Consider the following 115,343-nt stretch of genomic DNA (forward strand, 5'->3'; position numbering starts at 1 on the left):
AAGCTCTTTACGAGAGGACATGTTTTACTCCAGGTCGGATTAAAAAATCAGTCAAGTTTTCTATTTTCTCAGACTCAGCATTAAAACGGCAATCCCTAATACCAAATGAGAGCGAGTTCACAACTTATTAGCACAATTGGTCAGTTTTTCGGAATAACACTATTTTCCCAATTGTCATCGTACACTAGTCTCGTGCAGCAAGATTTCCCTAAACTAAAAATGGCACTCCCCCCTTGTTACTATCACAGGAAGATAGCGTTATGAAAATCCGTACCTCTTTGATTGCATTAAGCATTGCCACTTTGGTAAGCGGCTGTCAAAACCTGAATACCGATACGTTGATGCAGTCTGGCGCGCAAGCATTTCAGGCGGCGACGTTGAGCAATGACGACGTCAAAACCCTGAGTGATAAATCCTGCGCAGAGATGGACAGCAAGGCACAAATCGCGCCAGCCGACAGTACTTACACTAAGCGTTTGAACAAAATTGCAGCGGCACTGGGGGATAATATCAACGGCACGCCAGCTAACTACAAAGTTTACGTCACCAAAGACGTGAATGCCTGGGCAATGGCTAATGGCTGTATCCGCGTTTACAGCGGGCTGATGGACATGATGACCGACAATGAAGTGGAAGGCGTACTGGGCCATGAAATGGGCCACGTGGCGCTGGGCCATACGCGTAAAGCCATGCAGGTGGCTTACGGTACCGTGGCGTTGCGTACCGCAGCGGCCTCAACCGGCGGCATCATTGCGTCACTGTCGCAGTCGCAACTGGCGGATATGGGCGAAAAACTGGTTAACGCTCAGTTCTCCCAGAAACAGGAAAGTGAAGCGGATGACTATTCGTTCGATCTGATGAAGCAGCGCGGTATCGATCCAAACGGGCTGGTCACCAGCTTTGAGAAACTGGCGAAAATGGAAGCCGGACGTCAAAGCAGCATGTTCGACGATCATCCTGCTTCCGAAGCACGTGCGCAGCATATTCGTGACCGCATCGCGGCTGGCAAATAAAATAGCGGGCTCAACACATGCCACAATGCTGATCAGTTAAGCCTGATTGGCATTTTTTTATTCGGTTCCTGCAAGTTCAGTGCAACTAGAATTGCCATAAATATCCTCCATTTCTCTGTAACCATAATGTCTGGCAATTGGAGGGGCCGAAGGCGCGGCCCCTCCACCCGCGCCTTCGCTTAACACCTTCTGTCCGCTGCGCGGATACCCTCGCTGCACCTACGTTGTCGGACGGGTCGGCTACGACAAACGTCCCTGTTTGTCTCGCCTCAACCGGCCTTCCCTGGCCGGTTGCCCCTGACAACGCCACCTTGCTCAGCAGACGGTGATGCGCGCTCAAGGTCAACACCCGCATTGGTAACCGCCGGGCAACATATGCCCTCAGTTTGACGTTGCGTGATGAAAGGCCGTGAAAATGATGAGATGAGCAGGGTGTTGGGCGCCCTTGAAGACGTCGAACGCAGGAACGACGCATAGGCGAAACCGCCATGGACGGCGGTTTCAGGCGAGACAGGCAGGGACGCCTGTCATAGCCGGCCGTGATGCGGCGTGAATAAGTGAGAGCCGTTGGCGCAGCCAACCGTCTGATAGGGCAAAGGCGCGGGTTGCAAGGGGCCGCGCCTACGGCCCCTTGCTCGGTCGGAGCGTAAGAATCTCATGGTAATCTAGTCATTTATCGACCGAAAAAAACGCTTAACTCACCAAAAAACATCTTAAGTGAACAGAGTCTCTACAAGTGCCCGGCGTTTTTAACTTCATCAATATAGAGACTTTTGCGGCGGCCCGGCGAAGGTCAACGGCCCGATACTGTTCATATCCACCTCCACCACCGACGGCCCCGGATAATTGATCGCTTCCGCCAACACACCACTGAACTGCGCCGCGCTGTCCACCTTCCAGGCTTTCAGCCCCATCGCTTCAGCCACCAGCGTAAAAGCAGGGGTGTGCAGTTCGTTATAGTATTGGCGACCGGCAAAGTATTTATCCTGAATACCGCGCATCACGCCGTAGCCACCGTCGTTCATGATCAGCAAAGTGATATTGGCCTGCTCCTGCGCCATGGTCGCCAACTCACCCAAGCCTAACGCCAACCCGCCGTCGCCCACCAACCCGACCACCTTACGCTGCGGGTTAGCGATCGCGGTACCAATCGCCATCGGCAAACCCATGCCAATCGCGCCAGCCAGCGAATGAATGTTACACAGAGGCGAAATCGCACGGAACAAACGGCTGCCCCAAACGCTGCCAGAGACAGTGATATCACGCACCAACAGCCCATCCTGCGGCAACGCGGCGGCAATGGCGTCGTTTAATTTGGCATATTCCCCAGACTGTTGGCGCAACGCGCTTTCCGCCTGCTGCACCGCGCGGGCGATTTCGGCGTCCCACTCAGCATTGACCTTCTCACCTTGGCTAACTCGGGCTGCCAATGCGTTAAGCAAGGCACCACAGTCGCCATTAATTTGTTCGTCGGCCAGATAGTTACGGTTGGCCGCCGCCGGATCAATATCAATCTGCACCAATGGACGTGGCAGCGGCAGCGTCCAGGTACGAGTTTCATTGCTGCGCAGACGTGAACCGGCCACCAGCGTCAGATCGCACTGCGTCAGGATCGCCTCAATGCTCGGTGAATTATGGAACGCACGCAGGCTGCGCGGATGGCTATCAGACAGAATGCCACGCCCGTGGGTGCTGGAGATCACCACGATACCCGCATCCGCCAGCTTGCGCACCGCCTCGCCGCAAGCTAGCGCGCCGCCGCCCAGCCACAACAACGGGCGTTTGGCCTGTTTCAGCCGCTGATAAAGCCGTTCAACCGCATCGTCACTGGCTGGCGGTAGCGGCGCAGGCATCACCAGCTGGCTCAGTACCGCGCTGGAAACCAGGCTGCTTTGAATATCGATCGGGATCTCAACCGCCACCGGGCCGCAAGGCACCGTCTGCGCGTCGAGAATGGCCCGCTGGATCACTGCCACGGCCTGTTCCGCAGAGTTAACCCGATACGCGCGTTTGGAGCAGGCGCGCAGGAAACCCAATTGATCCCGCGTTTCATGAATGAACCCGGCATCGGCATCCAGATAGGCTTTTTCCACCTGACCGGTAATATGCAGCAGCGGCGTATTGGCGTTCATCGCCTCGATCATTGCACCGACCGCATTGCCTGCACCCGCACCGGTACTGGTCAAGGCCACGCCAAGACCAGAGAAACGGCCGTGGGCATCGGCCATAGTCACGGCCCCCGCTTCACCACGTGCCGGCACAAAGCGAATGTTTCCGCGCTGGCCTACTGCGTCAGCTATCGGCAGATTATGAATCGAAATGATGCCGTACATCGCCGACACCTCGTACTGTTCCAGAGTCCGGGCTATCGCCTCGCCAACCGTTATTTTCTCGCTCATCATCAGCCTTCTTATATGTTCGTTGTAGGGGTACGCACCGTCGCTCAAAACTAATCGCTCCAGCGATTCGCCTGATGGCTAAGCGCCAGATACAGGCTTTTTTGCTGCATGTAGGCTTTGATGCCGTGCAGGCCCTTTTCGCGGCCCAGACCGCTCTCTTTAAAACCGCCGAAAGGCGTAGAAATGGAGAATGTTTTGTAGGTATTGATCCACACCGTGCCAGTTTCCAATTCATCCGCCAGCGCCATCGCCCGCGGGAAGTCACGGCTCCAGATGCCTGCTGCCAGCCCGTACACCGAGTCATTGGCCTGTTCAATGAGCTGTTTCTCGTCATCAAACGGCAACGCCACCAGCACCGGGCCAAAAATCTCCTCCTGACAGGCGCGGGCGCTGTTACTCAACCCTTCAATAATCGTCGGCAGGTAATAGCTGCCGCCTGCCAACATCGGATCTGCCGGGGCCTCGCCACCAATCACTATCCGACCGCCCTCCTGCTGCGCCAGCGCCACGTAATCCGCTACGCTTTGACGATGCTTTTCGTTAATCAGCGGGCCAAGGTGCACCCCTGGTGTCAACGGGTTCCCCACTCGCAGCCCAGCAGCCAGTTCGCTCAGGCGCGCCAACAGCGGCTGGTATAGAGAACGATGCACAAACAAACGCGACCCGGCGATACAAGCCTGCCCTGCGGAACTGAAAATGCCGTAGCAGATGCCACGGGCCGCCTGTTCCAGATCGGCGTCCTCCAGCACAATAGTTGGCGATTTTCCGCCCAGTTCCAGCGAGGTGGGGATCAGTTTTTCGGCGGCAATATGTGCCAGATGGCGACCGGTATTGGTGCCACCGGTAAAAGAAATCTTTTTCACTAACGGATGGCGGGCCAGCGCTTCACCAATCACCGAACCTTTCCCCGGCAGCACACTGAGCAGCCCGGCAGGCAGCCCTGCCTGTTCAAACAACTCCGCCAGTTTTAGCGCCATCAGCGGCGTGGCTTCGGCCGGTTTGAGAATCACCGCGTTGCCCGCAGCCAATGCTGGGGCCACCTTTTGCATTTCACTGGCAATCGGCGAGTTCCACGGCGTAATCGCGGCGATCACCCCTAGCGGTTGATACTGGCTCAACGTCATCACCTCTGCGCTGCGCTGGGTTGGCAGTTCGCCCTCCAGCACCTCACAGGCAGCAGCAAAATAGCGGGCCGTCGCCGCCGCACTGGCCACCAAGCCACGGGTTTCCGCCAGCGGTTTACCGTTGTCGCGGGTCTGCAACTGCGCCAACTCTTCCTGCTGCGCCATAATCAGATTACTGACGCGGTACAGAATATTGGCACGCTGGTGCGGTACTAATCCACGCCACTCAGGTGCGCGCCAGGCCTGTTCGGCGGCGGCCACTGCGTCGTTCACATCGTCAATGCTGGCGGCACACAACCGTGCATTGACACTGCCGTCAGCCGGAAACACCGAGGTCATCTCGTCGCCTCGCCCTTCACGCCAGCACCCAGCCACAAAAATCTTTAACTTTTCCATGCTCGCTCCTGCCGTTCAGGCAATAAAACCACCGTCTACCAGACGGCGGCAGGCTTGTACTGCGCTTAACGCAGCCAGGGTTGATGTCTTGGGATTGCTCGCTAACGGGTTGCCGCTCAGCTCAATCTGAAATTCACCGAAATTACCGCACACCTGTAGTCGATGGGTGTTGCGTCGGGTGGCGGGATCAACCAGCAGCCGCACTCGGGTGGCGTCCATCCCCAAGCCGTTGAGCGCGATGGTCGCAGCCACGTTGGCATTGGCCGGGAACAGCCGCGCCGCCTCGCGTGCCGAACCTTCAAAAAATACCTGTGCTTCGCTCACGGCATCGAGATCAATCAATTGCTCTGCCATGCTGCCGCGCCAGCTCGCCGGACTTTTACAGGCCTGATAGGTGACGCTGTCCAGCCCGCCTTCACGCGCTGATGCCAACCCATCCATGCCTGCTATGGCACCGGACAGCACAATGAGCTGCCCCTGATGTTGCCGACAAGCCTGCTGCAACCGCTGTTGCAGCGCCGCATCCGCCAGCGCACCGGTGGAGATCACCGCCAACGGCCAACCACGCGTCACCACAGCCTCACCAAATTCGGCTACCGCCTGCTGACTGGCGCACTCCAGCACCAGATCCGGTTGCTCAGTACACTGATCCGGATGGGTTAGCGCCTGCACCTGCCCCCCGAAGGCACTGTCGATTGCCGCATGATGAGCCGCACGCGCCACGATCCAGCCCACGCTCACCCCGTCCGGCAGGCGGGAAAGCACTTCTCTGGCCATTGCGCCGTAGCCAATCATCATGATCTTCTTCATCTTTTCAGCCCTTGCGATTAAAGATGGCGGTTAAAGCCACCGGAGACGTCAAGCGCCGCACCGGTAGTAAAGGACGCCAGAGGTGAGGCCAAAAACAGCAGCGCCTGCGCGGGCTCCTGCGGTTTGCCAAGACGTTTCATCGGGATGCCGCGTCGTTCTGCAATCGCTGCCGTCCACTGTTCCCAGCTTTGATCCTTATCACTGCGTTCGGCGAAACGGCGACGCCACTGGCCGGACTCCACCATGCCCAACAGGATTGAGTTAACGCGGATCCCCTTATCCACCAGCTCTTTCGACAGCGTTAGCGTCATGTTTAGCAAGGCTGCACGCGCCGCCGAAGTGGCGATCATGTGTTCTTCTGGCTGCAGTGCCAGTAGCGAGTTCACGCAAGTAATCGACGCAATATCCGAATGTTCCAGCGCCGGCAGAAATGCCTGTACCGGGTTGATGACGCCGAACAGCTTTAGCTCCGCCTCATGTAACCAGGCGGCACGTGGCGTTTGGTCAAAGTGCGCGACAAACCCCTGCCCCGCGTTGTTAATCAACACATCCACTGCGCCAAAGTGCGCCATCACTTGAGCAGCAAACTGTGTCACCTGCGACTCGTCCAACACGTCACAGCGCAGCGCCAGGATCTCCGCGTGCGGGAACTCATTACGCAGGCTGGTTTCAGCACCGGCTAACTTGTCCGAATCGCGGCCGCAAAATGCCACCTTTGCCCCTTCCGCCAGCAGCAGACGCAAGGTTTCAAAACCGATGCCCGACGAACCGCCCGTAACGACAGCGACACGTTTATCAAGCTGAAAATTCATGGTTGGATTGCTCCCGTAAAGTCCTGCAGATAGCGGTTAAATTGCACCGGCGCATCGAGATAACTGGCGTGTCCCGCCCCCTCGATCAGACGCAGAGGTGCATCTTGCTGCTGCGCCAATGTTGTCGCCGCCGCCGGTGGCGTGATCCGATCGCAGTCACCGCACCACACCTGCAACGGGCCGCGGTAATGCGCCAGATAATGGCTGATCTCATCGTTAGCCAGCATCCAGGCGGCATTAAGAAAACCGTCAGGATCCAACTGCTGCATGCCGTGGCGGATCCAGGCGATATCCTGCGGCTCCGCGTTATCACACAGCAGCGCAGCTGCCCGTTGTTCGCCATAACCTTGCGGCCCCAAGGTTTCGATCATTTGCTTACGCTGACCGTAAACCTGTTGGCGCTTTTCTTCCGGTGCACTGGCATAGCCCTGAGCCGGATCCGCCAGTACCAGTCCGCACAAGCCATCGGGATAACCGGCAGCATAGGCACTGCCGATTAACGCACCGAGTGAGTGACCAACGATCAACGGTTGATCCAACTGCAACTCAGCCACCAGCGCTGCCAACGCAGCGGCATACGCAGTAGCATCCGGCTGGCTCACCGTCAGCGGTAAACTGCCACCATAGCCCGGGGCATCCCAGGCCAGTAGGCGGTGACCATCGGCTAATTCATGATCGTTGAACTGCTTGATCCATGAGGCCGAACCGGAGCTAATACCGTGCAGTAGCACCACCGGTCGGCCGTGCCCCGCTTCGCGCCAGCTCAGGGTGTAATCCCCACAGCGCGCCTGTTGACGTTGCGCCAGGCCGTTCATCAGTTGCGTTTCACTTTAGATAATGGGTGATCTGCCGGGTAGGTCGGGGTTTCCGGTTTGGCAGTACCAAGCATCACGCACATCAACGCCTCTTCCTCGCCGTGGTTGAACAACCCACGGTAAACACCGGCCGGAACCGAGATCAAATCGCGCTCTTTCAGCTTGGTTTCGTAATACTCCGTGCCGTCCTGAATCATCAGCGTGATGCTGCCTTTCAGCATAAAGAACACTTCTTCCACGTCGTCATGCAGGTGCAATGGACCTTCGCATTTAGACGGCAACACCATGGTAGAAAACGTAAAGTTACCCGCCGGAATGGTATTGGTGTCGTTCACCACGCCAGTGGCACCGGTGCCGATATAGCGCATCTGCGCACGGCGGTATTTCGGGTCGTAGTCAGCCTGAAACTTCAGGGCATTCCAGTCATATTTACGGCCTTCAAAACGGGCGATACGTGATTCCACCCAATTATCTATCGACTGATCTTGCGGCTTAACGCCGGCTGGTTTCTCAACCTGGGACATGTTGTTACTCCTCGTTGATCAATGGGATATCAATATTTCTTCAGCAACGGCAGCAGAATGATGCAGCCGATAAAGGCCATCACCACCAGGAACAGCAAACCGTTATCCATGTTGCCGGTGGCGGCGATCAGCGCCCCCATCAGCACCGGTGCCAACGCACCGGCAAAATTGCCTAATCCGTTAAAAATACCGCCTGCGGTGGCGCTGACCTTGCTACTGGTGGCTTTCGCCAGCAGGGCAAAGATGTTCGGTGCGCCGGCACCCCACATAAAGGTGCTGAAAGCCATGGCGGCGATCACGCTGTAAGTGCCCTGCATATGCAGCACCACGGCCAACCCCAGCCCGGCACCGCACAGCGAGATAAAGCAGGCCAGCGCACGGCGATCCAACTTGTCTGACAGCCAGGCACCGAGCACTTCGCCGAGCAGCATCGCAATGAATGGCAGCGATGACAGGTACCCGGCGTGTTCCAGGTGAATGCCTTTGCCCTTGATCAGGTAGCTGGGCAACCAGCCATTCATGCCCCACAGATAGGTCAGGAAAGCGATGTTAAACAGGCAAATCATCCAAAAATGCGGGCTGCGCAACAGTTCATAGCGATGCTGTTTACGTTCGGCGATTGCCGGTTTTGAAACCGTGGCCGCTGCCGGACGTGATACGTTGAGATGACGCATGCCAAACAGCACCAGCAACATGACCGGCAGTGTCAGGAATGCCATAAAGAAGAAGGTGGTCTGCCAGTCAAAGGTGTTGAGGATATACAGCGTGACCGGGAATCCGAGCGCCGCCCCCAACGGTGTACCAAGCAGCCACAGCATGGTGGCGCGTGCTTGCAGCCGCTGCGGGAAGGCCTGGCGGATAATGGCATAGGCCATCGGCAACAACGGACCTTCGGCAATGCCGAGCAAAATGCGTAATGTCATCATGGTGTGATAAGAACGGGCCATGCCCATCAGCACCATCAATACGCCCCACACCACCATCATGCCGATCAGCACTTTTACTGGGTTCAACCGGTCGCCAATACCGCTGAGCAGCATCGAAGAAATGCCATACGAGAACAAAAATGCGCTCATCAGCAAGCCCAGTCGCGCCGGGTCAAAACTGATGCCCAAGGCCTGCTGGAATTCGCTATCGGAAAACAGCGCCGCGATGCTGATCTTGTCGAAAAACGCCAGCAACACACAGGCAAACAGCGCGATTGGCACCGACCAGCGAACCCGCTGCTGCGGATTTTCGGCAACGGCTTCCCCCACCCGTCCAGCGCGGGCGTCAATATCTTGCGTAGTCATGAAACGCTCCCGAGGTTACGGGCGTTATTTCAACGCCATTAAAGAAAACTCTGCGTCCGCCAACTGCTGCGGTTCCAACACTCGCCCACTGGCCAGCCAGCGCTTACCCAGCTTGATGGTGCGTGCGTCGTTGAACGCCACCATCTGCACCAACTGCCGGTCGGCATTCAGCGTGAAGAACACCTGCGACTGTGGTGTGCGTCGCACCACGTGATGCACGCCGCCGGTCGGTATGCCGAGGATCTGGATATTCGCGTCGTATTGATCCGACCAAAGCCAGGCCACGTCATCGTAAGGTGAGGCAAAGGCATCCAGCATTGCGCAGGCGGTGCTGATCGCCTGATTCTGCGCATAGGCCCAGGATTGAAGGCACAGACCCAGCGTCGGGTGGCGCGCTACGTCACCAGCGGCGAAGATCGCTGGGTGGCTGGTGCGCCCCTGGCCGTCAACCACGATACCGGCATCAACCTTTAACCCGGCACCCTGCGCCAGCTCCAGGTTCAACTCCACGCCGATCCCCACCACCACCAGATCAAACGGCTGAGGATCGCTGCTGTCACTGCCGATCCAGGCGCTGCCGTTACGATCGTTTAGTTGGATCTCACCGCAGCCGCAATGCACCGTTACGCCCTGCTGCTGATGCAGTTCGAGCAACGCCTGGGAGACGTCCGCACCCACGCTGCGCATGCACAACGCAGGCTGGCGCTCAAACACCGTCACCTCAGCCCCGAGGCGTCGTGCCGACGCGGCAATTTCCAGGCCGATCCACCCACCGCCGACAATCGCCAACTTGCGACAATCCTGTAATGCCTGGCGTAGCTTCGCCGCATCATCCCAGGAGCGCAGCGTCATCACTCGTGGATGGTCAGCCCAGCGGGCGTCCGGAACACGCGGTCGCCCACCGGTAGCAATCAGCAGTTGATCAAACTGCAATTGCCGGCCATCACTGAGGTGGACGATTTGCTGTTGTGCATCAATAGATTCAGCACGCAACGGGCGACACCAATCGATGTTCAACCCGGCAACCACCTGTTCGCTGAACAAACGGCTGAGCGGCGCATTACCGTCCAGCAATGCCGCTTTAGAAAGCGGTGGTCTTTCATAAAAGTCATAGGGTTCATCGCTGACCACCGTCAAACGGCCTGCATAGCCGCGGTCACGCAGCGTTTTCGCCGCCCAGCCACCAGCCTGACCACCACCGATGATCACGATGCCTGCCGGTTCTGGCTGGCTCATAACGCCTCCGTTTTTTTCTGCTGGCGGCGCGTGTCATGGTCGATACCACCTTCCACAGCCCACTCGGTGAACGACACCAGTGAGTGTTCCAGCTCACGCGGTTGCCAGTTTTCAGTCAGGTAATCGTCGTTGGTGTAGTACTCAAACGCACCGCCGGTCGGGCTGTTGACGTACCAAAAGTAGGCTGAGGAAATGGGATGGCGCCCAGGACCAATGAAGGTGCTCCACTTCTCTTTGTTCATGGCAATACCGCCACCGATCACTTCGTGGATGTCGCGTACGGTAAAGGCTACGTGATTCAGGCCGCGTGGGCGATTAGGCAATTTCAGCAAGAACAGATTGTGATGGCCGCCGCGTGCCTGAGTGCGCAGGAATACCGCACGATCGATATAACGGTCCGATACCTGGAACCCCAACACCTCGCGATAGAAACGTTCAGTCGCCGCCAGATCATCGACAAAGAACACCACATGACCGATGTTGATAGGTTGCGCCTGGGCATACACCGGACTCGGCTGATCAATACGGCGCACATCGCCCCACTGGTTGATCGGTGACACAGGTAAATCAACATCGCGCTGCTGGCTAACGCTAAAGCGCAACGTCATGCCGTTTGGATCGAGGCACTCCAGCTCTTCACCCACCAGGCGGAAACCTGGCATCTGCGCCAACAATGGCTGCAACGCCGCCAACTCGGCCGGACTGTTAACGCCCCAGGTCATACGACGCAAGGTAGAACCACTCTCGAACGCTGTCGGTAACGCTTCGCTCTGCAACGGATGCAGTACCACGCGCGCCCCGCTCAGGGTAGTGAATTCGCGCTGGGTTTCGCCCCAATGCTGTTGCGCGGCCTGCAGACCGAAGTCCTGCATGAATTTCTCGCACGTTGGCAGATTTTCGACGCCAAACTCCAGTTTTTCGATTCCGATTACGCTCATTAATTGTGCCTCACGTTCTCGCTGAATGCAGTTTTCAGGCATGATCGAACCCCGGCCCATGATTGTCATGAGCCTTATCCCTGCCTGAGTCATTGGTAGGGGACGACTATCTTCGTCCCGAGTAATGCGGGCGTAGCTTGCGGCGCCCCTATGAAAATCAGTTAACCGACGTTAGCCTGCGGCGGTGCGCCCAGGAAGCCGGAGATTTTCACCGCGGCGTCCCGCACCTCCATGCGTAGCCGCTCGCGATCCGCTTTTGGGATCTCATCGGACGGCACCATAATGCTGATCACGGCCTCAACCCGTTGCTCGCGGTTGAAGATCGGATAGACGATCGAGGAGATGCCGTGGCGGAAAAATGACTCGCCGATAACATAGCCACGCGCCTTATCCTGCTGCACCATCTGCCACAAGGTTTCACGATCCGCCGGGGTGCCCGGACCGCTCCCCGGCAGTTGTTCCTGCGGGTAAAGCAGTTCAAATTCCTCACGGGTGGCACTGGTCAACAACATGCGGCCAAGCGAGGTTTGGTGTACCGGCAAGCGAGTTCCGACGCTGACCTGGTTGATTTGCGAACCTGCGGCGCTGACACGAGCAATGTAGATCACGTCACGCTCATCACGGATCGCCAGATGACTGCTGCACTGGCTGCGATCGCGCAGTTGTTCTATTACCGGCTGACCAGCCTGCGCCACATCCAGCGAAGCGATATATTCAAAGCCGAGACGCAGCACCTTGATACCCAAAGAAAAAGTGTTGGTACGTGGGTTACGTTCAAGAAAGCCCAGGTGCTCCAACGTTTGCACTACGCGATAGGCGGTCGCTTTTGGCATATCGACCAAGCGATGCAATTGGGCAAATGTCATTTCCTTATGTTGCTCGCCAAAGGCCAGCAACAGTTGCAATCCGCGATCCAGTCCTGGGATCAGATATTTACACCCTTGGTCGTCCGCCATGTGCTGCTCCTGGCTAAAAGGTAGATTAGTTAAAAACGAAACCGCCGTTAACCGGCAACAGCTGGCCAGTCACAAAGTTCGCCAGCGGTGACAGCAGGTAGAGCACCGTGCCATTGACGTCGTCAGGGTGCTGCGCCCCGGTCAATGCCCGGCCCTGCTCGTACAGCTGATGACGCTCGGCAGGCACGTATTCCGTGGCCTCCACCCGCGTCAGGCCCGGAGCAATGGCATTCACGCAAATCCCCTGCGGGCCCAACTCACGCGCCATCGAGCGGGTCATCGAGATAATCGCCCCTTTGCTGGCCACATAGGCCATTAAGCGCGGTGCGCCCCACAGCGCGGTATCCGAAGCCACGTTAACGATCTTGGCATGCGGGGTTTGTGCCAGCAATGGCACCGCGGCCTGGCTCACCAGCCAGGTGCCGCGCACATTAACCTGCATTACCCGATCCCACAGATCAATGTCGTATTCCATCATGGTTTTGCCACCGACGCCGGTAGCCAACGCCGCGTTGTTCACTAACCCGTCGATCGCGCCACCTTCAGCGATGGCGTTAAACACTGCATGAATCGACGCTGGATCGGCTAGATCGATCACATGAGATTCAACCTGTGCGCCCCGCTCACGCAGACTGGCTGCACTGTCTGTCAGTTCATCGGCCAAAATATCGCACATCACCACGTTGGCACCGGCATCGGCGACCGCAGTAGCGAAACTACGCCCCAAACCGCGAGCCGCGCCGGTCACGACAATGCGTTTACCTGTCAGTAGGCCATTCACTGCGCCGCCTCCTGTTCGTTAAGACGCGACAGTTGTTTCTGTGCTTCTTTTTGCATCATACGGCGCAGACGAGACAGCCCAACGTCATGCTGGTACAGATATTCACGACCACGCGCGTTCGGTGCCATGTTTTCCAGCACGATACGATCCTGTTCCAATACGTCCCAGTGCAAGGATTCCAGGCGGTTGCGGTACATAAAGCGCCACATGTCACGCTGCCAGTCTTTCACCTTACGGATCCGCCAGAAGAACACCCGGCAGTGATCCTTATCTTCCGGGACCACCATGCCGATGATCCAGAAGTGGCCGCCCGGTCCAAAACGTTTTTTGTATGGGATCGACAGGCGCATCCAGTAAGCCCCGCTGCTGCCGAACTCTACCCAGTCAAAGTTCACGCCGATCTGGCCATTCTTCTTAAAGATGAAACCGCTGTCGGTCGGCTCCAGTGCCATATCCGCCTTGCGATCTCCTTCTGCCATTGAGTGTGAAGAGGAGTGCAGGTAGGTGCCGTGCATTGGATCCATCACGTTTTCCAACGCATACTGGTAATTGCAGTCCCAACTGGCTGTACACAAGAAGTTGCTGTAAGACGCTTCGTCTGCCAGTTCCGGCGGGAAGGTCAGTTCGGCCGGTTCTTCATCTGCGGTCACGCCGAAATAGAGGAATACCGCACCGTAGGCTTCTTTGGCCGGATAAGAACGCAGGCATTTTTGCCCCACCAGCGGGCAACGGTCGACCGCCGGCACGTCTTTAACCGTACCATCACCGCCGACTTCAACGCCGTGATACCAACAGGCGATACGATCACCCAGGTTCCAGCCCATGGAAAGCCGCGCTCCGCGATGCGGGCAGCGATCTTCCAAAGCGTGGATCGCACCTTCTCCGTCACGCCACACCACGATCTGTTGTTCCAGACGAGTAATGCCTACCGGGTTATTGCCGATTTCCCAACTGGCCAGCACCGGATACCACATGCCACGCAGCCCCTGATCGAGATAATCCTGTAAGGTCTGTGCGGAGGATGTTGTGTTTGCTGTCATTGTCTTCTCCCGGGTGCTGCTCAGAAACCGTTAACGTGAAGGAATTCGCGGAACGCCGTCTCATTCCAAGGCTGGCCATTGCGATCGAACAGGCGCCGTTGATTGAGCGCACTGACAATCTGTTCCAGTTCTTCCGCGCCCTGCTCGAAAATCTCTTCCAGCGCAGCGACTAATGCTGTCTCAAAACCGTCCGGCACTCGGGCCCGGTTTTGCCAGATCACGTTCTGGAAATGGCCTGGCTGATGGATCTGGCCGTTGCCGCCTTCACGCGCTGGGATCACCTGTTGGGTGTCCGGCAGCCAGGGATTGAAATCGGTGATGTGCTGCATGATTACTCCTCCGCAATAAAGGTGATTTGGATTTGATTGTCGATCACCCGGGTGGCATAGGTTTGCAGATCGCGGCCGCCTGGCTCACGCAGGCACTGGCCGGTACGCACGTCGAACAATGCTTCGTGCAACGGACATTCGACCTTACCGTCATCAACAAACCCCTGGCTGAGCAAGGCATAAGCATGTGGGCAAACGTCTTCCAGTGCGTAGTAATTGCCGTCAATCAGATACACCCCGACTTCTTTCCCTTCCACATTGGCAGAAAAAGGAAAATCTTCTTTCACCTGAGACACTTCACACACTTTCTTCCAGCTCATTGCTTCTGTCCTCTATCTGATTGTTTCATATATGAAACTCAGTTTCTTATTTAATACACTCACTATAAGTCTGGTGAAACTTTCGTCAAGAGAACAAAGCGGCAATTGTTAATGGAAAGTTGTTTAAACATGACAAATGCGGGAAAGATCACGAAAAAATGCACCGATATGAAAATCCTATGAAGGTTGTGCACTACATCACGATTTCATCGGTAAAAACACATTGATCTTGCTGATGCAATGCGAGTAAAAGTTCTTTCTCACTGGCTAAAAAACCTTTTTTTAACAAAAAATTTACATTTAGACAGCCAAAAACCTGCTTTTCAGCACTGTGAAATCAGCGGGTTAGTTTTCTGCTGCCTGAATTTATCAAACGCCCGTCAAAGGAGCACATTGTGCAACAACGTCAACGCTGGTTCGGGGTCGTAGCCCTACTGTTTCTGATCGTCATCGCCTATGCCGATCGGGTCAATATCGCCGTGATGCTGGTTAACCCGGACTTCCTGCAACACTTCCAGCTCGGGGGGAGCCGCGCGCATCAGGGTATGTTGATGACGGTGTTTTTGCTTGGTTACGGGTTTTCCGCCATGTTACTGACGCCGTTCCTGGAAACACTGATGGGTTACCGCCGTGCGTTGACGCTAAGCATTGTCCTGTGGGCGCTGCTCACCGCCGCGTCCCCCCTGGCGGGATCGGTATTGCTGCTATTTGCAGTGCGCGCACTGTTGGGGATCAGTGAGGGACCATTGTTCTCGCTGAAAACCATGTATATCGGCGATCATTTTGCCGCCCATGAACGTGGCAAGCCCAATGCAATCAGCACATTGGGTGTCTCACTGGGGTTAGTGATCGGTTTCCCGTTGGTCAGTTTTCTGATGACGCACTTCGGCTGGGCCATTTCCTTTTACCTGCTGGCGCTGATCAATCTGCTGCTCGGGTTAGCATTGGTACGGCTGTTTATACACCCGGCATCACTGGTGTCACGTGCCGTCGATCCTCGCCCTGTCATGACGCGTGTCTGGGAGACGTTTGCTGTGGCCTGGCATACGCCGATGCTTGGCTGGATCATGCTGATCGAGATTGCCACCCTCAGCTACCTGTGGGGATCCAGTTCCTGGTTACCCGCGTACCTGACCGACGAGAAAGGCTTTTCCATCAAACAAATGGGCTGGATGGCCTCGCTGCCGTTTATCGTCAGTATTGCCTCGAAATATCTCGGCGGCGTGCTGCTCGATCGCATCCGCCCTTATCAGGCACCGTTGATCTTCGCTTTTGGCGGAGCAGCCACTGCGTTGTGCATCTATGGCGTGATGCATAGCGAACAACTCGGCTGGATCGCCTTTTTCCTGCTGGCGGCCAATGCCTGTTGGGGTGCTCAGGGGGCCGCGATCCCAACTCTGTTACAGCATTATGCGCAGCCGCAGGCCGTGGGCAGCGCCTATGGGCTGATTAACGGCATCGGCAATATGTTCTCGGCGTTTGTGCCGATGATCATGGGTATGGTGATGGCCAGTCAGGGCAAGGTCTCGTCGGGGTTTGCGGTGCTGATCGTTTCACAATTGGTGACACTGCTGGCGGGCGGCGTGCTGTTCAGTCGGATGTTGATGACGCGTGAGGTAAAGCGGGCATAAAAAAGGTGGGACGCATAACGCGCCCCACCAGCATTCACACTGTATCCATCGTCCTTTAAGCTAACGGGATAGCTGAGGGCTTAACGCCCTTTCTTTTTACGACCTGGCTGAGCAAAACGCTTACGTGCAGGTGCATTGGCGCTGGATTTTTCAGCACTTTTCGGTGCGCTTCCCATCGGTTTTTTCGCTGCAGGTTTAGCTTTTTTCGCCGGCTTGGCTTCTGAGGAGGAGCCTTCAATGGATTTAAACAGCTCGACCAGTTCGTCGTCTGTCAAATCACGCCATTCACCCGGCGGCAACCCGGCCATGCTCACATTCATGATGCGAGTACGTTCGAGTTTGGTCACCTCATAACCGAAATGCTCACACATACGGCGGATCTGGCGGTTAAGCCCCTGTACCAACACGATGCGGAACACAAACGGCGCTTCTTTCTTCACCTTGCACTTTTTGGTCACCGTACCCAGCATCGGCACGCCGGCCCCCAGGCCACGAATAAAGTCGTCGGTTACCGGTTTGTTGACCGTGACCAGATACTCTTTCTCGTGATCGTTGCCCGCCCGCAGGATCTTGTTCACCAAATCGCCGTGGTTGGTAAGAAAGATCAGACCCAGAGAGTCTTTATCCAACCGTCCGATCGGGAAAATACGGGTGCTGTGATTGACGAAATCGACAATATTGTCTTTCTCGCCATCTTCCGTAGTACTGACAATACCGACTGGCTTGTTCAACGCAATAAAGATCAGATTGTCTTCATTACGCGGTTCAATCAGCTGACCGTTGACCTTGACGACGTCGCCTGGGAACACCTGATCGCCAAGCGTCACGCGCTTGCCATTGATAAAAACATTGCCTTGTTCGATGTAACGATCGGCATCGCGGCGCGAGCAGATACCGCTCTCGCTTATATATTTGTTAAGACGTGTTGAAGGCTTGGTCAGCATGCTATCTCCATGGACTCTGGCCTCTGAAAGGCCAGAGTTTAAGCTGTTACTGTTTAAGATTGCTTCTTGGCAGCCTGCAGATACAGCATTTCCAGGCCCAGGGTCGCCGCAGCCAGCGCGGTGATCTCGGATTGATCGTAGGCCGGAGCCACTTCCACTACGTCCATACCCACGATGTTAAGTGACTGCATGCCGCGTACCAGTTTCAGCGCACGATCGGAGGTCAGGCCGCCGATCACCGGCGTGCCGGTGCCCGGTGCGAATGCCGGATCCAGACAGTCGATATCGAAGGTCAGGTATACCGGCATATCGCCGACGATCTGTTTGATCTGAGCCAGCAGGTCGTCCGCGCTGCGATCGTTAACCTGCGCAGCATCCAATACGGTAAAGCCGTTGTCGTGATCGTATTCGGTACGAATGCCGATCTGCACCGAATGTTTTGGATCGATCAGGCCTTCGTTCGGCGCATGGAAGAACATGGTACCGTGGTCGTATTGGCTGCCGTTAGCGTAGGTGTCGGTATGGGCATCGAAGTGCACCAGCGCCATTTTACCGAAATGTTTGGCGTGTGCGCGCAGCAGCGGCAGTGTGACGAAGTGGTCACCGCCGAATGAGAGCATGCGCTTACCAGCTGCCAGCAGTTTTTCCGCGTGCGCCTGCAAGTTGTCACTCATGTCCTGAGCATCGCCAAAGTTGAACACGATGTCGCCACAATCGACGACGTTCAGACGATCGCGCAGGTCAAAGTTCCACGGCCAACGGTTGCCTTCCCAAGCCAAATTGGTGGAAACCTGGCGGATCGCCGCCGGGCCATGACGGCCACCAGCACGGCCGGAGGTTGCCATGTCAAATGGAATGCCGGTGATGACCCACTCTGCATCGCTGTCGTAAGGCATGAAATTCAGCGGAAAGCGCAGGAAACCAAAGGCGTTGGACACTAAAGAATTATCGGACTTATGGCCTAAGGTGCTCATAGTAAACCCTCATATTTCAACGTTTCACCTGGTGAAAAATCACACAGGCGCTGACAAAAAAAAATCCCTCCCGCGTCGTTAGCCCGACGAGAAAGGGATTGATACAAAATCTGGTTCAGTACTGCTGATACGGCAGATTATCGCCGTATTTCGTTCGCGCTTCAAGAGCGCGCATCATCATCCTGGTGACTCGTCACTGTCCAGTATAGGCACTACTGCTTCACCAGTACGGGTTGCTGGCTATAACGTGTCGGGAATAAATGCTCCAGCTGTTTTATTTTCGGCTGATCGTTAATCATGATGTAGAGGGAATCAGGGTGTTCCGTTAAAAAGTTCTGATGATAAGACTCTGCCGGGTAAAAATGCCCATTGCGCTCAACACGCGTAACCAGCGGTTGATCGTAACTGTGACTGGCCTGCAACTGAGCAATGTAGGCATTTGCAACCTGCTGCTGTGAATCATTCAGCGGGAAAAGCGCGGAGCGATACTGCGTGCCACTATCCGGTCCTTGTCGGTTAAGCTCTGTGGGATTATGCGCCACTGAGAAAAAGATCTGCAGCAAGTCACCGTAGGAAACTTGAGTCGGGTCAAAAGTCACTTTCACTGATTCCGCATGACCGGTATCACCGCCACTGACCTGCTGATAATCGGCAGTTTGCGCGGCGCCTCCGGTATAACCTGAGACAGCGCTGGTTACGCCCTTCACATGCTGAAAGACGCCTTGCACACCCCAGAAACAGCCGCCGGCAAAAATAGCGGTCTCACTGTGCGACGTGCCAGTTGGCTCATCAACCGCAGGTGCAGGTATCACCACCGCGGTTTCCGCCCCGCCGAATGACCATGCGCTTCCTTGCCAGAGGCCTACACCGACCAACGCTACCACGCCAGTAATGGCATAAGATCTTAACCACGTGCCGAGCCTGTTTGAACGTTTCATCATATTCACCACTGGATTAGCCGAAAGTGAAGGCGTAAGCCGCAGCCCCAGCCTGTTCAAATTCAATACTGAAGGTGTGTTCTCCAGCGCCGTCGGTTTGCCGAATCAGTTGATAGAGACGCTGATCGGTGACCACGCCGCGTCCGTCCGGTGTCACATCCGTACCATGCATCTCACCAGGTGCTTTGCCATCCAGCGTCACTTTAAACGCGACCGGTTTCCCCCCGGCACTCGGGCCTAACACCAAATGCAAATCTCGAGCATGGAAGCGGTAGACGATGCGTCCTTGAGGGGCATTCAACGTCACGCTTTCTTCACCCACCGTCCAGTTTCCTACCAGCCCCCAATCATTGAGCGATAAGCTTGCCGGCACGGCATAGCTAGCGCTCTTGTCCTGAGTCACCTCGCCGGAAGCAAAGTTTTGCGCCCGTGCGTAACCCAGGTAAGTTTCTGGTGAGATATCAGTCTGATTGCCCGCCGCCTGTTCAACGCCCTGGCCGGCAACCTGGCTAACAGCCGTGCTGATATTTTTTGCCCCCGCTTGGCGTAGCAGCTCCTGAATCACCCGCTCAGATTGTGCATAGTCACCTTCACCAAAATGTTGGTAACGAATATGCCCGGTGGCATCGATAAAATAGTGTGCAGGCCAATATTGATTGTTGAACGCGCGCCAGATGCTGTAGTTGTTATCGATGGCGATCGGGTAGTCGATCCCCAGTTTTTTCGCCTCTTTGGTGACATTGCCAATATCTCTCTCGAAGGCAAATTCCGGCGCATGTACGCCAATCACCACTAATCCCTGATCACGATATTTCTCCGCCCAAGCCTTCACATAGGGAAGGGAGCGTAGGCAGTTGATGCAGGAGTAAGTCCAAAAATCGACCAGGACTACCTTGCCACGCAGGGACTCCGTCGTCAGCGGCGGAGAATTCAGCCACTGTACAGCCCCTGACAGGGACGGCATCTCGCCCAGGTCATCCAACATGGGTTGTGAGTCGACTGCCGTTTGCACAGAAGATCGCACCGGCGTTGCGGCGGGAGTAAATACCTGTACCAACCGTTGTTCAATACCGCCTGTGGACGCGGCCGAAATGCGTGCCAGCACCGTGGTATCAAGACCGAGCGCAATCGCCACAACCCCCAGTAGCATCGCCGCCCCCAGCCCACGTCGGATCCATTCACCGGCCCCCAGTGAGCGTTTCATGGCGCTGAATACCTTACCGCCGATCAACAATGCTAATGCCAATGAAGTCGCCGCCCCAGCGGCATAGGCCAGTAGTAACAATGTTGAACCGACATTCGCACCCTGCAATGCGGCACCGGTCAGTACCAGGCCGAGTATCGGTCCAGCGCAAGGTGCCCAGAGCAGGCCAGTGGCGACGCCCAATAGCAGCGATGAGCCAACCTGGTGCTGTTTGTCTGCCGCAATCTTGTCAGACAGACGATTGCCTGCCGACACCAACGGGTGCATCACGCGTTCGGCAACCGCCGGAAACAGTAAGGTGATGCCAAATACCGCCATCAGGATCAATGCCAGCCAGCGACCATATTGATTGGCCGCCACGACCCAACCACCACCGACGGCAGCCAGCGTAGCAAACAGCGCAAAGGTCAGCGCCATTCCCACCAGCATCGGCAAACCGGAGCGCAAGAAAGGACGATCGGCGCGCGAGAAAATGAACGGCAGCACCGGCAGAATGCAGGGACTGGCGATAGTCAGCATGCCGCCGAGATAAGCCAGGATCAGGATCAACATATCGCTCTCCCCATTATGCTTTTTGCGGCGCGAACAACAGCGCCAACCCGTTCATGCAGTAACGCAATCCGGTAGGTTGTGGACCGTCGTCAAACACGTGCCCCAGATGCCCGCCACAGCGCCGGCAGTGCACCTCGTCTCGCACCATACCAAATGAACGGTCCTGGCGCTGGGCAACGGCATGATCAAGAGGTTGATAAAAGCTCGGCCAGCCGGTGTGGCTGTCAAACTTGGCATGGGAGGAGAACAGCGGTAAATCGCACCCCGCACAGGAAAACACCCCATCACGGTGTTCGTCATTCAGCGGGCTGCTATAGGGAGTTTCGGTGCCCTCCTCTCGCAAAATATGGTATTGCGCAGCGGACAACCGCTCATGCCACTGTTGATCAGTGTAGTTGACTTCAAATTGCGCGGTGGCCGCAGCCCGCACCGCCCATGTCGGCAATAGACCCAGCGAAAACGCCGCGGACAGGCCACCGCCAACCAGAATAAACTGCCGTCTGTTCATCATCACTGCCACCCCGGAGACTGATCAAACCGATAATGACAACCTACAAAGAAAACCCTGTCCGAATCCTCACGGAGAGTTAACAAATTTGTGATAACTGGTATGGGAGAAGGGATATCGCGGGGGAACTGCGGAGGAAAAACAATAAAAAAGGCCGGGCATCAAAGAGATACCCGGCCTTTCAGCGTTACTTACTCGTCTTCTAAATAAGTATAACCGTACAAACCGGCCTCGAATTCTTCCAGGAACTGCGCTTGCAGTTCGCTGTCGAGATCGGTTTCTTTTACCTGATCGCGGAATTTAGCCAGCAGCGCGGTAGGATCGAGCTGCACGTATTCCAGCATGTCGGCAACGGTATCGCCTTCATCAGACAATTCAGTTTCTACCGTGCCATCAGGGAAGACAAACACGTCAACCGAGGCAGTATCACCGAACAGGTTGTGCATGTTACCCAGGATTTCCTGGTAGGCTCCCACCATAAAGAAGCCCAGCGCCGGCGGGTTTTCCGGATCGTACGGCGGCATTGGCATGGTGGTCGCTACGCCGTCACCGTCGATGTAGTGATCAATAGTACCGTCGGAGTCACAGGTGATGTCCAGCAGCACTGCGCGGCCTTCTGGTGGCTTATCCAGCCCTTCCAGTGGCAACACTGGGAACAGCTGGTCTATACCCCAGGCGTCCGGCATTGATTGGAACAGCGAGAAGTTGACGTAGAACTTGTCTGCCATGCGCTCTTGCAGTTCGTCGATGATTGGACGGTGTGCACGGTTGCTTGGATCCAATTGCTGCTGGATTTTGTTGCAGATGTTCAGGTACAACTGCTCAGCCCAGGCACGCTTGGTCAGATCCAGCATGCCATGAGCATACTGAGTGTGGACATCATGCAGGTCCATCTGGCTGTCGTGCAGCCATTCACGCAGCGAGCGGCGGTTCTCCGGCTCGTTCATTTCCAGCCAGGTTTCCCACATGCTTTCCAGCGCGCGCGGTGCGTCCTCTGCCGGTGGCAAGGGTTCGCTGAATTCGTTGCGCTCAACGCCGATCACGTTGGATACCAGCACTGTATGGTGTGCAGTAACCGCACGGCCGGATTCGGTGATCACGGTCGGATGTGGCAAGCCATGTTCATTACAGGCGTCGCCGATACCCCAGATCACGTTGTTGGCGTATTCGTTCAGGCCATAGTTCACAGAGCAATCAGACTGTGAACGGGTACCTTCATAATCCACGCCCAGACCGCCGCCCACGTCGAAGCACTGGATGTTGACGCCCAATTTGTGCAGTTCGACGTAGAAACGTGCCGATTCGCGTACGCCAGTGGCGATGTCACGAATATTGGCCAGCTGCGATCCCAAATGGAAGTGCAGCAATTGCAGGCTATCAAGGCGGCCCGCTTCACGCAGGGTTTCCACCAGTTTCAACACTTGAACGGCTGCCAGCCCGAACTTGGACTTTTCGCCACCGCTCGACTGCCATTTACCGGAGCCTTGCGACGCCAGACGCGCACGCACGCCCAAGCGTGGTACCACATTCAGACGTTCAGCTTCTTCCAGCACCATGTTGATTTCGGACATTTTCTCGATCACCAGGTACACCTTGTGCCCCAGTTTTTCGCCGATCAATGCCAGACGGATATATTCACGGTCTTTATAGCCATTACAGACGATCACAGAACGGGTCATGCCAGCATGTGCCAGCACGGCCATCAGCTCAGCTTTAGAGCCAGCTTCCAGCCCCAGCGGTTCGCCAGAATTAACCAAAGATTCAATCACGCGACGGTGTTGGTTCACTTTAATCGGGTAAACCAGGAAATAGCCACCTTCATAACCGAACGATTCACGCGCACGTTTGAAAGCGGCATTGATCGAACGCAGGCGGTGCTGCAGGATCTGCGGGAAGCAGAACAGCGCCGGCAGACGCAGACCGTCTTTTTGGCGTTGTTTGACCAAATCGGCCAGATCGACACGCGCCTGTGGGACGTCAGGATCTGGGCACACACTGATGTGACCCAGTTCATTGACGTCATAATAATTGTTGCCCCAGTAGGCGACGTTATAAGTGCGCAGCATCTTGCTGGCATCACGGTCATTCATAGCAACCTCCTGCATGGAGCGCAAAGATATAGATTCGCCCGTAGCTGACGGACGGTGAATCAACAGATCATCAGACATTACTCGCCTCACATCCCGTACTGACGATACAGTCAGCCACTATCGCAGCTACAACCCGCGAGAACAACCCAACAAACCGCACTTGCGGCAGCGAATAAAACTGCCGTTCGCGGTCAGCGATCGGTTTATTACTCATATAATTGTAAGACACCCTGTTCAAACCTCGTGAATCGGGTCAAGAAACATCCCACAGGAAGGCTGCAGGCTACCCTTGTTCAGTTCTTCAGACGACCGTTAACCGGCCCGAGAATCCTGAGTAGCGCCCAAGTGTTTATCACACCTGGAAGGTGGTGTAGAGACTAGACGGGAAATAGCAGAAGAATGTGCGCCAGAACGGCACTGCTGTTGAGAACCAACAACCGGTAGACAACGGATCATTAATCCAACCACCTCCACGCACGTCGTCCACAATGAACGACCGAGCCTCTATTAATAGTGTAAGAACGTGACCGTTCTATGAAGCGGCGACGCCACAAATCGACGTCTGCGACTGACCATCCGGCCACTAACGGGAGCGTCACAGAAATTTACAACTTCTTGCCCCACGCTGTGCATCAAATGAGCCGCGCGCGCAGTTTATACCGATAACACGGGGAAAATGCAAAATGAAAATTTGTCGAAAACTGTTTCAAGCGATGAAAATGGCGTCAGTAGCTTTGCGCAAAAGAGCGAATTGGCAAAAAAATACTGGCAATCCGGTCAAGGCCTGACCTAAAATAGACGTCCAGATGTTAATCCATCTATACTGATTAACGAAGAAACTGCTTAACGGCTTTGCCTGAGGGGCGTTGCAGGATGTATCTCGCGCCATCAGCGGAAGACCCTTCGCTTTGATGCCGGATCTCCAGCGCTGTGCAGTAATTTCTAACCCGTCTTATGCAAGGTAAAGAATACAATGGCTAAACACCTATTCACGTCCGAATCCGTCTCCGAAGGGCATCCTGACAAAATCGCTGACCAGATCTCCGATGCCGTTCTCGACGCCATCCTGGAACAAGATCCTAAAGCACGCGTCGCCTGCGAAACTTACGTGAAAACCGGCATGGTACTGGTTGGCGGTGAAATCACCACCAGCGCTTGGGTCGATATCGAAGAAATCACCCGTAAAACCGTACGCGAAATCGGTTATGTGCACTCGGATATGGGTTTTGACGCCAACTCTTGTGCCGTACTGAGCGCTATCGGCAAGCAATCCCCAGATATCAATCAGGGCGTTGACCGTACCGATCCGCTGGAACAAGGTGCTGGCGACCAGGGTCTGATGTTTGGCTATGCCACCAATGAAACCGACGTGCTGATGCCTGCACCAGTAACCTACGCGCACCGTCTGGTACAGCGTCAGGCCGAAGTGCGTAAAAACGGCACACTGCCATGGTTGCGTCCAGATGCAAAAAGCCAGGTAACCTTCCAGTATGACGACGGCAAAATCGTCGGCATCGACGCAGTAGTACTGTCCACCCAGCATTCCGAAGATATTTCTCTGAAAGATCTGCAAGAAGCGGTAATGGAAGAGATCATCAAGCCAGTTCTGCCTACAGAATGGCTGAGCGCCAGCACCAAATACCACATCAACCCAACCGGCCGTTTCGTTATCGGCGGGCCAATGGGTGACTGCGGTCTGACCGGACGTAAAATCATCGTTGATACCTACGGCGGCATGGCCCGTCACGGTGGCGGCGCGTTCTCTGGTAAGGATCCATCTAAGGTTGATCGTTCAGCAGCATACGCAGCACGTTACGTAGCAAAAAACATCGTTGCTGCCGGCCTGGCTGACCGTTGTGAGATCCAGGTGTCCTACGCGATTGGCGTGGCAGAACCAACCTCAATTATGGTGGAAACCTTCGGTACCGAGAAAGTCCCTACCGAACAGCTGACCCTGCTGGTACGCGAGTTCTTCGATCTGCGTCCATACGGCCTGATCCAGATGATGGATCTGCTGCAACCAATCTACCGCGAAACTGCTGCCTACGGCCACTTCGGTCGTGAGCACTTCCCTTGGGAAGCGACTGACAAAGCAGAACTGCTGCGTGATGCTGCTGGCCTGAAATAAGCCCGCGCATTCTATGTGAAAACGGCGAGCCTAGGCTCGCCGTTTTTGTTTCTGGTGGAGGGACGCTGGACGCAGCGCATGCAGCAGGTAAACAATCCGCACAGAGGTCTAATGTGCTACAAGTTCCCTGAAGCATGCGGGGTTAACCTGGATCACCGCCAACACCTTTGCCATTTCGCTCTGAGAAATATTCAGCTACGCCCTGATCGCCTTCACATCTGCGATGTCATAACGAGTGGCATTGGCCGGAACTTTAGCCCCGTTCTTCAATTTCTTCAGCTCTGATCTTTCCATGTCGGTCAGACTGTCTTTAATACTTTTCGGGTATGTCATCACCAGGGCGTTACAGCGCCAGTTACGACGTTTGTTTACGCAACAGATAAACGAAATACGGCGCACCGATAAAGGTCGCCAGCAGCCCCGCAGGGATTTGGTAAGGGAACATAACCATCCGCCCACACCAATCGGCAAACACCATCAGCAAGCCCCCTAACAACGCGGAAATCACCATTTGCGGTAACGCACGACGGAAGCCCAACATACGCGCCATGTGTGGTGCCATCAGGCCAATAAAACTCAGTGGCCCTACGGTCAACGTCGCCATTGCGGTCAGCGTGGCGGCCAGCAGGAGAATGGTCAACCGCACTGGCGTCAACGCGATCCCCACGGAGCGGGCAGTGGCGCTGCCAAGCGGCAGAATACTGAGCCAACGACGGCACAGGGGGGCCAACACAATCAGCATCGCCGCAATAATCGCCGTTCGCACTGCCTGCTCCGGTGTCACCGAATAGGTAGAACCAGAAATCCAGGTCAGCAGCCCACCGGTGCGGGGATCACCGCTGGCCAACAGCAGGAAAATGGTGGTGGTAAACGCCGTGCTGAGTGCAATACCGGCCAAGAGCATGCGTTCGGTGGAAAAACCACCCCGCCCTGCGGCAATCATGATCACCAGTAAAGTACCGGCAGCTCCCAGGCTCCCAGCAGGCAGCAACCAAACAAAAGCATCCCCCGGTACAACCAACAACATCATCACTACGCCGAACGCAGCACCCGAGCTGATACCCAACACTTCCGGGCTGGCCATCGGGTTACCCGTCAACTTCTGGATTAACGTCCCAGCAACCGCCAGCATCATACCCGCCGCCAGTGCCGATAAGACACGTGGCCAGCGCCACGGCATCAGTGACTCCAGCTCAGCACCCTGGCTCCAGTGCCAACCGGCAGCATTTTGCCCAAACATCAATGCCACAGTCAGACCGGCGAATAACACCGCGCCCGCCAGCGCGACCCATGCCAACAGATGACCACGTTCTGCTGGCACTTTATCACCCAGATTCATTGGTGGTGGCGTAGAAGCGCTGCGCAGCCGCGGTAGCAACCACAACAACAGCGGCGCACCAAACAGCGCGGTCGCGGCCCCGGTAGGAACCTCACGCCATACCTGCGTCAGCCAGATCATCACCTGATCAGTTAACCACAGCAACAACGCCCCCAGCAGAGGGGCCAACATCATGCGATGTGCCAACCGACGTGCCCCTAGCATTTTCGCCATCAAAGGGGCAAACAAACCGATAAAACCGATCACGCCCGCGGCATTAACCAACATGGCGCTGAAGATGATCGCCACAGCCAGCGCGCAAAAACGCGCCATCGACAACCCCAGCCCCAGATTGCGTGCCACACCGTCGTCCAATCCCAACAGCGTTAGTGGTCGCAGTAACAAGACCGCCAACAACCCGGCCACCAGCAAACGCGGCAGGATAAACTGCACAGTGCTCCAGTCTTGCTGGTTCAGTGCACCGGTGCTCCACAAAAAGACGCCCTGCAGTTGATCGTAATTGAACAGCGCCAGCAGGCTGTTAACCGCACCGCAGTACAACCCCAACACCAGCCCAGCGAGGATCAGCGTCACCGGCGACATGCGTTTGCCCCACGCCACGCCAAACACTAATCCGCCGACCACCACAGCTCCCACCATCGCCGCCAACTGGCGTGTCAGTTCACCACCCGGCAACATCCACAGTGTCGCAACCGTCAGCCCAAGCTGCGCCCCAGCGGAAACGCCGAGCGTCGCGGGTTCTGCCAACGGATTGCGTAATACCTGTTGGAACAGTACACCGACCAACCCTAATCCGGCCCCGGCCAGCAAGGACACCGACAGCCGCGGTAACAGGCTATAGTGAAACAACATTTGGTGCACATCGTCGATGTCCGGTGCATTTAGCGCCTGTCCCCACTGTGCCCATGGCAGCTGTTGTAGCAAGTTATAAAGCGTTAAACCGCTGGCGCTTGCCAGCAGCACCAGAACCAATGTCACCGGCAATGCACGGATACGTGCGTTCATGAATAGCTCTCCTGCGCGTGTTCCAGCAAATGACAAAAGCGCATCGCCGATAACGTCGCACCGTAGAACCACACTGCCGGTACCTGACGTAATTGATTCTGTCTAACGAAGGGTAATGCTTGCCACAACGGAGTCGAACTCACTTTATCCATCATCGCCTGATTACCGTGATCGAGGTAAATCGCCCGTGCGCTTTTCACCGTCACCAGACGTTCAATTCCCACCACTGCCGTGCCCCAGAAGTTGGTTTCCCCTTCCCAGGCATTTTTTATCCCAAGCTGATCCATCACTTCCTGGAACAGACTCTTCTGACCAATAACCAGGGCATGGCGAGTGTCCATCAGTGAAAACATCAGTAGTGGCTGCTGAGTATACGAATGCAGGCGCTGACGTGCGTCCTGAATGAAACGATCAAACTGCGCCAAATGTTGCACCGCACGCGTCTCTATCCCCAGCCGCTGTGCTAATGCCTGTAGCGATGCCCTCGCGACCGTCAGCGGCTTGCCGCTGCCGTCGTTGAAGCTAAAGCTCATGGACGGTGCGATTGGCTCCAGCTTTTGTGGCGTTGGCCCATAGCCCTTCGACAGCAGCATCAAGGATGGGTGAAGCTGCTGCAACAATTCGAGGTTAGGTTCGGTACGCTGGCCCACGTCAATAACCGATGCTGGTAGCTTTGGCTCTTCCACCCACAGGTTGTAGTTATGGATATCAGCTACTGCCAGTGGCGTAATCCCGAGTGCCAATAACAGCTCAATAGGCAGCCATTCCAGCGCGACAATGCGCGTCAAATCGGGCGACGTTTCAGTAGCATGTCCCGGCAGGGAAAATAGCAATGGAGACAGCGCCATCGCCGTCAGCAGGCGACGGCGTACGGCATCATGATGAAACTCAGAGGAATCAGACATCAGTAGACAAAACTCACCGGCGCACCGCCGCTTGGATGTGGCAGCGTCCCCATAGGAATACCGTAAATTTGTTCCAGCACGTCACCCTGCATCAGATCTAATGGGGTACCCTGTGCAATCATCTCACCGCCGCGCAACGCCACCAGATGGTCGCAATAGCGTGCAGCCATATTGATATCGTGCAACACCGCAATCACCGTCAGACCGCGCTGGCGGCTTAATCGTTGAATCAGCGCGAGCACCTCAACCTGATGCGCAATATCCAGCGCCGAGGTCGGCTCATCCAGTAACAGACAACGACTGTCTTGCGCCACCATCATCGCCAGCCACGCTCGCTGGCGTTCGCCGCCGGACAGACTATCTACCAGTCGATTGGCAAAGGGTTTCAAGCCCACCAGCGCAATCGCCTCTTCCACCTGTTGGCGATCGTTAACGCCAAAGCGCCCCAGTGCGCCGTGCCACGGATAGCGGCCAATGGCCACCAGTTCACGCACCGTCATGCCTTCTGCGGCAGGCAATTGTTGGGGTAAATAAGCAACCTGACGCGCAAAGGCTTTACTGTCCCATTGGCTCAATGGCTGTTGGTTGAGCAATGCGCTGCCGGTGGATGGGTTCTGGTGGCGACCCAAAATTTTTAACAGCGTAGATTTGCCTGAACCATTGTGACCGATCAACCCACACACTTTCCCCACGGGAAAGGTCAGCGATAATGGCTGCAATAGCACACGACCGGGAACGGCAAAGCTGGCGCTATCTAACGTAAAAGTGGCATCGTGATTGGGGTGTTTATCCTGCATAGGTCCTACTCTGTCCGGGGCGACATAACGCCGCCCCGGTTATCCGGTTAGAAGCGGAAGGTTGCGGTGGCGACCACCTGGCGTTCAGCGCCCCAATAGCAGCCATATGTCGCGAAGCAGCTAGAGACGTATTCTTTATCAAACAGGTTGTTCACGTTGATGCCAATCGAGGAGCCAGGCAGATTGAAACGCGCCAGATCGTATTTTATCGCGGCATCAACCACCGTGTAGTCCTTCACTTTAAAGGTATTGGCCTCATCCCCATAGCTGGAACCGACATAGCGAACACCCGATCCCAGCGTCAAACCGCTAAGTGCGGTTTCATGGAAGGTGTAATCCGCCCACAGTGAGGCCATGTGTTTTGGAATCGCGGCCGGGGTGTTGCCCTGAAGCGTGGTGTCCTTGGAATATTCGGCATCCGTATAGGTATAAGAACCCAGCAGGTTAACATTGGCTGTCAACGCAGCTTTGGCTTCCAGCTCGACACCACGAGAGCGAATCTCACCGCCTTGCACGCTGGCGAATGGATGATCTGGATTAGGGTCAGCCACCTTGTTGTTGGTTTTAGTCAGCTGATAGATCGCCATGCTGGCAGTAATAGGACGATCTTTCGGCGCAAACTTCACACCAGCTTCATACTGTTTGCCCTTGGAGGCGGCGAAGGTGTTACCACTGAAGTCCGTGCCTGAAGTTGGCTCAAAGGATTCACTGTAACTGATATAAGGTGCCACACCGTTTTCAAATACATAATTCAGACCAGCGCGGCCGCTGAATTCGTTGTCCTTCTGCTTTGATACCGAATTCTGGTTCAAACGGTTGGTGCTGTTCGTATCACTCCAATCATAGCGCCCCCCCATGGTCAGCACCCACTGGTTCCATTCAGCCTGATCCTGTACGTAAAGCCCAGTTTGCTCCTGACGATTGACCTGACTTGCACCACCAGTAATGGTGTAACTTTGGTTACCATATTGTGGGGCTATAACATTCAGAGGAGAAGCAGTGCCGTACTGATAGACGACGTCATTGCGCATGCGCATGTAGTCCACGCCCATCAACAAGATGTGATCAACTTGCCCCGTCGCAAACTTGGCCTGCGCCTGCGTATCTACAGTAAAGCTGGACATGTGCTCTTTTGAGTTCATCACGCCACGTGTCAATTCAGCAGGGTTAGTCGCGCTGATACCCTGACCATAGATGGAGCGGTAATCAACGTCCATCTTGGAATAGCGCAGGTTTTGGCGCACCGTCCATACGTCATCAAACCCATGCTCAAAGGCGTACCCGACCATCTGCTGCTTACGCGAGATGTTGTTGTAACCCGGCTCACCGTCGTTGAAACTGGTTGGTAATTTACCATTGATGCCATTTTGCACCGTGCCCTCTTTCGGCAACCAGCCATAGAAGCCCACGCTTGGGTCATCCTGGAAACTGCTGAGGAAAGTCAACGAGGTACGATCATCCGGCCGCCAACTGAAAGAAGGCGCGATAGCATAGCGCTTGCTCTTTTCACCCACTTGCTGCTGATCTTCATCACGCGCCAAGCCGGTCAAGCGGTAAGAGTAAACACCGTCATCATCCACTGCACCGCCAAAGTCGAAGCCGGTCTGGAACAGATTGTCGGTACCCATTTTGAACTGAACTTCACGAAGGGTTTCAGTCGTTGGGCGTTTGCTGACCAGAGCGACGACACCACCCGGACTGCTCTTACCATAAAGTACCGAGGAAGGACCGCGCAGCACTTCAGCGCGCTCCAGGAAGTAAGGGTCAATTTGGTAAATGGAATAGTTATCATCCTGCAGTTTCAGGCCGTCCAGGTACATATTGGTACCCACTGAACTAAAACCACGAATGTTCACAGCGTCGTAGGCGGTAGAGGCACCACGGTTGCCCACCATCACACCTGGCGTATAAGCCAACGCACTTTTCACCGTTTCCGATTGGCGCATATCCATCTCTTCACGCGTGACGACAGAGACCGACTGCGGCGTTTTAATCAGCGGCGTATCCGTTTTAGTACCGGTAGCGCTGCGCTTGGCCACATAGGTGCCGACTGGCCCCCAGGCGCTTTCTTGCTGAGACTGACCGCTGCCTACCACGGTAATCGTGTCTTCCTTGGCGGTCGATTTGGTGTCAGCGGAAAATGCCGGCATCGCCAGCGTGCCAAGTGCAGCAGCGATAGTGATCGCTAACCCACTGGCGTGAATTCGGCCCTGCTTGGCCATGGGAAATGGAAGACGCTTGGACGGCATAAGTGATTTCTCTGGTGAATTATTTGATGACGAATGTAAACGATAATAATTATTATAAGCGACGCATTTTATGCAGAAGCCAAATTAAACTGCAAGTCGAATTCAGCCTGTAAATTGGTGTGTGATTAACCGCTTAGCCACATTAACCTGATGGAAATAAACTGCGCAGAGAAATAAAAAAGCCCGCAACAGAAAGTTACGGGCTTAATAACAAAGAAAAATTTTTCGCCTAAGCGTTTTACATGATTGGGCGCTTACTTACCGAACATGTCCTTGATCCAGCCCGCCACACCGTCAGCATCTTTTTGCTCACCCGCCTGCTGCTGTTGCTGTTGTTGCTGAGCGGCCTGACTTGCCTGGCACAACCCCTGCGGATTATCAGTCCATACGGGAATGGTACGCCCACCGCCGCTACAGACAAAGTTACCGCTGGCATCGATGCCCATCTGGTTAATGCCTTCCGGCGGCTGCAACATCAGCGGCAGCGGCGTCTGGTTTTCCAGATAGCGACGATACAGGGTCAACGCACCATTGGCACCGGTCAGCTTAGCTGGACCGTTGTTATCACGCCCAACCCAGGCGATAGCCACTTCTTTACCGTCGATACCGGCAAACCAGCTGTCACGCAAATCGTTGGTGGTACCGGTTTTCGCCGCCAGATTGTAGTTAGGGAACTTGACCGACAGTGAGCGAGAGGTCCCACGCGCGACACCTTGTTGCATGGCGTACAACGTCAGGTAAGCCGCCTGAGCCGGCACGACACGCTCCGCCTGCGGGAAGCTCTGATACAGCACTGAACCGTCTTCAGCAATCACCGAACGCACCGCAGACAGTGGAGCACGGTTACCGCCACCGGCGATAGTTTGGTATTCCTGCGCCACTTCCATCGGTGTCAAGCCAATCGCCCCAAGCAGCATCGAAGGCACTGGGTTAATTTCTGCCTTTGGAATGCCCAAGCGTTGCAGCGTAGCACTGATTTGATCCAGCCCAACCGCCATACCCAGATTCACCGTGGGTACGTTGAGTGAAAAGGCGAGACCATCCACCAACATCACCTGACCACGGAATTTGCGGTCATAGTTGTTTGGCTGCCAGACAGTGCCGTTCGACAATTTCAACGTCAATGGCTGATCTGCCAACCAGGTGTTGAGACGGTACTTATCTGGTTCAGACAGCGCCGTCAGGTAGGTTGGTGGCTTGGCCAGCGATCCGACCAAACGACGCGCCTGCATGGCACGGTTAAATCCGGCAAACTGTGGATTAGCACCACCGACCATGGCGCGAACTTCACCGCTGAAGCGATCGACAATCACCATCGCCGCTTCCAGATCCTGCACGTGACGCGCAGCCTTCAGCGCCGGAATACCGTCCTCAACGGCTTTTTCCGCTGCATCTTGTGATACCGGGTCCAACGTGGTGAAGATCTTCACACCGGACAGATCATTAACCTTATCGCCCAGCTTGGCTTGCAGTTCCTGGCGTACCATCTGCATAAACGCGGGCTGCGGCGTGATCACCCCGCCTTTTGGCTGCACGCCCAGCGGCCTGGCGCTGAGCATGTTATACAGCTCTGCGTCGATAACACCCTGGTTCTGCAACAGTTTTAATACCAGGTTACGGCGCTCCAGCGCCAGTTTCGGGTTGCGCCAAGGGTTATACAGCGACGCCCCCTTAACCATACCCACCAACAGCGCCTGTTGATCCAAACTCAGTTCGTCCACCGGACGGCCAAAGTAATACAGGCTGGCCAGAGGGAAACCACGAATCTGATCATTGCCACTTTGGCCGAGGTAAACCTCATTCAGATAAAGCTCAAGGATACGGTCCTTGCTGTAACGGTAATCCACCAACAACGCCATGTAGGCTTCGTTGGCTTTACGCCACAGCGAACGCTCGTTGGTTAAGAACAGGTTTTTCACCAACTGCTGCGTCAGCGTACTGCCGCCCTGTACCGCACGTCCGGCCGTCAGGTTAGCCAACACCGCACGGCCAATGGAATAGGGGCTGATACCGTCATGTTCATAGAAATGGCGGTCTTCCGTGGCAATCAATGTATCGACCAGCAGGTCCGGGAAACCAGCGCGCGGGACAAACAGACGCTGTTCACCGTTCGGCGACTGCAACATGGTGATCAGACGCGGATCGAGGCGGAAGAACCCGAAGCTACGCTGGTTTTCCATGTTCTCGATTTTCGCCAGGCGGTTATTCTGGAAATCCAGGCGAGCGTGGATCTGGCCCTCTTTACCGTCTGGGAAGTCAAATGGGCGGCGCAGCATTTCAATGCTGTTGGCCTGCACGGTAAATTCACCTGGACGTGTCATGCGGCTTACCTGGCGGTATTGCATGCCTTCAAGCAAATCGACCATTTCCTTTTTGCTGTACGGCATGCCCGGTTCCAGGTTGACCATGCGGCCATAAACCGCTGCCGGCAACTGCCAGACTTTGCCGTCAATGCGGCTGCGGATCTGTGAATCCAGATAGACACCGTAGATCGCCAGCAGGACAGCGACCACCAGAATCAGTTTGATCAGCAGGCCGAGCCAGCGGCGTTTTTTACGCGGCGGAGTCGCTTTTACCTTACGCGGCATGCGTTCTTCCTCGTCTTCATAATCATCTTCGTCATCCTGGTACTCGTCTTCCTCGTAATCATCGTAATCGTCATCTCGACGACGGCGCGGCGGTTTGCGCGACGCGGTGCGTGTTGGTTGTTTCCCTTTGCGCCCAATGGGCTCGCGGTCATCCCCAGCCATTGCTGTTACTCTCCAGACTTGGCGGCACTGCCGGCCATTATGAGTCGCTTAATCTGTCGCGGCATTAGGCTGCTGAACAGAAGAAACATCTGAATTCTCCCCCTAAATAATTGGCGTTGCATCGAGGCGGCAAGAGAACTTATCCCGATGAGCTTACGCGAGTAAGTGATTCGGATAAGTGAACACAGCCAACACCGATGCGGCGTCAAGTATGACGGGGTTACTGATACTTTTTCGTGCGCCGCGTAGGTGCGGTATTCGCCGGGTCGTCCGGCCACACGTGCTTCGGGTAACGCCCTTTCATCTCTTTTTGCACTTCTTTGTAGGCCCCCTGCCAAAACGCCGCCAGATCGCCGGTGATTTGTAATGGCCTGTGCGCCGGTGAGAGTAACTCAAGCACCACCGGGATGCGACCTTCTGCCAGCATCGGACTGCGCTGTTCACCAAACACTTCTTGCAGACGCACTGCCAACGCAGGTGGTTTGCCAGCGTCATAACGGATCGGTAACCGGCTGCCGGTTGGCACAGTGTAATGAGTGGGTAGCGCATTATCCAGCCGCTGCTTTTGCTGCCAGCTCAACAACCGCACCAACGCCTCAGCAATATTCACCTGTTTTAACCCACGCATGTCACGTACGCCACTCAGCGACGGCAACAACCATTGCTCCAACGATGCCAGCAACGCATCATCGTCGACCGGCGGCCAGGCGGCCTCTGGCAACCAGTTTTGTGCGCACTGCAAACGCAGGCGCAACTGTTCAGCGGCAGTATCCCAGTTCAGCACTGCGACACCTTGGGCACGAACCCAATTGAGCAACGCCTGTTGTAACTCTTCGTCAGCCGGTTTGGCCAATGGTTGTGCGCGCAGCGTCAAACGGCCAATCTGCTGACGCTTCCAGGCACGCAACGTGCCTTTTTCCTCGTCCCACTCCACTGCGGTTTGCTGGGAAACGATCGCCGGCAGTTGCGCCGCCAAAACCTCAATGTCTACCGGTAGTGCCAGCAAAATACGTGCATCGGGGCTGTTATGCCCTTGCAGCAGGCTGGGTACGATCAGCCAAGGGGCTCGTGATAATGCTTCATCCTGATTCATCGCTGCACCCATGCCGTTAGCCAGCAGGTAACGACCATCCTGACCACGCCGTTGAGCAATGCGGTCAGTAAACGCCAACGCCAAGAGGCTCGGCGCCATATCCACATCCACCTGTCCCGCCTTTACCTGCAAATGCCGGGCAAGCTGAGTGGCGCGTCGTTGCCAGTTCGGCTGCGGGCGGCTCAGCCAGTAACCAATGTCCATTTGTCCTCTGCGCGGTGGTTCTTCCAGCAACGCAGCTAATGCAGCGGCCGTTGCCAGTCCATCAGCACTCCGCTCTGCTCCTTGGGTTAGCATCGCCGCCAAACGCGGTTCACAACCCAGAATAGCCATCTGGCGACCGCGTGCAGTCAGTTTATCGCCGTCATCGGTGGCGCCAAGATGCTGCAACAACCTTCTGGCTGCCGCCAGCGCTGGCTCAGGTGGCCGGTCAAGCCAGGTCAATTGCCCTACTTCATGACAACCCCATTGCAGCAACTCCAGCCAGAAAGCGGCGAGATCACTTTGCAAGATTTCCGGCTCAGCATGTTCCGCCGCCCGCTCGGCCTGCTCTTTGGCAAACAGATGCCAGCAAATGCCCGGTTCCAGACGACCGGCACGGCCAGCACGCTGAATCATTGATGCCTGGCTAATGCGTTGTGTCACCAATCGCGTAAGGCCGTTCCGCACGTCATAACGCGCCACACGCTCCAGGCCACTGTCTACCACCAACCGAATACCTTCGATGGTCAGGCTGGTTTCAGCGATGTTGGTTGCCAATACCACCTTTCGCCGCCCTGCCGGTGCCGCCTGAATCGCTTTCTGCTGCTGCGCCAACGGCAAGGCACCGTACAGCGGGCATAATTCGATATCGGCCGCGACGTCGCCGCTCAGACGCTCCAGTACCCGATTAATCTCAGCCACACCAGGCAAGAACAGCAGTAAGGATCCCGTCTGCTCAGACAACAGGCGCTTAACGGCGCTCGCCACACCGTCCTCCAGCCGTTGATGACTGGTTAACGGTTGATATTGACGCTCAACAGGGAAGCTTCGACCAGCGGATACCACTACTGGGGCCTGCGGCAACAACTGCGCCAGACGAGCGTTATCCAGCGTTGCTGACATGATCAGCAGCTTTAAATCGTCGCGCAGACCCTGCTGTACGTCCAAGAGTAGCGCTAATGCCAGATCGGCCTGCAGGCTACGCTCATGGAATTCATCGAGAATCACTAACGAAACGCCCTGCAGCTCAGCGTCCTGCTGCAACATGCGGGTAAGAATGCCTTCGGTCACCACTTCCAGCCGGGTATGCGGCCCACTTTTGCTTTCGGCACGCATGCGGTAACCCACCGTCTGACCAGGCTCCTCCCCCAGTTGCTGCGCCAATCGGTATGCCACGTTTTTCGCCGCCAACCGCCGCGGTTCGAGCATGATAATTCGCCCCGGTAGCCCAGCCTTGGCCAGGATCTGCAGCGGCAGCCAGGTCGATTTACCGGCACCGGTCGGTGCATGCAATAACACCTGAGGGGCGGATTGCAGCGCAGTGAGCAATTCATCAAGAACCGCGCTGACGGGCAGTGAAGACACAGAACTCTCCGTAGTGGTTAACATTGGGCGGCGCACATTGTAGCATTAGACTCTGCGTTTCATTACTTGCCGGGTATCTATGTCCAGTTCGCGCCGCCTTTTTTTTGCCCTGACCTTACCTGATGCGCTACAGCAGCAGGTGATCCGTTGGCGTGCAGAAAGCTTCACACCAGAAGCGGGTCGGCCCGTCGCCGCAGCCAATCTGCACCTGACGCTGGCCTTTCTTGGGGATGTTTCGGCACAAAAAGAAACCGCGCTAAAGAAGCTGGCTAGCCGCATTAGTCAGCCCGGTTTCAGCATGGTATTGGATGACCTGGGCCATTGGCCTCGTCCCGGCGTGGTTTGGCTTGGCACCCGGCGAGCCCCACGCAAATTGCTGCAATTGGCAGAGCTTTTGCGCTCGCAGGCCGCCCGCAGTGGGTGCTATCAAAGCCCGATGCCGTTTCATCCGCACATCACGCTATTGCGCTCCGCAACACAGCCCGTCGCCATACCACCGGCAACACCGGGCTGGATCTTCAGTGCCGACGCATTCGCCTTGTACCAGTCAGTTTTTGAAAACGGCCGCACGCGTTATCAGATGCTTGAACAATGGCCCTTAGCCAACCAGGACAATCCATGATTTTTACGCCACCGTTGCGCCACGCCACGCTGATTAAACGTTACAAACGCTTTTTGGCGGACGTCATCACACCGGAGGGAGAAACCTTTACCCTGCACTGCGCCAATACCGGTGCCATGACCGGTTGCGCCACACCCGGCGATACCGTTTGGTATTCCACATCGGATAATGCCAAGCGTAAATACGCCCACAGTTGGGAGCTGACACATACCCAACAAGGGGACTGGATTTGTGTGAATACCTTACGCGCCAACACCTTGGTGCGCGAGGCTATCGAACAGAATCTAATCAATGAATTATCCGGTTACAGTAAAATCAGCAGTGAAGTGAAATATGGCAGTGAAAACAGTCGTATCGATTTGTTATTACAGGCAGAAAATAGAGCTAGCTGCTATATTGAAGTTAAGTCAGTCACATTATTGCAACAACAACGTGGTTACTTCCCTGATGCAGTAACGCTCAGAGGACAGAAGCACTTACGTGAGTTGCTAAGCGTGGTTGAAAGCGGGCAACGGGCGGTTTTGTTCTTTGCTGTGTTACATAGCGGTATTGAACAGGTCGCACCGGCACATCATATAGATGAGCGTTATGCGGCACTGTTAGCACAGGTTCAGCAGTTGGGCGTAGAAGTAGTTTGTTATGGGGCTAAATTATCACCTGACGGTATATCTCTCTGCGATAAGTTACCGTTTTTTATCGATTAGCGCTGACCGGGCACAAATATTCCGACAACCGGTTATCGCGTCGCCAAATACGCCTTCCTTCACACCATTGTCAAGCAGGCGACAGGAATAATTGCCAACCTACGTCCCATCTGTTATTTATAGCGGCCTGTTTTTCCCCCGCATTGGGGATTCGATAGTGCGTGTGTATGTAGGAGAAGCAACATGCAAGAAGGGCAAACCCGTAAAACCTCGTCCTTGAGCATTCTCGCCATCGCTGGGGTGGAGCCGTACCAAGAGAAGCCGGGCGAAGAGTACATGAACGACGCCCAGTTGTCGCATTTCAAGCGCATTCTTGAAGCATGGCGCAACCAGCTCAGGGATGAAGTGGATCGTACTGTGTCGCATATGCAGGAAGAGGCAGCTAACTTCCCTGATCCGGCCGACCGTGCCACTCAGGAAGAAGAGTTCAGTCTTGAACTGCGTAACCGCGATCGCGAACGCAAACTGATTAAAAAGATCGAGAAAACGCTGAAGAAAGTAGAAGACGAAGATTTCGGCTACTGCGAATCCTGCGGCGTGGAGATTGGTATTCGTCGCCTTGAAGCGCGTCCGACTGCCGATTTGTGCATCGACTGCAAGACGCTGGCCGAAATCCGCGAAAAGCAGATGGCCGGTTAATATACCTAAAATAGTTGGAGTTGCATCAAGGCGGCAAGGGAGCTTATCCCGATGAGCTTACTCAAGTAAGTGATTCTGGTAAGTGAGTGCAGCCAACACAGAGGCAACTTCAGCTATGACGGGTATACAGTTGTTACCGCTGCGGCGTGCGTATCTACGTGCGCCGCACAGAGAAAAGGGAAAGTTTCCCCTCTGATATGCAAGAAAGACATTATGTGGGGCGCTTTGCCCCATCGCCTTCCGGGGATCTGCATTTCGGTTCGCTGATTGCTGCTCTGGGAAGCTACCTTCAGGCTCGTGCTCAACACGGGCAGTGGTTGGTTCGCATTGAAGATATCGATCCCCCGCGCGAAGTTGCCGGTGCGGCTGATCGCATCTTATCCGCTCTGGAACACTATGGTCTCCTCTGGGACGGCCAGGTCATCTATCAATCCCAACGCCATGAAGCCTACCGGGCAACGCTGGATCAACTCCAACAGCAAGGGCTCAGCTATTTCTGTAACTGTACCCGTAGCCGTATCCAGCAGATAGGTGGCCTTTACGACGGTCACTGCCGTCATTTGCATCTTGGCCCTCAGGGTGCTGCCATTCGTTTACGGCAGTCCGCACCTGTTTTCGCCTTTCACGACCGACTGCAGGGTGAGTTACACGCTGATCCCGCGTTGGCGCAGGAAGACTTTATCATCCGCCGACGTGATGGCCTGTTCGCCTATAACCTGGCGGTGGTGGTTGACGATCATTTCCAGGGTGTGACCGAAATCGTACGCGGTGCCGATTTGATAGAACCGACGGTGCGCCAAATTGCGCTATACCATCAGTTGCAGGCACCGGTACCTACTTATGCGCATTTGCCGCTAGCGCTGAGCGCTAATGGCATCAAACTGTCGAAACAAAACCATGCGCCCGCATTGCCCGACGGTGATCCTCGCCCCGTACTGCTTGCCGCACTGAAGTTTCTGCGCCAACCACTACCAGAAAGCTGGCAAGATCTTGACCTGTCGTTATTATTGAGCTGGGCAATCGCACACTGGAAGCTGGATAATGTGCCGCGTCAGGAGGCTATCCCCTGGGCGGAAACACATCGGCATTCTCAAAAGAGCCATGGTGAGCTATGATTAGCCGCTATTTTTTGTTAGCGCCATTTTTATCAGACACTATCGAGGTGTACCATTTTTACCCGAGTAGCCAATTTCTGCCGTAAGGTGCTAATCCGCGATGACAAGCAGCCGCGCGATGATGCGCCGGTCAGCGATAAAAACGTAGTCCGCGAAGAAAGCGTGGTGGCTGAACAGCCAGCTGCGCCGCAGCAACGTTCCGCCGATCGCGGCAGAGAAAGCCCTGCCCGCCGGCCGGCACCGCGTAAACGCCCACCTTTTCCTGCAGCAGAGGGAAACGGCTCAATGACCGTAATCCCACGCGACCAGCATTCCATCTCACGTAAAGACATCAGTGAGAATGCACTGAAGGTGCTATACCGCCTGAACAAATCCGGCTTTGAAGCCTATCTGGTCGGTGGCGGCGTACGTGATCTGTTGCTTGGCAAAAAGCCAAAAGATTTCGACATCACCACCAATGCAACCCCAGAACAAGTGCGCAAGTTGTTCCGCAACTGCCGTCTGGTTGGTCGCCGCTTCCGCCTGGCGCACGTCATGTTTGGGCCGGAAATCATCGAGGTTGCTACCTTCCGTGGCCACCACGAACAGCAAACGCCGGAATCGGACAAGAATTCTTCCCAGCAGGCCCAAAATGGCATGCTGTTGCGTGACAACATCTTCGGTTCAATCGAAGAAGATGCTCAGCGCCGTGACTTCACCATCAACAGTTTGTATTACGGTGTCGCGGACTTCACCTTGCGTGATTACGTCAACGGCCTGCGCGATCTGAAGCAAGGTGTGATTCGCCTGATCGGCGATCCAGAAACTCGTTACCGCGAAGACCCGGTGCGCATGCTGCGTGCTGTGCGCTTTGCCGCCAAGCTGGACATGACCATCAGTGATGAAACCGCCGAGCCGATCCCACGCCTGGCGTCACTGTTACATGAGATCCCACCGGCGCGTCTGTTTGAGGAATCACTCAAACTGTTGCAGGCAGGCTACGGTTATCCGACCTATCTGAAGCTGTGTGAATACCAGCTGTTCCAGCCATTATTCCCACAGATTGCACGTCACTTCACCCCGAACCATGACACGCCAATGGAGCGAATCCTGGCACAGGTGCTGAAGAATACCGACTATCGTCTGCAGAATGACATGCGCGTCAATCCGGCGTTCCTGTTTGCTGCTATGCTTTGGTATCCGTTGCTGGAACATGCCCAGAAACTGGCGCAGGAAAGCGGGTTGGCATATTACGATGCCTTCGCTCTGGCGATGAATGACGTGTTGGACGAGCAGTGCCGCTCGCTGGCGATCCCGAAACGTATCACTACTCTGGTTCGTGATATTTGGCAGTTGCAGCTTCGGCTGTCACGCCGCCAAGGCAAGCGCGCACACAAACTAATGGAACACCCGAAATTCCGCGCCGCTTATGATTTGCTGGCGCTGCGTGCGGAAGTAGAAGAAAACCCGGAAATGCTGCGTCTGACCGAATGGTGGGGCGAGTTCCAGGACGCTACTCCAGCACGCCAAAAAACCATGTTGAACACTTTGGGTGACGATCCGGCACCACGACGCACGCGTCAACGCCGTCCTCGTCGACGGACGCCGCGTAAAGAAGGGGAATAATGATCCGCGTTTATATCGCGCTGGGCAGTAACCTGGCGCACCCGCTACAACAGGTGAAAGCCGCACTGGAAGCGCTGGAGCATCTCCCGCGCACCCGGTTGATCGTTTGTTCTTCGTTTTACCGTACTAAACCGCTGGGGCCACAGAACCAGCCGGACTTTCTCAATGCCGTGGTTGCATTGGATACATTATTGCCTGCCGAACAGCTGCTTGATCACACCCAAGCGATAGAACGCAATCAGGGCCGCGTGCGCAAAGATGAACGCTGGGGCCCTCGTACACTCGATCTGGACATCATGCTATATGGCGATGACGTCATTCATACCGATCGCCTGACTGTGCCACATTACGGCCTGAAAGAACGTGAGTTCATGCTTTATCCGCTGGCGGAAATCGCCCCTGAGTTGATATTCCCTGATGGCGAATCCCTGGCAAGCTGCCTGAAGCGCGTGCCGAAAAATGGCATGGAACTCTGGCATCACCCCAAGCAGAAATCCTGAATCGGGCGTGGTATACAGCGCCCTATAGCATCACCTGAGCAACAAATCCCCCTTCCGGTCGGTTGGCAAAGCTAACACGCAGTCCATGTAAACTCGCTATACGCTCAACAATAGATAACCCCAGTCCGCTTCCCGTTTGCTCCTGGCCCGGCGGACGATAAAAACGTTCTCCAAGCCGTGCCAGATGCTCCGTCGTCACACCAGGCCCATCATCCTCGACCGTCAGCAAGCGCTCTGTCAGTCTCACCGTGACGGTGCCCCCTTTCGGGGTATAGCGCACGGCATTATCCACCAGATTGCGTACCAGCAATGACAGCAGCAGTGGCTGCCCCTGTAACGGTGGCGGAGTGCCTTGTTGTTCATAGCGCAGCGTGACATTGGCGGCATGTGCATGGCGTTCCTGTTCAGCCAAGGTCATCGGGACCCATTGACTCCAGTCGACCGTTTCCAGTTCGGCCAGATCGGACAGGGAGTCCAGCCGCGACAGTGTCAGCAGTTGATCCACCAACCGCGTAGCGCGATCGATGCTTACTGTCAGATTGTCCAACGCATGCGCGCGCATCGGTTCGTCGTCGCCAGCCAGTTGCACTACTTCCGTCTGCACCCGCAGTGCCGCAAGCGGACTACGCAATTCATGGGCGGCGTCGGAGGTGAATCGTCGTTCCCGCACCAGCAGCGCATTGATGCGAGTAAATAGCGCATTAAGCGCATCCACTAACGGGCGCACTTCAGTCGGCACCTGACTCGCGTCCAGTGGCGTGGCATCGTCTGGGGCGCGTTTACGCAGCCCTGCGGCGACAGTACGCAACGGGCGCAGCTCACGCCCGACCATCAGTGCAATCAACAACATCAGGATCGGTAACGTCACCAGCCACGGCACCAATTGCCCGGTCACCATGCCTAGCGCCATGTCCCGGCGATAATCCCACTCCTGCCCCACCACGATACGATATCGCCCGTCGGGGCTGGTGAGCCACAGTAGCCGCCAACTGTCATCATCGCCTTTGCGCTCACCATCGGTAAAACCTTCACGCTCACTGTCAAAGCGGAAATCCGCACCATTTTCACCATCGTTAAGCAGCATCTTGCCGTTACGGTCAAAAATCGCGAACGCCAGCGCATCATCGTCCTGTTCACCACGCTTGCCGTGGTGCACCAGCTTCTTGGTTTTCGGTAGACTCCGTACGCTTTCATCTGCCAGCAGATCGCCCAGGTTGGCTGTCGCCAGCCGTTTGGCAAACAACATCTGCTGGGTATCGAAGACTTCATTGATGTTGTTGCGCGTCATCATCCATGCCACCAGGCTGGCAGAACACCAGGTCAGTAGCGCCAGCACGCTGAAAATCAGGATCAACCTCAGTCGTAAACTAAGATGTCTCACGGTACATCCCCCAGCGTATAACCCACACCGTGAATGGTACGGATAAACCCGTTGCCCAACTTCCGTCGCAGATGATGAATATGTACCTCCACCGCGTTGCTACTGACCTCATCGTCCCAGTTGTACAATTTTTCCTGGATCAAAGGGCGCGCCAGCACCCGTCCCTTGTTGTGCAGGAACAATTCCAGCACGGCCAGCTCTCGTGGTGTTAATGTGACGGGCTCGCCGTTACAGCTAACGCTACGGGTGGCGGTATCAAACACTACATTGCCATGCACCAATTGTGGCATCAGTTGACCATGACGACGGCGGATCAATGCCTGCAGGCGTGCAGCAACCTCTGCCAAGGCAAAAGGCTTGCACAGGTAATCATCGGCGCCGCTTTGCAGGCCGCTGACGCGCTGTTCCAGCGCATCACGTGCGGTCAGGATCAATACAGGTACGTCATGACCGGCCTGCCGCCACTGGCGCAACAAATCCAACCCGTCGAGACCCGGCAGGCTGAGATCGAGGATCACTGCGTCATAAGGCGCACTTTCCAGCGCGTTTTTACCGACCAGCCCATCGGTAAACCAATCCAGATTAAAGCCAAGCTTGGTCAACCCGGCTTTGATGCCGTCGCCAATTAACTTGTCATCTTCTATCAGCAGAATTCGCATGTGCGTCCTTTTTTAGCCATTGCCGCCCATTACACCACAAGGTTCTTAAGAACCGCTTAAGCATTATGATCTGCGCTACCCACCCCGTTAGGGTTACAGTAGAATGACAGCACTTTTTTGCAGTCAGGGCCCTGCGTACGCCGCACGGCTCTATTCAGGAGACGTAGTGATGAAACCCACCACCGTGACCCATTTGCGCCAGTGGAAGCAGGAACAGCGCAAGTTTGCTTCCCTCACCGCTTACGATGCCAGCTTTGCCAAACTGTTTGAAGAGCAAGGCGTTAAAGTGCTGCTGGTGGGCGATTCACTGGGCATGACGCTGCAGGGCCACGACTCCACACTCCCGGTCACCGTCGCCGACGTTGCCTATCATACTCGTGCCGTGCGCCGGGGTGCTCCGGCCTGCCTATTGCTGGCCGACCTGCCCTTTATGAGTTACGCCACCCCACAACTGGCCTGCACCAATGCCGCAGAGCTGATGCAAGCCGGTGCCAATATGGTGAAGTTGGAAGGCGGCAGTTGGCTGTGTGAAACAGTGAAAATGCTCACCGAGCGTGCCGTGCCGGTATGCGGCCACCTGGGCCTGACACCGCAGTCGGTAAACGTGTTCGGCGGTTATAAGGTACAGGGCCGTGATGAACTCGCTGCCAAACAACTGCTGGAAGATGCACAAAATCTGGAGCTGGCCGGTATTCAACTGCTGGTACTGGAGTGCGTACCTACTGAGTTGGCTCGCAAAGTCACTGAAGCGCTGACAATTCCGGTGATTGGCATTGGTGCCGGTAATGTCACCGATGGTCAGATTCTGGTTATGCATGATGCGTTCGGTATCACCGGTGGCCACACACCGAAATTTGCTAAAAACTTCCTGGCACAGAGCGGCGATATCCGCTCGGCGGTGCAACAATATATCCAGGACGTAGAACAAGGCATTTACCCCGCTGAAGAGCACTCTTTCAACTAAAGTGTCCGCGTTAGGAGTTATGGAATGGTAATTATCGAGACCCTGCCGCTGTTGCGTCAGCAGATCCGCCGCTGGCGTCAGGATGGGAAACGCATCGCACTGGTGCCGACCATGGGCAACCTGCACGAAGGTCATATGACGCTGATCGATGAAGCCCGCGCACGCGCCGATATCGTGGTAGTCAGTATTTTCGTCAACCCGATGCAGTTCGAACGCCCTGAAGATCTGGCCAGTTACCCACGTACCTTGCAAGAGGACAGCGAAAAGCTGACCCGCCGCGGCGTTGAACTGGTGTTCGCACCCGCACCGGCCGATGTCTATCCGCAGGGGCTGGAACAGCAAACCTACGTCGACGTACCGGGCATTTCCACCATGCTGGAAGGCGCCAGCCGCCCGGGGCATTTCCGCGGCGTCGCCACCATTGTCAGTAAGCTGTTCAATCTGGTGCAGCCGGATCTGGCCTGTTTTGGCGAAAAGGACTATCAGCAACTGGCATTGATCCGCAAGATGGTGGCGGATATGGGCTACGACATCGACATTGTTGGCGTACCGACAGTACGGGCTAAAGATGGCCTGGCGCTCAGTTCTCGCAACAGCTATCTGACTGCCGAAGAGCGTAAAATCGCCCCGCAGCTCAGCAAAATCATGAATGCGCTGGCAGAACAGCTTAGCAACGGTGAACGTCACGTCGACGAGTTGCTGGAGCAAACCGCCGAGCACCTGCGCAACGCCGGTTTCACCCCAGACGAGCTGTTTATTCGCGACGCTGACAGCCTGCAACCCCTGGGCGTTGAAAGCCAACGTGCCGTGGTGTTAATGGCCGCTTGGCTGGGTAAAGCACGATTGATCGACAACCAGCAGGTTGATTTAACGTTGTAGGTTATTTTTTGAACATACGTCACCTGTACAACCAGCCAGATTGTAGACAATGGCAGGCTTATCGGTGACGATATACCTCAGTATGGCTATTTAACCCAATCGCCTCTATTACTCAGTTAGGTAAAGTTATGATACGTACTATGCTGCAAGGCAAACTGCATCGGGTGAAAGTGACTCAGGCCGACTTGCACTATGAAGGCTCCTGCGCCATTGATCAGGACTTTCTGGAAGCCGCAGGCATTCTGGAATATGAAGCTATCGATATTTATAACGTTGATAACGGTCAGCGTTTCTCGACCTATGCTATCGCCGCAGAACGTGGTTCTCGCATTATTTCGGTCAACGGTGCGGCAGCACGCTGCGCCTGCGTGGGCGACAAGTTGATCATCTGTTCTTACGTGCAGATGAGCGATGCTGATGCACGCCAACACCATCCTAAAGTCGCCTACTTCGAAGGTGACAACAACCTGCAACGTAAAGCGAAAGCCGTACCGGTTCAGGTCGCTTAAACGTAAAAACGGGCGCTTTCGGCGCCCGTTCCTTCCTACTATTGCACCACCACCGTTCCTGGCTTATTGGCTATTCTGTCCGCCATCGTTTGAATCGAGTCGGTGCGCAAAATATACAGCCGCTTCAGCGTATAGGGATTATCCCCCGGCTTCACTTTGCCTTGCACTGTGGTCACTGCCATATGGAAACCGGCGTCTTTCGCTGCCTGTATCGCCCGCTGGTTGTAGCCACCAAATGGGTAGGACAGATACAGCACGTGTGGATTAAACTGCGACAACGCACGGCGTGAGTGCTCAAAATCGAACTCGATATTATGCAGAGAACGGCTCAGCAGGATCGGTTGACGGTTACCATCTGTGCGATGCAGGAAATGCGTATGCGACTGCACATCGAATACATCCTGAATCTGCTTCAGTTCGGAAATACTCATAAACTGCAGCGAGTCTGGGTTCCACTTCTGCGGATGGCGTTTGATGCGCGAGGAAATGATAAACGCCGTAGCGCGGAAGCCATAGTCTTTCAGCACAGGATAAGCATACCGATAAACCGACTTTAGCCCGTCATCAAACGTCAGCACCACTGCCTTGCCCGGCAAATTGATCTGATTATTCAGGTAAGCTTCCAACTGATACAAGGAAATAGTGTCGTAGCCAGCCTGCTTCAGGTAGGTCATCTGATTGCTGAACGCCACATCAGACGTGGTTGTCGACGTATGACGGAAGCGCTTGTTCTCTTCGTTTTTCAACAGATGATGATAAGTCAGTACCGGAATGCCCATATCAATTTCGCAGTCCAGTTCGCTGACATAACCCAGCCGGTCACCAATGTTGATCTCATACCAGGTGTTGTTGAGCCGATCCTTCAGCTTACCGATGATCGGGTAGCGCAGGTTCTCTTCCAGAACGCCAAAAATATCACTGCCGTTATCGGCATCGGTATAGACGTTAGTCACTTTTTGAGTGATCAGGTTCTGGTTGGTCAGCGGCTTGTTCAGCTCACCCAGGTCATCCTTCACTTTGCGCGATTTTTTGAGATTTCGCACATCGTCTTTATCGATAAAACCGGTGCCGTGACCGAATTTGAACTCGTAATATTCCGCATCCGCCGGGAACACCTGAATCAGTTGCCCCTGCTTCACTTCACCGACCGGAATAACATGCTCGCCAATCAGCGAATAGACCTCGCTGTCGCGTTGCGCTTCCATATATTCGGATTTAACAGCACTGTCTTCCGACAACAAATTTGCCAGACTTGCCGGGGATGCAAATGCCATCAGAATACCGAGAAGCCCAGCCGCTATCTTATGTTTAGACCGCATGGTTATGTTCTGCTTACGAGTACGTAATAACAAAATGGAGAAAATGTGGAGCGCCAGCATAGCACGATTTGAACAGCGGAGATAAAGGGGTTATTGGAGCAATTTTATTGATTTACATGATGCCTGTTTCAGGTCAAAAAAAGCGTCCCCGGACGCGATGCCTGGGGACGCTAGTTAATCAGGTACGCAGACCGCGACCGCGTTCAATCAGGTACCAGGACAACAGGTAGAACACCGTAATAAACGCCACCAAAACTGCCATAGTCAGCGCCAAAGGTACGTCGCTGATGCCCAGGAAACCGTAACGGAAACCACTAATCATATAGACGATAGGGTTCAGTTTGGACACCGCCTGCCAGAACGGCGGCAACAGCGTCAGCGAGTAAAACACCCCGCCCAGATAGGTCAGCGGCGTCAGTACGAAGGTCGGGATCAGGCTGATATCGTCAAAGGTCGTGGCAAACACCGCGTTGATCAGCCCCGCCAGCGAGAACAAAATGGCCGTCAGCAACAATGTGGCCACAATCACCCACCAGGCGTGGACCTGCAGTGGCACAAAGAACAGTGAAATCACGGTCACCAATACGCCGACGCAAATACCGCGCGCCACGCCACCACCGACGTAACCGGCGATGACGACGTGTGTCGGTACAGGTGCCACCAACAGTTCTTCAATGTTGCGCTGGAATTTGGCGCTGAAGAACGACGAAGCCACGTTGGCATACGAGTTGGTGATCACCGCCATCATGATCAAACCCGGCACGATAAACTGCATGTAATCAAAACCGTGCATTTCACCAATACGCGAACCGATCAGGTTGCCAAAGATGATGAAATACAGCGTCATGGTGATCACCGGTGGCACCAGCGTCTGGATCCAGATACGGGCAAAACGGTTGATCTCTTTGGCCCAGATGCTCTGTAAGGCCACCCAATACAAACGCGTCATGCTTTTTCTCCATTGCCATTAACCAGGGTGACGAACAGCTCTTCCAACCGGTTAGCCTTGTTACGCATGCTCAGTACCTGAATACCCTGCGTGCTGAGTTGGGTAAACAGACCATTCAGGCCTTGCTCACGCATTACTTCAACTTCCAACGTTGAGGTATCCGTCAGGCGGTGGCGGTAACCGTCCAGCTTCGGCAGTGGGCTTTTCGCGGCCAGATCCAGGATGAAGGTCTCGGACTTCAGCTTGGCCAGCAACCCTTTCATTGAGGTATTTTCGACTAACTCACCGTTCTGGATAATGCCGATATTGCGACACAGCATTTCGGCTTCTTCCAAATAGTGAGTGGTAAGAATAATTGTGGTGCCTTGCGCGTTCAGCTCTTTCAGGAAGCCCCACATTGAGCGGCGCAGTTCGATATCCACCCCGGCGGTTGGCTCATCAAGAATCAGCAATTTTGGCTGATGCATCAATGCGCGGGCAATCATCAGCCGGCGCTTCATCCCCCCAGACAGCATGCGGGCACGCTCTTCACGCTTGCCCCACAGATCCAACTGAGTCAGGTATTTTTCTGCTCGCGCCAGTGCTTCACGACGAGCAACACCGTAGTAACCCGCCTGATTGACCACTATCTGCATCACCGTTTCGAACGGATTAAAGTTGAATTCCTGCGGTACCAACCCGAGCTGACGCTTGGCATTGACGATATCTTTGTCGATATCGTAGCCAAACACCCGCACACTGCCGGACGTTTTATTAACCAGCGAGCTGATAATGCCAATGGTCGTGGATTTTCCGGCGCCGTTTGGCCCCAGTAAGGCATAGAAATCCCCCGCTTCGACATTCAGATCGATTCCACGCAATGCCTTGACGCCACCGGCGTAAGTCTTGGTTAACTGCGCTAATTCCAGTGCATAATTCATAAGTTAAAAAGTACCTTGTGACGATGAGTATGCTGCTGCGTATTGTAATGAAGGTGATCTTATCATCAGCAGCGTTTTCACTGAGGCAAATCCGTGCGGAAAATTCAGGTTCCATCCCACCATGCTGTATAGAAAGTGGTTGAATATCGTCTTGCGTCACTGTTCCGATTTCCAAACTGTGACGCTTGTCCTATATTACCCCAACGCAATCTGTTCGTTACAGGTCAATAACCTCCATGAAAGAAATCGAAAAGCTTATCGCTAATAACCATACTTGGTCGGCTAACATCAGCAAGGAAGACCCGGATTTTTTTGAACGTTTAGCACAGGCGCAAAAGCCTCGCTTTTTATGGATAGGTTGTTCAGACAGCCGCGTTCCTGCGGAAAGACTGACCGGGCTGGAACCAGGTGAACTCTTTGTCCACCGTAATGTGGCAAACCTGGTCATTCACACCGATTTAAACTGCTTGTCGGTCGTGCAGTATGCCGTCGACGTGCTGGAAGTTGAGCATATTATTATTTGTGGCCACCTGGGCTGCGGTGGCGTAGAAGCCGCGGTTGAAAACCCGGAATTGGGGCTGATCAACAACTGGCTGCTGCACATCCGTGATCTCTGGTACAAACACAGTTCACTGTTGGGTGAGCTGGAACCGGAACAGCGCCTTGACGTATTGTGCGAAATCAACGTGATTGAGCAGGTCTATAACCTGGGCCATTCCACCATCATGCAATCAGCGTGGAAACGCGGTCAGAAAGTGATGATTCACGGTTGGGTGTATGGGATCCAGGACGGACGTCTACGGGATCTGGAAGTTGCAGCCACCAGCCGAGAAAGCCTGGAAATGGGCTATCGCAAAGCCATGGCTACTCTGCAGCAGGATAAAGGCATTTAATTTCGCCTGCGACACGACATATACCCCAAATAATTGGCGTTGCACCACAACAAAGCCACGGCGTTGTTGAACAGCGCCTGCGCTGGCCTCAACGGGGCGAGGCTTTGCCGAGTAACGCAGCAAATTCGTCAGTTCCCAAGAGCTTACATAAGTAAGTGACTGGAGTGAGCAAATGCAGCCAACACAGGTACAGCTTCAAGTATAAAGGGTATATCGCGCCAACCGCAGTTTATTCGTCCAGCAGCACCACTTTACCGACATATGGCAAATGGCGATAACGCTGAGCGTAGTCAATGCCGTAACCTACCACGAACTCGTCCGGGATCGGGAAACCGACATACTCAACCGGTACTTCAACTTCACGGCGCTCAGGCTTGTCCAACAGCGCACAGATCGCCAGTGATTTCGGCCCGCGCAGTGCCAGAATTTCGCGCACTTTATTCAACGTGTTGCCAGAATCAATGATGTCTTCGACGATCAGCACATCTTTGCCGCGGATGTCTTCGTCCAAATCCTTGAGGATTTTCACGTCACGGGTAGTGGACATGCCACTGCCATAGCTGGACGCTGTCATAAAGTCGACTTCATGGGGTACGTCGATCGCACGACACAAATCGGCCATGAACATGAAGGAGCCACGCAACAACCCAACCAATACCATATCACTGCCGCTATCGCGGTAATGTTCGGTGATCTGGCGGCCAAGTTCAGCGATACGGGTCTTAACTTCCTGCTCGGAAATCATTACTTCTACAGTGTGTTTCATAGTTTTCAGGTCAGTTGCCGGAAGAAGGGCGCAGAGTTTAGCATAGCCTGAAGCCTCTGGCGACGCGAGTGCGCCGCCACTTGTTTCTTTGGTGGCTTTTGCTCCCTGCCCTATGGAGGGCAAGTTGTAGCGAAGCACCGGAGCACATATCTTCAGTCGGTTACCGTAAAGCCCAACATCATGCCGGTATCTTCATGTTCCAACAGGTGACAGTGAGCCATATAAGCATGATCGCTGTTGGCCAGGTGATCAAAGCGCACTAACACTTCACTGCGCCAGCCTTCGACACGCACAGTGTCTTTCCAGCCACTGCGGTGAGCCGCTGGTGGCTTGCCATTTTCCGACAGAATACGGAACTGGGTGCCGTGAATATGGAACGGGTGCAACATCATGTCGCCCTCGCCGGAGATGGTCCATTTTTCGTATTTGCCGCGCTTGGCTTCAAACATCGGTTTAGCCATGTCGAAGGCCTTGCCGTTGATCATATTGCCGTGGCTGAAGTCGAAAGGTTTGGCACTGTGATCCATTCCCTTCATATCACCATGATTCATACCTTTCATATTGCCATGGTCCATGCCTTTCATACTGCCCTGGCCCATACCGGCCATCGCGCCGTCACCTTTACCCATACTGCCGTGATCCATGCTCATTCCTGCCATTGCTTGATGGCCATAACGATCCATCAACGCCTGCATGCCCAGCATATCCAACTGCGGATTCATCATCAGTTGTAGCCAACGCTCTTGAACACCCGCCACCGCAGGCAACGCTGGTAGCTTCACCAGGCTATCCGGCATCGTCTTGATGCCCTGCGCCAATGAAGGTTGAATATGCAACACTGGCAGTGGTTGGTCGAATGGTGCCAACGTCATGCCCATCTGTTTAACCGGCAGCGTAACAATATCAAATGGCTTGCCGTCGGAAGCATCCACCAGCACTTCAAAACGTTCGCCCATCAGCATCGACAACTCGGTCAGCTTGACTGGCTCAGCCAGAAAACCACCGTCACTGGCGATCACATAGAGTGGGCGATTATCGCTGGCCGCAATATTCAGCGAGCGCGCATTACACCCGTTGAGGAAACGCAGGCGTAACCAACCACGCGGGGCAATATGCCGTGGATACTGCGCGCCGTTGGTGAACATGCGGTCACCAAACCAGCCAACCGCCGCGCTCATCACGTCCAGTTGATATTCAATCTGTGCGTCTTTGCCCAACCGTTTGTCCTGCAGGATCACAGGAATGTCATCCTGTCCCCAGGTTTTCGGCAGTGGCAACTTACTGCTCTCATCGTCTTCCAGCAGCACCAACCCTGCTAACCCCATCATTACCTGCTGCCCTGTCTTGCCATGGGTATGCGGATGGAACCAGCAGGTCGCTGCGGGCTGTTCAACCGTAAACTGCACCCTGCGTGTCGTGCCCGGTTGGATCAGCGCCTGTGGACCGCCATCGACATCCCCCGGGATTTCCAAACCGTGCCAGTGAACGGTGCTGGCCTCCGGCAGTGCGTTGCGGATATCTACCGTTACCGGCTTACCGCGTTGCAGTCGCACCGCTGGGCCCAGCAGCGCGCCATTCACGCCCCAGGTATGGGTCGCTTTACCCGGAAGCCAGTTCATTTCGCCGGTTTGCAACGCCAGCGCTATATTTCCCTGCGCATCCGGCATCAGTAACGGCGGAATAGGCAACGCTGGCAGCTCAGCCGCCCACACACCCCGGCTCCACAACGGTAAAGCGCTTGCCGCGCCCAGCGCAGCGGTCAGTTTGATAAAATCACGGCGTAACATCGCTGACTCCCTTTTTCAGTGATCGGCACTCAATGCTCACTAAGCTGTAGCTAACCCAATAAGGCTGCAGCTCGAAAGATTATGGGTCTAAACTTATCGCTATACAGCCTAAACCCTCCCCTTAGCGGAAGGTCAAGCCTTTGCTTTCCGTTATGTTATCCGCCGGTAATAAAATTTGGTGCCTTTACAGGCAAGTGTGATAACGTCTGTTGACAACAAACAGGTCTATTTTCAAGATGAAAAAAACAACATTACTGGTGCTGCTGCTCACCACGCTGGGGTTCTCCAACGCCAGTCTGGCACTGAATGAGTCTGAGGCGGAAGATCTGGCCGATCTGACGGCAGTATTTATCTATTTGAAAAATGACTGTGGCTACAACGACTTGCCTAATGCACAAATCAAGCGTGCCATCGTTTATTTTGCCCAACAAAACCGTTGGGATTTGACCAACTATAATAGCTTCAACATGAAGGCGCTGGGTGAAGACAGCTATCGTGATCTCAGTGGTATTGCTATCCCGACACCCAAGAAGTGTAAATCTCTGGCACGCGACTCGCTAAGCCTGCTGGCCTACGCCAACTAATCCCCTCCGCCTTTCTGCTACCTCTGTTTGAAATTCAGCCGTGCATCACCAGGCAGAGTTAGCTATGATGTTGCGCCCATTTTTCATGGCTGTTATTACGGAGTTCCCGCACATGACCCAGAAAGAAATTTGGTATGAAACGCTGCATGCCAACTTCGGCCAGTACTTCTCAGTAGAGAACGTGCTGTATCGTGAGAAGACCGAGCATCAGGATTTGGTTATTTTTGAAAACCCAGTTCTGGGGCGCGTCATGGCGCTCGACGGCGTGGTGCAAACCACCGAGCGTGATGAGTTCATCTATCACGAGATGATGACCCACATACCGCTGTTGGCTCACGGCCACGTGAAAAAAGTGCTGATCATCGGCGGCGGCGACGGCGCCATGTTGCGTGAAGTGAGCCGTCATCAGGGCGTAGAGCAAATCACGATGGTTGAGATCGACGCCGGTGTGGTGGAATTCTGCCGCCAATACCTTCCAAACCACAATGCTGGTGCCTACGACGACCCACGTTTCAAACTTGTGATTGATGACGGTGTCAATTTTGTTAGTCAGACCGATGAAAAATTCGATGTGATTATCTCAGACTGTACCGACCCCATTGGTCCCGGCGAAAGTCTGTTCACCTCCGCGTTCTATGAAGGCTGCGCACGCTGTCTGAATGAAGGTGGCATTTTTGTCGCACAGAACGGCGTGTGCTTCCTACAGCAAGACGAAGCGGTTAATAGCCACACCAAGCTGAGCCAATACTTCAACGACGTCAGCTTCTATCAGGCCGCAATCCCGACCTATTACGGCGGCATTATGACCTTCGCATGGGCGAGTCAGGATCCGGCACTGCGCCAGCTCGACTTATCTACCCTGCAACATCGCTTTAATCAAAGTGGCTTAAACTGTCGTTATTACAATCCGGCAATTCACGTGGGCAGCTTTGCACTGCCGCAGTATTTGCTCAACGCACTGAACGTTTCACGTTAAGCGAGAAGATAAAGGAGGTGAACCAAATTGCATAAGCTAAAACTGCACGGCTTCAACAACCTGACAAAAAGCCTGAGTTTTTGTATTTACGATATTTGTTACGCCAAAACCGCGGATGACCGCGCTGGCTATATCGCCTACATTGACGAGCAATACAACGCCAACCGCTTGACCGAGATCTTGAGCGAGACCTGCTCGATCATTGGCGCAAATATTCTGAACATCGCACGCCAGGACTATGAGCCTCAGGGCGCCAGCGTCACCATTCTGGTTAGCGAAGAACCGGTTGATCCGAATGATGTCGATACGTCGGAACACCCAGGCCCACTGTCAAAAACCGTGGTCGCACACCTGGACAAGAGCCACATCTGTGTTCACACCTATCCGGAGAGTCATCCGGAAGGCGGTCTGTGCACCTTCCGCGCCGATATCGAAGTCTCGACCTGCGGCGTGATTTCACCGCTTAAAGCGCTGAATTACCTGATCCACCAGTTGGAATCTGACATCGTCACCATGGATTACCGTGTGCGTGGTTTTACCCGCGACGTGAACGGCGTAAAACATTATATCGATCATGAGATCAATTCGATCCAGAACTTTATGTCTGATGATATGAAGGCGCTGTACCACATGATGGACGTGAATGTTTACCAGGAGAACATCTTCCATACCAAGATGCTGCTGAAAGATTTCGATCTGAAGCACTACCTGTTTAACGCCAAACCGGATGCACTGAGTGCCGCCGAGCGTAAAGAGATTACCGATCTGCTATGGAAAGAGATGCAGGAAATCTATTACGGCCGCAATATTCCGCATCTGTGATAAATATAGGGCGCGGCATGCCGCGCCCGACGCTTAGTACTTGAGCATGAAAGATCGATAAGCCTTCAGCACCTGCAAGAAATCCTCGACGCCGCAGAATGAGAGACTTTCTTCGTCATAGTAATTCATCCCCTCTTCCATCTCGTCGCCTTCAAACTCCAGCAGATTGGCACGGATCATCACTTCCTCACCGTCCATCAGCAATGTGTATTCATGGCCTTCCAACTGCCATTGACGCTCGCTGCCCTTTACCTCCGCCGCACCGGCTTCGATCCGGTCCAGCAGGTTAAAGTCGCCTTTGAGTTCTTCGTTGATCCAGTGGCCAATGACCTCATGCCCCATCGAAAATCTGACGATCACCTGGCCGGTCACGTCACGCAGAAATTCGTAATCCATAGCACGCCTCCTGAGCCCTTTCCCTTAGTGTAAACATTAATTCATGACTAACTCAGTGAGCGCTCGCAAAGTTGGCAACTGAGAAAAATAAAACGCCAGTGGCGCTATCGCCGCGCAATATAGCCGCTTGCGTCAGCAATGGGAAGTCACCTGTCGCTCGTTCGATAAGCCGGCGGTTCCCGCGAAGGCGACACCGAGCATCATAACCCTGGCAACAGTGGATAAATCGTCTTTGTAGATTTCTTGTCAGTCCGTTGGCAAGCCCAGTGACATTAAGGATTAAATTAATCAATATGTTATAAAAAATACAAAGGAGAGTCGGCACTATTGCCTGGAAAAAAGCAAACCAGAACGGCTTATTTAGGGATATTGGTAGGGCAAGATCATGGGAAATGTTCAATAATTGTATTTATTCAATCAATGTAAAGAAAGTGAAGATATATCTCAAAATAAGGCAAATAAAATCAGTATATAGTTGAAAATCAAAAACATTACAATTATTACACCAATCTTCCTCTTTTGACTTCCTGCAAATATCGATTAGCTTTTACATTATGGAACTTTAATTAAAGTTCAATACCGGCCAGAGGCGATTTCACCTCCTTCAAATCTATCACCAAGATCAGGATGTGTGCCATGAAATACATTATCCCAATCGTAGCACTGAGCATTATTTTCTCGGCATCTTCTTTTGCTGCCAAGCAAATCACCCTCGAAGATTCCGCCAGCTATACAAAACTCGGCGACCTCTCAATCCAACAAACCGGAGTGCCAACCGTCGGACACAAAGACATCTCCAAAGCTGTCGATCAAAAATGCAATGAACTCAGCGGATTAAGCGGAAAAGATTGCTACTACCGCATCGTCGGTGCATCAGGCCAAGAAAGCGATCATAAAGACATCCATGTTGAAATCTTCAAAAAGTAGATAGTGCGTATTAAGGGTAACCCGGCCTCTTCCCCTTCAACAAACAAGAGGCCGAGCTCAGGTATATTCTCTTTTTCAGAAGATGAAAATGAACACTATCCTGTCAAAACGCGTTGCCTTGATGTCATTCGTCGCACTCATGCTGCTCTCAATGACTAAGGCAACGGCTGACGTCATCATCAACCTGGGGCCAGAGCCTGCCTGCCCATACGGTTATTATGACTACGAACCCTACTACTGCGCCCCTTATGGCTATTACGGCCCTGACTGGTTTATCGGCGGTAGGTTTATTGGCGCGGGTCCCTGGTTCCATGGTCCGCACGAATTTCGTGGGCATGTTGATAACCACTTTGACCCTAAACATGGCTACAGAGGGGAATTTCCAGAACGAGGGGATGTTCCTTTTAACCACTTCCGCGGAAATGAAGTCCGTAATGGTCGTGGATAACCCACTCTGTGAACATGAAAACAAATGGGCATTATCGCCATAAAAAACGGGGGCCTTTATAGGCCCCCGCTTAACATGACTCTGTCACTAAATTAAACCGCGGTTTGGAAGATCACACCGTCAGCTTTTTCAGTGTACTGGCCCAGTTGATCAAAGTTCAGGTAGCGGTAGGTATCCGCCGCTGTCTTATCGACCTGCGCCATATAAGTCTGGTACTCGTCTGGCGTTGGCAGACGACCCAGCAACGAAGCAACCGCTGCCAATTCTGCAGACGCCAAATAGACGTTAGCGCCAGTACCCAGACGGTTCGGGAAGTTACGGGTCGAAGTGGAAACCACCGTCGCACCGTCAGCAACACGCGCCTGGTTACCCATGCACAGTGAACAGCCCGGGATCTCGATACGCGCACCACTCTTGCCAAACACGCTGTAGTAGCCTTCTTCAGTCAGCTGAGCCGCATCCATCTTGGTTGGCGGTGCCACCCACAGACGGGTCGGCAACTGACCTTTATGCTGATCCAGCAGTTTACCTGCAGCACGGAAGTGACCGATATTGGTCATGCAAGAACCGATGAACACTTCATCGATCTTGCTGTTGGCCACGTCGGACAGCAGACGTGCATCGTCAGGATCGTTCGGCGCACAAAGAATTGGCTGAGTGATCTCGGCCAGATCGATGTCGATCACCGCGGCATATTCTGCATCCGCATCGCCTTCCAGCAATTGTGGATCCGCCAGCCATTTTTCCATGCCCTGGATACGACGCTCCAGCGTACGGCGATCGCCGTAGCCTTCAGAGATCATCCACTTCAGCAACACGATGTTAGAGTTCAGGTACTCCTGGATCGGCGCTTTATCCAGTTTGATGGTACAACCGGCAGCAGAACGTTCAGCAGAGGCATCGGTCAATTCAAATGCCTGCTCAACCTTCAGATCCGGCAAGCCTTCAATTTCCAGGATACGGCCGGAGAAGATGTTCTTCTTGCCCTTTTTCTCTACGGTCAACAGCCCCTGCTGGATCGCGTAGTAAGGGATAGCATGTACCAGGTCACGTAAAGTGATGCCCGGCTGCATTTTGCCTTTGAAGCGAACCAGAACAGACTCAGGCATATCCAACGGCATAACACCGGTAGCAGCAGCAAAGGCCACCAAACCAGAACCCGCAGGGAAAGAAATGCCGATCGGGAAACGAGTATGGGAGTCACCACCGGTACCGACGGTATCCGGCAGTAGCATACGGTTCAGCCAAGAGTGGATAACACCGTCGCCCGGACGCAGCGATACACCGCCACGGTTCATAATAAAGTCCGGCAGCGTATGGTGAGTCGTCACATCGACCGGTTTCGGGTAAGCGGCTGTGTGACAGAAGGACTGCATCACCAGATCGGCAGAGAAGCCCAGGCAAGCCAAGTCTTTCAGCTCGTCACGGGTCATCGGGCCTGTAGTGTCCTGTGAACCGACAGAGGTCATCTTCGGTTCACAATATTCACCCGGACGCACGCCAGCGACGCCACAGGCGCGGCCAACCATTTTCTGTGCCAGCGAGAAACCTTTGTTGCTGGCTGCCACTTCTTTGGCGATACGGAACACGTCGCTGTGCGGCAAGCCCAAGGCTTCACGTGCTTTAGTGGTCAAGCCACGGCCGATGATCAACGGGATACGGCCACCTGCGCGTACTTCATCAAGCAGCACATCGGTTTTCAGTTCGAAGTTAGCGATCAGTTCGCCCGTTTCATGGTTGCGCACTTCGCCTTTGTACGGGTAAATGTCGATCACATCGCCCATGTTCAGGTCATTAACGTCCACTTCAATCGGCAGCGCACCGGCATCTTCCATGGTGTTGAAGAAGATTGGCGCAATTTTACCGCCCAGTACTACACCACCGCCGCGCTTGTTAGGCACATACGGGATGTCGTCGCCCATAAACCACAACACTGAGTTAGTGGCAGACTTACGGGAAGAACCGGTACCGACCACGTCACCGACATAGGCCAGAGGGAAACCTTTTTTGTTCAGCAGTTCGATTTGCTTGATCGGGCCAACGCTGCCCGGCTGATCCGGCACAATACCTTCACGTTCGTTTTTCAGCATTGCCAAGGCGTGCAATGGGATATCTGGGCGAGACCAGGCATCCGGCGCCGGTGACAGATCATCGGTATTGGTTTCACCGGTCACTTTGAACACAGTAACAGTGATCTTTTCTGCCAACTTTGGACGTGACAGATACCATTCGGCATCGGCCCAGGATTGCATGATCTGTTTGGCGTGTGGGTTACCCGCTTTAGCTTTCTCTTCTACGTCATAGAAGTTGTCAAACATCAGCAGCGTATGGGACAACGCTTTGGCGGCAATCGGTGCCAGCTTTTCGTTATCCAACGCGTCGATCAGCGGATGAATGTTGTAGCCACCTTGCATGGTGCCTAACAGTTCAATGGCTTTCTCTGGGGTAATCAGGGGAGATGTTGCTTCGCCTTTGGCGATGGCTGCCAGGAAACCTGCTTTGACATAGGCGGCTTCGTCGACGCCTGGTGGTACACGGTTAATCAGCAGGTCTAACAGGAATTCTTCTTCGCCTTTTGGCGGATTCTTTAATGATTCAACCAGCGCTGCCATTTGGGTGGCGTCTAACGGCTTAGGGACGATGCCCTCTGCAGCACGCTCGGCTACGTGCTTACGGTATTCTTCTAGCACGACATTCTCCTCGCTCTCATTGTCATTTATTGTGCCTGGCGTTTTGTACCCGTAGTCTTCAAGCCACAGGGTATATTTTCAAACCGGGTTTAGCGCACGGTGTGATGCCATTGATCCTGACGGGGCACTGCTGTCGATGTCCTGGACTGTAAGTTACAGTGCCCGGTTCCGCCCAGCCAGCATATCAGGATTTGAATTGGTTGTTAATTCGTTCACATAAAAGCAACATTAAATCTTTGCTGAATCGTTGAGCGCAGTGTAATCGGCTACGGCACAGGCTAGCCGGGGGGCGGTGAGCACGACGATTTAGCCTAACGAGCACAACACAATAGCCACATATTTACAATGGTTATTGAATTTGAAGATCAAAAGTTGAGAGTCGGAGACACAAAAAAACCGCCGTAAAGGCGGTTCTTTTGTTCCGTTCGGTGTTAGCAGGCACCTCACGGGTTTCTTACATCGTTAAAGAACGATACAAGCGCTACCGAGCCAAAGCATTGTGCGTAACATCGTTCAAAAAATCAACTAAACAATGTTATCACAGCTATTTTTAGGTACTCTCTCGATGGGTCTGTTCTGCCGGTTTAGCAGCCGGTCATCGGGCTTGAGAACAGTGCTGCAACTACTGCGATACAGGCGCTACCGAGCGCTTGTTCCACCGGGATTTTTCCGGTGAAGTCGCGGTGGTCGTGGTTCCACAGGGATCGCGCAATGAAAGGGAGTTCTATGTTTATCCTGCTCATTGTACTGGGATCGGCGTTTGGCGTGAGTAAAGGGGGTTGGTCGGTTAACGGCAACAACCTGACGCTGAATGTGATATTCCAGAACAAGTAAGCTACTGGCCGCTCACTGAGCGGCCTTTTACTGCATTCCGTCCATAAAAAAACGGCCCCTTTTCAGGAGCCGCTTATCAACCGTTCAAACCAGCAGAATTACTTCTTCTTGGCTTTCGGGTTAGGCAAGTCGGTGATGCTGCCTTCGTAGATCTCAGCCGCCAAGCCTACAGATTCGTGCAGGGTTGGGTGAGCATGGATAGTCAACGCGATGTCTTCTGCGTCACAACCCATCTCGATAGCCAGACCGATCTCACCCAGCAGCTCGCCGCCGTTGGTGCCGACAATCGCGCCACCGATGATACGGTGAGTTTCTTTGTCGAAGATCAGTTTGGTCATGCCGTCTGCACAATCGGAAGCGATAGCACGGCCAGAAGCAGCCCACGGGAAGGTGGACGTTTCGTAGCTGATGCCTTTCTCTTTCGCTTCTTTCTCGGTCAGACCCACCCATGCAACTTCCGGCTCGGTGTAAGCGATTGATGGGATCACTTTCGGGTCGAAGTAGTGCTTCATGCCAGCGATAACTTCAGCAGCAACGTGGCCTTCATGCACGCCTTTGTGCGCCAGCATCGGTTGACCGACGATGTCGCCGATAGCGAAGATGTGTGGCACGTTGGTGCGCAGTTGTTTGTCGACGTTGATGAAGCCACGTTCGTCAACTTCAACACCAGCTTTACCTGCTTCCAGCAGCTTGCCATTCGGTACACGACCGATAGCAACCAACACCGCGTCGTAACGCTGTGGCTCTGCAGGTGCTTTCTTACCTTCCATAGTGACATAGATGCCGTCTTCTTTGGCTTCTACCGCAGTCACTTTGGTTTCCAGCATCAGGTTGAACTGCTTGCTGATACGTTTGGTGAAGACTTTCACCACGTCTTTGTCAGCAGCCGGGATCACCTGGTCAAACATTTCGACTACGTCGATCTGTGAACCCAGCGCATGGTATACGGTGCCCATTTCCAGGCCGATGATACCGCCGCCCATGACCAGCAGACGCTCTGGGACAGTTTTCAGTTCCAGTGCATCGGTAGAGTCCCACACGCGTGGATCTTCATGAGGAATGAATGGCAGTTGGATCGGACGAGAACCTGCGGCAATGATGGCATTGTCGAAGTTGATGGTCGTTGGGCCATTTTCGCCTTCAACAACCAGGGTGTTAGCGCCGGTGAACTTGCCCAGGCCGTTAACCACTTTCACTTTACGGCCTTTAGCCATACCAGCCAGACCGCCAGTCAGCTGATTGATGACTTTTTCTTTCCAGACACGCACTTTGTCGATGTCAGTTTTCGGCTCGCCGAAAACGATGCCGTGTTCAGCCAACGCTTTGGCTTCTTCGATCACTTTGGCAACGTGCAACAGTGCTTTGGAAGGGATACATCCCACGTTCAGGCAAACACCGCCCAGAGTGGAATAACGTTCAACCAGAACGGTTTCAAGACCTAAGTCAGCGCAACGAAAGGCAGCAGAGTAGCCTGCCGGGCCCGCCCCAAGTACCACGACCTGAGTTTTAATTTCAGTACTCATCATGACCTCTTAATTGATTGTCCGGCGGGTCAGACGTCATTTTATCCCCTGCGTATTTCAAGTTACAGCGTTGTTGGCTTCGTTCTCTCACCCCAGTCACTTACCTGAGTAAGTTCCTGAGAACTCGTGAATTTGCCGCCTAGCCGTCACGTGAAATCCATTGGGCATATTATTAATCGATCTCATAACGCCCTTCATCCACCGGGACGCTTACACCGCGAGCAGTTTACAGAATTGTTAATAATCTGCAAAGCGTGTTCGAGTGACCCGTGTCTCAACAATTTTGTCGAGTCGTGCAAAAACCGACAAAACTGCTACTGAAGTAGTAAGGGCGCAGCATGCTGCGCCCTTTTTTTATTACATCACCATACGGCGGATATCAGCCAGCATGTTGTTGATGATGGTAATAAAGCGCGCACCATCGGCACCGTCAATAACACGGTGGTCGAAGGAGAGCGACATTGGCATCATCAGACGCGGTACGAACTCTTTACCGTTCCAGACCGGTTCCATCGCAGACTTGGATACGCCCAAGATAGCGACTTCTGGTGCATTCACGATAGGTGCAAAGTGAGTCGTCCCGATACCGCCCAGGCTAGAGATGGTGAAACACCCACCCTGCATTTCGCCTGCGGTCAGTTTACCGTCACGTGCTTTTTTGGAGATAGCCATCAGTTCGCGGGACAGTTCAGTGATGCTCTTCTTGTTCACATCTTTGAATACCGGCACAACCAGACCGTTTGGCGTATCAACCGCAACACCTACGTTGATGTATTTTTTCAACGTCAGTTTCTGACCATCTTCGGACAGAGAACTGTTGAAGCGCGGCATCTGCTCCAGAGCAGCTGCAACAGCTTTCATGATGAACACCACAGGGGTGAATTTCACATCCAGCTTACGTTTGGCAGCTTCTTCGTTCTGTTGCTTACGGAAAGCTTCCAGATCGGTGATATCAGTTTTGTCGAAGTGCGTTACGTGCGGGATCATCACCCAGTTACGGCTCAGGTTAGCACCAGAGATTTTCTGGATGCGACCCAGTTCAACTTCTTCGATCTCACCGAACTTGCTGAAGTCCACTTTCGGCCATGGCAGCATACCTGGCAGACCGCCACCGGCAGCAGCAGTTGGTGCCGCTTCTGCACGTTTAACGGCGTCTTTCACGTAAGTCTGAACGTCTTCGCGCAGGATACGGCCTTTACGACCGGTGCCTTTCACTTTCGCCAGGTTCACGCCAAATTCACGCGCCAGACGACGGATGACCGGAGTAGCGTGCACATAAGCATCGTTCTCAGCGAACTCGCCTTTCGCAGCCGGTGCAGCCTGTGGAGCTGGTGCAGAACTTGCAGCCGGAGCCGGTGCAGCTTCTGCTTTCTGGGCAGGAGCAGCAGCAGGCGCAGCGCCTTCAACTTCGAATACCATGATCAGGGAACCGGTTTTCACTTTGTCGCCGGCGCTGATCTTGATTTCTTTCACGGTACCTGCGAACGGTGCCGGCACTTCCATAGAAGCCTTGTCACCTTCAACGGTGATCAGTGACTGTTCAGCGGCAACTTTGTCGCCCACTTTCACCATCACTTCGGTCACTTCTACTTCGTCGCCACCGATGTCCGGTACTGCAACGTCTTTAGCCGCAGATGCAGCCGGTGCCGCAGGGGCTGCCGGCGCTTGTGCCGCTGCTGGAGCCGCAGCAGATGCTGCGCCAGCCACTTCGAATACCATGATCAGAGAACCGGTAGTGACTTTGTCGCCAGTGCCGATCTTGATCTCTTTCACGGTACCTGCGAACGGTGCCGGGACTTCCATTGAAGCCTTGTCGCCTTCAACGGTGATCAGGGACTGCTCGGCTTCCACCTTGTCGCCCACTTTCACCAGGATCTCGGTCACTTCAACTTCGTCAGCACCAATGTCCGGTACCGCAACGTCTTTGGCAGCAGCGGCAGCCGGTGCAGCAGGTGCTGCGGCCGGTTTCTCTTCAGCTTTGGCAGCTGGCGCAGCAGCCGCTGCCCCTTCTGCTTCAAAGATCATCAGCAGTTTGCCGGTTTCGGTTTTATCACCGACGGAAACCTTGATCTCTTTAACCACACCCGCCTGCGGGGATGGGACTTCCATGGAAGCTTTATCACCTTCAACAGTGATCAGCGATTGTTCTGCTTCAACTTTATCGCCCACTTTCACCAGAATTTCGGTGATTTCCACTTCGTCTGCACCGATGTCCGGTACTTTAATTTCGATAGACATTCTTCAGTACCTCTTATGCCAGACGCGGGTTAACTTTTTCTGGGTTGATGTCGAATTTCTTAATCGCATCAGCTACCACAGAAGCTTCGATTTCACCGCGTTTAGCCAGTTCACCCAGTGCAGCAACCACAACGTAAGAAGCATCAACTTCAAAGTGGTGGCGCAGGTTTTCGCGGCTGTCTGAACGACCGAAGCCGTCAGTACCCAGTACGCGATAGTCGCTGGCTGGAACGTAAGTACGAACCTGTTCTGCGAACAGCTTCATGTAGTCGGTAGACGCAACCGCCGGCGCATCGTTCATCACCTGAGCAATGTACGGTACACGTGGGGTTTCGGTTGGGTGCAGCATGTTCCAACGCTCACAATCCTGGCCATCACGCGCCAGTTCAGTGAAGGAAGTCACGCTGTAGATGTCAGAGCCAACACCGTAGTCGTCAGCCAGGATCTTCGCCGCATCACGTACGTGACGCAGGATAGAACCTGAACCCAGCAACTGAACCTTACCTTTGCTGCCTGCCAGAGTGTCCAGCTTGTAGATACCTTTACGGATACCTTCTTCTGCACCCTGTGGCATTGCCGGCATGTGGTAGTTTTCGTTCAGTGTGGTGATGTAGTAGTAGACGTTTTCTTGCGCGTCACCGTACATGCGGACCAGACCGTCGTGCATGATCACTGCCACTTCGTATGCGTAAGCTGGATCGTAAGAGATACAGTTAGGGATAGTCAGAGACTGGATATGGCTGTGGCCGTCTTCGTGCTGCAGACCTTCACCGTTCAGGGTGGTACGACCGGAAGTACCGCCGATCAAGAAGCCGCGCGCCTGTTGGTCGCCTGCTGCCCAGCACAGGTCACCGATGCGCTGGAAACCGAACATCGAATAGTAGATGTAGAACGGAATCATTGGCAGATCGTTGGTGCTGTAGGAAGTCGCTGCGGCCAGCCATGAAGATGCTGCGCCCAGTTCGTTGATGCCTTCCTGCAGGATTTGGCCTTTCTCGTCTTCTTTGTAGTAAGCAACCTGCTCACGGTCCTGTGGAGTGTACTGCTGACCGTTCGGGCTGTAGATACCGATCTGACGGAACAGACCTTCCATACCAAAAGTACGCGCTTCGTCGGCGATGATTGGAACCAGGCGATCTTTGATCGACTTGTTCTTCAACATCACGTTCAGGGCACGCACGAAGGCGATGGTGGTAGAGATTTCTTTGTTCTGTTCTTCCAGCAGTGAGCTGAAGTCTTCCAGTGCCGGCATTTCCAGTTTCTGGGTAAACGCTGGCAGACGGGTCGGTACATAACCTTTCAGTGCCTGACGGCGTTCGTGCAGGTATTTGTACTCTTCAGACTCTTTCTCGAAGGTGATGTATGGCAGTTTTTCGATGTCTGCATCGGCAACTGGCACATTGAAACGATCGCGGAAGTGGTGAACCCCTTCCATGTTCATTTTCTTCACCTGGTGAGCAATGTTTTTACCTTCCGCGGTTTCACCCATGCCGTAACCTTTGATGGTATGGGCCAGGATAACGGTTGGTTTGCCTTGGGTGTCCTGCGCTTTTTTCAGTGCAGCAAAGACTTTCTTCGGATCGTGACCACCACGGTTCAGCGCCCAGATCTCGTCGTCGGTCATGTCTTTGACCAGCGCAGCGGTTTCTGGGAAGCGGCCGAAGAAGTGCTCACGTACATAAGCGCCGTCTTTGGATTTGAAGGTCTGGTAGTCGCCGTCCAGGGTTTCGTTCATCAGTTGGATCAGCTTGCCGCTAGTATCTTTACGCAGCAGCTCGTCCCAACGACCACCCCAAATGACTTTCAGTACCTGCCAGCCAGCGCCAGCGAAGATGCCTTCCAGTTCATTGATGATCTTGCCGTTACCGGTGACCGGGCCATCCAGACGCTGCAAGTTACAGTTGATGACGAAGACCAGGTTATCCAGCTTCTCACGGGTAGCGATAGTGATCGCGCCCTTGGATTCTGGCTCGTCCATCTCGCCATCGCCCAGGAAGGCGTAAACGGTTTGAGCAGAGGTATTCTTCAGGCCACGGTGTTCCAGATATTTCAGGAACTTCGCTTGATAGATGGCGCTGATTGGACCCAGACCCATAGATACGGTCGGGAACTGCCAGAATTCAGGCATCAGTTTAGGATGCGGGTAAGAGGACAAGCCTTTACCGTGAACTTCCTGACGGAAGTTATTCATTTGGTCTTCGGTCAAGCGGCCTTCAAGGAAGGCACGTGCGTAAACGCCTGGAGAGATGTGGCCCTGGAAATAAACCAGATCGCCGCCATCTTGCTCGTTGCGTGCACGGAAGAAGTGGTTGAAGCAGACTTCATAGAAGGTCGCAGAAGACTGGAAGGAAGCCATGTGGCCGCCCAGGTCCAGATCTTTTTTGGAAGCACGAAGAACTGTCATTACCGCGTTCCAGCGAATAGCGCTGCGGATACGACGTTCAAGATCCAAGTTACCTGGGTAAGCAGGCTCGTCTTCCACCGCGATGGTGTTGACGTAGTTGTGAGCTGCAGCACCGGCTGCAACACTAACACCGCCTTTACGGGCTTCACCCAGAACCTGATCAATCAGAAACTGAGCTCGCTCAACACCCTCTTCACGGATGACCGATTCGATCGCCTGCAGCCAGTCGCGGGTTTCGATCGGATCCACGTCATTGTTTAAACGTTCTGACATGGTGGTATTCCTTATCTGTCTAATGGTTTGTTTTGGAGCCTGTCTTCCTGTGTTCTGAGGCAAAACACACGAAGACAGGCCCATCAGTTTAGTTGCCGCTTACTTAAATGCTTAATTAAGCACTTCGAACGTAAACCCTGCAGGCTGGTGTGCCCTGAAGAGAACCGCTCTTAATCCTTGCGTTGCTGGAGACGCCGCAGCGATCTCTCGCGTCGGGTATGCTCCCGACTGAGATCCAGCAAGATTTCCTCGATAAACGCCAAATGGCGGTGCGAGGCTTCACGAGCTTTTTCTGGCTCGCGTGCCACAATCGCCTCAAAAATTCCGGCGCGGTGGCTGCTCACTTTTGCCAACATCTCACGGCGCGAGTAGAGCAATTCAAAGTTCTGACGCACGTTCTGTTCCAGCATCGGCCCCATACAGCGCAGCAGGTGCAGTAACACAACGTTGTGGGCAGCTTCGGTCACGGCGATTTGGTATTGCATGACCGCGTCGGCTTCGGCGTCGAGATCGCCGCTGTCCTGGGCCTGCTGAATCACAATGTGGCAATCGCGGATGCGTGCCAGATCTTCGTCAGTACCACGCAGCGCCGCATAATAGGCAGCAATGCCTTCGAGGGCATGACGGGTTTCTAACAGATCGAATTGTGATTCAGGATGGTCGGCCAGCAGTTCAGCCAGCGGATCGCTGAAGCTCTGCCACAGATTAGTTTGTACAAAGGTGCCACCGCCCTGACGGCGCAGGAGCAGCCCTTTAGCTTCCAGGCGCTGGATGGCCTCTCTCAGAGAAGGACGGGAAACATCAAATTGTTTCGCCAGTTCGCGCTCCGGTGGCAGTTTCTCGCCTGGGCGCAGTGTTCCCTCGAGGATCAGGTGTTCGAGCTGTTGCTCGATAACATCTGACAACTTGGGTTGGCGGATTTTGCTGTAGGCCATGGGTGAATTCTTCTCTGCGAATGGCGCGGAGTCAATTGGTAATACCAATTTCAAAAACGTGACGGTAAAGTAACAAAGTATTCACCTCCTGTCCATATGGGCCTTGATCGAAATCAGGTTACCCGCACATTTTAACACCTCAATTCCAGACCTGCTGCAAACCGCTAACGCACGCTTGGTAATACCATTTACGCGGTAGGTTCTTGATTTAACTTTTGCGAAACCTTCCAGCCAGCAGACTGAGGCATTAAAGGCAGGATTTTACTGCATGTTTATTAAGCTTTAACGAATACCTATTTGCATCGCAAAAGGTGCGTTTAACCGGTTAATACTTCGCCACCGATAACCCACCCTCTCTAAATTATTTTTGCGCATTATGTGAGTTATTGCTTATTTCATGCATTGAATCCCCCCTGCCGTCACACAACCCGCATTTTGTTTCCTAAACTGCTGAAATCTTAATCACTCACAACACAAAGCAGGTGCAAACTGAAGCGCATAACATTATTCTTTGCCAAACGGTAGCGGCTCCGTGGAATTAATAGATATAACGCCGTAAATAAAACAAAACACACATCGTAACCACTGCTTTACAGCATGTGAGTAATTCTGCAACGACAGAGGGTTTCATTAATGGATGGTCAACAGCATGGCGACCAGCTGAAACGCGGCCTAAAAAATCGCCACATTCAGCTTATTGCTCTAGGGGGCGCTATTGGTACCGGGCTATTTCTCGGTATCGCGCAAACAATAAAGATGGCCGGCCCGTCGGTTATTCTCGGCTATGCCATTGGCGGCTTTATCGCATTTCTGATCATGCGCCAACTGGGTGAAATGGTGGTGGAAGAACCGGTTGCCGGCTCTTTTAGCCACTTCGCCTATAAATACTGGGGCAACTTCGCCGGCTTCGCTTCCGGCTGGAACTATTGGGTGCTGTACGTATTGGTTGCCATGGCGGAACTGACCGCAGTCGGTATCTATGTGCAGTACTGGTGGCCCGAGATCCCTACCTGGGTATCTGCGGCTGTGTTCTTCCTGGCCATTAACGCCATCAACCTGGCCAATGTGAAGGTATATGGCGAAATGGAGTTCTGGTTCGCCATTATCAAAGTCGTGGCAATTATCGGCATGATCGTATTCGGTGCCTATTTGCTGTTTAGCGGCATGGGGGGCCCAGAAGCCACCGTTACCAATCTGTGGGCACAAGGCGGGTTCTTCCCGAACGGCATCATGGGGCTGGTGATGGCAATGGCAGTGATCATGTTCTCGTTCGGTGGCCTGGAACTGGTAGGCATCACCGCAGCAGAAGCAGACAACCCGCAGAAAAGCATTCCTAAAGCGACCAACCAGGTGATCTACCGTATTCTGCTGTTCTATATCGGTTCACTGGCAATTCTGCTGTCACTGTATCCGTGGGGCAAAGTGGTAGAAGGCGGCAGCCCGTTCGTGCTGATCTTCCATGCATTGAACAGCAATCTGGTGGCAACGGTGCTGAACGTCGTGGTGTTGACTGCTGCGCTATCGGTGTACAACAGCTGTGTTTACTGTAACAGCCGCATGTTGTACGGCTTGGCTAAACAGGGTAATGGGCCGAAAAGTTTGCTGAAAGTTGATGGCCGCGGCGTGCCAGTCATTGCGATTGCCGTCTCCGCAACGGCCACCGCATTCTGCGTGCTGATTAACTACCTGATCCCTGGTCGCGCCTTCGAACTGCTGATGGCACTGGTGGTTTCGGCACTGGTGATTAACTGGGCAATGATCAGCCTGGCGCATCTGAAGTTCCGCGCAGCCAAGAACCGCGAAGGCGTTGAGCCGAAGTTCAAAGCCTTCTGGTATCCGTTCAGCAACTACCTGTGCCTGGTGTTTATGGCCGGCATTCTGGTGATCATGTACCTGACGCCGGGGATTCAAATCTCGGTGTTGCTGATCCCAGTCTGGGTGGCGGTACTGGCTATCGGTTATGCCGTCAAGCAGCGTAGCCAGCGCGCAGTAAGCGCAACCAACCGCGGATAAGCTTCCCCAAAACAAAATGGCCCGCAGATTGATCGTCTGCGGGCCATTTTTTTAGCTTAACTCCGCCTATTTATGACGTAATGCTTTCACCTGCTCGGCAGTCACATCCGCCGGCAACCCGCCCCAAGTCACACGCAGGTAGTTCACCAATTCCGCCACCTGCGCATCATCCAGCCGGTCACCAAAAGCAGGCATACTCTGCATGCTTTCTCCGTTAGGGAATTGCTGTGCCGGTAAACCGTCCAGCACTGAGACGATCAGGTTTTTAGCATCCGGTTGACGCAGCGTGGCGTTATCACGCATAGCCACCGCCACGTGCGGTTTACCCTCGCCTTCACGCGCATGACAGCCCGAACACTGGTCAAGATAGCTGATACGCCCAGCGTCACTACCCTCGCCAATTTTTACCGGCACGGCAGCCGGCGGCTGTTCTCCCATCAGATAGGTCGCCAGCGCTTGATGGTCTTCCGGCGTCAGGTGACGGGTACTAAGATCCACCACCATATGCATCTCGCTGAAGGCGGAACCCTGCGGTGCAAGGCCTGTCGCGAGGAAACGACTCAGGTCGTCCGGTGTCCAGCCGCGCTGTGCCAACCCGTGCGGAGTGATATTCGGTGCCATAAAGCGCCCAAGATCACCGCCCTGCATAGGTTTACTAAGATCCATTTGGCCCAGCATACCGCGTGGCGTGTGGCATTCCCCACAGTGGCCCAGCGTATCCGCCAGATAACGGCCGCGTTGCCACTGGGCTGAAGCCCCCTGCGAGCTGGCCGGCAGCGGATCCTGACTGCGGAACAACAAATTCCAGCCAATCAGCGCCATGCGTTGGTTGAACGGGAATGGCATAGCGTTTTCTGGAATGGCGACATCTACCGCAGGGCGAGTCATCAGGTAGGCATAGATGTCATCGGCATCTTGGCGTGACATCCCTTTATACGAGGTATAAGGCATCGCCGGATACAGATGACGACCGCCCGGTGCCACGCCCTGGGTCACCGCCAGGAAGAAGTCGTCTTTGGTCCAGCGACCAATACCCTGATCGGCCGAAGGCGTCAGGTTACTGCCATAGATCGTGCCGAACGGCGTATCCAGCGGATACCCCCCTGCCATTGGCGCGCCACCACTAGCGGTATGACAGGCAGCACAGTCGGCGGCCTGAGCCAGATAGCGGCCACGGGTGATCTGTTCAGTGCTGGCGGTTACCTTCTGTACCGGGCCGTCGTAATGGCGATTTTCACGCCACCACAGCACGGCGACGACGATAATCACCACCAGCAGGAACAGCAGTGCGAGACGTTTTTTCATTGCGCCGTCTCCTTCACCAGGCCAGGGGTTTTCAGCACCACGTCGCGTACCGCTTCGTAGTAACGCACATAGCCGGTGCAGCGGCAGATATGACTGTCCAGCGCCTGTTCAATGGCGCTTTCCAGTTGATCGCGGGCAATCGGTTCACGTTTAAGCTTTTCCACGAAAATGGTGGCAGCGTTGACAAAGCCCGGCGTGCAGTAGCCACACTGGAAGCTGTAATGCTCCAGGAAAGCCTGCTGGATCGGCGAAAGCTCAACAACCTCGCCTTGTTCATCCACCTTGGCGTGACCTTCGACGGTGCGCACTTTCTTGCCGCTGAAGAAATGCGCGCCGGTGATACAGGTACGCACTTCCTCACTCGTGCCGCTCGGGTGATCGACAATCGCCACGCAAGCGTGGCAGATCCCCTGCCCGCAGCCAAGACGCGAACCGGTCAGATCAAGATATTCATGCAGGAAATCAATCATCATCAGCCCTTCCGGCACGTCGATCGGGCCGTACTGCTTTTCATTGATGGTCAGGGAAATCGGCTGGGTTTTAATGCTCATTGTAATACCTCACGAATATTTTCTGCACGAACGGGCAAATCACGGAAACGGTGGCCGGTAGCGTCGGCGATGGCGTTCACCAGCGCAGCAACCACTGGGATCATCACAACTTCAGCCATCCCTTTTGGCGGATCGGTTTCCGACAGCGCGGGCAGGATGTCATCGGTCTGTTTCCAGACCGCCACATCGCTGGCACGCGGCAGGTGATAACGGTTAAAGTTCCAGGTACCGTTACCTGGCCCGTCCTCGTACAGTGGTAAATATTCGTGCAGCGCATGGCCAATCCCCATCGCCAACCCGCCCTGCAATTGACCGGAAACCAGTTCCGGCACAATCAGGTTGCCGCACTCCATGATGGAATGGTGGTTCAGCAGCTCCACCTGGCCGGTTGCGATATCCACCGCCACCTCCGCCAATGTTCCAACAGCACTGTAATAAGTAACCGCAGCGTTATTGCGCTGGGTCGGTGGGTAATAGGCCTGATTACGTGGCAGCGTCTTAAATTCACCGTTGGCATTGCGTACCGCCAGCCCGTCAATGGGTAGACGTTCACTATTACCACTCAGGGTGAAGTCCGCTTCCGCCCACTGCCAGCGGTTAAACACATGTACCGCTGCACCGGTGATGCCCCCCATCTGGTAGGCTTTTTTCGCCAAACGCTCCAGGCTCAGGACTTCCAAACCGGCGGCGGTCAGACCACCTTCCACCCAACGAGCGTCTTCTCGACGGACCACCAGTGGTGCGGCCTGACCACCACCGATACCGGATTGCCAAATGACCATCGCCGCCGGCCACAGGCCATGGTCGAATATCAACCGCGCCGCTTCGCGTGTGCTGTGAGAGAAGTAAAATGCCGAGTTACTGGCGCTGGACGGCGAGCAATAGCTTGGTGTCCAGGCTGGGTTGGCTTGCAACTTGTCCTGTTCGGCCTGCGACATGATATAAGGATCGCCGCTGGTGACCATTGGCAGCACTGACCAATCGGTCACCGAGAAGTGTGCCTCATCTGCCGGTTTACCCAGCCACTGAGCACACAGCACCGACTGCGAGGTCGACATCCCGGTCCCCATCTCCGCACCGCTGTGATGCAGCATGATGCGCCCATCTTCCGCCAATTCAACACGGGCGAACGAAGTCTCGGCGCCGGTACCGAAGTCTTTTTGCACGCAACCGAAGCCAACGCCATAACGTTTACCTGGGTGCCGGCTTTCAAATTCCGCCTTACGCTGGGCACGTTGCAGCCATATCTCATGTTTCGCGGCCTTCTCCAGCACTTCATCAGCACGAATGGCACCCGCCGGAATCGCACCCTGGGTATTTTTCATGCCGGATTTCAATACATTGCGCAAACGGAACTCAATCGGGTCGATCTTCAGTTCGGCAGCCAGTTCATCCACCATCATCTCGGTGGCAGCCATACTTTGCAGCGTGCCGTAACCACGCGCCGAACCCGCATCTATCGCGCGTGAGGCCAGCCCCACCGCCGACAAATCGCTTTTCGGGAAGTAGTAAATCGACTGTGCGGCGGTTGCCGCCACCATCACCACCGACGGCGTAAAGTTGCTGCGACCACCGCCGTCTGCCGTCATCTCGCCGTGGAATGATTGCAGTACACCGGTCTGCCTGTTCACCGCAATACGGTAATTCATGTCGAAGGCATGGCGCTTTAGCGCGGTCTGGAACTGTTCAAAACGGTCATTGGCCAGGCGTACAGGACGCCCATCACCGTACATTGCCGCCACCGCGCCGTAGTACGGGAAGTTATAGTGATCTTTCGAACCGTAACCGACGGTGTAGCACGGGTGCAAAATCAGTTGTTTCACCGGCGGATTATGCTTAGCCAACATACGTGGCATTTCATCGGCCACTTCCTGCGGTGATTGGGTCGGTATCACCAGATGCAAAGTCTGCGTCGCTGCATCGAACCAACCGTTCGCGTTGTCCGGCTCCAGCGCGGAAGTATCCACTGACTGTGTCGTATAGCGGCGCGACATCACCAGCCAGTCTTCAGGTGGCGTTTGCAGTTCATTGGCGATCATCCCGGCGTAATACATGCCTTCCTGATCCAACTTGCCGCCTTCGCGACCTTCCGGCCAAACCGGCAGGTGTTTCTTCATCGAGACAGGGAAAATCGGCGTGTCTTTCAGGCTGGAGAAGCGATCGTCGTCAAACGGCTTATCTCCCCCTACGCGCACATAGCGGAAGGTCCCCCAAGGATCACGTTGCAGCGGGCCGGTTTCCGCCCCGTATTTAAGGGTTTCCTCACGGAATTTCAGCTTGTCTTTGGCGAAGCGGAAACGCGCAAAATCGTGATAAATCAGGATTGCCACGGCTTGGCCGAGGTAGGCTGGGGTTTTGCCAACTGGCAACAACATGTCATCGCCGTAGAACGCAGGGAACGCCAAGCCGTCACGTGCCAGATCCTCCGCCGTTACCAGTCTGTCGGGTTGCAGATCGTCCCCCAATAATGAGAGATCGATCCCTTCAAACAGCCGGTCGGCCTTGGTGACGCGTAGAACGAAGGCATGTGCCTGTTGCTGTGGCCAGTGCGGCATATCGACCGCACGGATGTCACGAGCAAACACTTTTTGCCCCATCACTTTCGCGCGACCATCAATACGGAAGCGTATACGCTTTTCATGAGCATCCCAGTTCGGGGACTGGAGGATTTTTTGCTCAAACAGCGCGGCATAAGCGCGGCTGTACAATGGCGCGAGGTATACGGATACCCCCGCTATCACGGCGCTTTTGATAAAGCGACGCCGCGACGGGTTGAAATTGCTCATAAAAAAGTCCTTTGCATTTTTATTGTATTTTTGTGTTCAGCGGTGTTGTTGCGCAAACGCTGACGACCTTGCCGTAGACGTCATAAGCATATGCTTATAACCAAAATTATGTGATGATTAACATGTTGTTTTCAACAAAAACACATCTCAAAAACATATATTTTTAGTAAGGTAATAAAAAGTTGCGCAAATTCGAGCGTGGAAGATGACAGCAGGCATACTGATCGCTGCCGCCGGACGTGGGGAACGCTTCTCACAGGCAGGTGGCGAAGGCAATAAATTAAATGCTGCGTTTGTGGATGATGCGGGTCAACAACGCCCGCTATTTGAGCAGACACTGCGTCAGGCCCTGTCTTCTGGCCTGCCGGTATGGGTGGTCACGCGACCGGATAATCTGGAAGTGCAACAGATTTGCGCCACTTATCAAGTTGCGACAACGCTGCTCGCCAGCCCCGGCCTTGGCGATTCCATCGCTGCGGGGGTTAACGCGACGCCGCACTGGCAGGGCTGGTTGATACATTTGGCGGATATGCCTTTCGTCACGCCCGCCGTTTTCCAACAGGTGGCCATCGCTTTGCAGCAACACGCGATTGTTCGCCCTAGTTTCCAGCAACAACCGGGCCACCCGGTCGGTTTTTCCGCTCTATTGCGCAAACAACTGGGCCAATTGCGTGGTGATAATGGAGCGCGAGAGCTACTTAAAGGGCAGCCAGTGTATCTGCTCCCTTTTGAACAGCCCACTGTCGTGCAGGATATTGATCTTCCGTCACAGCTACCGGTCAGCGAGTAAATCAACTATGCAACATCTCGATATCACCGTGGTCAGCCAGGCGATAAACTGGCTGAAACAGCAACCGGTGTGGCTGTGCACCGTACTGAGCACTTATGGCTCTTCGCCACGTTCGCCAGGAGCATTACTGGCGGCGACCCAAGATGGGCATTATTGCGGTTCGCTGTCAGGCGGCTGTGTAGAAGAGGATTTTCTGCGGCGTGTGGCGGCCGGAGAGTATCAGGCTGCCAGCCAGGTGATCCGCTACGGTGAAGGCGGAATGGAACCGAATGTTGCGTTGCCCTGTGGCGGCGTGTTGGAAGTGTTGATTGAGTATTTACCGACCGGTGACGAGAGTATTGGCTATCTGACCACCATCGCTGGCGCCCTCAATGGTCATCACGCGCTGATAAAACGACTGACCTTACCCGATGCTTGCAGCAACCTGACACTGACCGATTTTGCCAGCACCACCCAAGTCGAACGCCGTGGCCCGCAAATCACTCTGCATATCGCCGCAGCGCCGCGTTTGCTGATCGCCGGGCTATCCAGCGTAGCGCTGTACTGTGCTGACTTCGCCAGCTCATTGGGTTTTGAAGTGCTGGTCTGTGAGAACCGCCCAGAAGCGCTGGATAATTTCGCCCCACAACTCAGACCCAACGTTACCTTGTTGCGCCAGTTCCCGGCTAAATTTATTGAAGATGGCGGCTGCCATGCCAATACCGCGATAGTGGCGTTAACGCACGATCCGCGCATGGATGATCTGACACTGATGGAGGCGATTCATACCCCGGCCTTTTATATTGGTGCCATGGGGTCATTGCGCAACAGCGCGCGACGCCGCCAGCGTCTGCAGCAAATTGCCGAATTCAGCCCACAAGAGTTGGAGCGTATTCATGCTCCAATCGGTTTGCCGCTGGGCAGTAAGACCCCGGCGGAAATTGCGCTGGCGGTAATGGCGGATATTGTGCAACAGAAAAACCGTACTCCTGACGTACGCTCACTCAACCAAGAGGTGTCACTGGTACCAGATGCTGGAGCTCAAGATGCAGCTCCTCCCGCTCATTCAGTGAATAGTTGAACATCGTCATGTCTGGCCCTTCGCGACGGGCCAGGCCGAGTTCCGGTAATGCCTGGGTGTAAATCTGCACCACGTGGTCATGCAAAGCGACAGGCTTGCCGGAGTAGCAAAATCGGCAATAATCGCCGTAGATTTCTGGCAGCGGCTCGAGGCCCGCATCGTCACTGACCGGGTAATCCGCTGCAACACCGAGAACATACTCAACCCTGACCTGCTCCCCATCCGGAATAAACTCGGTAAGTGCATAGGTCAACACTGGCCGGCTAGCCACCGATGCATAAAATCTCTCTCTGATTTTACTGCGGATATGCAGATGCGATTTATCAAGATCGGCAATGTCCAGATGGTAAGCGTAGCTTTTGCCTCGGATTGCATACTGGCCTTTGGCGACCTTAATGCAGTCAACTTTGATGTCGCCAGGCTGGCTGACAGACAATGAACGCACCAGATGGCTGAAGTCCTGCTTGCGGGCATGGCGGTAAACACTGGGAGATTCGGCAAAGTGCTTCTTGAAGCAACGAGAAAAAGTCTGTTGGTTATCAAATTGATATTCAATAGAAATATCAAGAATGCTCTTGCGCGTAAAACGTAAGGCGAAGGCAGCAAGATACAAACGACGGGCGCGAATATAGGAAGCCAGCGACAGATTGGTCTGCGTTTTGAACATTCGCTGCAGATACCATTTCGAGTAGCCTGATTTGGCAGAAACGATATCCAGTGACAGTGGGTTAGTCAGGTTGTCTTCAATCCAGACCAGCAACTCCCTGATATGATTTTCCTGCGTTTCCATGTGTTTGCCGAACCTTCTATTCCAAATATGCCTTTATGCGTGTGTTACTGCTTAGCGCGTTAGGGTATACAGGTTAAAAGGTTGCGTCCAGCGGGCTACAGGACTTTACACAGGAACCTCACTCGCAGATTACTTACCGCCCGCCGCCGGGCGATAAGTATTTACAGAGGTTATTTCACGCAGCGTGAACACTGACCGGCCTGGATCTTCTGGAAGAAGTCATTGCCTTTATCATCGACCAGAATAAACGCCGGGAAATCTTCCACTTCGATTTTCCAGATCGCTTCCATCCCCAACTCCGGGTATTCGACACAGGTCAGACTCTTGATGCTCTGCTGCGCCAATACCGCCGCGGGGCCACCGATACTGCCAAGATAGAAGCCACCGTGCTTGTTACAAGCGTCGGTCACCTGTTGGCTGCGGTTACCTTTCGCCAGCATAATCATACTGCCGCCGTGCGATTGCAGCAGATCAACATAAGAGTCCATACGCCCAGCCGTTGTCGGCCCCAGCGAACCCGATGCGTAACCGTCCGGTGTTTTGGCTGGGCCAGCGTAGTAAATCGGGTGGTCCTTCACGTACTGCGGCAAACCTTCACCCATGTCCAGGCGCTCTTTCAATTTGGCGTGTGCGATATCACGGCCCACGATAATAGTGCCGCTCAACGACAGACGGGTGGATACCGGGTATTGCGACAGCTGTTTTAGGATCTCTGCCATTGGGCGGTTAAGATCAATTTTAATCGCCTCACCTTCCCCGGCCTGACGCAGCTCCTGCGGAATAAACTTGCCCGGGTTATGCTCCAGTTTTTCCAGCCAGATGCCATCGCGGTTGATCTTGCCTTTGATATTACGGTCAGCGGAACAGGAAACCCCCATGCCTACCGGGCAGGATGCGCCATGACGCGGCAGACGCACCACGCGGATGTCGTGCGCAAAGTATTTGCCGCCAAACTGTGCACCCAACCCGAGGTTCTGCGCCTCTTTTAGCAATTCCTCTTCCAGCACCACATCGCGGAACGCCTGACCATGTTCGTTACCTTCGGTCGGCAGGCCATCGTAATACTTAGTGGAGGCCAGCTTCACGGTTTTCAGCGTTGCTTCGGCAGACGTCCCACCGATAACAAATGCGACGTGATACGGCGGACAAGCCGCGGTACCCAACGTACGCATTTTCTCGACCAGATAGTCTTTCAGCTTGCCCGGTGACAGCAGCGCTTTAGTCTCTTGGTAAAGATAGGTTTTGTTGGCTGAACCACCGCCCTTGGCGATACACAGGAATTTGTATTCTTCACCGTCTACGCTGTAGAGATCGATCTGTGCTGGCAGGTTGCTGCCAGTGTTGACCTCGTTGTACATATCCAGCGCAGCGTTTTGCGAATAACGCAGGTTGTCTTCGATAAAGGTGTTGTACACCCCACGTGATAATGCCGCTTCGTCACCGCCGCCGGTCCAGACGCGCTGGCCCTTTTTGCCGACGATAATTGCAGTCCCGGTGTCCTGGCAGGTCGGTAAAATACCCTTGGCGGCGATTTCTGAGTTACGCAGAAATTGCAGCGCAACGTACTTGTCGTTTTCGCTGGCGTCCGGATCCTTGAGGATATCGGCCACCTGCTGCTGGTGCGCTGGGCGCAGCATGAATGAGGCGTCATGGAACGCGTGTTGGGCAAGGAGGGTTAATGCTTCGGGGGCTACTTTCAGGACTTCCTGGCCTTCAAACTCGCTCACTGAAACGTGATCGCGGCTCAACAGATAGTATTCGGTATCGTCTTTCTTCAGCGGGAACGGATCTTGATAATGGAACGGTTTATTCGACATTGATCTCTCACTTGCAACATCAGCTGCGTTAAATTCACACTTACTCAGCCAGCTCGGGGCAGGCCGCGTCAAAAAACTCCCTCCACCTTACGTATTTTTAATCAGTCGGTTATTGCGCTAAATCGCATAATAACCCCTGTGTTAGCAAGGCATTGTTCAGGGCGCTTTCCAATCTTATCTGTGAGCACTGCGGGTACAGACTCAGCATGTACGGTTTATTATCCCGCAGTTAACACATTGATTACAATCCATCGGTGTCGATCAGGTTATCAATGCGGTGAGAAATCTGCCGGGAACAGTTTTGAACGCGGATTGCAGCAACGCAATTAGGGAAGAGCTCCTGGGATCCTCTAAATGACGCAGCCAACACAAAAGCAGCGTCAAATATGTTGGGAATACGCTTATTGCCAGCCGACGCGCCATTGCTTAAGCTAGCCACAATGAACAAAGTAAGAATCCCCATTGCGCTACAACAAGCGGTGATGCGCTGTCTGCGAGAAAAATTGCAGCTGGCCCGTCAGCACTTTTCCGTCGAGTTCCCGGAGCCCAAAGTTGTTTACCAACAACGTGGTACCAGCGCGGGTACGGCCTGGCTGCAAGCTTGGGAAATCAGGCTAAACCCGATATTACTGATGGAAAACCAGCAAGCGTTTATCGACGAAGTGGTGCCTCATGAACTGGCGCACCTGTTGGTATTTCGCCAGTTTGGCCGCGTCCCTCCTCACGGCAATGAATGGCGTTGGATGATGGAAAGCGTATTGCAGGTACCTGCCAGCCGTACTCATCAATTTGAGATTGCCTCAGTACAGAGCAAGACCTTCCCCTACCTGTGCGATTGCCAACAGCACCAGCTTACCGTGCGTCGCCATAATCGGGTGCTGCGTGGTGAAAGTGAATACCGTTGCCGTCAGTGCGGCGAAAAGCTGAGATTTAACGCTAACGATCCCCTTTAACGAAACGATTTATACGTTAAAACAAGTAAATATCGTCATTTGCTACTACCGTAAACTTCCGCTACCCTGCCTGCTTTTCCAATTTTGAGCTGTTTTGGAATATGCTTCGCAAAATTTTGTTTACGGTGGTTCTCACCGTGGGTGCCGCTCAGGCCCACGGCATCAATAACTTTTCTCAGGCCAAAGCGGCAGCGGCTAAAATTAACCAGGATGCGCCGGGTTCATTCTACTGCGGCTGCCGGATAGACTGGCAGGGCAAGAAAGGCATCCCCGACCTGAACAGTTGTGGCTATCAGGCGCGTAAAAATGCCCAGCGCGCACAGCGTATCGAATGGGAACATGTGGTACCTGCCTGGCAGTTCGGTCACCAATTACAGTGCTGGCAACAGGGTGGTCGCAAAAACTGCAATAAGGATGCGGGCTACCGACAAATCGAGACCGACTTGCACAACCTGCAGCCGGCGATAGGTGAAGTGAACGGCGATCGTAATAACTTTATGTATAGCCAATGGAAAGGTGGCGAGGGCCAGTACGGCCAGTGCCCAATGAAAGTGGACTTCAAAAACAAACAGGCCGAACCGCCCGCTCGTGCCCGCGGTGCCATCGCTCGTACTTACTTCTATATGCGCGACCGTTATCAACTGCAGCTTTCACGGCAACAGACCCAGCTTTTTGACGTGTGGAACCGTCAATATCCGGTAAACCAGTGGGAATGCCAGCGCGAGGCACGCATCGCTAAGGTACAGGGCAACCATAATCCCTATATTCAGCAAGCTTGCCAGCAACGAAAGGGCTAACCTACTATATACCCGTCGCCTTTCAAGCCGCAGCGTTGTTACCTGCACTCGCCCACCCCAGTTACTTACTAAAGTAAGCGCCTGGGGATGAACGAGCTAGGCGCCTAGCTGCAACTCGAAATTCATAGGGTATAGCCCCTGTTCTATCAGGCAAACTATACCCTCTAGTCAGGATCGAATATTCAATGCGTATACCCCGTATTTATCACCCGCAGCCGTTGATCGACAATGCGGAAATCTTCTTAAGCGAAGACGCCGCCAACCATATCGGGCGTGTACTGCGCATGAACGCTGGCCAGGCGTTGCAGTTATTCGACGGCAGCAATCAGGTGTTTGACGCCGTGATCACCCAGGTCGACAAGAAAAGCGTTCAGGTACAGCTCAGCACCGGACAGTTGGAAGACCGTGAATCACCACTCAATCTGCATCTTGGCCAGGTGATTTCTCGCGGCGAAAAGATGGAGTTCACCATTCAGAAATCCATCGAACTGGGGGTTAATATCATCACCCCGCTGTTTTCCGAGCGCTGCGGCGTGAAGCTGGATGGCGAACGTTTGGCTAAAAAACTTCAGCAATGGCAGAAAATTGCCATCGCCGCCTGCGAACAATGTGGCCGCAATCGTATTCCAGAAATTCGCGAAGCGATGAAACTGGAAGACTGGTGCGCCGAGCAAGATGGTAGCCTGAAACTCAACCTGCATCCACGCGCCAGCCACAGCATCAATACGTTGCCGCTGCCGGTGGAACATGTCCGCCTGCTGATTGGGCCAGAGGGCGGTTTATCCGCCGACGAAATTGCGATGACCACAGGCCACGGATTTACTGATATCCTGCTGGGGCCACGCGTTCTGCGTACAGAAACCACAGCGCTCACCGCAATTACCGCATTGCAGGTACGTTTCGGTGATCTGGGTTAAAGGAGAAAAGATGATTAAGCTCGGCATCGTGATGGACCCTATCGCTTCCATCAATATCAAGAAAGACACCAGCTTCGCCATGCTGCTCGAAGCGCAGCGCCGTGGCTGGGAACTGCATTATATGGAGATGAACGATCTCTATCTGCATGGCGGTGACGGGCGCGCCCGCACTCGCCTGCTGAGCGTGAAGGAAGATAAAGAGAGCTGGTTCAGCTTTGGCAGCGAACAAGATCTGGCGCTGCAGGATCTTGACGTGATCCTGATGCGTAAGGACCCACCTTTCGATACCGAATACATCTACGCAACCTATATTCTGGAGCGTGCGGAGGTCAAAGGCACTCTGGTGGTCAACAAGCCGCAGAGCCTGCGTGACTGCAATGAAAAGCTGTTCACCGCCTGGTTCCCTGAACTGACGCCGGACACCCTGGTGAGCCGCAGTGCAGCGCACATCCGTAAATTCCACCAGCAACATGGTGATATCATCCTCAAACCGCTGGATGGCATGGGCGGCGCGTCCATTTTCCGCGTTAAACAGGACGATCCGAACCTGTCGGTGATTATCGAAACGCTGACCGAACACGGTAGCCGCTTCTGCATGGCGCAAAACTTCCTGCCAGCGATCAAGGAAGGTGATAAGCGTATTCTGGTGGTTGATGGGGAGCCTGTACCATACTGCCTGGCGCGTATTCCCGCACAAGGCGAAACCCGTGGCAACCTGGCCGCTGGCGGCCGTGGTGAAGCTCGTCCGTTGAGCGAAAGCGACTGGAAAATCGCTCGTGCCGTGGCTCCAACCTTGAAAGAAAAAGGGCTGATCTTTGTTGGCCTGGACGTGATTGGTGATCGACTGACTGAAATCAACGTCACCAGCCCAACCTGTGCACGTGAAATCGAAGCAGCCTTCCCTGTGTCGATTACCGGCATGCTGATGGACGCGATCGAAAAACGTCTGGCGGCAAAATAATCACAGTGCGGGCGATGCTGTCGCCCGCCATCCTGGCTTCCCGGGCCGACTCGCTCGGCCCGCGTCAAGCAAGCTGCGGCTTGAAAGGCGATGGGTATAACCGCATACTGGCGGTTGTTTAACTTCTCACCAATCAATTACCTTAAATAACACCATGAATTTACAGCACCATTTTCTTATCGCTATGCCATCACTTCAGGATCCTCGCTTCAAACGCTCGGTGATTTATGTCTGCGAGCACAATGAAGACGGCGCCATGGGCCTGGTGATCAATAAACCGGTGGAACAGTTCACGGTGGAAACGGTGCTGAGCAAACTGAAGATCATGCCACCGATGCGCGATCCGGCCATCAGCCTGGATAAACCCGTCTTTGCAGGCGGGCCGTTGGCGGACGATCGTGGCTTTATCCTGCATACACCTTGTAAAGGCTTCGGTTCAAGCATTCAGATCTCACCAGAGACCATGATCACCACGTCGAAAGACGTGCTGGAGACACTGGGCACCGCAGACCAACCCGATGACGTGTTGGTGGCGCTCGGTTATGCCGGCTGGGAAAAAGGCCAGTTAGAACAGGAAGTGCTGGAAAACGCCTGGCTGACCATTGAAGCCGACACCAACATTCTGTTCCATACGCCAATCGCCAGCCGCTGGCGCGAGGCGGCTAACCGCCTCGGCATCGACATTTGTAGTATTGCCAACCACGCAGGACATGCTTGATGACCAACCGCACCATTATCGCCTTCGACTTCGGCACCAAAAGCATCGGAGCAGCCATCGGGCAGGAACTCACCGGCAGCGCCCGTGCACTGGCGGCCTTCAAAGCACAAGAGGGTAAGCCGGACTGGCAAAAGATCGAGAAACTGCTGAAAGAGTGGCAACCTGATCTGGTCGTCGTCGGCCTGCCGCTGAACATGGACGGCACAGAGCAGTTGGTCACAGAGCAAGCACGCAAGTTCGCCAACCGCTTGCATGGCCGCTTTGGCGTACAAATCGCGCTGCATGATGAGCGCCTCAGTACTGTCGAAGCCCGTGCTAATCTGTTCGACCGCGGTGGGTTCCGCGCTCTGGACAAAGGCAGTGTAGACTCTGCTTCAGCAGTGGTGATCTTGGAAAGCTGGTTTGAGCGGCAACTGGGTTAATCTAATCCTGATGCAAAAGCGTCCTGTTCCCCATTCAGTAACCCAGCACTGATCCGCTGTTGTAAACCCTGTTCAAACGTCTGCATGCCAAACTGCCCACCCGTTTGCAGCACGCTGGCCAGCTGATGGGTTTTGCCTTCGCGGATCATGCTGCTGACTGCCGCTGTCACCGTCAGCACTTCAAAAATAGCCACACGCCCGCCGCCAGGCCTGCTCAACAGCTTTTGGGCGATCACCGCCTGTAAACTGCCAGCCAACTGGGCACGCACATAAGGCTTTTCATCCGCTGGGAATACATCCACCAGCCTTTCTACCGCCTGTGGTGCACTGCGAGTATGCAACGTTGCCAGCACCAGATGACCGGTTTCCGCAGCGGTCAGCGCCAGACGAATGGTGGTGGTATCGCGTAGCTCCCCCAACAAAATCACATCTGGATCCTCACGCAGTGCAGCACGCAATGCGTCGTCAAAACTGTGGCTATCGCGCCCCAATTCCCGCTGTTGGATTAAACACTGCTGGCTGTGGTGGATGAACTCGATAGGATCCTCCACCGTGAGGATATGCCGCCGCTGGTGCTGGTTAATGTTGTCAATCATCGCCGCAAGCGTGGTCGACTTTCCGCTGCCCGTCGCTCCGGTCACCAGAATCAAACCGTCCTCCCGCCGCACCAACGCGGGGATAATATCTGGCGCTGCCAGTGCCGCTAACGTTGGACAGCGGTCGGCAATTAAGCGCAAGGCAATGGAAACACCCTGACTTTGCAAAAAGAAATTAGCTCGCAGCCGAATATTGCCCGACAGCGAGAGTGCCAGATCGAGCTGGCCCTGCTGTCGCAACTGCTGCCATTGCGCTGGTTGCAGCAACATGCCGCACAGCAAATGCATACTCGCCTCGGTGAGCATTTCAGCCCCTTCCAAGGGCCACAGATCACCATCAATGCGTAACATCGGTCGATGACCGGTACAAAGGTGCAGATCCGAAGCATTATGCTTTACACTAAGGGCCACGAATTCATCGATATCCATATCAATCTCCTGGGTCAATAATGAGCACTATCCAACAGAATCTGCAGGATGTCAGAAACCGCATTACCGCGGCCGCTCAAGGCTGCGCTCGCGCTCCAGAAGAAGTGACACTGCTTGCAGTGAGCAAAACCAAACCTGTGGCAGCGATCGCAGAAGCCATAGCGGCAGGTCAGCGTGCCTTCGGCGAGAACTATGTGCAGGAAGGCGTGGATAAGGTTAAACATTTCGCTGCACTGCCAGAAGGTGCAACGCTGGATTGGCACTTTATCGGCCCGCTGCAATCCAATAAGAGTCGGTTGGTAGCAGAACACTTTGCCTGGTGCCACACCGTCGATCGATTGCGTATCGCCCTGCGTTTGAGCGAACAACGCCCGGCAGACATGCCACCGCTTAACGTGCTGATCCAAATAAATATCAGCGATGAACAGAGCAAATCTGGCATTGTATTGGCTGAACTGCCGGCACTGGCAGAGGCAGTTGCCGCCCTGCCGAATCTCAGGTTGCGCGGACTGATGGCTATCCCCGCTCCGCAAGAGGATTACCAGAACCAGTTAGCGGTGTTCAGCCAGATGCGCGACGCCTTTCAGGCACTGCAACAGCAGTATCCCCAAGTGGACACGCTGTCGATGGGCATGACTGATGATATGACGGCGGCGATTGCTGCAGGCAGTACGATGGTGCGTATTGGCACCGCGATTTTTGGCGCCCGTGATTATTCACAGGCCTAACATATCTATAGCTTTCAAGTTATAGCAATACAGCCAGCTTGAAAGACGACGGATATACACACAGATGAGGAATTTTAATGCAGCACCGTAAGATTACCTTTATTGGTGCCGGTAATATGGCACGCGCTATCATCGCCGGCCTGGTTGCCGGGGGTTACCCGGCCACATCCATCAGCGTTTGCGCACCCTCGGCCAAAAACCGTGATGCGTTGGCGGCAGACTACGGCATCATCAGCAGCAGCGATAACCTTGCTTGCGCACGCGCTGCTGATGTCGTGGTGCTGGCGGTAAAACCGCAAATGATGGCAGACGTGTGTCAGCCCCTGCGCGATCAGATCGACTTCAGCGGTAAACTGGTATTGTCCATCGCCGCAGGTATCCAGGTCAGCCGTTTTTACCAGTTGCTGGGGGATAAACTTAACATCGTCCGCATCATGCCGAACACCCCATCCTTGGTAGGCAAAGGGATGAGTGGCCTGTATGCGCCACAGCAAGTTAGCCAGCAGGACCGCGACTACACCAGCGATTTGATGGCATCCGTCGGTAAAGTCTGTTGGGTGAATGACGAAAGCGGCATCAATAGCGTAATCGCGGCGGCAGGCAGTGCACCGGCTTATTTCTTCCTGTTTATGGAAGCCATGCAGCAGGAAGCCGAACGTATGGGCTTTGACAGCCAGACCGCCCGCGATCTGGTCCAGCAAGCCGCTTCTGGCGCCGCCGCGCTGGTCGAAGCAAACCCAGAGACACCATTATCGACCTTGCGTGAGCAGGTCACCTCCAAAGGCGGCACCACCGCCGAGGCACTACGGGTATTCAACGAACAACAACTGCCGGCCACCGTGGCCAAAGCGATGCAAGCGGCAGTATCCCGTGCGCAGGAAATGGAAAAATCATTTTAAATAATCGAGAGTTAAGGAGAAGGGCTACTACATGCTAACGCTGACTTTTTTGGTCAAAACCGTTGTTGATCTTTACGTCATGGTACTGCTGCTGCGCATCTGGATGCAGTGGACACGCGCTGACTTTTACAACCCATTCGCACAGTTTGTCGTGAAAATCACCCAGCCGGTGGTTGGCCCGCTGCGCCGTATCATCCCGTCATTGGGGCCAATCGACAGTGCATCACTGCTGTTAGCATTTTTGCTGATGACCATCAAATACCCGCTGCTGTTGCTCATTCAAGGCGGCGCGATGTCACTCAGTCCATATAACCTGCTGTTTGGCTTGATCTCGCTGGTGAAGTCGGCCGGTTACCTGATCTTCTGGGTGATGATTATTCGCGCGCTGATGAGCTGGATTAGCCAGGGCCGCAGCCCAATTGATCAACTGATGTATCAATTGACCGAGCCTTTAATGTCCCCTATCCGCCGTATTCTGCCGGCTATGGGCGGCATTGATTTTTCAGCGATGGTTGTGATCCTGATCTTGTATCTGATCAACTACCTGGGCATGGATCTGTTTGGTGAGATCTGGTTCCTGCTGTGAGTGCAGTCACCCCCGTGCTGGACGGGCTGGCAATCAGGCTATATATTCAGCCGAAAGCCAGCCGCGACCAGATCGTCGGTTTGCATGGCGACGAACTTAAAGTCGCCATTACCGCCCCGCCGGTAGACGGCCAGGCTAACGCTCATCTGATCAAGTTTCTCGCCAAGCAGTTCAAAGTGGCGAAAAGCAACGTCACCATAGAGAAAGGCGAACTGGGGCGGCATAAACAGTTACGCATCGTTAACCCGCAACAGATCCCCGCCGTGGTCGCGGCGCTAATCGAATAAATTTCAAGGTAGTCATCATGCAAAAAGTCGTTCTTGCCACCGGTAATCCGGGCAAAGTGCGTGAACTCGCCGACCTGCTGGCCGATTTCGGGCTGAATGTGGTCGCACAAACCGAGCTGGGCGTGGATTCCGCTGAGGAAACCGGCCTGACCTTTATCGAAAACGCGATCCTGAAAGCCCGCCATGCCGCGCAAATCACCGGCCTGCCGGCGATTGCCGACGACTCGGGTCTGGCTGTCGACGCGCTGGGCGGTGCACCAGGTATCTATTCTGCACGTTACGCGGGCGTTGACGCTTCAGACCAGCAAAATCTCGACAAATTGCTGATCGCACTGAAAGACGTGCCGCAGGGCAGCCGCGGTGCACAGTTCCACTGTGTACTGGTGTATATGCGCCACGCGGAAGATCCAACCCCGTTGGTGTTCCATGGTAGCTGGGCCGGTGAAATCACCTCTGCGGCCGCAGGTGAAGGCGGCTTCGGTTACGATCCAATCTTCTATGTCCCGGAACTGGGCCGCACAGCGGCAGAGCTGAGCCGTGACGAGAAACGCGCAGTATCTCACCGTGGTAAAGCGCTGAAACTGATGTTGGAAGCGATGCGCAATGCTTAAGTTGCCCCCGCTGAGTTTGTATATTCATATCCCGTGGTGCGTGCAGAAATGCCCGTACTGCGACTTCAACTCACATGCGTTGAAGGGTGAAGTACCGCATCAAGAATATGTCGATCATCTGTTGGCAGACCTGGATGCCGATCTGCCGTTGGTTGCCGGTCGCGAAATCAGTACCATTTTTATCGGCGGCGGTACCCCTAGCCTGCTCAGCGCTGAAGCGATGCAATCGCTGCTGGACGGTGTCCGTGCACGTATACACGTGGTTGAGGGTGCCGAAATCACCATGGAGGCAAATCCCGGTACCGTTGAGGCCGATCGCTTCAGCGGCTACCAGCGCGCCGGTGTGAACCGTATTTCAATCGGGGTCCAGAGCTTCAGCGCCGAGAAGTTAACCCGTCTGGGACGCATACACGGCCCGGAAGAGGCCAAACGCGCGGCACACCTGGCTACCGGTCTTGGTCTGCGCAGCTTTAACCTCGATCTGATGCACGGCCTGCCGGACCAGTCGCTGGAAGAAGCGCTGGACGATTTACGCCAGGCGATTGCCCTGAACCCACCGCACCTGTCGTGGTATCAGTTGACCATCGAACCCAATACCCTGTTCAGCTCGCGCCCGCCGGTACTGCCGGACGACGATGCGCTGTGGGATATTTTCGAACGCGGTCACGAACTACTGAGCGCCGCTGGTTATCAACAATATGAAACTTCGGCCTATGCCAAACCCGGCTATCAGTGCCAACACAACCTCAACTATTGGCGCTTCGGCGACTATCTGGGGATTGGCTGCGGCGCACACGGTAAACTGACCTTCAGCGACGGTCGTATTCTGCGTACGGCGAAAACCAAGCATCCGCGTGGTTTTATGCAGGGCAAGTATATGGACAAACAGCATGAGGTGATGACGGCAGATCGACCATTCGAGTTCTTCATGAACCGCTTCCGTCTGCTGGAAGCCGCACCGCGTGCCGAATTCGTCAACTATACCGGGCTGGATGAAAGCACTATCCGTGCACCACTGGACGAAGCGCTGGCGAAAGGCTATCTGGAAGAAACGCCGGAATATTGGCAAATCACCGAGAAAGGTAAACTCTTCCTTAACTCGCTGCTGGAGTTGTTCCTGGCAGATGAATAGAAAAAAGCGCTGAATTATCAGCGCTTTTTTTGCTTCACTCTGAAGATACCAAGCAGCGGGCGATCAACCGTGATGTCATGTTATTTCAACGAATTAAGCAGATCTTTACGCTGAGTCTCCAGGCCTGTAACACGGTTACACACGTCACGGCCAAAGTTCTGGAAGTCCTGCTCTTGGTTGTTCCATTCATTCTGAATCGCTTTCTGCAGGCCGCCCAGGTTACCCATGATCGCCTGCAACGGGTTGCCGCCACTGTTGGCAGCCTGTTTGACACCCATCTCATTCAGACTGTCCTGTAGCACACCACCCATGCTCTGCTGCACGAGATTACGGCCATCCTGCTCAACCTGGTCAATCGCCTTATGGTGGAAGGTCAGGCCGTCACTGCGGTGCTCGATAATACGGTTCATCTGCTGCTTGAGCTGGCCATTCAAAGTGGTCAGCCGGTTACGCACGTTGCTGTCGCTCCCCAGCTCCTTAACAATCACCTTGTCCAGCGCCACGCGCGCTTTTTCCAGGTGTTGCTGCGCACCTTTATCAATCCAAGGCAATTCTTTACGCAGTGCGCTCTGATAGCTGAAGGCCTTTTGCCGCTGGCTGTCATTTATGCTCAAAGCCTGGCCGTTGCGGGTTACATCACCATCAGGTGAAATCTGCAGATTGCCACTGGCGCCCGTCACCTGCACATTTTGCGGGCTGATAATCACGTCGTCCTGAGGTTTAACACTGCACTGATACTCGGCGTGTGCCTGTGAAGCCGTCAACAACAACAAGGCTAATCCGGTTTTCTTTAACATATTTTCTCCTGACGCCCTTCCGTGATGGGCTAAAAAATCGAACGGCTAATCCGTTGAGACAACAGTTCCAGTGCCGCAGTTCCCGCCAGCGAGTTACCGGAGGCATCCAGCTCCGGTGACCAGACAGCGATCGACAGCTCATCAGGAACAATGGCGACGATACCGCCGCCGACGCCAGATTTCCCCGGCATACCCACACGGTAAGCAAACTCCCCTGCACCATCGTACATGCCGCTGGTCATCATCAGCGCATTAATCTGTCGCGCCTGCAATGGGCTGATCACTTCACGTCCGCTAAGATCGCGGCCATGATTGGCCAGGTAAACGAAGCTACGTGCCAGCTCTACGCAGCTCATTCGCAGCGCACAGTAGTGAAAATAGGTTTGCAGCACGGTGAGCACGTCGTTTTCGAAGTTGCCGAATGACTTCATCAGATAGGCTATTGCGGCATTGCGATCGGAGTGTTCAAACTCGGAACGGGCCACCCGCGCATCATAGGCCAGGTCATCTTCACCGGCCAGTTGGCGCACCACTTCCAGCATTCGCTGTTTGGGGGCACTGAGCCGGGTTTGCAGCATGTCGCACACCACCAGCGCACCGGGATTAATAAACGGATTGCGCGGTTTGCCCTGCTCCATCTCCAACTGCAACAACGAGTTGAACGGCAGACCGGAAGGTTCTTTGCCGACCCGTTGCCAGATTTCGTGTTCCTGATAGCGTGCCAGTGCCAGCGTCAGACTCAGTACCTTGGAAATGGACTGAATAGAGAAGCGCTCGGTGGCGTTACCCGCCTGGAACATTTCGCCGTCGACGGTGCAAACGGCAATAGCCAGGCGATCAGCAGCCACTTCGGCCAGCGCCGGTATGTAATCTGCCACTTTGCCCTGACCTATCAGCGGGCGCACCTGTTGCAGAATGTCATCCAGCAACGCGTTATCCAATGTTGTTACCACCGCGGTCACACTCCGGACAAAACAAAGGCGCCATTAAGGCACCTTAAAAGCATATAAGCATAGCGCGGCACAAAGCCGCGCCCATCAGGCTGGGAAAATCAGTCCCACCAGATATCGAACAGATCACTGACCTTAACATCGGTCAGTTTACGCGCTTCCAGCCATTTTTTGACCAGTTCGCGTTGTTCGTCGGTGCAGTGACCGATAGTTTGCAGACAGATCAAACCTTCCCACTGCAGGTAGCCGCTACCGTCAAACGCCATGCCGTTCGGCTCGATCACTTCATCAATGAAAGCGTCCAGCGTGCTGTCGATGTCTTCAACCGAGGTGCCTTCGGCAAAACGCCATGCTACGGAGAAACCCAGCTCCTGAAACTCTTCAATGTGTAACTTTTTACGTAAACGACGACTACGGTTCTTAGCCATTATTCTTTCCTCTCAAACATCAAATCCCAAACGCCATGTCCCAGACGCTGGCCGCGTAATTCAAATTTTGTCAGTGGGCGTGAATCCGGACGCGGCACGTAATCATTATCGCTGGAAAGATTACGGTAGCCTGAGATCCCGTTCATAACCTCTAACATATGTTCTGCGTAAGGCTGCCAGTCGGTGGCCATGTGGAACACGCCGCCTACTTTCAGTTTACGACGCACCAATTCAACAAACGGCGTCTGTACGATACGGCGCTTGTTGTGGCGCGCTTTGTGCCACGGATCGGGGAAAAACAGCTGAACCATGTCCAGCGAACCGTCCGGGATCATATTCTCCAGCACCTCAACTGCGTCGTGACACATTACGCGCAGGTTGCTCAACTCCGCTTCGGTGGCGTCGGCCAAACACGCGCCCACACCCGGCGAATGTACTTCAATCCCCAAGAAATTCTGCTGCGGGTTATTACCCGCCATGGTCACCAGCGAGGCGCCCATACCAAAACCGATCTCCAGCACGGTCGGCGCATCGCGCCCGAACAGTGCAGTGATGTCGACAGGTTCAGCCTGATACTCCACGCCCATCACCGGCCAATAGTTGTCCAGCGCGTGCTGCTGGCCTTTGGTCAGCCGCCCCTGGCGGCGAACAAAACTGCGGATACGGCGCATAGCGCGACCGTTCTCATCAAATTCCGGGGAGATGACGTCATTAATCATAGTGCTTTCTGTCTGTTTGGCTGCTAATTAGGGAAACGCGCATTATGCAAAGATACATTGGTTTAGCAAGTGTTCATCTTATGTACCTGCCGTGCGACGTCGGAAAGTTCCGGTTTACAGCATCATGACTCTATGCTGCAATCGCGCTTCATTTTCTGCCGGATATCGAATCTGCTTATGATGCAAGCACAACAGTTCGCACAGGTGGTGCTTGACTGGTACCAGCGTTACGGCCGCAAAACTCTGCCGTGGCAGCTTGATAAAACCGCCTATCAAGTATGGCTATCTGAGGTCATGTTGCAACAAACTCAGGTTGCCACCGTGATCCCTTACTTTCAGCGCTTTATCGCTCGTTTTCCCAACGTGCGTACTCTGGCAGAAGCGCCGCTGGACGAAGTGCTACATCTGTGGACCGGCCTGGGTTACTACGCCCGAGCGCGTAACCTGCACAAGGCTGCGCAGACTATTGTCGCACAGCACGGCGGCGAGTTCCCGACAACCTTTGAAGAAATCCACGCGCTGCCTGGAATCGGCCGTTCAACCGCAGGTGCGGTACTGTCGCTGGCACTCGGCCAACACTACCCGATCCTCGATGGCAACGTGAAACGCGTATTGGCACGCTGCTATGCGGTTGAAGGTTGGCCTGGCAAGAAAGACGTGGAAAACCGTCTCTGGCAGATCAGTGAAGACGTCACCCCGGCAAAGGGCGTCGGCCAGTTCAATCAGGCGATGATGGACCTGGGGGCAATGGTTTGTACCCGCTCCAAACCCAAATGCGAGCTATGCCCGCTCAGCCTAGGCTGTATCGCCTATGCCAACCACAGTTGGGCGAAATACCCCGGTAAAAAACCCAAGCAAACCCTACCGGAAAAAACGGCCTACTTTTTATTGTTGCAGCAGGGTGAGCAAGCCTGGCTGGAACAACGGCCAGCCGTTGGGCTATGGGGTGGCCTATTTTGCTTCCCGCAGTTCAGCGAACGAGAAGAGATGGAACTCTGGCTCCAACAACGCGGTCTGAAAAACAATCGCCAGCAGCAGTTGACCGCATTTCGTCATACTTTCAGTCATTTCCATCTCGATATCGTGCCGATATGGTTGGATATGAACGACGCGGCGGCCAGCATGGATGAAGGCGCCGGTCTCTGGTATAACTTGGCGCAGCCGCCATCGGTCGGGCTGGCAGCGCCGGTTGACCGCCTGTTACAACAGTTGGCAAAACAGTCACCACGCCAGCAGGGTTTATTTGGCGATAGCGCCATTGATGAGGAATTAGCATGAGCAGAACCATTTTTTGTACCTTCCTGCAACGCGATGCCGAAGGGCAAGATTTTCAACTTTACCCAGGGGACGTCGGCAAACGTATCTATAACGAGATCTCGAAGGAAGCCTGGGCAGAATGGATGAAAAAACAAACCATGCTGATCAACGAGAAAAAACTGAACATGATGAACGTGGATGACCGCAAACTGCTGGAAGCGGAAATGATCAAGTTCCTGTTCGAAGGGCACGACGTGCACATCGAAGGCTATACGCCACCGAGCGAATAACGCTGTTGGGGCCAGGCGCTGGCCCTCTTCAATATTTCCCGTATACGGCTTTAAGATGAAGAAAATTTTAGCTTTGCTAGTGATAGCGCCTTTGCTGATTTCCTGTTCCGGCAAAAAAAGTGAAGAAGTCAACGAAGCGCTGGTCAAAGACACCAACGGCTTTGAGATCCTGATGGGCCAATTCGCCCACAACATTGAGAATATCTGGGGTCTGAACGAAGTTCTGATCGCCGGGCCAAAAGATTACGTTAAATACACCGACCAGTATCAAACCCGTAGCCACATCAACTTTGATTCTGGTGCCATCACCATTGAAACCATCGCCACCACCGATCCTGCTGCACACCTGCGTCAGGCGATTATCAGCACCTTGCTGATGGGCGACGATCCGGGTTCTATCGATCTCTACTCCGACGTCAACGATATTCAGATCAGTAAAGAACCGTTCCTGTATGGTCAGGTACTGGATAACAAAGGCGCGCCGATCCGTTGGGAATGGCGTGCAGCGCATTTTGCTGACTATCTATTGCAGAGCAAGCTGCAAAAACGGACCTCCGGCCTGCACGTGATTTACTCAATCACCATCCAGTTGGTACCGAACCACCTGGACAAACGTGCGCATAAATACCTGCCAATGGTCCGTAAAGCGTCGGAGAAATACGGTGTTGAAGAGTCACTGATCCTGGCGATCATGCAGACCGAATCGAGCTTTAACCCCTATGCGGTAAGCGGTTCGGATGCGCTAGGCCTGATGCAGGTGGTGCAACACACCGCCGGTAAAGACGTGTTCCAGATGCGCGGGAAATGGGGTAAACCAAGCCGCAGCTACCTGTTCGATCCAGAGAATAACATCGACACCGGTACCGCCTATTTGGCCATTTTGCAGAACAACTACCTGGGTGGTATTCAGAACCCAACCTCGCGTCGCTATGCCGTTATCACCGCCTATAACGGTGGTGCAGGCAGTGTGTTGCGAGTGTTCTCCAGCGACAGGACTCGAGCGGTGAGTATCATCAATGGCATGCAGCCGGGCGACGTCTATCAGACGCTGACGACTAAGCATCCAGCCGGTGAATCACGCCGTTATCTGGTGAAAGTGAACAACGCGCAAAAGAGCTATCGACGCCGTTAATCACCTTGGTCAGGGCGGCCTTTCGTGCCGTCCTGACCAACCACATCACTCTGCAATACTATAGCCATTGCGACCACGCGCCTTGGCGCGGTATAACGCGCGATCGGCTGCCGCCAGTAGTTGCTCACGGTTTTGTCCCGGTTGCCATTGTGCAACCCCTTGGCTTACCGTCACCCATTGTGCCACCTCGGAAGCGGCATGCGGCATCGCCAAACCCGCGAGCAGCGCCTCAATTCTTTGTGCGACTTGTTCAGCCTCACGGGCATCAGATTTCGGCAGCAGGATAATAAACTCTTCACCACCATAACGGGCCACCAGATCCTGCGAACGTCGTGTTGCACTGTCCAAACAGGCCGCAAGCCTAACCAAGCACTCATCTCCCTGTTGGTGTCCATAGTGATCGTTATATTTTTTAAAGAAATCGACATCCAACAGAATCAGCGTAAACGGCGACTGTAGAGTCGACTCCCGCAGCAAAACAGCGTCAAAGTAGTGATCAAAGTAGCGCCGATTAGCGATACCGGTGAGTGGATCACGGTGTGCCAGCTTACTCAGACGCTCAATCAGTTGTTTGTTTTCCTGCTCACGCTCAATAGCCAAGGTGAACCATTGTTCCAGCCGATGCTGCGCCGAATAAATCAGAAACAGCATCAAGGCATATGAAATCAGGTTAACCAGAGAAAAAGCGCTGCGGATAAAGATGTTTTCGACTATCGCCACCAACAACACCGGGATGCTGAACAGGAAGAACAATCTTGGGGAAAGGTAAAAAGCGATCAATGAGGAAAACAGCAGGCCGAGCGACAGAGGGTAAACCAGATTAATATTATTGTTGACGATCAAATGATGGAAAACGCCGCACCAACATAACGCCAGTAACAGGATACACACCACCGCGCCACGCCAAACCGCCAGTTCTCCGCGTGCAGCCAACTGGCGTAATACGATAAAAGACAAGGCGGACAATAACACCACGCTATCGATAGCCGGGGCGCCACGTAACAGATAAGTCAGAGAGTGATCGCCGAGTGTCTGAGCGCGTTGGAGCAAGAGATAAGCGGCAAGCAACACATTAACCAATAAGAACCAGTTAAAATTACGCAGCGTTGAACGTCTTTTCTCTCTGCTGACCCACTCGGGATAACCCTCTTCTTTCATCATCTTATTCCAATACTCATGGCTTTTACCTAAAAGGTAGTGCCGCCATTCGGCTTTGTCATCCCGAGTCATGGTGATTTAAAAGCAGCCCCTGCGAGCTAATGCTTGCCAGTTAATCAGAATGGCTGGTTTTATTCGGTCTCTGAAGGTTCCGTGTATGAGGAATTGCCATAAACGTTCGGTATTTCTTTGCCGCCAAGATGAACGGCAATTGGAGGGGCCGAAGGCGCGGCCCCTCCACCCGCCCCCCTGCTTAACACCCGCTGCCCGCTACGCGGGTCCCCTCGCAGCGTCAGCGTTGCCGGGCGGGTCGGCTACGACAAACATCCCTGTTCGTCTCGCCTCAACCGGCCTTCCCTGGCCGGTTGCCCCTGACAACGCCGCCTTGCTCGGCAGCCGGTGATGCGCATTAAGGTCAACACCCTAATCAGCAGCCACCGGGCAACCCACCCCCTCTGTGGGCTACCTACCGAAAAACGACGAAAGTGCCTCTATGAGCACGGTGTTAGACGCCCTTGAAGACGTCGAACGCAGGAACAAAGCATAGGCGAAACCGCCATGGATGGCGGTTTCAGGCGAGACAGACAGGGACGTCTGTCGTAGCCGGCCGTGATGCGGAGTGACAAAGAGAGAGTCGTTGGCGCAGCCAACCGTCTGATAGGGCAAGGCGTGGGTTGCAAGGGACCGCGCCTAGGGTCCCTTGCTCGGTCGGGGCGCCGGTGTTTCATGGTCACCAGCGTTAATCGACCGAAATATCACCCACCTTCACAAAGACTAACTGATTAACATTCGCTCTGCGGCCCTACCAAATTATTGCTTGATCATATAGCCGAAGATACGCTTCCAACCGTGATCCTTTTTCTCGATATAAACGCCCTGCAACTCTGGAGAAAATCCCGGTAGCCGGTTAATCCCGTCTTCCAATGCCAAGAAATAGCGCTGAACTGCGCCACCCCACACTTCCCCAGGTACCACACAGAGTACACCCGGCGGGTATGGCAGCGCCCCTTCAGCCGCAATGCGCCCTTCCGCCTGAGCAATGGGTACCAGCTCAACATTGTCGCGAATAAACTCTACGTTAGCGTCTTGCGGGTTCATCATCACCTGTGGGAAATGACGCTGGCGGAACATCTCTTTCTGCAATTGTTTCACATCAAAACTGACGTACAGGTCATGCATTTCCTGACACAACTGGCGCAGGGTATAACCACGATAGCGCTGTTCATTCTTGCGATATACCGTTGGCAAAACCACACTTAACGGCGCGTCCTCTGCCACATAGCGCTCGAACTGCACCAACATATCCACCAACTGTTCCATCTTGACCGGATTTTCCGCCGGGGTCAGCAGGAACAAGATTGAATTAAGATCACATTTTTCCGGAACGATGCCGTTCTCACGCAAGAAGTTGGCCAAAATGGTCGCCGGCACGCCGAACTCGGTGTACTGGCCGGTGGCTGCGTCTATGCCCGGCGTGGTCAACAGCAATTTGCACGGGTCAACCAAATACTGGTCCTGGGCATAACCTTCAAAACCGTGCCATTTCTCGTCCGGTACAAAATTGAAGAAACGCGCGTCGTTGGCGATCAGATCGGTGTCGTAATCTTGCCAATTCTTACCCGCCACCTGCAGCGGAATAAACGGCTTGAGCTGCGAGCAACGTTCCAACAGTTGCTTGCGCGTCTCAATACCCAATTTCACGCAATCCATCCACATGCGACGACCGGCAGCCCCGGCGTGCATCTTGGCATTCACATCCAGCGCAGCGAATAGCGGGTAAAACGGGCTGGTCGAGGCGTGCAGCATGAAAGCATTATTGAGATGCTTATGATTGCAGTGGCGCTTCTGGCCCTTGATATGGTCGTCTTTTTTGTGGATTTGCGAGGTCTGCGAGAAACCGGCCTGCTGCTTGTGTACCGACTGGGTGACAAAGATACCCGGATCCAGCTCATCGAGCTCCAGCAACAGCGGCGAACACTCTTTCAGCATCGGGATAAAACCTTCGTAACCCACCCAGGCAGAGTCAAACAGGATGTAGTCACACAGGTGGCCGATAGTGTCGATCACCTGGCGTGCGTTATAGATAGTGCCGTCATAAGTACCGAGCTGAATAATTGCCAGCCGGAACGGACGTGCTGCATTGGCCTTCTCGGGCGCTACGTCACGAATTTGCTCGCGCAGATAGTGCTCATCAAAACAGCGTGAATCAATACCGCCAATAAAACCAAACGGGTTACGCGCGGTTTCCAGATATACCGGCGTAGCCCCGGCCTGGATCAACGCACCGTGGTGGTTGGATTTATGGTTGTTGCGATCGAACAAAACCAGGTCGCCACGCGTCAGCAATGCATTGGTCACGACTTTGTTGGCCGCCGAAGTACCATTGAGCACGAAATAGGTTTTATCGGCATTGAATACCCGCGCAGCATGTTTTTGTGCATCTTTGGCCGACCCTTCGTGGATCAGAAGATCGCCCAACTTAACGTCAGCGTTGCACATGTCAGAACGGAAAAGTGTTTCACCGTAGAACTCAAAAAACTTCCGGCCGGCCGGGTGCTTGCGGAAAAACTCCCCACCCTGATGCCCAGGGCAAGCAAAGGTCGAGTTCTCCATTTCCACATAGGTTTTCAATGTTTTGAAAAACGGCGGCAACAACGCTTGTTCATAAGCATCCGCAGCAGCTTCCAATTGCGCCATGTAGAACGCCTTACTGGCACCGTCCAGCGCAAAAACGCCACTGATAAAAGGTAGGTAGTCCGGGGAAAGATGCTCATCCGCGGCAACCGCCACAAAGGTCGGGATCTCGAACCCGGTCGCTTTAAGGTGCGCCAGGATACCGGTGTTGACGTCATCAACCGACACCACTAACGCAGCGACATCGGTGAAGTCCGTTTGCTCTACGCGGACGATCTGACGCAGCGTTTCAATGGTAGCGACCAGGCTGGCGCTGGTGGCGATTTTCAATTCTTTCATCATGCTAACTCTCAAACGGTTAAGGATGAGGGTGTGCCACAGGGCACAGTAATGAGATAACAAAGGTTATCCCGGTAAAGTGATGTCCGGCGTCGCAGCATTTACCCTAAATAGGCATGACCGGCTGACTCTCCTAAGATTATCAGGTATCTATCCAAAATAATTGGAGTTGCATCGAGGCGGCAAGTGAACAAGTCCCGATGAGCTGACATCAGTCAGTGATTCGGGCGCGTGAATGTAGCCAACACAGATGCAGCTTCAAGTATGAAGGATATATTGGGGGCTGGTATCGGCAGCGACCAATAGACATCAGTAAAATCAGAACCGCAGTTCTATTTTTAATAATGCCTAACAGCGAGCATCAGATAGCCTTACCGCATGGCAGGCTGGGTATTTCTGGCGGACCGCGTTCGGGAAAAGTAAGAACAGAGTGATGGCATCATAAGATGTCTGGTGCGCAACTGCGCTTGAACAACAAAACCAGTCATGCCTGTAATCCTCTGACTTATGATGAGGGGGAATCACCGCATCGTGAATTTGCGCAATGATTGCACGTTTTTTTTGACGGTTCAAGCCGGTTAATAACCACTAAAAATGCATAATTATTTATTTTTTGCCATGTGAATAACCTCACATGGCAAGACTGACATGATTAGAACAAGTTAAACGCGTAATCCACTTGCAGTTCGATCGAATGGTTTCTCGCACGCATCGGTTTGCCGTCCGGCGTCAACTTGGGTTGATTATGCTGACTTTGGAAATTCCAGGAAGGGCCGCCAGAAAGCTGTATCGCCAGGTTTTTTAACGCTGGCTGTGAAGGCGTCCAACGTGAATAAACCAGCGTTTCCCCACGATCAAGCTTCTGACCTTGGTACTTCATTCCCCACCCGTAGTTGGTGACCATACCCAACTCAACTTCCGGTAAAATTGCATAACCGAACGTCCAGGCCAGCATCTTTTCTTTATCGCCAACATAGTCATTGCCCCAACTGTCAGCCATCGAGTTAAACGTCCCTCGACTGTGCTTGGCTAGGTGCCACTCAAAACGCCCTAACCCGCCAGACAACGAGGCGCGGGTGTAAGACGCCCCAATCTTATGCTTCCAGCGATCTGCGCGCCACTCGGCATACATCGCTGCATGATAGGCATCATCATCAAAGGTTTTATGACTACGTGACATATGCGTCCAGTCATTCAAACCATGATTAAGGTAAAATTGGCTCGCCAACTTGAAACGATGATCAACCCAGGCGACAGGTTGCCAACCTAATTCCAGCCCCTGCCGTTGCAGATAGTTATGACTTTCACCAAAGAAATAGAGCGCACTGTAACCCCGATCGCTATAGCTCAACTCACCGGTAGCAATACTGCTAATCTGCTTTTTATCCGCCGTTCGGAAATGAATTTTATCAGGGGAATCCCTGTCACTGTAGCGCGTCACATAGGCACCGCGAACGCGTAATGGCCCAGTAGCTGCTTCACCACGCCAACCCAGATAAGTGCTTGGAATAGCCCGCGTTGAGTTATTGAGCGCGCCCCATTTTTTTATCTGTTGCCAGCCGGAATACAGATGCAAGTAGGTATCGTCATCTCCCAAACGCCCTTTCAGATAGAGTTGGCCGATCTTATTAAAACCTTTAGCCTGACCATTGTCGTTATACAACACACTACGGCCCCAAAAATCATCGCTGGCCGCCAATTTCACCACACCATAATAAGACGCATCTATCCCCAGCATATCCGCGAAATAACCGGACTGATAATCAAGGGTGATCCCTTGCCCCCAAGCGGTCTGATTTGAGCGCTGACCATAGTCCTCCGTGCTGAGGTTTTTAAATACATTGCGGAACGACAGATCCGCATGGCTGTCATTAATCACATTGGAAAACATATTACCGTTATTCGTTACTTTAATTTCTTCTGCTACACCCTGAAAAGAAAATAAAATAGAGAGCAGTGCCAGTGGTCGGTTTATTTTAAATTGCATTGTTTTATTCATAGAAAAATCCCGTTTTCTATTTAATAACCCAGAGATATTTATATTTAATAATTAGATTTTATTGTGATACGAAGTTGTTCCTCTCTAAAAGTAGAGAGGAACATGGTTTATATTTACTGGGTAATAATGGTGTGAATTAACTTAGGTACTTCTGCTTTGTCCGCAATGGTGATGCTTTCATATATTTTCGCCATCACGCTTGCCACATCCTCGCGGTTCGCATGAATCGTCAGCAGTGAGTCACCGATGGCTACCCGATCACCGACTTTCTTATGCATCATTAGGCCAACAGCCAAATCGATATCATCTTCCTTCGTTGCACGCCCAGCCCCGAGTAACATCGCCGCGACACCGATCTCGTCGGCAACAATGTTTGCGACCACTCCAGCTTGTTTGGCAGGGACTTCAATCCGATATTTCGCCTGCGGCAGCTTCTCGGGGTGATCTACCATCGAAGCATCTCCCCCCTGGTTCGCCAGGAAATCACGGAATTTAGCCAACGCTTTACCGTTACGGATCACCTCTTCCAGCATCTGGCGTGCGGCAGGTAAAGAATCTGCCTTTTTCGCCAACACCACCATTTGGCTGCCCAACTGCATCACCAGTTCGGTCAGATCTTCCGGCCCTTCACCACGCAGCGTTTCGATGGCCTCTTTCACCTCCAGCGCATTCCCGATAGCGTAGCCCAGTGGCTGCGACATATCAGAAATCACCGCCATCGTATTACGACCGACGTGATTGCCAATGCGTACCATCGCCGTCGCCAGTGCGATCGCGTCGTCGGTGGTTTTCATAAATGCGCCTGCACCGGTTTTCACATCCAGTACGATGGCATCAGCCCCTGCGGCAATCTTCTTGCTCATGATTGAACCGGCGATCAGCGGAATAGAGTTCACCGTGCCAGTAACATCACGCAGCGCATACAGTTTTTTATCCGCCGGGGTCAAATTACCGGTTTGACCAATCACAGCAATTTTGTCGCGATTAACCAGCTCGATAAACTGTTCACTGGAAATTTCCACATGGAAACCCGCCACGGCTTCCAGCTTATCGATCGTGCCACCGGTGTGGCCCAAACCACGACCGGACATTTTCGCAACCGGGATATCCAGTGCCGCCACTAAAGGTGCCAGCACCAGCGTCGTCGTATCACCAACGCCGCCAGTCGAGTGTTTATCGACCTTTACGCCTTCGATCGCAGAAAGATCGATCACATCCCCTGAATTCACCATCGCCATAGTCAGATCGGCGCGTTCACGATCGTTCATATCCTGGAAAAAGATCGCCATTGCCAGTGCACTCGCCTGGTAATCAGGAATATTGCCCTGGGTATAACCATCAACAAAAAATGCAATTTCTTGCGTTGTCAGTTCTTTTCCATCGCGCTTTTTGGCGATGATATCAACCATTCTCATTGTTTTTCCCTTAGTCTTTATTTCTGTAAATTAATTTTATAAATAGCAAAACCAATATCGTCTTTTTCAATCAATTCCATAGGGTGCTGAGCATCTTGCTTGATATAAGCAGCAGCATTCTGGCTTGGCGATGTTTCCATCCTAATATCTAATTTCTTATCCGAGGAAATAGGTGCAATCTGCCAGCTGTTTATTACTTGTGGCTTATACTCACCATGTTGTTTGGTTTGTTCACTGATGTAATTAGCAACAATGGTGCGCACTTCGTCCGGAGAGGAGATAACAACATGCTTTTCCCCCGTCCCTGCAAACTTGCCGGTAAATGCCCGGTAGTTGTTAACGGCAACCAGGAATCGCGCATGGGCTGCGATCGGCTTACCCTGATAGGTCAGTGACGTGATGCGTTGCGCCTGTGGGTTAATCAGGTTGCAATCGCCGTCGTAACGCGCGGGCTGAGTCACATCTATTTGATAACTCAGGTCGTCAAACATATCGAAGTTATAAGCGCGAAAACCGTCCCAATTAAGCAGTGACTGTGGCTTATCCGTCTTCACGTCTATCTGGTTATACATGCCGGCAGAGCACTCTAACCACTCTTTCAGATCGCTTCCCTGTACTTTCACTGCGGCCAGCGTATTGGCGTACTGGTAAAGATCTGCCGCATTACGGAAGCTCAAAGGCCCTTTGCGCATATCGACAAAGGCCGCCGGATCGTTCTTCCTGCCACCGGCTTTAAACGGTGCAGCAGCCGAAATCACGGGTATATCTGCCAGATCCGGATCGCCCTGGATATAGTGCTTAACATAGGCTTTCTGCGCTTCACGGATAATCTGGATTGCTGAGGAGTCCTGCACCAACGCCAAATAGGTATTGGTATCTTCAGCGATAGTACCGATAGGCTTGTTAACGAACTTACGCGTATCGTCATGCGCCTGTTCCAGCGTTTTCACCAGCGCTGTTTTGGCAGCCGCCACTGACTTGTCGTTTTTCTTGTCGAAAATTGGTCGCGCCTCTGCACGGCTGGATACAACCTTCCAGTTGTTAGTTTCCCCTTCAAGTACTAGATCAATAACCCCCAGGTGATCAGCCCAGTGGCCCGGCATCACCGCAGGTACGCCGTTGACTGTTCCCTGATCGATATCAACCCCGGGGATTGCAGCGAAGCTCTTGCTAGGGAAAATGCCGTGAGAATGGCCGAACGCAATGGCATCAATCCCCGGAACCTGCGAAAGGTAATACACAGAATTTTCTGCCAAGGCTTTATAAGGATCGGCAGAAAGGCCAGAGTGGGCGATAGCGATAACGATATCCGCTCCCTCTTTACGCATTTGCGGCACCAACTCTCTGGCCGTTTCAGTGATGTCTTTGGTGATCACCTTGCCGGACAGTTTTGCCTTATCCCACAGAACGACCTGCGGTGGCACGAAACCGATATAGCCAATACGCAAATTATGCACTTTGCCTTCACGATCTTTAACTGGCGAATCCACGATCAGGTACTGTTTGAAATAAGGTTTTTTGGTTTTGGCGTCATACACATTGGCATTAATGTACGGGAACTTGGCCCCGCTGATCGCCAGTTGTAAATAATCCAAACCGTAATTGAATTCGTGGTTACCAATATTGCCAACGACATAGTTCAGGGCGTTCATCGCCTGATAGACCGGATGTACCTCGCCTTTTTTCAGATTAGCGGCGGCATAATCTGCCATCGGACTACCCTGGATAATGTCACCATTATCCACCAACACACTGTTGGTCACTTCCTCACGGGCAGCATCGATTAACGAAGCGGCTCTCACCAGACCATACTGGGCTGTAGCCTGATCTTTGTAATAGTCGTAATCCATCACATTGCCATGGACGTCGGTGGTCTCCATAACGCGGAGATCCACCGTTGCAGCATTTACTGCGCCAGCAACCATCATGGCTAATAACGAAATTTTGGTTGGAGAAATCATTTTCATCACACATTCCCTATATTGCAGCAAAACTGTCCAGCCACACGCTGTCGATGTGGCACTCTGTTGCTTAAAAGAAGAACCCCACCACGGCAGCGTTGAGGAAACTGACCAGCGTAGAACCGTAAAGCAGCTTTAAACCAAAGCGAGCGGCGCTGTTCCCTTGTTTGGAATCCAACGCTTTGATGGCACCGACGATGATGCCAATGGAAGAGAAGTTGGCGAACGACACCAGGAAGACCGAGATAATCGCCATGGTACGTTCAGTGAAGTGATACCCACCTTGAGACAAGTTGAGCATGGCAACGAATTCGTTACTGACGATCTTGGTTGCCATCAAGCCACCAGCCTGCACCGCTTCATTCCAAGGCACCCCGACCAGGAAAGCCAATGGAGAAAACAGGTAACCCAAGACGCCTTGGAAAGAGATGCCAAATAAGGCCGTGAATACCGCGTTAGCCATGGTGATCAACGCAATAAAGCCAATCAGCATTGCACCTACGATCACCGCCACTTTAAAGCCATCGAGGATGTATTCGCTCAGTACTTCAAAGAAGCTCTGCTTTTCCCCTTCCACCACATTGAGGATGTCTTCTTCTGGCTTGACCTGATAAGGGTTGATTAATGAAGCCATAATGAAGCCACCAAACAGGTTCAGCACCAATGCGGTTACCACATAGCGGGGATCAAGCATCACCATGTAGGCGCCCACGATGGACATAGACACCGTCGACATAGCAGATGTACACAGCGTATATAAACGGTGCTCCGGTAACAGCCCGAGTTGCTTTTTAACTGAGATGAAAACTTCAGACTGCCCGAGGATCGCCGAAGCAACGGCATTATAGGATTCGAGCCGCCCCATGCCGTTAACTTTGCTTAAGCCTAACCCGATGTATTTAATTATAAAACCAAGAATACGCCAGTGTTGCAGGATGCCAATCAGCGCCGAAATAAACACGATAGGCAGCAAAACAGACAGGAAAAATGAGATCTCCCCTTTATTCAGCAAACCGCCAAAAACAAAGTTGACCCCTTCATTGGCGTAAGAAAGCAAATTGCCAAACACCCCGGCGATCACACCAATAACCTTGTTGCCCACATCGGTCTTAAGTAACAGTGCAGTCATGGCAAACTGACAGCCCAGCATCACAAAGATCGGGCGGTAGCGGATGTTTTTGCGATCGTTGCTTACCAAGAGAGCTAAGACACAGACAACAATAATGCAGATTATCCCTATGATGTATTTCACTTTTTCTCCAAATTTATCTGTGAACTTTTACGTTCTTTCTCCCTACCCCACTCCCAACCCATACCAGGAATGAAATTGTTATTATCGAAACATAACATTCAATTTATGTTATTTAAGTTACAACGATCACAAACGAAAAAATAATATCCTTAAAATACAATTATGTAACATGTTACTGTTATAACCACCTGTAAAGGCAATCAACGATTGCCGCGTTTGAGCAGGAATTGAAGTAACGGCAAGGCTTACAGCCAGGGCTGAAGAGTTAACAAATTGTGACTATTGCAGAGACGCGATGCGGGACTTGCTTGAAAATAGAGCAACCGATCGGCTTTGTGATAGAAAGCGATTGACGACATCCGGCCAATACGGTTTAATGCGCCCCGTTGCCCGGATAGCTCAGTCGGTAGAGCAGGGGATTGAAAATCCCCGTGTCCTTGGTTCGATTCCGAGTCCGGGCACCATCTTTAGAAGAACCCGCCTATGGCGGGTTTTTTGCTTTCAGGGATAGGACTCTCCATCGAACAAGTTCGATTATTCGGCCAAAGGCCTCACCCTACGGGCCAACGCTAAAGCGTTGTTCAACTCGGCGCCAGCGCCGGTTGTCCGAGTCCAGCACCCTGTTTAGAAGAACCCGCCTATGGCGGGTTTTTTGCATTTCAGGGACAGGACTCTTCATCGAACAAGTTCGATTATTCGGCCAGAGGCCTCACCCTACGGGCCAACGCTAAAGCGTTGTTCAACTCGGCGCCAGCGCCGGTTGTCCGAGCCCAACACCCCGTTTAGAAGAACCCGCCTATGGCGGGTTTTTTGCTTTCTGGCGTAGGGACTCTCCATCGAACAAGTTCGATTATTCGGCCAAGGGCCTCACCCTACGGGCCAACGCTAACGCGTTGTTCAACTCGGCATAAACGCCGGTTGTCCGAGTCCAGCACCCCGTTTATAAAAACCGCTTTATCCACAAAAATGACGAAAGATATCGCGTTAAACACTCACCTAAATGCAATAAAACAGATGCCTTTAACGGAAGTTAACATTTAAAAAAAACAGACAAAATAACTCTATTTAATCACAAAAAAGAAAGCATCAAATTAAAAAACAAAATCATATATATCAAAAAGTTAAATTAATAAATAAACTACTATTTCGTAGTATAAATAATTTAATTAACCACGTTAAAAAACCAAAAAAATATTATTAATTATAATTTTTCATTGGGATCTCCACAAAAACAAAGGGAGATCTCCACCACTCGCCTTCATGTCATTCAGCACGCTCAAACCTCGCCACTGAGATTGAAAACATAATTAATACTTTTTATTGACATTGCATTAACAACTCCATTAGCTTTGAGGCAGCTTAACAGATGCAGCAGGAGAGACTGTCCTACGAGGACGGCGCCGAAGGGGAATAGCCCCAAAAACTCTCAGGCAAAAGGACTACTGCATTTACAAGCTCTCTGGAGAGTAGGCCTATCTGGCCTCGCCGAAGGAAAAACACCTGCCATGCAGGTGTAATATCTCAGGCACCAAGGACAGAGGGGGCAACAGGCTGACGCAGGCCTGGAGCGCTCCCGACTGACCTGGCTGCCGATCCCCCGATCGTCTCCTGTTTCGTCTCGCCCTCCGACTGACGTTGCTTAGGTTTATCCCAACGAAATCCAGTCAAGAAGGAATCCTATGAGCGAAATCAGATATACCCCATCTCACGAATGGCTACGTCTCGAAGACGACGGCAGTGTCACGGTTGGCATCACTGGATATGCCCAAGAGCTTCTTGGGGATTTGGTCTATGTCGCCCTGCCCAAAGAAGGTGAATCCTTCAGCCAAGGGCAAGAAGCCGCCACCATCGAGTCGGTAAAAGCTGCCGCAGACGTTACGATGCCCGTCGACGGAACCATAGTCATGGTCAATACCCTTCTGATCGATGAACCAAACCTGGTCAATGAAGCCCCCGAAAGTGACGGCTGGTTCTTTCGCATACTCCCCAGCGCCCCGTCCCAGCTTGAAGGTCTGATGGGTAGCCTCGCTTATCAACATCAGATTAACCCATAAGGTCGGAGGCTCACCATGTTCCATGATGACCATTCACACCCGAACGATATGTTATTTCAACGCCGCCACATCGGGCCAGGCAACAACGAACAGCAGGCAATGCTGGCCGAATTGCAGGTCAGTTCACTTGCTGAATTGATTGACCAGATTGTTCCCTCCAGCATCCGCCTGGCGGGTCCGCTTGCACTTGCCAACGGCTGCAGTGAGGCGGAAGCGCTTGAACGTCTGGCCACGATCGCCGCACGCAACCCGTTGTTTAAGTCCTATATCGGTATGGGGTATTACGATACCCATACGCCACCAGTGATCCTACGTAACCTGTTTGAAAATCCAGCGTGGTACACCGCTTATACTCCGTACCAGCCGGAAATCTCGCAAGGCCGCCTCGAAGCACTGTTCAATTTCCAAACAATGATCACCGATCTGACCGGCCTTGAAATCGCTAACGCTTCGATGCTTGATGAAGCCACCGCGGCTGCCGAGGCCATGACGTTCTGTCAGCGTCTGTCGGCATCACGGAGTCCAGCCTTCTTTGTCGCACACGATTGCCACCCACAGACTATCGACGTGGTGAAGACTCGCGCCGAGCCTTTGGGCATAGACGTGGTAATCGGCGATCCACACACCGATCTGGCCAACCAGGAATACTTTGGGGTGCTCTTACAATACCCCGGAACTTACGGAGACCTGATCGATTACCGCTCCGTCACCGAGGCAGCACATGCCAAGGGCGCGCTGGTCGTGGTCTCCGCCGATCTATTAGCACTAACGCTACTGATGCCACCGGGCGAGTTCGGGGCTGACGTTGCGGTGGGCACGACTCAACGTTTTGGCGTGCCGATGGGCTTCGGCGGTCCACACGCCGGTTATTTCGCTACTCGCGACGCGTTAAAGCGCAGCATGCCGGGCCGTCTGGTCGGCATGTCGGTCGACAGTCAAGGCCGTCCGGCGCTGCGCCTGGCGATGCAGACACGCGAGCAACACATCCGCCGCGAGAAGGCCACCAGCAATATCTGCACCGCACAAGCGTTGTTGGCAATCATCGCCGCCATGTATGCCTGCTACCATGGCCCAGAAGGATTGACCGCGATCGCTCACCGTGTACACCGATTGACCACCCTATTGGCCGCAGGGCTACGCCGACTCGGCTATAGGGTATCAACCGACGTTTTCTTCGACACCCTGAGCATCGATTTCGAGAGTGCTGACCACGCCAACGTGCTCCATGCACAGGCACGCACTCGCCGCATCAACTTACGCGCCAGTACCGACACTCGCATCAGTGTCTCCCTCGACGAAACGACAACTTCAGCCGACGTCATGGCGCTGTTAAGCATGTTCGCGCAGGGTAAGCCAGTACCGGACTTCGCCATGCTGGATGCGCAGACTGCTGGCGCGCTTCCACCCCAATTGCTCCGCACAAGCGCCTTTCTGACACATCCGGTATTCCAGCTGTACCGGTCAGAAACCGAGATGTTACGTTATCTGCGCCACCTCGCCGACAAGGATCTGGCGCTCGATCGCACTATGATCCCCCTGGGCAGTTGCACGATGAAACTGAACGCCACCACCGAAATGATCCCGGTGACCTGGCCAGAATTCGGCAAGTTGCACCCGTTCGCCCCAGCAGAACAGACCACCGGCTATCGTGAGTTAACCCGTGAGTTGGAAGCCATGCTGTGTGCTATCACTGGCTACGACGCGGTTTCGCTCCAACCGAATGCCGGCTCGCAGGGTGAATATGCAGGTTTGCTCGCGATCCGCGCCTATCACGCCAGTCGTGGTGAGTCGCAACGCGACATCTGCCTGATCCCCTCCTCTGCCCACGGTACTAACCCGGCCTCGGCTCAAATGGTAAACATGAAAGTGGTGGTCGTTTCGTGCGATGAGTCCGGCAACGTCGATGTCGATGACCTGAAAACCAAGGCAAAAAGGTACAGCGACACGCTTGCCGCGATCATGATCACCTACCCGTCCACCCACGGCGTATTCGAGGAGCGAGTACGCGAGATATGCGACATCGTCCATAACCACGGTGGCCAAGTCTATATCGACGGTGCAAACATGAACGCATTGGTCGGTCTTGCGCAGCCAGGTCACTTCGGTGGGGACGTGTCACACCTGAATCTGCACAAAACCTTCTGCATACCGCACGGCGGTGGTGGCCCTGGCATTGGCCCCATTGGTGTGAAATCTCACCTGGCCCCCTACCTGCCCGGCCACGCGGTGGGCTCACTCGACGGTGGTGGTGCTGTGTCTAGCGCGCCTTACGGCAGCGCAAGTATCCTGCCGATCACGTGGACTTACATCACGCTAATGGGGGCCGATGGCCTGAAGCGCGCGACCGAGATAGCGATTCTCAACGCCAACTACATCACGACCAAACTCGCACCGCACTACCCGATTCTCTACACCGGTCCAAACGGCCGTGTGGCGCACGAGTGCATCGTCGATGTTCGGGAACTGAAGGAGAGTTCCGGTATCAGTGTCGAGGACATTGCCAAACGTCTGATCGATTTCGGCTTTCACGCCCCGACCATGTCCTTCCCGGTGGCGGGCACCTTGATGATCGAACCAACCGAGTCCGAATCAAAAGCAGAACTCGACCGATTCATTGAGGCAATGGTGACAATCCGCGAGGAGATACGTGCAGTCGAACAGGGCCGTCTTGATCCCGAAGACAATCCACTCAAACACGCGCCGCACACCGCCGCCATGCTTGCAGGACCTTGGCCGTACAGTTATAGCCGCGAACAGGCAGTGTTTCCTCGAGGGCTAGAGCATGATCACAACAACAAATATTGGCCGCCGGTCAGCCGCGTCGACAATGTCTATGGTGACCGCAACCTGATTTGCAGTTGCCCACCACTATCCTCTTACCCGCAGACCGAAGATGCTCCTGTTCAGCCTCTGCCATCCAGAGAGCAACCCAACAACCGCCACCACCAAGGAAATGCCATGTCTATTCAAGAACAATTCAGCCAGCCACTGCAAATCGCCGGTTTCGACGACGCTTTGTGGCATGCGATGGAAGCCGAACGCTTCCGCCAGGAAGACCATATCGAGTTGATCGCGTCGGAAAACTACACCAGTCCCCGCGTGATCCAGGCACAAGGTTCCGTGCTAACCAACAAGTATGCAGAGGGCTACCCAGGCAAGCGTTACTACGGTGGTTGCGAGCATGTCGACGTAGTAGAGCAACTGGCAATAACCCGGGCAAAACAGCTTTTTGGCGCAGACTATGCCAACGTGCAACCGCACTCGGGTAGCCAAGCCAATGCGGCCGTCTACATGGCACTGATCCAGCCACACGACACGGTATTGGGGATGAGTTTGGCGCACGGCGGCCATCTCACCCACGGCGCCTCAGTCAACTTTTCGGGCAAGATCTACAACGCTGTTCAGTACGGTATTGATATTGCCACTGGCCTTATCGATTACGACGAAGTTGAAAAACTTGCGCTTGAACACCAGCCAAAGCTCATCGTTGCCGGCTTCTCAGCGTATTCGCGCGTGATCGACTGGGCGAGATTCCGCGCCATTGCCGACAAAGTCGGTGCCTACCTATTGGTCGATATGGCACATGTGGCAGGCCTGGTCGCAGCGGGTCTGTATCCGAACCCCGTTCCCTTTGCCGATGTGGTCACCACCACCACACACAAGACGTTGCGTGGCCCGCGTGGTGGATTGATCCTGGCTCGTGCCAATCCTGACATCGAGAAAAAACTCAACTCGATCGTCTTCCCCGGCATCCAGGGTGGTCCACTGATGCATGTGATAGCGGCGAAAGCCGTCTCTTTCCAGGAAGCACTGCAACCTTCGTTCATCACCTACCAACAGCAGGTCATCGCTAATGCTCGCGCAATGGCTGCGGTGTTCGTTGAACGCGGTTACGACATCATCTCCGGCGGTACTGACAATCATCTGTTCCTGTTGTCGTTAGTCCGCCAAGGGCTAACCGGCAAAGCGGCCGACGCAGCCCTCGGAGCGGCACACATCACGGTGAACAAGAATGCAGTACCGAACGATCCGCAGTCGCCATTTGTGACCTCAGGGATCCGCATCGGAACACCAGCAGCAACCACGCGTGGCTTTAAGGAACCGGAAGTTCGCACGATTGCCGGCTGGATCTGTGACATTCTTGCCGATATCGACAACCCCATTGTCATCAATCGGGTGAAGCATCATGTCGCTGAGTTGTGTGCCGCTTTCCCGGTCTACGGCAAATAGTGACGAGGTGTGCATCATGGCATTCAACGTGTTCGCATTGTTCACGTTCGAGCCTGATGCACACCGCCACACACGTGGACTACAAGCTGGCCATCAACGTGATCGAACGTTAAGGAGATGACAATGAATGAACCACACACCTTGAACTACACCTCACTCTACGACCTGCACATTGAACTGGGCGCAAAGATGGTGCCATTCGCCGGCTATGCGATGCCCGTACAGTATCCGCTCGGCGTACTAAAAGAGCACCTGCACACCCGATCACAGGCTGGCCTGTTCGACGTATCACACATGGGTCAGGTCAAGTTAATCGGCAAAGAAGCGGCAACTGCACTGGAGAAACTGGTGCCGGTAGATATCATTGATCTGCCGGTTGGCCAGCAACGTTATGCACTCTTTACTGACGATCGTGGCGGTATCCTTGACGATCTGATGGTCTCGAACTTCGGCGATGACGTCTTGTATCTGGTGGTCAACGCTGCCTGTAAAGTGCAAGACATCGCCCATCTGCGGAACCACCTTTCCGCCCACTGCGACGTGGTCGAGCTGAACGATCGAGCACTGTTGGCGCTGCAAGGACCTGCGGCAACCCGTGTGCTGGCACGCTTGGCACCCGCGGCTGCCGAACTGTCCTTCATGCAGAACGCACAACTCGATCTCGCCGGCGTGGCCTGCTACGTCAGCCGCTCCGGCTACAGTGGTGAAGACGGTTACGAGATTTCAGTCCCCTCCGCAGATGCCGAAAAGCTGGCACGGCGCTTACTCTCGGAATCTGAAGTCGCGGCGATTGGCCTGGGTGCACGTGATTCACTGCGGCTGGAGGCTGGCTTGTGCCTGTACGGTCACGACATCGATACCACCACCACCCCGATAGAAGGAGCTCTGCTGTGGGCGCTGTCGAAAAACCGCCGTCCTGGAGGCGAACGCGCCGGCGGCTATCCGGGTGCTGATGTGATTGCACGACAGATTGCCGAGGGTGTGCAGAAGAAACGCATCGGGTTCGTCGTCAAAGGAAAAGTGCCGGTACGTGAAGGCGCAACGATCACCGATGAGACCGGCCGGCCGATCGGCAAGGTTACCAGCGGCGGTTTTGGCCCAAGCTTCGGTGGCCCCGTTGGCATGGGCTACGTAACCCAAGCACATGTCACCGTGGGTACCCCGCTGTTCGCCATCGTACGCGACAAACCGGTTGCGATTGAAGTCAGTAAGACCCCATTTGTCCCGCAACGCTACTATCGACGCTAACCTGTTCCTGCCGGTGAGAGACATCGTGCACCGGCAGTGTTCGTCGCGGGAATGACATCACACGTCTGCCTTTGCGACCGATATGCTGTTCGCCAGTAGATCAGCCATAAAGGCTTGCAATATCAATGGCTGGGAGACACCTCTGCGCGTAATGGCCGTGAACGGCCACAGGGAACTGAACCGGCTTGGATCAATTTGGCGCATTTTACCGGTCTCCACCCAAGGGGCTGCGTAATGTATCGGCAAAAAACCGATATAGGCCCCAGAAAGGATCAACAGCGCCTGTGCTTCGATGTTGTCGACAGTCGCCGTCGCCTTGCTGGCCTGTAATAACCTGATGTCGCGCCTCTGCAAATACCCGCGCGCCACAATATGGCTTTCGCTGATCCTGGTGAGCAGCGCCTCTTTTGTCGGCAGCGGATCAAACAGCGGATTGTAACGACCGCAATACAAGCCATCACTTTCCTCGTACAAATGGGAATAAAACAGGCCTGGCACCTGCAGCGGAAAGTGCCCTATTGCAACATGCAGACGGCCGTCAAGCACACGCTCTTCCAATTCGGCTGGCGTGCCAATATAAACGTCAAGCTGGACATCATCCCCCCGCGACATGAATTTCCTGAGTGTTTTAGGAAGCGGGGACACGTCATCCGTGATGGTGTTGTCGATGATACCGATGTAAAGCTTGCCAAAAATATGCTGTGTCAGCGCATGGGTCTCCATGCAAAAGGTGTCCACAGCAAGCAGCAACCGATGCGCTGCCTCGTACGCCGCCACACCGTGCTCCGTCAGTCGGAACCCACCACGCCCACGTTCGCACAAGGTGAAGCCCAGCCGCGTTTCCAGGGTGTTCATCTGCCCGCTGATCGTCGACTGGCTGCTGTTCAGGGCGGCCTGGGCGGCCGCATAACCACCACATTTGACCACCGTCATAAAAACTCTAAGCAGTTTCATATCGACATCTTGTAGCTGTTTCACCGCAATTCCTCCTCGACGTCATTACATCGGAAACACCGATTTGAGTATCTAATGTTGCATATTTGTTTCCTCAAAGTTAACGGTCATAGTGACTCAAAAGGTCGGAATAACTCAAGCCTTACCTTTTCAGCCACCCACTACAGGAAGAAAAAAGATGCAAAAAAACAGTTATGAAACAGGGCGTTTGAACTTGCCATTCGTGGGCCATTGCACCTTTGCCAAGTCCCCCGTCTGCCTGGACTGGAACAACATAGACGCCGATGTGGCCATTCTGGGGGCGCCCAATGATATGGGTACACAGTGGCGTTCCGGCGCTCGCTTCGGGCCACGCAGCATTCGCGAAGCCTCAACACTGTTTTCTTTCGGTCACTCGGGTGCTTACGACCATGAAGATGACACCACTTACCTGACCAGCGATCAGGTACGCATGGTCGACGTCGGCGATGCCGACATCATCCACACCGATATGGAAGGCAGTAATGCCAACATCGAGTTCGCGGTGCGTAAAATTCTCGAATCGGGCGCGATGCCGGTGGTACTTGGCGGCGATCACTCAATCCATGCTCCGGTAATCAAAGCCTACGCGGGACGCGGCCCGGTTCACATTGTGCATTTCGACGCCCACCTGGACTTCG

98 protein-coding genes, 1 tRNA gene, 3 pseudogenes and 1 riboswitch (1 of these 103 cut by a window edge) are annotated in these 115,343 nt (G+C 54.0%); of the genes and pseudogenes, 43 read left to right on the forward strand and 59 right to left on the reverse strand.

Translation table 11 applies throughout. The features are described 5' to 3' along the window. Positions 1–260 precede the first annotated feature (260 nt). A complete protein-coding gene (gene loiP / locus SGBXF1_RS20060; RefSeq protein WP_061807950.1) occupies positions 261–1,013 on the forward strand; it encodes a metalloprotease LoiP in 753 nt (250 codons plus the stop codon). A 758-nt stretch (positions 1,014–1,771) separates the two neighbouring features. Here the strand turns inward: loiP and SGBXF1_RS20065 are convergent. The 14 genes from SGBXF1_RS20065 to SGBXF1_RS20130 form a co-directional block, all read right to left on the reverse strand. Next, positions 1,772–3,412: a thiamine pyrophosphate-binding protein gene (locus SGBXF1_RS20065; protein ID WP_186428543.1), complete on the reverse strand. Its 1,641-nt coding sequence runs from the start codon at positions 3,410–3,412 to the stop codon at positions 1,772–1,774. Positions 3,413–3,462: 50 nt separating this feature from the next. Next, entirely contained in the window at positions 3,463–4,932 is a 1,470-nt protein-coding gene (locus SGBXF1_RS20070) for an aldehyde dehydrogenase (RefSeq protein WP_186427436.1), read from the reverse strand. 15 nt (positions 4,933–4,947) lie between these two features. Then, positions 4,948–5,742, reverse strand: a complete 795-nt coding sequence (locus SGBXF1_RS20075) for an aspartate dehydrogenase (RefSeq protein WP_186427437.1) — start codon at positions 5,740–5,742, stop codon at positions 4,948–4,950. A 17-nt stretch (positions 5,743–5,759) separates the two neighbouring features. Next, entirely contained in the window at positions 5,760–6,554 is a 795-nt protein-coding gene (locus tag SGBXF1_RS20080; RefSeq protein WP_186427438.1) for an SDR family oxidoreductase, read from the reverse strand. After that, the gene (locus SGBXF1_RS20085; RefSeq protein WP_186427439.1) at positions 6,551–7,369 is read right to left on the reverse strand and encodes an alpha/beta fold hydrolase; all 819 of its coding nucleotides are present in this window, start codon (positions 7,367–7,369) and stop codon (positions 6,551–6,553) included. Before SGBXF1_RS20085 ends, SGBXF1_RS20080 begins: the two co-directional genes overlap by 4 nt. After that, positions 7,369–7,893, reverse strand: a complete 525-nt coding sequence (locus SGBXF1_RS20090) for a cupin domain-containing protein (protein ID WP_037426720.1) — start codon at positions 7,891–7,893, stop codon at positions 7,369–7,371. Before SGBXF1_RS20090 ends, SGBXF1_RS20085 begins: the two co-directional genes overlap by 1 nt. Positions 7,894–7,922: 29 nt before the next feature. Then, entirely contained in the window at positions 7,923–9,185 is a 1,263-nt protein-coding gene (locus tag SGBXF1_RS20095; RefSeq protein ID WP_037426718.1) for an MFS transporter, read from the reverse strand. A gap of 24 nt (positions 9,186–9,209) precedes the next feature. Further along, positions 9,210–10,421 (reverse strand): NAD(P)/FAD-dependent oxidoreductase, encoded by a 1,212-nt coding sequence (locus SGBXF1_RS20100; protein ID WP_186427440.1) that lies wholly within the window; start codon positions 10,419–10,421, stop codon positions 9,210–9,212. Then, positions 10,418–11,359 carry a VOC family protein gene (locus SGBXF1_RS20105; protein WP_186427441.1) on the reverse strand — a complete coding sequence of 314 codons (942 nt, stop codon included), beginning with the start codon at positions 11,357–11,359 and terminating at the stop codon, positions 10,418–10,420. Before SGBXF1_RS20105 ends, SGBXF1_RS20100 begins: the two co-directional genes overlap by 4 nt. Before the next feature lie 161 nt (positions 11,360–11,520). Then, positions 11,521–12,315, reverse strand: coding sequence for an IclR family transcriptional regulator (locus SGBXF1_RS20110; protein WP_061807944.1), 795 nt, complete (start codon positions 12,313–12,315; stop codon positions 11,521–11,523). Positions 12,316–12,340: 25 nt separating this feature from the next. Further along, a complete protein-coding gene (locus tag SGBXF1_RS20115; protein WP_186427442.1) occupies positions 12,341–13,096 on the reverse strand; it encodes an SDR family oxidoreductase in 756 nt (251 codons plus the stop codon). Beyond that, positions 13,093–14,136, reverse strand: a complete 1,044-nt coding sequence (locus tag SGBXF1_RS20120; protein ID WP_061807942.1) for an aromatic ring-hydroxylating oxygenase subunit alpha — start codon at positions 14,134–14,136, stop codon at positions 13,093–13,095. Before SGBXF1_RS20120 ends, SGBXF1_RS20115 begins: the two co-directional genes overlap by 4 nt. 20 nt (positions 14,137–14,156) lie before the next feature. Next, the gene (locus SGBXF1_RS20125) at positions 14,157–14,465 is read right to left on the reverse strand and encodes a recombinase-like helix-turn-helix domain-containing protein (protein ID WP_037426567.1); all 309 of its coding nucleotides are present in this window, start codon (positions 14,463–14,465) and stop codon (positions 14,157–14,159) included. 2 nt (positions 14,466–14,467) lie between these two features. Continuing rightward, the gene (locus tag SGBXF1_RS20130; RefSeq protein ID WP_012146671.1) at positions 14,468–14,785 is read right to left on the reverse strand and encodes a non-heme iron oxygenase ferredoxin subunit; all 318 of its coding nucleotides are present in this window, start codon (positions 14,783–14,785) and stop codon (positions 14,468–14,470) included. Positions 14,786–15,180: 395 nt separating this feature from the next. Between SGBXF1_RS20130 and SGBXF1_RS20135 the strand changes: the two genes are divergently transcribed. Beyond that, the gene (locus SGBXF1_RS20135) at positions 15,181–16,416 is read left to right on the forward strand and encodes an MFS transporter (protein WP_130381984.1); all 1,236 of its coding nucleotides are present in this window, start codon (positions 15,181–15,183) and stop codon (positions 16,414–16,416) included. Between the two features lie 80 nt (positions 16,417–16,496). On the opposite strand, the gene rluF is transcribed toward SGBXF1_RS20135, so the two are convergent. The 8 genes from rluF to SGBXF1_RS24085 form a co-directional block, all read right to left on the reverse strand. Next, positions 16,497–17,360 (reverse strand): 23S rRNA pseudouridine(2604) synthase RluF, encoded by an 864-nt coding sequence (gene rluF, locus SGBXF1_RS20140; RefSeq protein WP_186427443.1) that lies wholly within the window; start codon positions 17,358–17,360, stop codon positions 16,497–16,499. Positions 17,361–17,413: 53 nt separating this feature from the next. After that, on the reverse strand, positions 17,414–18,334 hold the full coding sequence (gene speB / locus SGBXF1_RS20145) for an agmatinase (protein WP_186427444.1): 921 nt from the start codon (positions 18,332–18,334) through the stop codon (positions 17,414–17,416). A 212-nt stretch (positions 18,335–18,546) separates the two neighbouring features. Continuing rightward, complete coding sequence (msrA, locus tag SGBXF1_RS20150; protein ID WP_186428544.1) at positions 18,547–19,272, reverse strand: peptide-methionine (S)-S-oxide reductase MsrA; 726 nt, start codon at positions 19,270–19,272, stop codon at positions 18,547–18,549. 16 nt (positions 19,273–19,288) lie between these two features. Then, positions 19,289–21,028 carry a cytochrome c biogenesis protein DipZ gene (locus tag SGBXF1_RS20155; protein WP_186427445.1) on the reverse strand — a complete coding sequence of 580 codons (1,740 nt, stop codon included), beginning with the start codon at positions 21,026–21,028 and terminating at the stop codon, positions 19,289–19,291. A gap of 13 nt (positions 21,029–21,041) precedes the next feature. Further along, positions 21,042–21,539, reverse strand: coding sequence for a peptide-methionine (R)-S-oxide reductase MsrB (msrB, locus tag SGBXF1_RS20160; RefSeq protein ID WP_037426579.1), 498 nt, complete (start codon positions 21,537–21,539; stop codon positions 21,042–21,044). A 188-nt stretch (positions 21,540–21,727) separates the two neighbouring features. Then, positions 21,728–23,704, reverse strand: coding sequence for a biosynthetic arginine decarboxylase (gene speA / locus SGBXF1_RS20165; protein ID WP_037426581.1), 1,977 nt, complete (start codon positions 23,702–23,704; stop codon positions 21,728–21,730). Next, the gene (locus SGBXF1_RS20170) at positions 23,697–23,840 is read right to left on the reverse strand and encodes a virulence promoting factor (protein ID WP_115185180.1); all 144 of its coding nucleotides are present in this window, start codon (positions 23,838–23,840) and stop codon (positions 23,697–23,699) included. The genes speA and SGBXF1_RS20170 overlap by 8 nt, the downstream gene beginning before the upstream one ends. A 98-nt stretch (positions 23,841–23,938) precedes the next feature. Next, positions 23,939–24,082, reverse strand: coding sequence for a hypothetical protein (locus SGBXF1_RS24085; RefSeq protein WP_464773948.1), 144 nt, complete (start codon positions 24,080–24,082; stop codon positions 23,939–23,941). A gap of 517 nt (positions 24,083–24,599) precedes the next feature. Between SGBXF1_RS24085 and metK the strand changes: the two genes are divergently transcribed. After that, a complete protein-coding gene (metK, locus tag SGBXF1_RS20175; protein ID WP_037426582.1) occupies positions 24,600–25,754 on the forward strand; it encodes a methionine adenosyltransferase in 1,155 nt (384 codons plus the stop codon). A gap of 108 nt (positions 25,755–25,862) precedes the next feature. Here the strand turns inward: metK and SGBXF1_RS23915 are convergent. The 7 genes and pseudogenes from SGBXF1_RS23915 to hrpB form a co-directional block, all read right to left on the reverse strand. Further along, positions 25,863–26,087: pseudogene (locus tag SGBXF1_RS23915) on the reverse strand (NadS family protein). 22 nt (positions 26,088–26,109) lie between these two features. Beyond that, a complete protein-coding gene (fhuB, locus tag SGBXF1_RS20180) occupies positions 26,110–28,098 on the reverse strand; it encodes a Fe(3+)-hydroxamate ABC transporter permease FhuB (protein WP_061807937.1) in 1,989 nt (662 codons plus the stop codon). Further along, positions 28,095–29,003, reverse strand: a complete 909-nt coding sequence (gene fhuD / locus SGBXF1_RS20185; RefSeq protein WP_186427446.1) for a Fe(3+)-hydroxamate ABC transporter substrate-binding protein FhuD — start codon at positions 29,001–29,003, stop codon at positions 28,095–28,097. Before fhuD ends, fhuB begins: the two co-directional genes overlap by 4 nt. Next, complete coding sequence (fhuC, locus tag SGBXF1_RS20190; protein WP_037416849.1) at positions 29,003–29,800, reverse strand: Fe3+-hydroxamate ABC transporter ATP-binding protein FhuC; 798 nt, start codon at positions 29,798–29,800, stop codon at positions 29,003–29,005. Before fhuC ends, fhuD begins: the two co-directional genes overlap by 1 nt. A gap of 47 nt (positions 29,801–29,847) precedes the next feature. Then, complete coding sequence (gene fhuA, locus SGBXF1_RS20195; RefSeq protein WP_186427447.1) at positions 29,848–32,049, reverse strand: ferrichrome porin FhuA; 2,202 nt, start codon at positions 32,047–32,049, stop codon at positions 29,848–29,850. A 254-nt stretch (positions 32,050–32,303) separates the two neighbouring features. Continuing rightward, complete coding sequence (mrcB, locus tag SGBXF1_RS20200; protein WP_061807934.1) at positions 32,304–34,799, reverse strand: bifunctional glycosyl transferase/transpeptidase; 2,496 nt, start codon at positions 34,797–34,799, stop codon at positions 32,304–32,306. Positions 34,800–35,019: 220 nt separating this feature from the next. Continuing rightward, on the reverse strand, positions 35,020–37,458 hold the full coding sequence (gene hrpB / locus SGBXF1_RS20205) for an ATP-dependent helicase HrpB (RefSeq protein ID WP_186427448.1): 2,439 nt from the start codon (positions 37,456–37,458) through the stop codon (positions 35,020–35,022). 79 nt (positions 37,459–37,537) lie between these two features. Here hrpB and thpR point away from each other — a divergent pair, with 79 nt between their 5' ends. The 6 genes and pseudogenes from thpR to folK all read left to right on the forward strand — a co-directional run bounded on the left by thpR (position 37,538) and on the right by folK (position 42,643). After that, positions 37,538–38,080, forward strand: a complete 543-nt coding sequence (thpR, locus tag SGBXF1_RS20210) for an RNA 2',3'-cyclic phosphodiesterase (RefSeq protein WP_061807933.1) — start codon at positions 37,538–37,540, stop codon at positions 38,078–38,080. Beyond that, positions 38,077–38,784 carry a DNA/RNA nuclease SfsA gene (gene sfsA / locus SGBXF1_RS20215; protein ID WP_061807932.1) on the forward strand — a complete coding sequence of 236 codons (708 nt, stop codon included), beginning with the start codon at positions 38,077–38,079 and terminating at the stop codon, positions 38,782–38,784. The genes thpR and sfsA overlap by 4 nt, the downstream gene beginning before the upstream one ends. 183 nt (positions 38,785–38,967) lie before the next feature. After that, positions 38,968–39,423: an RNA polymerase-binding protein DksA gene (dksA, locus tag SGBXF1_RS20220; RefSeq protein WP_012146687.1), complete on the forward strand. Its 456-nt coding sequence runs from the start codon at positions 38,968–38,970 to the stop codon at positions 39,421–39,423. A gap of 197 nt (positions 39,424–39,620) precedes the next feature. Beyond that, positions 39,621–40,531: pseudogene (gene gluQRS, locus SGBXF1_RS20225) on the forward strand (tRNA glutamyl-Q(34) synthetase GluQRS). 94 nt (positions 40,532–40,625) lie between these two features. After that, positions 40,626–42,143 (forward strand): polynucleotide adenylyltransferase PcnB, encoded by a 1,518-nt coding sequence (gene pcnB / locus SGBXF1_RS20230; RefSeq protein WP_370452798.1) that lies wholly within the window; start codon positions 40,626–40,628, stop codon positions 42,141–42,143. After that, positions 42,143–42,643, forward strand: a complete 501-nt coding sequence (gene folK, locus SGBXF1_RS20235; RefSeq protein ID WP_037416837.1) for a 2-amino-4-hydroxy-6-hydroxymethyldihydropteridine diphosphokinase — start codon at positions 42,143–42,145, stop codon at positions 42,641–42,643. Before pcnB ends, folK begins: the two co-directional genes overlap by 1 nt. A gap of 22 nt (positions 42,644–42,665) precedes the next feature. Here folK and qseC read toward each other — a convergent pair whose 3' ends face one another. After that, complete coding sequence (gene qseC / locus SGBXF1_RS20240) at positions 42,666–44,024, reverse strand: quorum sensing histidine kinase QseC (protein WP_186427450.1); 1,359 nt, start codon at positions 44,022–44,024, stop codon at positions 42,666–42,668. Next, entirely contained in the window at positions 44,021–44,683 is a 663-nt protein-coding gene (gene qseB / locus SGBXF1_RS20245; RefSeq protein ID WP_037416831.1) for a quorum sensing response regulator transcription factor QseB, read from the reverse strand. The genes qseC and qseB overlap by 4 nt, the downstream gene beginning before the upstream one ends. Before the next feature lie 169 nt (positions 44,684–44,852). Here qseB and panB point away from each other — a divergent pair, with 169 nt between their 5' ends. The 3 genes from panB to panD all read left to right on the forward strand — a co-directional run bounded on the left by panB (position 44,853) and on the right by panD (position 47,035). After that, complete coding sequence (gene panB / locus SGBXF1_RS20250) at positions 44,853–45,647, forward strand: 3-methyl-2-oxobutanoate hydroxymethyltransferase (RefSeq protein ID WP_037416828.1); 795 nt, start codon at positions 44,853–44,855, stop codon at positions 45,645–45,647. Positions 45,648–45,671: 24 nt separating this feature from the next. Then, positions 45,672–46,526 (forward strand): pantoate--beta-alanine ligase, encoded by an 855-nt coding sequence (gene panC, locus SGBXF1_RS20255; protein ID WP_130382000.1) that lies wholly within the window; start codon positions 45,672–45,674, stop codon positions 46,524–46,526. Positions 46,527–46,654: 128 nt separating this feature from the next. Further along, positions 46,655–47,035 carry an aspartate 1-decarboxylase gene (panD, locus tag SGBXF1_RS20260; protein WP_037416822.1) on the forward strand — a complete coding sequence of 127 codons (381 nt, stop codon included), beginning with the start codon at positions 46,655–46,657 and terminating at the stop codon, positions 47,033–47,035. 38 nt (positions 47,036–47,073) lie between these two features. Here panD and SGBXF1_RS20265 read toward each other — a convergent pair whose 3' ends face one another. The 3 genes from SGBXF1_RS20265 to SGBXF1_RS20275 form a co-directional block, all read right to left on the reverse strand. Further along, positions 47,074–48,354: a polysaccharide deacetylase family protein gene (locus SGBXF1_RS20265; RefSeq protein ID WP_061807930.1), complete on the reverse strand. Its 1,281-nt coding sequence runs from the start codon at positions 48,352–48,354 to the stop codon at positions 47,074–47,076. A 178-nt stretch (positions 48,355–48,532) separates the two neighbouring features. Next, positions 48,533–49,303, reverse strand: a complete 771-nt coding sequence (locus SGBXF1_RS20270; protein WP_037416816.1) for an ABC transporter permease — start codon at positions 49,301–49,303, stop codon at positions 48,533–48,535. After that, positions 49,300–50,223, reverse strand: a complete 924-nt coding sequence (locus SGBXF1_RS20275; protein WP_037416812.1) for an ABC transporter ATP-binding protein — start codon at positions 50,221–50,223, stop codon at positions 49,300–49,302. Before SGBXF1_RS20275 ends, SGBXF1_RS20270 begins: the two co-directional genes overlap by 4 nt. Positions 50,224–50,459: 236 nt before the next feature. Here SGBXF1_RS20275 and can point away from each other — a divergent pair, with 236 nt between their 5' ends. Further along, positions 50,460–51,116: a carbonate dehydratase gene (gene can / locus SGBXF1_RS20280; protein WP_061807929.1), complete on the forward strand. Its 657-nt coding sequence runs from the start codon at positions 50,460–50,462 to the stop codon at positions 51,114–51,116. A gap of 229 nt (positions 51,117–51,345) precedes the next feature. On the opposite strand, the gene hpt is transcribed toward can, so the two are convergent. Together hpt and cueO are read right to left on the reverse strand one after the other, a co-directional pair. Then, positions 51,346–51,882 (reverse strand): hypoxanthine phosphoribosyltransferase, encoded by a 537-nt coding sequence (hpt, locus tag SGBXF1_RS20285; RefSeq protein ID WP_186427451.1) that lies wholly within the window; start codon positions 51,880–51,882, stop codon positions 51,346–51,348. Positions 51,883–52,034: 152 nt separating this feature from the next. After that, positions 52,035–53,669: a multicopper oxidase CueO gene (gene cueO, locus SGBXF1_RS20290; protein ID WP_130382002.1), complete on the reverse strand. Its 1,635-nt coding sequence runs from the start codon at positions 53,667–53,669 to the stop codon at positions 52,035–52,037. Positions 53,670–53,905: 236 nt separating this feature from the next. Here cueO and SGBXF1_RS20295 point away from each other — a divergent pair, with 236 nt between their 5' ends. From SGBXF1_RS20295 to speD, 3 genes are all read left to right on the forward strand, one after another. Further along, complete coding sequence (locus SGBXF1_RS20295; protein WP_037416803.1) at positions 53,906–54,253, forward strand: YacC family pilotin-like protein; 348 nt, start codon at positions 53,906–53,908, stop codon at positions 54,251–54,253. 112 nt (positions 54,254–54,365) lie between these two features. Next, positions 54,366–55,229 carry a polyamine aminopropyltransferase gene (gene speE, locus SGBXF1_RS20300; protein ID WP_061807964.1) on the forward strand — a complete coding sequence of 288 codons (864 nt, stop codon included), beginning with the start codon at positions 54,366–54,368 and terminating at the stop codon, positions 55,227–55,229. 27 nt (positions 55,230–55,256) lie between these two features. After that, a complete protein-coding gene (gene speD / locus SGBXF1_RS20305; RefSeq protein ID WP_012146704.1) occupies positions 55,257–56,051 on the forward strand; it encodes an adenosylmethionine decarboxylase in 795 nt (264 codons plus the stop codon). 33 nt (positions 56,052–56,084) lie between these two features. On the opposite strand, the gene yacL is transcribed toward speD, so the two are convergent. After that, entirely contained in the window at positions 56,085–56,447 is a 363-nt protein-coding gene (yacL, locus tag SGBXF1_RS20310; RefSeq protein WP_037416800.1) for a protein YacL, read from the reverse strand. Between the two features lie 636 nt (positions 56,448–57,083). Here yacL and SGBXF1_RS20315 point away from each other — a divergent pair. Both SGBXF1_RS20315 and SGBXF1_RS20320 read left to right on the forward strand, forming a co-directional pair. Continuing rightward, positions 57,084–57,374 carry a hypothetical protein gene (locus SGBXF1_RS20315; RefSeq protein WP_037416797.1) on the forward strand — a complete coding sequence of 97 codons (291 nt, stop codon included), beginning with the start codon at positions 57,084–57,086 and terminating at the stop codon, positions 57,372–57,374. 88 nt (positions 57,375–57,462) lie between these two features. Next, positions 57,463–57,822 carry a hypothetical protein gene (locus tag SGBXF1_RS20320; protein ID WP_186427452.1) on the forward strand — a complete coding sequence of 120 codons (360 nt, stop codon included), beginning with the start codon at positions 57,463–57,465 and terminating at the stop codon, positions 57,820–57,822. Positions 57,823–57,914: 92 nt separating this feature from the next. On the opposite strand, the gene acnB is transcribed toward SGBXF1_RS20320, so the two are convergent. Continuing rightward, entirely contained in the window at positions 57,915–60,512 is a 2,598-nt protein-coding gene (gene acnB / locus SGBXF1_RS20325; RefSeq protein WP_037416795.1) for a bifunctional aconitate hydratase 2/2-methylisocitrate dehydratase, read from the reverse strand. A 711-nt stretch (positions 60,513–61,223) separates the two neighbouring features. Between acnB and SGBXF1_RS23980 the strand changes: the two genes are divergently transcribed. Then, a complete protein-coding gene (locus SGBXF1_RS23980; RefSeq protein ID WP_255212238.1) occupies positions 61,224–61,346 on the forward strand; it encodes a hypothetical protein in 123 nt (40 codons plus the stop codon). A gap of 98 nt (positions 61,347–61,444) precedes the next feature. Here the strand turns inward: SGBXF1_RS23980 and lpdA are convergent, their stop codons facing one another. From lpdA to pdhR, 4 genes are all read right to left on the reverse strand, one after another. Further along, positions 61,445–62,869, reverse strand: a complete 1,425-nt coding sequence (gene lpdA, locus SGBXF1_RS20330; RefSeq protein WP_012146711.1) for a dihydrolipoyl dehydrogenase — start codon at positions 62,867–62,869, stop codon at positions 61,445–61,447. A gap of 357 nt (positions 62,870–63,226) precedes the next feature. Continuing rightward, positions 63,227–65,107 (reverse strand): pyruvate dehydrogenase complex dihydrolipoyllysine-residue acetyltransferase, encoded by a 1,881-nt coding sequence (gene aceF, locus SGBXF1_RS20335; protein ID WP_037416792.1) that lies wholly within the window; start codon positions 65,105–65,107, stop codon positions 63,227–63,229. Between the two features lie 13 nt (positions 65,108–65,120). Beyond that, positions 65,121–67,784, reverse strand: coding sequence for a pyruvate dehydrogenase (acetyl-transferring), homodimeric type (gene aceE / locus SGBXF1_RS20340; protein ID WP_061807927.1), 2,664 nt, complete (start codon positions 67,782–67,784; stop codon positions 65,121–65,123). Between the two features lie 170 nt (positions 67,785–67,954). Continuing rightward, on the reverse strand, positions 67,955–68,719 hold the full coding sequence (gene pdhR, locus SGBXF1_RS20345; protein ID WP_037416788.1) for a pyruvate dehydrogenase complex transcriptional repressor PdhR: 765 nt from the start codon (positions 68,717–68,719) through the stop codon (positions 67,955–67,957). A gap of 633 nt (positions 68,720–69,352) precedes the next feature. Here pdhR and SGBXF1_RS20350 point away from each other — a divergent pair. Beyond that, positions 69,353–70,732, forward strand: a complete 1,380-nt coding sequence (locus SGBXF1_RS20350; RefSeq protein ID WP_037416785.1) for an amino acid permease — start codon at positions 69,353–69,355, stop codon at positions 70,730–70,732. 66 nt (positions 70,733–70,798) lie between these two features. Here SGBXF1_RS20350 and SGBXF1_RS20355 read toward each other — a convergent pair whose 3' ends face one another. The 3 genes from SGBXF1_RS20355 to SGBXF1_RS20365 are packed head-to-tail and all read right to left on the reverse strand — an operon-like array spanning position 70,799 to position 75,374. Next, positions 70,799–72,037: a cytochrome c gene (locus SGBXF1_RS20355; RefSeq protein ID WP_130382008.1), complete on the reverse strand. Its 1,239-nt coding sequence runs from the start codon at positions 72,035–72,037 to the stop codon at positions 70,799–70,801. After that, positions 72,034–72,588: a (2Fe-2S)-binding protein gene (locus SGBXF1_RS20360; protein ID WP_037416779.1), complete on the reverse strand. Its 555-nt coding sequence runs from the start codon at positions 72,586–72,588 to the stop codon at positions 72,034–72,036. Before SGBXF1_RS20360 ends, SGBXF1_RS20355 begins: the two co-directional genes overlap by 4 nt. Continuing rightward, positions 72,585–75,374 (reverse strand): xanthine dehydrogenase family protein molybdopterin-binding subunit, encoded by a 2,790-nt coding sequence (locus tag SGBXF1_RS20365; protein ID WP_186427453.1) that lies wholly within the window; start codon positions 75,372–75,374, stop codon positions 72,585–72,587. The genes SGBXF1_RS20360 and SGBXF1_RS20365 overlap by 4 nt, the downstream gene beginning before the upstream one ends. Before the next feature lie 205 nt (positions 75,375–75,579). Between SGBXF1_RS20365 and SGBXF1_RS20370 the strand changes: the two genes are divergently transcribed. Together SGBXF1_RS20370 and SGBXF1_RS20375 are read left to right on the forward strand one after the other, a co-directional pair. After that, on the forward strand, positions 75,580–76,164 hold the full coding sequence (locus SGBXF1_RS20370) for a nucleotidyltransferase family protein (RefSeq protein ID WP_186427454.1): 585 nt from the start codon (positions 75,580–75,582) through the stop codon (positions 76,162–76,164). 7 nt (positions 76,165–76,171) lie between these two features. Continuing rightward, the gene (locus SGBXF1_RS20375) at positions 76,172–77,224 is read left to right on the forward strand and encodes an XdhC family protein (protein WP_037416773.1); all 1,053 of its coding nucleotides are present in this window, start codon (positions 76,172–76,174) and stop codon (positions 77,222–77,224) included. Here the strand turns inward: SGBXF1_RS20375 and SGBXF1_RS20380 are convergent. Beyond that, entirely contained in the window at positions 77,148–78,014 is an 867-nt protein-coding gene (locus tag SGBXF1_RS20380; protein WP_061807923.1) for a helix-turn-helix domain-containing protein, read from the reverse strand. The genes SGBXF1_RS20375 and SGBXF1_RS20380 overlap by 77 nt on opposite strands. Positions 78,015–78,184: 170 nt before the next feature. Then, positions 78,185–79,831 (reverse strand): class I fumarate hydratase FumA, encoded by a 1,647-nt coding sequence (gene fumA, locus SGBXF1_RS20385; RefSeq protein WP_186427455.1) that lies wholly within the window; start codon positions 79,829–79,831, stop codon positions 78,185–78,187. 440 nt (positions 79,832–80,271) lie between these two features. Here fumA and SGBXF1_RS20390 point away from each other — a divergent pair, with 440 nt between their 5' ends. From SGBXF1_RS20390 to ruvX, 6 genes are all read left to right on the forward strand, one after another. Continuing rightward, positions 80,272–80,784, forward strand: coding sequence for a SprT family zinc-dependent metalloprotease (locus SGBXF1_RS20390; protein ID WP_061807921.1), 513 nt, complete (start codon positions 80,272–80,274; stop codon positions 80,782–80,784). Positions 80,785–80,885: 101 nt separating this feature from the next. Next, a complete protein-coding gene (endA, locus tag SGBXF1_RS20395) occupies positions 80,886–81,581 on the forward strand; it encodes a deoxyribonuclease I (RefSeq protein WP_061807920.1) in 696 nt (231 codons plus the stop codon). 185 nt (positions 81,582–81,766) lie between these two features. Continuing rightward, a complete protein-coding gene (gene rsmE / locus SGBXF1_RS20400) occupies positions 81,767–82,498 on the forward strand; it encodes a 16S rRNA (uracil(1498)-N(3))-methyltransferase (RefSeq protein ID WP_130382016.1) in 732 nt (243 codons plus the stop codon). A gap of 10 nt (positions 82,499–82,508) precedes the next feature. Then, the gene (gshB, locus tag SGBXF1_RS20405) at positions 82,509–83,459 is read left to right on the forward strand and encodes a glutathione synthase (RefSeq protein ID WP_037416757.1); all 951 of its coding nucleotides are present in this window, start codon (positions 82,509–82,511) and stop codon (positions 83,457–83,459) included. Between the two features lie 154 nt (positions 83,460–83,613). Then, positions 83,614–84,177, forward strand: a complete 564-nt coding sequence (locus tag SGBXF1_RS20410; RefSeq protein WP_037416755.1) for a YqgE/AlgH family protein — start codon at positions 83,614–83,616, stop codon at positions 84,175–84,177. Further along, positions 84,177–84,599, forward strand: a complete 423-nt coding sequence (gene ruvX, locus SGBXF1_RS20415; RefSeq protein ID WP_037416753.1) for a Holliday junction resolvase RuvX — start codon at positions 84,177–84,179, stop codon at positions 84,597–84,599. Before SGBXF1_RS20410 ends, ruvX begins: the two co-directional genes overlap by 1 nt. On the opposite strand, the gene SGBXF1_RS20420 is transcribed toward ruvX, so the two are convergent. Further along, positions 84,596–85,624, reverse strand: coding sequence for a type IV pilus twitching motility protein PilT (locus SGBXF1_RS20420; RefSeq protein ID WP_186427456.1), 1,029 nt, complete (start codon positions 85,622–85,624; stop codon positions 84,596–84,598). The two genes, ruvX and SGBXF1_RS20420, sit on opposite strands and share 4 nt — an antisense overlap. A 20-nt stretch (positions 85,625–85,644) precedes the next feature. Between SGBXF1_RS20420 and SGBXF1_RS20425 the strand changes: the two genes are divergently transcribed. The 6 genes from SGBXF1_RS20425 to hemW all read left to right on the forward strand — a co-directional run bounded on the left by SGBXF1_RS20425 (position 85,645) and on the right by hemW (position 89,867). Continuing rightward, a complete protein-coding gene (locus SGBXF1_RS20425) occupies positions 85,645–86,352 on the forward strand; it encodes a YggS family pyridoxal phosphate-dependent enzyme (RefSeq protein ID WP_037416748.1) in 708 nt (235 codons plus the stop codon). A 77-nt stretch (positions 86,353–86,429) separates the two neighbouring features. Next, complete coding sequence (gene proC / locus SGBXF1_RS20430) at positions 86,430–87,251, forward strand: pyrroline-5-carboxylate reductase (protein ID WP_037416746.1); 822 nt, start codon at positions 86,430–86,432, stop codon at positions 87,249–87,251. Between the two features lie 31 nt (positions 87,252–87,282). Beyond that, a complete protein-coding gene (locus tag SGBXF1_RS20435) occupies positions 87,283–87,837 on the forward strand; it encodes a YggT family protein (RefSeq protein WP_037416742.1) in 555 nt (184 codons plus the stop codon). Next, a complete protein-coding gene (gene yggU / locus SGBXF1_RS20440; RefSeq protein WP_020828604.1) occupies positions 87,834–88,124 on the forward strand; it encodes a DUF167 family protein YggU in 291 nt (96 codons plus the stop codon). The genes SGBXF1_RS20435 and yggU overlap by 4 nt, the downstream gene beginning before the upstream one ends. Before the next feature lie 17 nt (positions 88,125–88,141). Then, complete coding sequence (locus tag SGBXF1_RS20445; RefSeq protein WP_037416739.1) at positions 88,142–88,735, forward strand: XTP/dITP diphosphatase; 594 nt, start codon at positions 88,142–88,144, stop codon at positions 88,733–88,735. Beyond that, on the forward strand, positions 88,728–89,867 hold the full coding sequence (gene hemW, locus SGBXF1_RS20450) for a radical SAM family heme chaperone HemW (RefSeq protein ID WP_037416736.1): 1,140 nt from the start codon (positions 88,728–88,730) through the stop codon (positions 89,865–89,867). Before SGBXF1_RS20445 ends, hemW begins: the two co-directional genes overlap by 8 nt. An 80-nt stretch (positions 89,868–89,947) precedes the next feature. Here the strand turns inward: hemW and SGBXF1_RS20455 are convergent, their stop codons facing one another. The 4 genes from SGBXF1_RS20455 to trmB form a co-directional block, all read right to left on the reverse strand. Beyond that, complete coding sequence (locus tag SGBXF1_RS20455; protein WP_037416733.1) at positions 89,948–90,664, reverse strand: YggN family protein; 717 nt, start codon at positions 90,662–90,664, stop codon at positions 89,948–89,950. Between the two features lie 29 nt (positions 90,665–90,693). Continuing rightward, the gene (gene glsB / locus SGBXF1_RS20460) at positions 90,694–91,617 is read right to left on the reverse strand and encodes a glutaminase B (RefSeq protein WP_061807962.1); all 924 of its coding nucleotides are present in this window, start codon (positions 91,615–91,617) and stop codon (positions 90,694–90,696) included. A 98-nt stretch (positions 91,618–91,715) separates the two neighbouring features. Next, positions 91,716–92,042: a YggL family protein gene (locus tag SGBXF1_RS20465; protein WP_037416731.1), complete on the reverse strand. Its 327-nt coding sequence runs from the start codon at positions 92,040–92,042 to the stop codon at positions 91,716–91,718. Next, positions 92,042–92,761: a tRNA (guanosine(46)-N7)-methyltransferase TrmB gene (gene trmB / locus SGBXF1_RS20470; protein ID WP_037416729.1), complete on the reverse strand. Its 720-nt coding sequence runs from the start codon at positions 92,759–92,761 to the stop codon at positions 92,042–92,044. Before trmB ends, SGBXF1_RS20465 begins: the two co-directional genes overlap by 1 nt. Positions 92,762–92,938: 177 nt before the next feature. On the opposite strand from trmB, the gene mutY reads away from it, so the two are divergent. The 3 genes from mutY to mltC are packed head-to-tail and all read left to right on the forward strand — an operon-like array spanning position 92,939 to position 95,440. Beyond that, complete coding sequence (gene mutY, locus SGBXF1_RS20475) at positions 92,939–94,039, forward strand: A/G-specific adenine glycosylase (RefSeq protein WP_391581125.1); 1,101 nt, start codon at positions 92,939–92,941, stop codon at positions 94,037–94,039. Continuing rightward, positions 94,036–94,308: an oxidative damage protection protein gene (locus SGBXF1_RS20480; RefSeq protein ID WP_061807913.1), complete on the forward strand. Its 273-nt coding sequence runs from the start codon at positions 94,036–94,038 to the stop codon at positions 94,306–94,308. The genes mutY and SGBXF1_RS20480 overlap by 4 nt, the downstream gene beginning before the upstream one ends. A gap of 55 nt (positions 94,309–94,363) precedes the next feature. After that, entirely contained in the window at positions 94,364–95,440 is a 1,077-nt protein-coding gene (gene mltC, locus SGBXF1_RS20485; protein WP_037416721.1) for a membrane-bound lytic murein transglycosylase MltC, read from the forward strand. A gap of 45 nt (positions 95,441–95,485) precedes the next feature. Here mltC and SGBXF1_RS20490 read toward each other — a convergent pair whose 3' ends face one another. The 6 genes from SGBXF1_RS20490 to SGBXF1_RS20515 form a co-directional block, all read right to left on the reverse strand. Next, positions 95,486–96,601 carry a GGDEF domain-containing protein gene (locus SGBXF1_RS20490; protein WP_037416718.1) on the reverse strand — a complete coding sequence of 372 codons (1,116 nt, stop codon included), beginning with the start codon at positions 96,599–96,601 and terminating at the stop codon, positions 95,486–95,488. An 807-nt stretch (positions 96,602–97,408) separates the two neighbouring features. Further along, positions 97,409–99,571, reverse strand: a complete 2,163-nt coding sequence (gene speF / locus SGBXF1_RS20495) for an ornithine decarboxylase SpeF (RefSeq protein WP_186428545.1) — start codon at positions 99,569–99,571, stop codon at positions 97,409–97,411. A 652-nt stretch (positions 99,572–100,223) separates the two neighbouring features. Further along, entirely contained in the window at positions 100,224–101,558 is a 1,335-nt protein-coding gene (locus SGBXF1_RS20500; protein WP_238320988.1) for an OprD family outer membrane porin, read from the reverse strand. Between the two features lie 125 nt (positions 101,559–101,683). Then, complete coding sequence (locus SGBXF1_RS20505; RefSeq protein WP_037416715.1) at positions 101,684–102,985, reverse strand: pyrimidine-nucleoside phosphorylase; 1,302 nt, start codon at positions 102,983–102,985, stop codon at positions 101,684–101,686. A 17-nt stretch (positions 102,986–103,002) separates the two neighbouring features. Continuing rightward, the gene (locus SGBXF1_RS20510; RefSeq protein WP_186427459.1) at positions 103,003–104,952 is read right to left on the reverse strand and encodes a bifunctional 2',3'-cyclic-nucleotide 2'-phosphodiesterase/3'-nucleotidase; all 1,950 of its coding nucleotides are present in this window, start codon (positions 104,950–104,952) and stop codon (positions 103,003–103,005) included. Between the two features lie 64 nt (positions 104,953–105,016). Further along, on the reverse strand, positions 105,017–106,198 hold the full coding sequence (locus SGBXF1_RS20515) for a NupC/NupG family nucleoside CNT transporter (RefSeq protein ID WP_037416712.1): 1,182 nt from the start codon (positions 106,196–106,198) through the stop codon (positions 105,017–105,019). Between the two features lie 388 nt (positions 106,199–106,586). Between SGBXF1_RS20515 and SGBXF1_RS20520 the strand changes: the two genes are divergently transcribed. From SGBXF1_RS20520 to gcvT, 5 genes and pseudogenes are all read left to right on the forward strand, one after another. Beyond that, positions 106,587–106,662 (forward strand) — tRNA-Phe (locus SGBXF1_RS20520). An 898-nt stretch (positions 106,663–107,560) separates the two neighbouring features. Beyond that, positions 107,561–107,650, forward strand: a riboswitch (glycine riboswitch). Between the two features lie 227 nt (positions 107,651–107,877). Further along, positions 107,878–108,252 (forward strand): glycine cleavage system protein GcvH, encoded by a 375-nt coding sequence (gcvH, locus tag SGBXF1_RS20525; protein WP_186427460.1) that lies wholly within the window; start codon positions 107,878–107,880, stop codon positions 108,250–108,252. 15 nt (positions 108,253–108,267) lie between these two features. After that, positions 108,268–111,132 (forward strand): annotated as a pseudogene (gene gcvP / locus SGBXF1_RS20530) (aminomethyl-transferring glycine dehydrogenase); the annotation flags it as partial. 78 nt (positions 111,133–111,210) lie between these two features. Further along, on the forward strand, positions 111,211–112,482 hold the full coding sequence (glyA, locus tag SGBXF1_RS20535) for a serine hydroxymethyltransferase (protein ID WP_186428546.1): 1,272 nt from the start codon (positions 111,211–111,213) through the stop codon (positions 112,480–112,482). 123 nt (positions 112,483–112,605) lie between these two features. Then, a complete protein-coding gene (gene gcvT, locus SGBXF1_RS20540; RefSeq protein ID WP_186427461.1) occupies positions 112,606–113,730 on the forward strand; it encodes a glycine cleavage system aminomethyltransferase GcvT in 1,125 nt (374 codons plus the stop codon). A 57-nt stretch (positions 113,731–113,787) separates the two neighbouring features. On the opposite strand, the gene SGBXF1_RS20545 is transcribed toward gcvT, so the two are convergent. Beyond that, on the reverse strand, positions 113,788–114,708 hold the full coding sequence (locus SGBXF1_RS20545) for a LysR family transcriptional regulator (protein ID WP_186427462.1): 921 nt from the start codon (positions 114,706–114,708) through the stop codon (positions 113,788–113,790). A gap of 154 nt (positions 114,709–114,862) precedes the next feature. Here SGBXF1_RS20545 and speB (SGBXF1_RS20550) point away from each other — a divergent pair, with 154 nt between their 5' ends. Further along, on the forward strand, positions 114,863–115,343 hold the start of the coding sequence (speB, locus tag SGBXF1_RS20550) for an agmatinase (protein WP_037416698.1). Its footprint extends 503 nt past the window's final position; the window shows 481 of its 984 coding nt (coding positions 1–481); it begins with the start codon at positions 114,863–114,865; its stop codon lies beyond the right edge, outside the window.

Origin of the sequence: Serratia grimesii, assembly GCF_900186025.1 — a bacterium.
GTDB lineage: Bacteria > Pseudomonadota > Gammaproteobacteria > Enterobacterales > Enterobacteriaceae > Serratia > Serratia grimesii.

Bases quoted from the DNA above. Each gene is read 5' to 3' on its own strand.
- loiP (WP_061807950.1), top strand. From the start codon at position 261: ATGAAAATCCGTACCTCTTTGATTGCATTAAGCATTGCCACTTTGGTA.
- SGBXF1_RS20065 (WP_186428543.1), bottom strand. From the start codon at position 3,412: ATGAGCGAGAAAATAACGGTTGGCGAGGCGATAGCCCGGACTCTGGAA.
- SGBXF1_RS20070 (WP_186427436.1), bottom strand. From the start codon at position 4,932: ATGGAAAAGTTAAAGATTTTTGTGGCTGGGTGCTGGCGTGAAGGGCGA.
- SGBXF1_RS20075 (WP_186427437.1), bottom strand. From the start codon at position 5,742: ATGAAGAAGATCATGATGATTGGCTACGGCGCAATGGCCAGAGAAGTG.
- SGBXF1_RS20080 (WP_186427438.1), bottom strand. From the start codon at position 6,554: ATGAATTTTCAGCTTGATAAACGTGTCGCTGTCGTTACGGGCGGTTCG.
- SGBXF1_RS20085 (WP_186427439.1), bottom strand. From the start codon at position 7,369: ATGAACGGCCTGGCGCAACGTCAACAGGCGCGCTGTGGGGATTACACC.
- SGBXF1_RS20090 (WP_037426720.1), bottom strand. From the start codon at position 7,893: ATGTCCCAGGTTGAGAAACCAGCCGGCGTTAAGCCGCAAGATCAGTCG.
- SGBXF1_RS20095 (WP_037426718.1), bottom strand. From the start codon at position 9,185: ATGACTACGCAAGATATTGACGCCCGCGCTGGACGGGTGGGGGAAGCC.
- SGBXF1_RS20100 (WP_186427440.1), bottom strand. From the start codon at position 10,421: ATGAGCCAGCCAGAACCGGCAGGCATCGTGATCATCGGTGGTGGTCAG.
- SGBXF1_RS20105 (WP_186427441.1), bottom strand. From the start codon at position 11,359: ATGAGCGTAATCGGAATCGAAAAACTGGAGTTTGGCGTCGAAAATCTG.
- SGBXF1_RS20110 (WP_061807944.1), bottom strand. From the start codon at position 12,315: ATGGCGGACGACCAAGGGTGTAAATATCTGATCCCAGGACTGGATCGC.
- SGBXF1_RS20120 (WP_061807942.1), bottom strand. From the start codon at position 14,136: ATGACAGCAAACACAACATCCTCCGCACAGACCTTACAGGATTATCTC.
- SGBXF1_RS20125 (WP_037426567.1), bottom strand. From the start codon at position 14,465: ATGCAGCACATCACCGATTTCAATCCCTGGCTGCCGGACACCCAACAG.
- SGBXF1_RS20130 (WP_012146671.1), bottom strand. From the start codon at position 14,785: ATGAGCTGGAAGAAAGTGTGTGAAGTGTCTCAGGTGAAAGAAGATTTT.
- rluF (WP_186427443.1), bottom strand. From the start codon at position 17,360: ATGCTGACCAAGCCTTCAACACGTCTTAACAAATATATAAGCGAGAGC.
- speB (WP_186427444.1), bottom strand. From the start codon at position 18,334: ATGAGCACCTTAGGCCATAAGTCCGATAATTCTTTAGTGTCCAACGCC.
- msrA (WP_186428544.1), bottom strand. From the start codon at position 19,272: ATGAAACGTTCAAACAGGCTCGGCACGTGGTTAAGATCTTATGCCATT.
- SGBXF1_RS20155 (WP_186427445.1), bottom strand. From the start codon at position 21,028: ATGTTGATCCTGATCCTGGCTTATCTCGGCGGCATGCTGACTATCGCC.
- msrB (WP_037426579.1), bottom strand. From the start codon at position 21,539: ATGATGAACAGACGGCAGTTTATTCTGGTTGGCGGTGGCCTGTCCGCG.
- speA (WP_037426581.1), bottom strand. From the start codon at position 23,704: ATGTCTGATGATCTGTTGATTCACCGTCCGTCAGCTACGGGCGAATCT.
- SGBXF1_RS20170 (WP_115185180.1), bottom strand. From the start codon at position 23,840: ATGAGTAATAAACCGATCGCTGACCGCGAACGGCAGTTTTATTCGCTG.
- SGBXF1_RS24085 (WP_464773948.1), bottom strand. From the start codon at position 24,082: ATGATCCGTTGTCTACCGGTTGTTGGTTCTCAACAGCAGTGCCGTTCT.
- metK (WP_037426582.1), top strand. From the start codon at position 24,600: ATGGCTAAACACCTATTCACGTCCGAATCCGTCTCCGAAGGGCATCCT.
- fhuB (WP_061807937.1), bottom strand. From the start codon at position 28,098: ATGAACGCACGTATCCGTGCATTGCCGGTGACATTGGTTCTGGTGCTG.
- fhuD (WP_186427446.1), bottom strand. From the start codon at position 29,003: ATGTCTGATTCCTCTGAGTTTCATCATGATGCCGTACGCCGTCGCCTG.
- fhuC (WP_037416849.1), bottom strand. From the start codon at position 29,800: ATGCAGGATAAACACCCCAATCACGATGCCACTTTTACGTTAGATAGC.
- fhuA (WP_186427447.1), bottom strand. From the start codon at position 32,049: ATGCCGTCCAAGCGTCTTCCATTTCCCATGGCCAAGCAGGGCCGAATT.
- mrcB (WP_061807934.1), bottom strand. From the start codon at position 34,799: ATGGCTGGGGATGACCGCGAGCCCATTGGGCGCAAAGGGAAACAACCA.
- thpR (WP_061807933.1), top strand. From the start codon at position 37,538: ATGTCCAGTTCGCGCCGCCTTTTTTTTGCCCTGACCTTACCTGATGCG.
- sfsA (WP_061807932.1), top strand. From the start codon at position 38,077: ATGATTTTTACGCCACCGTTGCGCCACGCCACGCTGATTAAACGTTAC.
- dksA (WP_012146687.1), top strand. From the start codon at position 38,968: ATGCAAGAAGGGCAAACCCGTAAAACCTCGTCCTTGAGCATTCTCGCC.
- folK (WP_037416837.1), top strand. From the start codon at position 42,143: ATGATCCGCGTTTATATCGCGCTGGGCAGTAACCTGGCGCACCCGCTA.
- qseB (WP_037416831.1), bottom strand. From the start codon at position 44,683: ATGCGAATTCTGCTGATAGAAGATGACAAGTTAATTGGCGACGGCATC.
- panB (WP_037416828.1), top strand. From the start codon at position 44,853: ATGAAACCCACCACCGTGACCCATTTGCGCCAGTGGAAGCAGGAACAG.
- panC (WP_130382000.1), top strand. From the start codon at position 45,672: ATGGTAATTATCGAGACCCTGCCGCTGTTGCGTCAGCAGATCCGCCGC.
- panD (WP_037416822.1), top strand. From the start codon at position 46,655: ATGATACGTACTATGCTGCAAGGCAAACTGCATCGGGTGAAAGTGACT.
- SGBXF1_RS20265 (WP_061807930.1), bottom strand. From the start codon at position 48,354: ATGCGGTCTAAACATAAGATAGCGGCTGGGCTTCTCGGTATTCTGATG.
- SGBXF1_RS20270 (WP_037416816.1), bottom strand. From the start codon at position 49,303: ATGACGCGTTTGTATTGGGTGGCCTTACAGAGCATCTGGGCCAAAGAG.
- SGBXF1_RS20275 (WP_037416812.1), bottom strand. From the start codon at position 50,223: ATGAATTATGCACTGGAATTAGCGCAGTTAACCAAGACTTACGCCGGT.
- can (WP_061807929.1), top strand. From the start codon at position 50,460: ATGAAAGAAATCGAAAAGCTTATCGCTAATAACCATACTTGGTCGGCT.
- hpt (WP_186427451.1), bottom strand. From the start codon at position 51,882: ATGAAACACACTGTAGAAGTAATGATTTCCGAGCAGGAAGTTAAGACC.
- cueO (WP_130382002.1), bottom strand. From the start codon at position 53,669: ATGTTACGCCGTGATTTTATCAAACTGACCGCTGCGCTGGGCGCGGCA.
- SGBXF1_RS20295 (WP_037416803.1), top strand. From the start codon at position 53,906: ATGAAAAAAACAACATTACTGGTGCTGCTGCTCACCACGCTGGGGTTC.
- speE (WP_061807964.1), top strand. From the start codon at position 54,366: ATGACCCAGAAAGAAATTTGGTATGAAACGCTGCATGCCAACTTCGGC.
- yacL (WP_037416800.1), bottom strand. From the start codon at position 56,447: ATGGATTACGAATTTCTGCGTGACGTGACCGGCCAGGTGATCGTCAGA.
- SGBXF1_RS20315 (WP_037416797.1), top strand. From the start codon at position 57,084: ATGAAATACATTATCCCAATCGTAGCACTGAGCATTATTTTCTCGGCA.
- SGBXF1_RS20320 (WP_186427452.1), top strand. From the start codon at position 57,463: ATGAACACTATCCTGTCAAAACGCGTTGCCTTGATGTCATTCGTCGCA.
- SGBXF1_RS23980 (WP_255212238.1), top strand. From the start codon at position 61,224: ATGAAAGGGAGTTCTATGTTTATCCTGCTCATTGTACTGGGATCGGCG.
- lpdA (WP_012146711.1), bottom strand. From the start codon at position 62,869: ATGAGTACTGAAATTAAAACTCAGGTCGTGGTACTTGGGGCGGGCCCG.
- aceF (WP_037416792.1), bottom strand. From the start codon at position 65,107: ATGTCTATCGAAATTAAAGTACCGGACATCGGTGCAGACGAAGTGGAA.
- aceE (WP_061807927.1), bottom strand. From the start codon at position 67,784: ATGTCAGAACGTTTAAACAATGACGTGGATCCGATCGAAACCCGCGAC.
- pdhR (WP_037416788.1), bottom strand. From the start codon at position 68,719: ATGGCCTACAGCAAAATCCGCCAACCCAAGTTGTCAGATGTTATCGAG.
- SGBXF1_RS20350 (WP_037416785.1), top strand. From the start codon at position 69,353: ATGGATGGTCAACAGCATGGCGACCAGCTGAAACGCGGCCTAAAAAAT.
- SGBXF1_RS20355 (WP_130382008.1), bottom strand. From the start codon at position 72,037: ATGAAAAAACGTCTCGCACTGCTGTTCCTGCTGGTGGTGATTATCGTC.
- SGBXF1_RS20360 (WP_037416779.1), bottom strand. From the start codon at position 72,588: ATGAGCATTAAAACCCAGCCGATTTCCCTGACCATCAATGAAAAGCAG.
- SGBXF1_RS20365 (WP_186427453.1), bottom strand. From the start codon at position 75,374: ATGAGCAATTTCAACCCGTCGCGGCGTCGCTTTATCAAAAGCGCCGTG.
- SGBXF1_RS20370 (WP_186427454.1), top strand. From the start codon at position 75,580: ATGACAGCAGGCATACTGATCGCTGCCGCCGGACGTGGGGAACGCTTC.
- SGBXF1_RS20375 (WP_037416773.1), top strand. From the start codon at position 76,172: ATGCAACATCTCGATATCACCGTGGTCAGCCAGGCGATAAACTGGCTG.
- SGBXF1_RS20380 (WP_061807923.1), bottom strand. From the start codon at position 78,014: ATGGAAACGCAGGAAAATCATATCAGGGAGTTGCTGGTCTGGATTGAA.
- fumA (WP_186427455.1), bottom strand. From the start codon at position 79,831: ATGTCGAATAAACCGTTCCATTATCAAGATCCGTTCCCGCTGAAGAAA.
- SGBXF1_RS20390 (WP_061807921.1), top strand. From the start codon at position 80,272: ATGAACAAAGTAAGAATCCCCATTGCGCTACAACAAGCGGTGATGCGC.
- endA (WP_061807920.1), top strand. From the start codon at position 80,886: ATGCTTCGCAAAATTTTGTTTACGGTGGTTCTCACCGTGGGTGCCGCT.
- rsmE (WP_130382016.1), top strand. From the start codon at position 81,767: ATGCGTATACCCCGTATTTATCACCCGCAGCCGTTGATCGACAATGCG.
- gshB (WP_037416757.1), top strand. From the start codon at position 82,509: ATGATTAAGCTCGGCATCGTGATGGACCCTATCGCTTCCATCAATATC.
- SGBXF1_RS20410 (WP_037416755.1), top strand. From the start codon at position 83,614: ATGAATTTACAGCACCATTTTCTTATCGCTATGCCATCACTTCAGGAT.
- ruvX (WP_037416753.1), top strand. From the start codon at position 84,177: ATGACCAACCGCACCATTATCGCCTTCGACTTCGGCACCAAAAGCATC.
- SGBXF1_RS20420 (WP_186427456.1), bottom strand. From the start codon at position 85,624: ATGGATATCGATGAATTCGTGGCCCTTAGTGTAAAGCATAATGCTTCG.
- SGBXF1_RS20425 (WP_037416748.1), top strand. From the start codon at position 85,645: ATGAGCACTATCCAACAGAATCTGCAGGATGTCAGAAACCGCATTACC.
- proC (WP_037416746.1), top strand. From the start codon at position 86,430: ATGCAGCACCGTAAGATTACCTTTATTGGTGCCGGTAATATGGCACGC.
- SGBXF1_RS20435 (WP_037416742.1), top strand. From the start codon at position 87,283: ATGCTAACGCTGACTTTTTTGGTCAAAACCGTTGTTGATCTTTACGTC.
- SGBXF1_RS20445 (WP_037416739.1), top strand. From the start codon at position 88,142: ATGCAAAAAGTCGTTCTTGCCACCGGTAATCCGGGCAAAGTGCGTGAA.
- hemW (WP_037416736.1), top strand. From the start codon at position 88,728: ATGCTTAAGTTGCCCCCGCTGAGTTTGTATATTCATATCCCGTGGTGC.
- SGBXF1_RS20455 (WP_037416733.1), bottom strand. From the start codon at position 90,664: ATGTTAAAGAAAACCGGATTAGCCTTGTTGTTGTTGACGGCTTCACAG.
- SGBXF1_RS20465 (WP_037416731.1), bottom strand. From the start codon at position 92,042: ATGGCTAAGAACCGTAGTCGTCGTTTACGTAAAAAGTTACACATTGAA.
- trmB (WP_037416729.1), bottom strand. From the start codon at position 92,761: ATGATTAATGACGTCATCTCCCCGGAATTTGATGAGAACGGTCGCGCT.
- mutY (WP_391581125.1), top strand. From the start codon at position 92,939: ATGATGCAAGCACAACAGTTCGCACAGGTGGTGCTTGACTGGTACCAG.
- SGBXF1_RS20480 (WP_061807913.1), top strand. From the start codon at position 94,036: ATGAGCAGAACCATTTTTTGTACCTTCCTGCAACGCGATGCCGAAGGG.
- mltC (WP_037416721.1), top strand. From the start codon at position 94,364: ATGAAGAAAATTTTAGCTTTGCTAGTGATAGCGCCTTTGCTGATTTCC.
- SGBXF1_RS20490 (WP_037416718.1), bottom strand. From the start codon at position 96,601: ATGATGAAAGAAGAGGGTTATCCCGAGTGGGTCAGCAGAGAGAAAAGA.
- speF (WP_186428545.1), bottom strand. From the start codon at position 99,571: ATGAAAGAATTGAAAATCGCCACCAGCGCCAGCCTGGTCGCTACCATT.
- SGBXF1_RS20500 (WP_238320988.1), bottom strand. From the start codon at position 101,558: ATGCAATTTAAAATAAACCGACCACTGGCACTGCTCTCTATTTTATTT.
- SGBXF1_RS20505 (WP_037416715.1), bottom strand. From the start codon at position 102,985: ATGAGAATGGTTGATATCATCGCCAAAAAGCGCGATGGAAAAGAACTG.
- SGBXF1_RS20510 (WP_186427459.1), bottom strand. From the start codon at position 104,952: ATGAAAATGATTTCTCCAACCAAAATTTCGTTATTAGCCATGATGGTT.
- gcvH (WP_186427460.1), top strand. From the start codon at position 107,878: ATGAGCGAAATCAGATATACCCCATCTCACGAATGGCTACGTCTCGAA.
- glyA (WP_186428546.1), top strand. From the start codon at position 111,211: ATGTCTATTCAAGAACAATTCAGCCAGCCACTGCAAATCGCCGGTTTC.
- gcvT (WP_186427461.1), top strand. From the start codon at position 112,606: ATGAATGAACCACACACCTTGAACTACACCTCACTCTACGACCTGCAC.